Consider the following 115,343-nt stretch of genomic DNA (forward strand, 5'->3'; position numbering starts at 1 on the left):
ATCCACTTGCCGTAGTAGCGCACGTCCTCGGCGAGGCCCTGGGCGCCCTTCCACTCGCGGGCGAGCAGCGACTTCTCACGACGTGATTCGGGATTCATCGGTGGCATCCCGGCGAACTTGGGGGGAATCTCGATCATGGCCTTGTTGATCAGCACGGCGACCGGGTTCAGATCACTCGCGTACGCCTCGAGTCCCAGCCGCTGTGCCTCGAGCGGCAGCGCGCCGCCGCCGGCGAACGGGTCGTGGAAGGCGGGCAGCTTGTGCCGGTCGAACAGCTCCTTCGCCCGCGGATGGTCCGCGTTCTCGGCGCACGCCCGCCGCCAGCTCTGCCAGATCTCGTCCCGCGCCTGCTGGAGCACCTTCTCGTTGGTGGTGTTCTCCCACAGCACGAGGTTCTCGATGATGCGGAACAGCCGCTGCCGCTCCTTTTCCTGCTTCTTCTCGGTCGGAAACAGATCCGGGCAGCTCGACGGGTCATCCACCATCTGCGCGAAGATCACCGCCCGCGCCGCCGCCAACGGCCGCCTCGCCCACCACAGGTGCAAGGTGGAGGGGTGCCCATGCCGGATGGATTTCTCCCGCGCCGAGGCCTTGTTGATCGCCTCCAGCGGCAACGCGACCTCGATGAGCTTCTTCTTGGTCATGGGGTTTCTTGTCCAGCCACTACCTGGAAATGTCGTAGAATTTGTTGGACGGAGGTGTAGGGGTTGTAATCGTTGTTCCCGGCACGGGCTTCAAGCCATGCGGCATTTTCGATGGCAGTGTCTATGTGCGCAATGAGCTGCCTAGCGATTACGTTATCGGCCTTTTCGTAGCCCGGCATGTGGTTGCGCACACGGTCTATCACATTCGCACAACAGTCGAATGGGGCATCAGTCCTTTCAAAATGCAGCAGCACCCATACCTCGAAACACGGGATGGAAATAGCTTCTTCGATGGGCAGTGGTTTCTTTTTTCGATTGGCCATAGTCCTGATTTTCTGGCGCGCCTCATCAAAACTTGAGTGACTATTGCGGTCGAAGACACAATAAATCTTGTCATAGCTACCCGGTTCTCCACTTTTTTCCTTCGCACATTCGACCACACTGATGGGCGCGGAGCCTTTCGTGTTCTCGGCAAGGATGATCTCTGCCGTCGTCAGCCCATAATGGATTCGCGCTGCGCTGAGATATTCTTGCTCGGTCTCGCCCTCGCACACGATGAGAGTGATGGATCGGGGAGATTTTTTCCCAGCCCGGCGCTGGAACGATCCATGGCTTCGCAGCTTCGAAATCCGGACCATTCATCAGACCCCGAGGTTGCCGATGAACGGAATGGCGCCATAACGCCCCTTGAGATAACCGCGTTCCAATGCTTCATCCTTCCTCGGGGAATATTCGAGCAATGAGTAGAAACGGGACGAACGCTGCTCGTCCTTTTCAACGAACCATATCTGGTCGCGCCGGAGCAGGTCGGTGTCCAGGAGAGTCGTGTCGTGAGTGGTAAAAATCAGCTGCGAGTTTTTATCGTTGCTGCGGCTGTGGAAGAGCCCAACGAGGAACCGCGTCATATGCGGATGCAGACTACGGTCCAACTCATCGACGAACAGGGTAGCCCCCCATTCCAATGCACGTAACCACCCGCCCGTGAACTCGAATAATTTTTTGGTACCATCGGACTCATCATTGATATCGAGCGGCACTTCCTCGCTTGAATCAGTTCGCTTATGCCATGCGAGGACACGAAAACGTTTCTGCACTGGCGGCGGAGCGCCGGGTGGGACGCTGACTTCAAAGTGAACCCGTATTTCACCGGGAGACAGAATGCCGGTGGGGCCTGATGGGGGCAGTTCCTCTTCCAGCAGTTCCAGCCGATCGATGCCGATATCCGCCGCACGCATGAATCGCATGATTTGTTCTTTTCCGCTGTCCTCGCGCAGGAGATTGAGGCTCAGGAATGGGTTCAGGTCTATGCCGGTGCCGGGTATCAGTACAATAAGCTTCTGCGTCAACCAAGCGAATACTGGTTTAAGCTGCTCGTTGTTGAGCTGGATTGCGGTCGAGATGAAAAGCGCATTGGCGCGCGTGAAGTCCTGCCAGACTTTACGCTCCGCACGCTCCGCCCTGAAATTCGGACCGAACCACCAATCGTAGGTATTGGTCTTGGGAACAAACTCACGCTCATACCACCGCTGAGAGCGGCCGCGTGGATAGGCAACGAGCCATTCCTTATGAACGCGCGCGGCGCTCACCACACAGCAATAGTGATATCGAACACCGTCGTCGGCGATGAAAATAATCTCGAACTCCGACGGTTGCTCGGCAGACGTCTTTGAGAACAGATACGGCGTGACCGGCAGGCGCTGGCCTTCCTGAGTCCCGGTGGCCGAACTCTGAACCAGTGCCCTCAGAGTTTCCAAGGCGCGCAGGAGATTGCTCTTGCCCGCCGCGTTTGGCCCGTAGATGACCGCCGAGCGGAGCAAGCGCGGCTCATCGCCCTTACCGGAAATGACATTCTGTTGGAGATGCTTTGCATCCGGGCCGGCAACCATGCTGAGGGTCTGTCGCGACCGAATAGAGCGAAAATTGGAGGCACTGAATTCAATAAACATGGCAGTAGTTTCCACCTATTATTAATCTCATATCAATATTTGCGTATAATCTGCAAATAGTCAAGACTAATTTAATACCAATTAGCATTAGGCGGCGAAATACGCAAGTTGCGCTCAAATTCGTGATAGTGGGTATCTTTCTGGCCTTGTTTCTATACCGTCATCGCGGCGCTTCCCCGCGGGCCAGTAGTTCCGCAAAGTTGTAGTTCACGCTGGTGACGCCAAAGTCGGGTTCGCGATTGATCGCCTCCAGCGGCAACGCCACCTCGATGAGTTTTTTGCGAGCCATCACATCTCCTCCAGGAGCCAGCGGGCGGCGGGCGCCCAAGTGAGCCCATCGGGCATGGGCCGGCTCGGCGGGACCGTGTCGAGCGTCACAAGGAAGGGACGGGCGTCGTGATGCGCCGCCGCCGCGGCCAGCGCCCGCAGCTCGCGCTCCCAGGTCTCGTCGCCTTCGCTCTCCAGACACGCCTGGATCAAGAGCGGCGGGTCCCCGGCGCGATGCGCGAGGAAGTCCACCTCATAGCCCTCGGGCGAGCGCACGTAAGCGACCTCGAAACCGCGGCGCTCCAGCTCGATCAGGATCGCGGTTTCCAGTGCCCGGCCGTGGTGCGTCCGGCCGCTGCGCTCGAAGAGCGCGATCAGCCCAGAGTCCACGGGATAGGCCTTGCGCGGGTTCACCATTCGCTGGCGCTCCGAGGCGCTGTGCATCGCCACCGTGCGCACGAGGAACGCATCCTCTAGGTGGGCCAGGTAGTCGTGCAAGGTATCCTTACCCACCGACACACCCTGCGAGCGCAGGGTGTCGTAGTGCTTCTTGACCGAGAACGACCCGCCGGGGTTGGCCAGGAGCTGCCGCTCGATCCAGCGCAGCGCCAGCGGATTGCTAACCGCGTAACGCTCGATCACGTCGCGCAGCACCACCACGTCCACGTACCCACCCAGCAGGGCCGCGCGATCGCGGGACGTGGCCCCCTGCGCTTCTGGAAAGCCTCCCTCGGCGAGGTAGCGTCGAAGCTGCTGATCCAGCGCCGCGCGGTCGGCCTGGCGCAGGCGCAGGACGGGCTTTTGCGGCTCGGCCCCGGCATGACGCAGCGCCTCGCGGAAGCTGAACGGGTGGACGAGCACCTCCATCGCCCGGCCCCGCAGGCTCGTCGCCACTTCCCGGGAAAGGAGCTTGGCCGAGGAGCCCGAGACGAATATCTCGATGCCACCCCGGTCCATCTGGCGGCGGACGAGTCCCTCCCAGCCCGTGACCGTCTGCACCTCGTCCAGGTAGAGCGTCATCCCACCCGCTTCGCGCAGCCCCGGGAACTGGCGCGCGTGCTCGTCGAGCAGCCAGCCGAGGTCGGCAACCGAAAGGCCGGTCAGCCGTTCGTCCTCCAACGAGACGAGGAGCTGCGCCTCGCGGGGACGGCCGGCGGCGAGGCGGTCGGCCCGGCACTGAGCCAGGAATGAGGTCTTGCCACCCCGGCGCACGCCGATCACCGCAAACGCCTTGCCGGGGATGCCGGGCAGAACCACGTCGCGCCGCGTCAGGACGGGCGGGTCTGCCGCCAGCGATTCGGCGAGCTTCAGGCGCAAGAGGTCGTGGGATATTGTCATTGTCATAAGGACACTCTACGCTACATCGGTCCTGTCTGGAAGGACAATTCTGTCGCAGGAGCGGCTGGCTTCCGGCACGAGCGCTTACGCGGTGCCTCGTTGATGGCCTCCGCACGCCGAGAAGTCATCGCGGCCCCTCCGCCCGCGCCAGCAGCTCGGCGAAGTCATAGTTGACGCTGGTGACGCCGAAATCCGGTTCGCGGTGGAAGGGGCGGCGGACGTAGTGAACGCGGTGCGTGTCGCCTGCCTGCCCCGTGCCCGGTGCGACAGACAATCCGTCAAACTCGACGATGGCAAGAATGAAATCGTCGGGCTTGTTCAGTGAATACAGAATCTCGTTCTTCGTGACGGTGATGGTCGGCGCGCCGGAGACCCGACCCTTGACTTCGAGGAAGCGCAGTTTGCCGGTACCGGGTATGCGGCTCTCGATGTCGTAGCCAAGCTTCTCGGTCTCGCGGTCGGTCGGGACAAAGCCAAGATCGCGTTCGGTTTGCATGACGATGGCGCGGGCCTTGGCAGCGGAGACCTGCGTATCTTCAACATGGGTCGGGACGGCGGCCTTCGACGTTCCTGTCATGGCGGCGAGCAAGCCGGCGGGAACAACGAGAAGCCCGCCCATGACGACCGGCGGAAGGGGCGCAATCTGCTTTTCGAGTTTCAGTTCCTCGAAACGCTTCTGAAGCCTCCCCTGTAAGGCATCGGCCCGCTTGCGGGCCTCGTCGGAGTTCAGGCGGGCATTGGTCCTGCCGGCCTGCTCCTGAAGTTTGAGTTGCTCGGCACGGTGATCCCAATAGCTGATTTCCTTCGTAAGCCGGTCCTGAACGGCGGCTTCAGTCTTGGCTATCAGGTCAAGGCGGCGGGACCGGACTTCCGCCAGGTGCTCCGGAACAACCTGGGCAACGGCGTATCCTTGGGCCTTCTGCTCCAGTTCGAAGTTGATCCACGCGCACTCGGGACGGGCAAGGATGGTATCCACACCCGGTTCGTCTTCGGTCATGGGCCGGTAGTCCAGGTAGGGCGCGTAGTGCATGTGGCGCGTGTTGCCGTCGGCATCGAGTTCGACGTAGAGCATGCGCTTGGACGCGATACGCCGGTCACCGGCGCGCGTGAGGCCGGCGTCGGCAATGGCGTGCTCCAGGTAGAACAACACGCGAGGTCTCGCGCCGATGTCCCGTTCGTCCACCAGGACTGCGCCCCGGCGCAGCAGGTCGCGGTGACGCTCCAGGATGAGGTCAATCGTGGCGTCCAATAGGGGGTGACCCGGACAGAGAAAGGCGGCGAGCGGCTGGCCCTGCGGAGCGACAAGGTTCTTCTCAAAAGCAATCCGCTCGTAGCGCGGCAGGACGGGCTCGCCGACACCGATCAGCCGATCCCGATTGCGCACAGGCGCGGGAACGTGGGTGATCTCGTAGCGGCGGGATTCGCGTTGTTTGACGGACCCGCCAAGCCGCCGAAAGGCTTCGAGGAAGAAGGACTCAATGTAGTGCGGCTGTAGCCGACGGGCCTCGGCCCGTTCCATTTCCTCGCGTACGCGGAAGACGCGCGACGCGTCCATGCTGTCATGCGCGAGCGCCCGTTCTTCCAGCAGGTCCTGCAACTGGGCCTTGTCGAAGGCATTGGCTACGACCTGCGTCAAGCGCGCGCGGACTTCGGGCCGTTCGCCGTAACGGATGGCCTCGATCAGCAGGTCGCGCAAGGGTTTGCCTTCGAACTGGAGTTTGCCCAGCACGTCGAAGACCTGGCCGCCGAGCGCCTGGCGAGCCTGTTCCAGTTTGTCCAGCAAGGTACGATAGACATCGCCTTCGCGGGTCTCCTCAGCCACGAGATTCCAGAGGTGGCAGACTTCGGTTTGCCCGATACGATGAATGCGGCCGAACCGTTGCTCGATCCGGTTCGGATTCCAAGGCAGGTCGTAGTTGACCATCAGGTGAGCCCGTTGGAGATTGATCCCCTCGCCCGCGGCGTCCGTGGCAAGGAGAACCTGCACGTCGGGATCGTGCTTGAACATTTCCTGGGCCTTCATTCGGTCCTCACGGCCCATCGCGCCGTGAATCGTCACAATCGCTTCGCGGCGTCCAAGCAATGTCGAGACGCGGTCCTCCAGGTATGTGAGTGTGTCGCGGTGCTCCGTGAACAGGACAAGCTTCTGGTGCGGGGATGGGGTTGGCGGAGGAATCGGGCCGGAGCCGTAGGGGACCGGCGCTTCCGCAACTCGGCCGGTCGCCGGGCCGGTCGCGAAGACTGTGCCCAGCAGTTTCGACAGTTCGCACCATTTCCGGTCTTCGCCGCTGCGGCGGAGAGCGAGGGCCAGCCCCTCAAGCCGTTTCAGTGTACTGATCTCCGCCTTCAGTTCCGTAATCGTGCGGGCGGCGGTCGCCTGGTCAAGGATCTCTTCCTCGGCGGTCTCGACTTCGTTATCAGGGGCGTCTTCCAGATCCTCAACGTCCTCAGCATCGAGTTCCGGGGCTCCGACGGCAATGGGCGCTGCATCCTCGTTGCCCCGTTGGAGCAGTTCCATTTCCCGTAGTTTACTTTCCAACCGCTCACGCCGGCGGCGGAGGGATTGGCAAATGGCCTCTGGTGACGAAGCAAGGCGGCGTTGGAGGATCGTGAGGGCAAAACCGACCGTGCCGGCGCGCTTGTCGTTTTGCAACGCCTCGGCCCGGTTGAACTCCTCGCGCACGTAGTCGGTGACTTCCTTGTAGAGCCGCGCCTCGGCGTCGGAGAGCTTGTAGGGAACGGTGTACGCGATACGCTCGGGAAACAGCGGCGTCGCGTCGAACTTCAACAGTCCTTCCTTGACCATGCGGCGCATGAGGTCGGACACATCCGACACGTGGACGCCGTCCCGGAAACGTCCCTCGAACCGGTCGCCGTCGAGCAAGGCCATGAACAGTTGGAAGTCTTCTTCCTTCCCGTTGTGCGGTGTCGCCGTCATCAACAGGAAATGCCGAGTGAGCGTGGAGAGGAGTTGTCCGAGTTTGTAGCGCTTCGTGTATTTGACCTCGCCGCCGAACAGGCTGGCGGACATCTTATGCGCTTCGTCGCAGACAATCAGATCCCACCGGCAATCGGGGACCCTGAGCTTGTCCTGCACATCCTCGTTGCGAGAGAGTTTGTCCAGGCGCGCAATGACCAGGTTCGTTTCCAGGAACCAGTTGCCTGTTCGCGCGGCTTCCAGTTTGTCGTTCGTGAGGATTTCGAACGGCAGATGGAAGCGCCTGTAGAGTTCATCTTGCCACTGTTCGGCAAGACTGCCGGGACACACGACGAGGCAGCGGTGCAGGTCGCCGCGGGCAATGAGTTCCTTCATCAGCAAACCGGCCATGATCGTCTTGCCGGCGCCGGGATCGTCGGCAAGCAGGAAGCGCAACGGCTGGCGGGGCAGCATCACGTCATAGACCGCGGTGATCTGGTGCGGCAGGGGTTCCAGAACGGACGTATGCACGGCCAGGACGGGATCGAAAAGGTGAGCGAGCCGGATACGGTGCGCCTCGGAAACCAGTCGAAAGAGGTCGCCTTCCCCGTCGAAACTCCACGGGCGGCCCTGTTCGACAACCTCCAGCCTGGGTTCATCGTGCCGATACAGAAGTTCGTTCGCCACCTTGCCGGACGGCGTCTTGTAGGTCAGCTCCAGGGCTTCTGAACCGAACCACTGAACGCTCACAACCGTCGCGAGAGCATCCGGCAGGATGCCTCGCACAGCGGCGTTGGGTTTCAGCTCTTCAAGCCTGCTCATCCCATCCCGTTAAGCTTGTAACCGCAACGTCTGATCTTCTGCAACCGGCCACAGGTTCACCTTTTGTCTCTCCAATCTCGCTACAACAGAAGCACATCGAGGAGGGTGAAGCCGAATAGAGAGATGCTGAGCAGACCGTTAGTCGTGAAAAAGGCGGCGTCGAGTCGCTTCAGGCCATGACGGATAAGGAGAAGATGCTCATACACCAGGAGACCAGTAGCCAGGAGGACGCCGGTTAAGTAGAAAGAGCGCAGATCCAAGAGGAAAACCAGCAGCAACAGAAGCAGCAGGGTGACCGCGTGAAGGGCTCGAGAAATGGCCATCCCGGCTGGTACTCCAAACCGAGCCGGAATCGAATGGAGGCCGGTGACCAGGTCAAAGTCAATATCGGCCATGGCGTACAGGATATCGAACCCGGCTACCCAGAAGAGGACGGCGAGGCCGAGCACGACTGGTGCCGTCGCCATTTCTCCGGTCACTGCGATCCATGCGCCGAGAGGCGCTATAGCGAGTGCCAGCCCCAGGATCAGATGGGACAGAAAGGTAAAACGCTTGGCGTAGGAGTACAGGATCAGAACCGCCATGGCCAAGGGAGCCAACTGTAGGCAAAGAGGATTCAGTCGGGCGGCGGCAAACAGGAACAGTGCAAACGATCCAAGCGTGAGCAGAATTACCTCCCCGCGCCGGACCAGACCCTTCGGCAGGGCTCGCTCCTGCGTACGGGGATTTTGCGCATCAAACTCCTGATCGGCCAGGCGGTTCATCGCCATGGCTCCGCTCCTGGCGCCGACCATAGCCAGCATAATCCAGAAGAGTGTCGGCAGCGCCGGGATTCCTCGAGCTGCCAGGACCGCACCCATGAGGGCGAACGGAAGCGCGAAGACCGTATGAGAAAACTTCACCAGCTCAAGATACACGACTGTCTTACGAACGGCCGGCCCCAGCGGATTCATGCCGATTTCTTTCCCACATGAAGGGTGACAATCCCACCGGTCAGCGTGCGGAAGTGTACATCGCAGAAGCCCACCTCTTCCATCATCCTGGACAGCTCCTGTGGGGCTGGGAAGACCGATACAGAGGCTGGAAGGTATCTGTACGCCTGAGCGTCCCCTGAAATCAGACCGCCCAACCACGGGAGCCCCCAATGAAAATAGACACGATACAGCCACCCAAAGAGTGGCCCCCGGGGCATGGCAAACTCCAGAATGATCCCCACGCCCCCAGGACGCAGCACCCTGCACAGTTCCGTCAGCCCGCACTTGCGATCTACAACGTTGCGGATGCCGAAGGCAATGGTAACGGCATCAAAGGTATCAACGCCGAACGGCAGAGCCTCAGCAGAGCCGACCTGCACCCGGACACGATCGGTCAGGCCCTTGCGGGCTACCTTCTCCGCCGCGATACGAATCATCGGCAGACAAAAGTCCACCCCGATAATCGCCCTGGCTGAAGGAAACTGTCTGGCCAACTCGAGGGCCATGTCGGCAGTCCCGGTGCAGACATCCAGCGCCATCCCGCCCGAAGGGAGCTGCGCGTGAGCCACGGCCTCCCGGCGCCAATAGCGGTCCCGCGCGAGACTGAGAAGACGATTGAGGAGATCGTATCGAGGCGCGATGCCGCCAAACATCCGACGAATGGCGTCGCCATCTCTTGCCCCTTCATTCGCCCTCATATGGTCGATCCCTCCGCCACGAACCTGACAACCTTCGCCTCTTTCAACTCGGGCAGGGGGTTGAATGGATGTTGTCGGCGCGTCCGAAAATGAAAAACCCCCTGGTCTCTTTCCCCAGAGGGCCAATCAGTCTCCTCGACTGTCTTTTCTGCTTGTTGTATCGCCAGCCTTCTCAGCAACACGTTCAGTTCGGGGAGAGTTCCAACTGCCGCTCTCCACGTGATCCCGTAGACACAGGCGACAGCGTTTTCACCTGGTCCCCCTGATGGAAGGTCGTCGCTTCCTTGATCCCATTCAGATTCGCCACCTCCCACGCCAGTTGCTGATCGCCCAGCACATCCCTGGCCACGGTTGTGGGGGTATCTCCCTCTTTGGCGACATAGATCTTCACGCGTCGATGATCCTGCTTTGCCCCGTAGACCAGACCGTCGAGATGCGCTTTATACTCGTTCGCCTTCACCTCGAGACTGCCGCTACCCTGCCCGATGAGAATGGAGGCCATGGTCTCAGCCTTCACGACGCGATCGATGGTCTCCGGATGAGTCCCTTGAAAGCCGTGATACCCCAGCGCCTCCAGTCGTTCCTTCATCTTCATCGCATTGAGGAACGTCACCATTTCCGCAGGATCGTAACCGGCGCGGTAGGCTGTGCGGAGTCCGAGCTCGTCGGCCTCCAGCTCCGCCTCTCGGCCATACCCCAAGAGGATATGTTCGAAGATGGCTCCCGACACCCTCGCCCACTCCCCTGTGTTCTCACGGCCGCCAGGGCTGACGGCCATGAGACCCAGCGACAGGATCTGCGCGCCTAATGCTTTGGTAAGCTGTTTCGCCGCATGACGAGAGGTGGCGTGGCCGATCTCGTGGCCGAGGACCCCCGCGAGTTGCGCCTCGTTATTCAGCATCGCCAGCATTCCTCTGGTGATGTAGATGTAGCCGCCGGGCAAGGCCATCGCGTTCACTTCCGCTGTATCGATGATCTTGAAACTGTAATGGAAACTGGTTGGACCAATCCCGTCAAGCAACCGCTGGCCGACCGACTCCACATACGCTTGCAGTTGCTGATCGCGGTAACGACCAAAATGCTCAAGAATCTCCTGATCGGCCTTCTTCCCGATCTCGTTCTCCTCAGCTTCAGAGATGATGGTGAAACCGGAGGCGCGTGGAGGGGAAACGAATCCAAGCAACGATCCCACGACTAAGAGCAAGACAACGCGCCTATCGACCCGGCTACGGCTACCCATTACTGACAATCCTCACACCGAACGCCTATCGAAGTCTCAACTCCACTGCCTTCAGGTTCTGCCGGGCCTTTTCGGCCAATGGGCCCTTTGGCAGATACTGCAGATACGACTTGTACTCTTTCAGCGCCTTGCGGTACAGAAGCTTATCGTCAACGCTTAACTTGGCCTTCGTATGGTACGAAAGCCCGAGATAGTAGTGTGCCTCGGCAAAGTCGCCCCGAAGCTTGATCGCCTGCTCGTACTCGGCAATCGCCTGGTCGAGATCGGCAAACATGCGCTCATGGTAAGAGACCCCGAGTTCGTAATGCGCCTCTGCCGTCGTCGCCAGATTCGCGGCCGGCTTACGCTCGGCGTCCGGCGATTTGCCCTCACGCGCGAGACTTAACCCCGGCAGGGCAAGGACAACCAGCGCCGTAACGAGACCGTAAAAGCGCCGCCTCTTCCCACAATGCTTCGGGCTATAGGGAACCAATAGGACCATATGAAAAATACCATAGCGTACCGCAAGGAAGTGTTCAAGTCTTTTCCATCATGGCCTGTAGAGTTACCTACATGAATAACCCTCACTCCTGTGGTCGAAAAGAGGGAAGCGTCCGACGCTCCCACTCAACCGAAAAGAGGAGGATCGTCGTCCTGGTTGCCTGGTGAGCTTCTTGCTCATGAAATCGCCCGCCCCTTCAATCCTGTTTTACTCCGTCTACTTGCCCACCAGTTTCAGGAACTTATCTTCATTGAATGGTCATTCTCTGGGGGTATAGTAGTTCCTCGGAAAGAGGATGAACTTGAGCGTCAATTCCCGAGCGGGTTGGTGGATGAATCTCTCTTCAGAACGTTGGAGAGGACCACAGAAAAGCGGTTCCCGTCCGGGAACGGGGTATTTGTCGGTCAGCGGACAATCGAACCCAGTGGGCCTGAGACGAGCACAACAATGCTCCGGCCCTCAATAGTACAGACATTCGCGTCAAGCGCAATCTCGTTTCCGGGGTCTATGATGTCCTGAGGCGAGGGTAGAGCCGTATCGATCGTCTTAAACCATTGCCGACCAGGCACCGGTGGGATTTCAAATTCGAGGCGCTCCCAGTACATGTTCAGCATGACGTGAATGTCCGGTTCGTTATCGAATCCGCCCAGCGTTACGCCCAGCGCCCGAGCGTCCGGATCGGACCAGCCTGGCTGATTCAACTTGCAGCCATGCCAAGAAACATCCGGTAGCCCCCGCTCATTGACCGCTCCGCTGAAGAAGAATCGGCGGTGAAGGGTCGAATGGCTCTTCCGAAATTCGATCATCCGCTTCCAGAACCGGAATATCCCCTCCCGATGCTTCTGCGCGAGCATCCAGTCAAACCAACCGATCTCATTATCCTGGCAGTAGGCGTTATTGTTCCCCTTCTGCGTCCGGCGGACCTCATCCCCGGATAAGATCATCGGCACCCCTCGCGACAGCAGCAGGATCGTGGCGAAGTTCTTGATCTGGCGCTCCCGGAGCGCGTCAACGGCGGGATCTGCCGTGTCGCCCTCTACGCCATAGTTCCAGCTCAGATTGTCATTGATGCCGTCCCGGTTGCCCTCGCCGTTTCCCTCATTGTGCTTTGTGTTGTAGGAGACCAGGTCGTTCATGGTAAAGCCATCATGACAGGTGATGAAGTTGATGCTGTTGATCGGCAGTTCCCCGAGCGCCTGATAGAGGTCCGCGCTCCCGGCCAGCCGGGACGCCACAGCGCCGACAAGCCCGGGCTCCCCCTTGACAAATCGACGGATGTCGTCACGATACCGACCGTTCCACTCCGCCCAGCGATCGCCGGGAAAATGGCCGATCTGATACAGGCCAGCGGCATCCCACGCCTCGGCGATCACCTTCGTCTCCGCCAGCTCCTCATCCAGCTCGATCTGCCAGACGACCGGGGGATGCGGAAGGGGAGCACCATCCTCGCCCCGCGACAGAATCGAGCCCTCGTCAAACCGAAATCCATCGACGTGCGTCTCTCGAACCCAATACCGCAGACACTCCACGATGAGCTTTTGCGCAATCGGATGATTGCAGTTGAAGGTATTGCCGCAGCCTGAGTAATCAAGATAGAACTGTCTGTCCCACGGCACCAGGAAATAATAGACGCGGTTATCGATCCCCTTAAAAGAGAAGACGGGTCCCTGGTGATTGCCCTCATCGGTGTGATTGAAGACGACATCGAGAATCACCTCGATGCCGGCCCTGTGCAGCGCCTTCACTAGATCGCGAAACTCTCGTAGATGACAGCCGCCTTCCGGGGAGACGCAAAAGGCGGATTGCGGCGCGAAAAACCCCATGGTGCTATACCCCCAGAAGTTCCGGAGAGGCTGGCCATCCACTACCCGGAGGATGTCCGTTTCATCAAAGTCAAACACCGGCAGCAGTTCGACGGCGGTGACGCCCAACTCCTTGAGGTAGGGAATCTTCTCGATGATGCCTGAGAAGGTGCCGGGATACGTGACCCCGGAGGTAGGTGACTTGGTGAAGCCGCTTGCGTGCATCTCATAGATGATCGCGTCCTCCATGGGCCGGTTCAGCGGCCGATCCCCTTCCCAGTCATATTCCGACGTATCGATCACGACGGATCGCATAGAGGTTTTGAGGTTGTCGTCAGAGATGCAGGCATCTGCGCGCTTCCAGAGGCTGTTCGTGTTGCCTCTGGCGTACGGATCGATCAGCACCTTGTTCCGATTGAAACGATGCCCGGCCCCCGGATCGTAAGGGCCGTCTACTCGGTAGGCGTAGTGCGTGCCCGGTGTTAATCCACGGACGTAGACATGCCACAAATGGAAGGTTTTGTTCACGAAGGGATCGAGCGGGATAACCTGAAACGGTTCGGGCGCATCATGTCGCTCGAACAACAGCAGTTCGACGCCGGTCGCGTTCTCCGAAAACAGCGAGAAATTTACACCGTCTTGATCAGGGGTTGCCCCGAGCGGATGGGGCGATCCCTTCTCAACCTGGAGCGGATTCTTGGCAGCAACGACCGTCATCAAGCTTGCCTCCTTGAAATACAAATCAACCCTGCCCCACGATCATGGACGCTTCTATAAGGCCAGCCAGCGCCTCACCCGCCAACTCCCGACAAAATCTCATACCCACTCCCTTGACAAAGGAAACGATGGAGGCCGTCCCGTCACCGCAGTTGGGCATCGTGAAATACCTCTGGCGGTTTCCTGCCTTTCCCGGGTTTAGTAGTCCGCTATTCCTCTTTGGCGATGGCCCAGAAGGCCTGTTCGTATCAATCAACGGACTCCCGCAGGAACTCCAGCAAGGCCTTCGCATCGATCGGGCTGGTAATGACCCTGGTGTCCAGATAGATCGCTCAAAGCATGGCCAATGTCCCAATACATCGGGGGTCACTCGTAACCCACCCACTCCTTCGGGCTGCGTTACAGCAGGGGATCCAAACCACGACGCGTTTGCAAGAGACCGTGACGTAACAGCGATGCGGTGGCCGCTTCGGAATATCAACGAACATTGGGAGTGACTCGAAATAGAATTCCACGCCCACAAACGCACTCAGGGAAGCCGGTGAAACCTCCCTTAGGGCTGTAGGGAATTAGGCCCAACAGTGGCGAGTCAGTTCGCCACTGCCCCCAAATCGGCTTGTAGCTGATTAAAGTCGAACCCTGGCGCAAAATCGGATTTCTTCGCTTCCGGAGGAAGAATTGCGTACGCTTCGTCGACACATTCATCCCACCACGCCCAAGTCGCCTTCTGGGTATTCCCCCACGTGAGGACGGTCACGCCCGTCGAATCGTATGTGACGGCAAATACCGCGTGGCCATCCTGGGTCAGCGGGCCAGGCGTCCATGGCTGACGAGCATCAAACTCCTGAATGCAATTCTGTTGCACCTGAAATCCCAGGTAGACGCCTCCAAAAAGTTGAACTGCCTGTTGAACGTGGGTGTGATTCTTCACATCTATGCTGGCGTAGGCCAGGATCTTATCTCCAGACACGGCGTGACTGCGCCAGTAGTTCAGCACATCGAGCTCGTTCAGGCCGGAGTCTACTCCGCCCGTCAGATGCATGTACAACTTGACCACATCCTGCTTCGCCATGATCTTCTGCGTGCCGACCAAGCCGCGATAGGCCGTGACCGCGTGGGCTAGAGCCGCGATAGTGCAATCTCCCCAGTGATCGTTCCCATCCATAGGGAATAACTTTGTCGGGTCCGACACGTTCAGCTTCTGATAGATCCTGGGCAACACATCGTAGGAAGCGGGCGGCGCCGCAAGTGCAGACGTCAGATAGTTCTTCAAGCGTAAGGTGCGATAGTCCTGTTTCGGAGGGTGCTTTCCAAATCGATATGTTGACATAAATGTGATCTCCTTATGGTTGAAGTTATTTTCTTTGTTCGGCGCCTAACGGAGGGTGCAGCAGGCCATGTCGCTCACGAGGAGCCGCCTGCTCCAGAGAAGCAGCTCCACGGGAACCGGTGTTAGGTGTTGTTTCCACGGAACCAAGCGTCTTATCTTTCTACCTTACCCATGTCCACTCTTCAACCTTTTAATTTGTCCGCTCAATCGACGCAACTTCCTCTCAAAACGCCATGAACCCAAGGTCAACCGAAGGCAACTACATTTGCAACACTGAAAAGTTGACTCCAACGCGCGATTATCTACGTCGCACTCCTATCAGTCGACCAGCTTCGCATGTTCGCTGATGCTGGTCCATCAGGAGGCTTATGGCCAATTGTTCTGCGCCCAGATGATCAGATCAACCATCGGTGATCCAGCAGCCGCGATGTTATTGTCTTCAGTCGAGAACGGAAAGCTATATTCTTCTTCTTGGCCTGAAACCTCGCCTACGATGTAGGGCCAACCGTCGTCCCACCACGCAAAGAAGGGTCCACCGGAGTCGCCCGGCGAGGAATCCCCGTTATCGGTCTCCAATTCCATCGCATCTCCGTCTTCGTCGTCGTCGTGGAAGCTGATACCACCTTGCCACGAGGGCTGCTCGGCGCTTGCCACGGCACCGGGATACCCAACAAGATTCCAGTAGTTTCCGTCGTTCCAGCCATCGTCGTAGGTCTTACTACCGAACCAGCCCAGCGAGTCGCCAAGCGGATCGTAGAGCTTCATCACACAGTAATCCCAGGCTGAAACTTGATCATTCGTGTTATAGCCCCAGTAGCTTTCCACGTATGAGTATACATTGGAGCCTAGGGTCGAAGAGCCGTTATAATACGCGGGTACGAACAATACCATCCACGGGTCCACCCCCCAGGGTGCCACGTGTCCGGCCGTCAATATCGTGTTACGGGTCACTAACGCACCCGATCCCGACCACGCCCAGTTGGGGTTGGAGGGATCCGTCCAGGCGAAGACCCGCCCGATGCACTGCCAGGGGTAGCCGGAGGGGAAGAACGGCTGGCGATCGTCGTTGCCGAATACGTAGTGCGGCCGAACCCGACGGCCATTGATGCGCCGCAGGTTTGCGCGGATGATCCCTGGTGACATCTTCGGATAGTGAACCAAATCAGCCCACTCAGGGCGATGCCCTTTGACTAAGCCGCCCGCCCCTTTGGTCTTCTTTACTTCATCGCGCGAGATGCGACCGGCTTCCATGCCGGGCAGCCCACGGATGGTGCTTTGTGCACGTATATTCCACGCACTCATCCCCTTCTTTTTTAGTGCAATCTTATAGAGGTTACTCTCCAATTTGTAGTCGCTTGCAGCTCCCACAACTGTCAGACTGTGCGAAGACTTAAGCGACTGTAACTCATTGGGAATGTCCATGCGCTTTATTACGTCTTTCAGTCGGATTACCTGATCTGGCATCAATGGTGGCTGAGACTTCGGTTTTTTTGGTTGCCATTTCTTCATTTCCATTGTCTTACTACTCCCTTGTGTGGTTAACTGTACCCACTCAGCCCCGTATTATCCGTCTCTTTTTGGCTTCCACGCGCCTTTTCATTGTTGTGGGGGCTCGTATACGAAGCCAATATTGGCCAATGACGCCGCACGATCTCAAGCGGCAGTGCAGCAGGAATCACTTAGACGTTCATAAGTAAGAATGCCTATAGTATCCCTTGATGTCATCCGGGGCTTGACCCGGAATCCAGTTTGCTGGGCCTGGATTCCCGCCTTCGCGGGAATGACATGGTGCTGTCCTGCTTATGAGCTCCTCAGTATGTCATCAACTCGCATGACTGGCCGCCATCCACCTCAGCCACGCTCGACGATCTGGGGAATTCGATCAACCACCTCCTCGATACGACGCCGGTCCCACAATCGACATTGGTTAGGCATGATTGTTGTCGTTCGTTGAGATCTCTCTCTGTTGTTTAGTTATTTATCGGACTTAGCTGCCTCTGTCTCGCTTGCTGGGCAACAGCGATATTCTTGTGACTTCTCGAGGAGATTGATCTGCTTCTTGAGCAACTCATTCTGGAGGCGTTTACGCTCAAGATCTAGCTCGATTTCCTTGAGCAGTGTCGGTTCGCACACGTCGCAGTCGTCCAGGCAGCCCTTCACCAGGATGCCCGGTGTCGGTAGCGATGACTGCTTCTGGAAAGAGTAGCGTGCTTTCGCTTCGTCCGAGACTTCGCCGGCGGCGTCCAGTAGCTTCTCCTGCGCAAGTTCCTTTTGTACCTGTTTGATGGCCTGCTGACGCTGAGCAATCGTGAATATCGGCGTAAGCTGGATCGCGGGCACCCCCGGTCCCTGTACCAGCGCGACCTCGCCCACTCCCGCCGTGGCCAACACGTTGATCGAAGTAACGCCGAGGCCGCGACTCGGCGCGACCGGATTGCCGGCAACGCGAGTGAAGTCCTTACTCGGATCGGCATCCATCATCACACGCAAGTCAATCGATTCGAGCGTGTACTTCACTATCTGCGTCTTGTTGATCTGATAGAACATGAAGGTGACCGCGTGGCATTTGTTCTTATTCTCGAACTCACGAGAGGAGGATTCGTAGTGGTCCTGGGACTCGGATTCCGTATGAGTGCGGCTTTGCGACTCGCCGATGGACACGCTCGCTGACTTGCGCGTGCCCATCTCAGCGGCATGAAAGGAGTTCTCCGCATGTTGCTGGTGTTCACCCAAGAATGAGGAGACGGAGTTGGAATCGAAGTTGCCGCTCATGTTGGCAGAGCCGCCCAGGCCGGTGATGTCGATGCCAGCATCGCCGTGACCGTCGACGTGCGCATGCGACTGATTGCTGGAGTTCGCGGTGTCCCGCGAGTTCGTGTCAAAGAGCGAATCGCTCATCTGCTGCATAAAAAAAGACTCTTCCGAGGACTGCGTGTTGCGATAGCCGAATTTCGTCGCGGTATCAAAGCTGAATTTTGAGCGTCGGTCGGATGTGAACAACTTTACCTTCTCTCCGGGCAAAAGGGTCGTGGTATAGGCGAGGTCACCAATCGCCAGTGGCCCACGACAGCGCGTCAGACGAAAATGGAATTTGACCTCCACCGGTATGTTCCGGTCAGCTACCACCGTTGGATAGGTCAGGCGATAATGGAAGTCGAGCACGTCGCACACGTCATTGGGTGCGAGTGTCGGGCAACAGGGAACGATGTGGGTATTGGTTTCGGTTTCGGTTGTCATATTTCTTCCTCCCACCTGAATGTTGCACCATTGTGTTGATTGCTGACTCCGCAGTCAACGTGCTCGCGTCCTAATTGCTACCGCAATGGATGTCGATCTTCTTACTTGGGGGTCACTTTTGCCCGCAAGCAGAAACCAACCCCCATTTCGTTGTAATGGCCCGAGCAACTGCTACTCACCAGTGCCCGGTCCCACGCTCCCAGCAATATGGTGTAGCCGCACGGCGTCATTCCGACGGTAGACAACGTGAAGGTTCCGCTGGTTCCGCCAGTATTCGTGCCGTCGTAAATTACCTCGCTCTGTCCGTAGTTGGCGTTGGACAGCACAACCGGGTTCTCCGGTTGTGGAATGCCCCCAACGGTGATGGGTACCAGAGCGATGCTGACGATGCCGAAGAACTCATCCGTCACGTCGTAGCTGCCCTTGATGATGTCTCCCACCTGCACATCACCACAGTCTCCCGACGGTGACGTAAGGGTAATGAACACCTCTGGCCGGAACTCCTGGATCGGGGGGCCGCCGGCAGTCAACTCAAAATGCGGATAGCCGTTGTAGACGTGGATCGTCTTGCTCTGCGGTGGGATCGACACGTAACTGGCTACGCCATCCCACTTGAAGCCACGGATTTCGATGGTATAGTTGCCTTCCGCGAGGCCTCCGGCCTCAAACACCGCCAACGTCCGCGGATTCACCGCCTGCAGATCTGACTCCCAGTAGATGTAGTACTGCGTTCCGGGGATACCACCCGGGACCGGACCCGGAGCAGGCACGACGTGTTGCATGTAGAACACCCCGCCCACCGCGTTCGGAGGATAAAGCTCGATGCCGAACGAGTCGGTGAGCTGGAAGGCCGTTCCGACAGGTGGAGTTACCCATGCCTGGTAGATGATGGGCTTGGCTCCTGGCGAGAGCATACCGGTGGTGTGATCGAAGACATCGATCTTTGGGATGAAATCACCCTCTGTAATGGTTTCACCGCCGAAGGGGCTATTGGGTTGCACGGGGGGACCGAGCCATGGGCTGCCCAGGCCAGGGCAGTCGCCCGCCACATATCCGAGACCCGGCGGAAACGGCGGCACGAAAACGGGATCAACCACGGCAAGGCCAGTCACATTGTCGATGTTTGCGACGGTCACCCGGCCGATGCGCATCAACCGCATCTCCTCACCCACACCGGCAACGATTTGCGGCTGAACATGGGTATTGAGAATATTTCCCCACACTGGAATGAAGTTCGGACCGGTGGGAGGCGTTTCCCAGGACAGAATCGCGCGCAGTGGGACGCCTTCCAAACCTTGGCACGGCGCCGATGTCAGGTTCGAAATCCGGAACACCGCGTAGCTGATCGGGTGTGCAGGGCTGGCCGCCGTCAGATCGTGGACCTGCACCTGCGCTGTGCCCAAAGCGTTCCAGGCTCCACCAAAGAAAGCGAAGAAGCTCACGTACTCCGTGCTGCCGGGTGTACACAACCCGCCGGAGTACCCGCTGCTCTGTTTCACCTGGATAATGCCTTCCAGCGCACGAGTGTGAGGGTTGTACCCCGCACAGGTCAATTCCTCAAAAGTTGTGTCGCCACTGGTTGCTTCGATTCCCGCCAGGATTGCACCTAGCTCCGCGCCTGCCACCAAGCCCACAGACACGGATAGTTCAACGGCTACCTTCGCCTTACCGGGTGCTGTTCCCGGCGGCGGTGCAGGGATTGGAGGCAGAGCCGTCGTGATCGGTCCTTTTGACAGTTTGGTTGCATCGCTAAACCCAAAGCGGTGGCCCGGAACTTTCTTGTCCGCATACAACGCCTTCAGCTCGCCGAAGCTCAGAGCCTTCGGCGGATTGGCTGGTAGCGGCTGTTTGGCATCCAGTTGCTTGAGCAGGTCTGGTTTAATGGAGAGCTCCTTTTCCACAATCAGCTCCCCGATCGGAACTTCAAACAGCAACAGGGGTGCCACCTGGACGTTGGCGCTGACCACGTTGCCCCACACAGGAATGAAGTTGGGATCGCCTGGAGTGGGTGCCCATTGCCACGACAGAATAGCGCGTACCTGGACGATATTCTCCGTTTGGCAGAACTTGCGCGCCTCACTGAAGTCCACCGAGACCGAGTAACTTAGTGGAAGCGGGCCGGCGAGATCGTACACCTGGACCGAGCTCAGACCCAGGTCATGCCAACCTGTCGCATCGCGCACGAAAAACCGCACGTATTCTGTTGTACCGGCGCCGCAGGCGTCGGTGCCGTAACCGAAATGCTGTTTGATGCGGACAACGCCTTCCAGAAGGCCGTTTCCCAAAGAGCCGGTGGGATTCAGGCCCAAGCACGTCAGTTCCTCGTAGGTCGTATCGCCACTGAGTGGTTTGATCGCCTTCCCGCCGAACTTGGGAAAGGTGCCAAAGTAATTGGGGTTGCCGAGAATGAGGTTGTTAAACTTTCCCCGCTCCGCCGGGATCGAGACTTTTTCCGTGGGAGACAAGCCTTCCCTCTTCGGGCTACTCTCTTTTGTCATGAACTCCTCCTTAGCTTGAAATCCGAAGTGGACCCCACTGCCAAGACATGAAGTGTGATCAGTTTAAGCCAAGCTCTCCCCCACGATTGAAGTAGACCTCCTCAGGTATGAAGTACGTCAGCGCCTGATCATGATTGCCACCAGATACAAAAAGCCGGCTCGCACCTGAATGTAGCTGATGTCCGTCGCCTATACGCGGCTTAGGACATGCGACTTCAAACTCAGGAAGCAAATACGGGGCCACCCTGGGATACGCGGCAACGATCCTGTATAAGTAGTCATAACAACAGCATTTTCTCCAGGTTTCTCTCATTCAGAGCTTTACCCTCTCGGCAGGGGGTATTACAGCGGGGTGTTACGCGTGCTTGAACTGATGCGGGGATAGGACAGCGGAGAAGCAGAGCAGGTAGGGATTAAGAGCGCATGGAAAATCACTACCTTAGCCGACGCCATTAGAGGCAGTAACGGGGGAGGAGCCGCGATCTTGAACTGTCACACCGCACTGTCACACCGGTGTCACATCGAGAGGGGGATGCTACAGTCTGCTGTCCGACAGCACCGGCGTGTCAAGGTCAGTTTTGCTACGACTGCTGATGATGTGGTATTTTGTTAACTTCCGATAGAGGGTCATCCGGGACCAACGCAGTTTCTGGGCGGCCTTACTCTTGTTCCACTGCGTCGCAAACAGGGCACTCAGAATCGACTCTTTCTCGGCAGTTGCGTTGCCCGCCCACCGGTGTCGATACTGTTCCGGCATGTGATCCAGGTCGATTATACCGGCATCAAGGTTCATCAGACACACCTCTGTCATATTCCTGAGCTCTCGGACGTTGCCTGGCCAGTCGTACTGGAGTAGCCGCTCAACCAGTTGGGGGGCGACTCCATATACCCGTTTAGCAAGCCCCGCATTGAGTTCACGGATAAAGTGTCTCAACAGAAGCGGGATATCGTCCCTCCTGGCCCTCAAGGGCGGCAGGTCGATGTACGCAACGTTCAAACGATAATAGAGATCTCGTCGAAACTTACCGGCAGCCATCAGCCCTTCCAGATCCTGGTTGGTAGCGGCGATGACGCGAAGATCGATGGTCACGTCCCTTCGCCCACCCACTCGTTGGATAGTTTTCTTCTCCAACAGCCGAAGCAGCTTCGCCTGGGCGGATAGCGACATGTCGCCGATCTCGTCCAGGAAGACCGTTCCCCCATCGGCTTGCTTGAGCTTCCCCTCGTAGGCGGCGTAGGCGCCGGTGAACGCCCCCCGCTCATAGCCGAATAACTCACTTTCCGTCAGAGATTCCGGAATCGCGGCGCAGTTGAGGCAGACGAGCAGCCTTCCGGCTCGCTCACCGTTTTTGTGAATCAGCTCAGCCACCAGTTCCTTGCCTGTGCCGGTTTCCCCCGTAATGAGCACGTTGCTATCGGTCGCCCCAACCTTGCGGATGAGGGTCTTGACCCCCCTCATCAGCGAACTCTCGCCGACCAGCCGATGTCCGTCAATCAAGTCGGGAGCGCCACCGGTCATGTCGATTGGTACCGGACGAATACGCGGCTCGCGTGAGGCTAAAAGCCGCCGAATGCTCTCCATAAGAGCGTCGGATGCAAACGGCTGCAGAAAGTAATCACCTATCCCCGCCCTGAGAGCTTCGATGACCAGCTTCTCGGAACTGAAGGCTGTAATGAGAATGACAGGTAGCCCTGGGTCCCGCAGTTTCATAAGTCTGGCCAGTTCCAAACCTGAGGGTTCACCGGGTAGCTTGTAATCGAGGATCGCCAGATCGACAGCAGTCAGGGCCAGGGTACGTAAGGCGTGTTCAGAATCCGAAGCGAGTATGGGGATGAAGCCGTGTTGTTCCAGGGCGGATTTCAGGAAGCCCAGCATGTGGGGATCAGCCTCGACGGCGAGAATCCGTGGCTTCTCCATTGGAAACCTCCCTGTCTCCCAATCAAAAGGGGTTGGAAGATCATGCGGGTGATGGTTCTATTCGCACAATGCTTATAACCTCAAGAGGAACGGTGAAGTCACGCAGCATAATCCATCGAGCTACACCCAGCGGTCTGGGGACTGAACGCGTTGAATTGTACGCAAGCCACGGGCCATCAGCGAGGTATTGGCAGAAAAAACCTCCAATCTCCATACAGTCAAGCGGTTATGAGACTCGGGTCTAGCCGCTTGCGACCGAGCGAGTCCCAAGTCAGTATGATTTTGTTACACTACAGTGTACGAAAGGATACCTCCATCTGCTTCGCTCCTTGACCAACAGGGCCCTCTGGCGTCGTATGGATGTAAAGGCGTCTGCGTCATCATCCTTCGACATTCGCTGGCAAGAGGTCGGCAACGTGATGGGTACGGTAGCATCTTCGTCCACGGAGTATCTGACTTCAGACAAAGGGCTATGGAACGGAGAAGATGTCTAGCGCTGGCGACGAACGGGAGGGCATCTCGCAATACAAAGCCCTCCGCAACATGTTACTCTACGGAGGGCTTGACCAATCAGAGCCGTGATGGCAGGTCGATATCGTCTCGGCTTCACTTCAGTCACCCCGGCGCCATGTTCAACACCTCCGAAGACGTATCGTCTTCAAGTAAGGAGCGGTTCCGTCACAATAATGAGATTTCTATCTGTGGAGCCGGCGGGGGGACTTGAACCCTCGACCTGCTGATTACGAATCAGCTGCTCTGCCAACTGAGCTACGCCGGCGGGAGAGTGCGACTACTATAGTCAAGGGCCTCAGAGCTGTCAAGCTGCAGGCGTTTCGGCGTCTTTCCGGCCGACCATAACCTCTGCTCCTCGTTCTATGCCGAGGAGCCGGGACGCATCCCCCTGATTTACGAAGATCTCCAGATAATCGGCGCTTCCAATGACCGCGCCAAGTGCGGCAGGGGCAACTTGGCCATAGTAGGCAACAACCGGAATCTCCATCTCAGAGACATACACCATGCATGCTGCCGGAGAATCCCCAGTCGCCAAGTGTTCCAGATCAACTCGGCCAATATTCGTCACCAGGTTACCGAACCGATCGATGTGGAGAATTTTCCCCCTGATTAATGAGGCCCCGGACGGCGCTGCGCGCGGGAGTACCAAACGGACATAGTCATTGATCGGTTCTCCGAACTCGGCGGGCTCAGCCCCAAGCGACAGATGCCCCGCTACGGGCGCAAAAATGTCGCGTCCGTGGAAGGTGGTGCTGACCGGCTGCAGGAAATACCGGACCGCGGCAACGGCCCTGACCTTCGACCCGGCCTTTTCTGCCAGCGGAGCCAGGAGTCCGTTGTCCGGGCCGATGAACAGATGGCCGTCGCAGGTGACGAGTATCGGCCGACGAGGCCCGCCTACCCCAGGATCAACGACTGCAACATGGATCGTGCCGGCGGGGAAGTAGCGGTAGGACGCGATGAGCTGAAATGTCGCTTCGGCAGCGTCGTACGCCTTGCCGCTATGGCACAGATCGACAAGCGCCGCATCGGGGTTGATCCCGAGGATCACCCCTTTCATGATACCAACGAATGGGTCGCTCAACCCGAAATCCGTCAGCAACGTGACGACTCGGCGCGTGTCCCCTCCCATCCTATCCTCGGACTTTCATTAGAAGACCAGTGGCCTCGGCAACGATTGCCCCGTCCTCCTGCTCGGCCCACCCCTTCGTCGTGACCGTCCTGCTATCCTGCTTTACGATCTGACCGTAAAAGATCAACCGCGCGCCGATAGCGGCCGGGCGCCTGAGCCTCATCTCAAGCTTGGTCGTCACGGCCATGATCTGCCGCAAGTAGGCGTTGTTCACCATCACCTCGTCAAGAATGGTCGCAATAATCCCTCCATGCAGGATATCTTTCCAGCCTTGAAACCTCTTCGGTGGGATAAACTCGGTCCGGATCCGATCATCGCCAACCAACTCGAAATGCAGGTGCAGGCCGTCTGCATTCTGCTTGCCGCAGACAAAACACATCTGATCGTCTTCGTAATTCATGGGCTCTTCCTGCGCTTTTTCCGTTGACTTTTACGAGTTGACCCTTTACAAGTAATGACCGGAGGCGACTGACGACGCCAGTGCCGAAGTGGCGGAATTGGTAGACGCGCTGCGTTCAGGGCGCAGTGAGCGTATGCTCATCGGGGTTCGAGTCCCCGCTTCGGCACCATCAGTTTCAAGAACTCACGGGCCTCAGATATCTGAGGCCCTTCGTATTTAAAAAAGACAATCGACTTTCTTCGAGAGGTTTACCTCTGCTCGGCTCAGAGCAACTCGAGGAATTGTTCGATGGTAAGCCCAGCCTGATCGATTATCGATTCAAGGGTCCTACGCTTGAGGTCTCTGGTGTGGAAAGGGATGGTAACTCGAAGCGTGGGGTTGCCTGGATACTTAAGAACGTAATGGCTTCCTGATGCATGATGGAGAAGAAAGCCAGCTCTTTGTAGAGCCCGAAGAACCTGCCGTGGCATGAGGGCAGGCAACCGCCGCTTCATGCAGCTTCAAAGGCTACCCTCACCTTCTCCTTGACCGGTTTCAGCTTAATCTCTCTATCAGGCGGAACAGGAAGCCCGTCCTTACGCAGACTTTCAAGGTAAGCTCGGATGGCGTCCTGAGCCATCTCGCGCGCCTCTGCGAGGGTATCGCCCTCTGTCACAAGACCAGGCAGCGCTGGGCAGGTCACAACGTACCCGCCCTCTTCGGCAGGCTCAAAAAGGACCGTGTAGCTATACTCCTTAGCTCCCAAATTTCGCGTCCTCCTTATGGATACCCTGTAGCTGCAATTTTTGTATCACAACGATATGGACCCGTCAACGAAGTAGAGATGCATTATTTCACGGACTGTCAAGTGTTGGTTGATGCGCAGCTCGCAGAGTGACTCACTCAGGGTCTTACATCGAAGGGCTGAGTGAGGTCTGGGGTGACCCTACCCACGCTTTCAAGCCGGTACTTGGCGCGCCCGCAGGGTCCGCTCCGCGCACGGTCCGCTGCCGTCCCGCCAGAATTATGCCAACCAACATTTCCCGGTAACGGCGGGTTTCAGAAGGCCTTGACAGGTCGTCGGAAGCACGTGACAATAGCCCCGCTCGTTAGAGATTTCATGGGCGTGGCCGATCAGCATACTCAGCAGTTAGACGACGAAACTAGGCAATCAAGATGAGCGGACATCCATTCACGCCACCCGAGGTACATAAATCGGCATTTCATTGCCCGAGGTGTAACGCGTACGCGAAACAGCTCTGGGGCAGGGCTCACGCAAATTTTACCGGCCTGCACTTTGAAGAGGTCGGTGGGGTGACTTTCGGTTGGTGTACACATTGCCAGCAGGAATCCATTTGGGTTGACACAACGTTGATCCATCCCGCTGCAACACAAGCGCCGCCACCGAATTCAGATTTGCCAGAAACCATACGAGAAGATTATGACGAAGCGAGTTCCATAGTCGGCCATTCTCCGCGTGGCGCGGCAGCGCTTCTTCGACTTTGCATTCAAAAACTGTGCAAGCACCTGGGCGGATCTGGGAAGAACATAAATGACGATATTTCTCTGCTTGTGAAGCAGGGTCTAAATCCAAAAATTCAGAAAAGCCTCGACATCGTTAGAGTTATTGGTAATGAGGCGGTCCACCCAGGCACCATAGACCTGAATGACAAGCCGGAGACGGCCATTGCCTTATTTCATCTGATCAATGTCATTGCGGAAGCAATGATTACTCAGCCGAAGATGATCGAGACTCTCTATGGAAGCCTTCCTGAGGATAAGCGTGACCAAATCAGTCAACGAGACAAGAAGTCGTCTAACTAACTGCTGGTGCGGACGGGCCACTAGCATCACGCGACTTCGCTTGTCTGTGCCAGCCCATTGCACAGCAACACATTAGGTCGCGCGATGGTGTTCGATTTTCGGGAGGATACCAGTGATGTTTAAGGGAGCGGTCACCTTCGTTGCAGCAATCAAAGGCAACGGTCTAAAGTTTGAGTCGTTCGAGTTTAACCCTGACGAAGCGAGCGTCGAGAAAGTCGACATTGTGGGGCAGAATGGAGAGGAAATACGAACCACTGTCTACTTGAGCTCAGTTGCATCGCACGACGAAGGGAGAGCTCTTGCGGCGAAAGTGACCGAGAAAGCCTTGGACCGGATGAGTATCCGGCATAATCTTGCCATAGAGAAGGCCCGAATGACCGAAGACCAGTTCTCCCCGCTGAACTCTAAACCCGGTGTACTGGAAGTTGCAGCCGGTTCAGTCGTCTGCGTCGGGTTCGCCGCTAAACTTGTCCTTGGTATTCCCCCTGCCGAACTTAAGGCGGAGCTGGAGAAGCCCTCGCTACCTGGCGAGGATTATTTTGGGCTTTTTCGTTCAGCTTGTCAGTCGACCGGTCCGGTGGAGGCATTCATGCACCTCTACAACATACTCCTAATGCTCCGTAAAGACCAAGCCGGTGTCGATGCGTTCATCATCACGAAAGACCCTACTGTGCCGCAGACCCCGCAGCCTGGTAAGCCAAAGGTTACGGAGACGGTCTATACGCGCCTCCGAAACGAATTGGGTCACCATCGCGCAGGTGTGAACCTAGACAACACGAAGGCGGAAATGGCTACTCGGCTCGGAGGCTTGATGTCACTTACAGCACAAGCTATCCAATTGTGTAATTCCGGGTAGCCGGTATGCCCGAAAGTAAGCCCGCGATTTCTCGCTCCCCCCTCCTCTACCCCACTACAGCAAAGCTTGCCATCGCCCCAACCTGTTGGAATCGAAGCATTTCGATAGCTTAAGAGACGGAGCACCCGCCTTCATGGCGCCGTGAGCGTATGCTCATCGGGGTTCGAGTCCCTGCTTCGGCACCACATCATATCGCTGGCTCTTCCGGAAGTCGTGTGGGTGACTGCATGGTGTGTAACGGTGCCATTCAGGTCGTAGGGTGTATAGACCGGAGTCGAGGGTAACAGGTATTCGGGGACAAAGTGACACCGTAATAGTCATTCATCGCGGTGACCCATCGTTGGGAGGCAATATCGATTTTACGATCCTGACGCCCTTGCAGCTTTCCACCGTTCGGCGGCCTCCAGAATCTCCCGGGCATGGTGCAGAGGGGTATCCGATCGCTCCGTTGCGCCGAGCATCCTGGCAATCTCGCAAATCCGTTCTTCGCCCTCCAGCAGCTCGACAGCGATTTCAGTGCGAGCTCCCTTCACACGCTTGACAATCGAAAAATGACGGTCGGCCAAGGCCGCAATCTGCGGCAGGTGCGTGATGGAGAGGACCTGCCGCTCTTGCGCGATCGTCCAGAGCTTCTGGCCTACTACCGCAGCCATCCCGCCGCCGATCCCTACATCCACCTCATCAAAGACCAGCGTCGGTATCCGATCAGAAGCCGCAAGGATGGCCTTGACGGCCAGCATCACCCGGGACAGCTCGCCGCCAGAGGCGATACGGCCCAGCGGCTTCAGTTCTTCGCCGGGATTCGGGGCGATCAGGAACTCCACCTCGTCTGCCCCATGTGCCTCCAGCCCGGAACCGCCGGACTCGGAATGCGGCCTGACTTGGACGGCAAAGGCCGCCTTTTCCATCCTCAGAGCCTGTAGTTGCTCCTGCACTGCCTTGGCCAGCCGCTCGGCCGCCGCTCTCCGGCGCGCGGTGAGGCCAGCCGCTCGCTGCGCGAGCGTCCCTTCCAGCGTTGCCAGTTCCCGCTCCACTTCTTGGCCTCGCTGTTCTGAACTCGTCAGACGCTGCAACTCCTCTTCAGCCGACTTTGCACATTCGAGAATCTCGGCAATTGAGTCGCCGTATTTTCGTTTCAATTTGCCGATCTCGTGCAGGCGTCCCTCCACTTGCTCCAGGCGCTCGGGGTCAAAGGCCACATCCTCCCTGTAGTCCCTGAGCTGGGCCGCCGCATCCTCAACCGACGCGATGGCCGCCTCGCAGGCATCCACCATCCCATGCAGCCTCGGATCGATACGCTGCGCATCTTTCAGCTTTGAAGCAATCGCGGCCAGGCGGCCCGCCACCGAGCCCTGCTCTCCATACAGACCCTCGTATCCCAGGTGCGCCGCAGCGTGCAGCCGCTCGGCGTGCATGAGAATCGTCCGTTCCTGGATGAGCGCTTCTTCCTCCCCCTCGACGAGGCGCGCGGCTGCGATCTCCCCCCGCTGATACTGAAGTTGATCAAGTCGCTGCGCCTTCTCCCGCTCGCCCGCGCGGAGAACATCCATCTCCACCCTCAGAGCCTGCCGCCTGCCGTACAGCGCGCGGAACGCCGCCACATCATCTGTCAGACCGCCGTACGCGTCGAGGAGCAGCCGCTGGCGGGAAGGCTGGGTCAGGGCCACCCCCTGGTGCTGGCCATGGACGTCGACCAGGAGTTCGCCGAGGCTCCGAAGCCACGCCGACGACGAGAGGCGGCCATTCAGGTAGGCCTTGCTCTTCCCCTCCCGGAGGAGTACGCGCCGTACGACCAGGAATTCATCCGGCGGACAGTCGATCCCACTGTCGGCGAGCAGTCCACGAGCCTCCTCGTCGCAGCGATCGAACGCGGCCTCCACCGTCGTCCCGTCGGCCCCGGTGCGGATCTGCTCCGCCTCGCCCCTCATCCCTAGCGTGAGTCCCAAGGCGTCGATGATGATCGACTTGCCTGCCCCAGTCTCGCCGGTCAGGACGTTCAAGCCGGGGCCGAACTCAACCCGAAGCTCGTCGATCAGGGCGAAATCCGTAATGTGGAGCTCGCGGAGCACGGCGTTAACGCTCGCCCCATTTCAGCTTTGTACGGAGGATCTGAAAATAGTCTTTCCCGGGCGCCTTGAGTAGCGTAATGGTATGGTCTGAGCGGACGACCTTGATCACATCGCGATGGCGGAGGGTAAATCCGACTTGGCCGTCCATGGTCAGGCAGGTGTTCTCGTCCGTTGAGCTCTGAACGATCTCTATCTTTGCGGTATCCGGAATCACAATAGGACGTAGCGTGAGCGTATGAGGGCAGATCGGGGCCACGACGAGCGCGCGAAGGGTCGGATAAACAATCGGCCCGCCGGCCGCCAGACAGTAGGCGGTGGAGCCGGTCGGAGTAGAAAGGATGAGGCCGTCGGCGCGGAAGGTCGTCACATATCGCCCGTCGATATAGGTCTCCAGCTCGATCATTCGGGCCAGCACACCCTTGTTGATGACCGCGTCATTGAGTGCAACATACTCGGCGATCCGCTCCCCCTGCCGGTAGACTGTCGCGGTCAGCAAAATCCGCTGGGTCACCTCATAGGTTCCCTGCAACACGGCATCCAGCGTTGAGTAGATCTCCTCCAGGGTGACCTCGGTCAAAAACCCGAGGCCGCCAAGGTTCACTCCCAGGATCGGCACGTCACGCGTCCCGACCAGACGCGCCACCGACAGGAGCGTTCCGTCCCCCCCCAGAACCAATAGGAGATCTACAAGTCTAGGCAGATCAGGCTTCGACTGAGCGCCGGTAATCCCGGCCAATTTGGCGGTCTCCTCGTCCGGGACCGCCTCCACACCCTTGGCCGTGAGCCACGGTAGCAGCTCCTGGAGGATGGCCCGGGCCTCCGGCTTGTGGAGCTTGGCAATGATACCGATCCGTTTCATGCGCCTTCCCTTCGACCGGGATCAGGGCTGGCCCCAACCGCCTGTTCGGCCGCCTCTTCGGGCGTGACACTTATCCCGATCTTACTTAAATAGATGAAAAACTCGCGGTTTCCCTTTGGTCCGAGCAGGCAGGAAGGGGCCGCACCAAGGATCCGCAGCCCCAATTCCACGGATCGCCTGCCGACCTTTGTAATGACCAGCCGATGCGCCTCGGGATCACGGACTACGCCCCCTTTTCCGACGTGACCCTTCCCGACCTCGAATTGCGGCTTGATCAGCGCCAGGATATCGCCGGAATCGGCAAGAAGCGATGGGAGAACCGGGAGAATGGAGGCAAGAGAGATAAACGAAAGGTCTACAGTTGCAAGATCCGGTCGATCCGGGAAGTCGGTCGGCAGGAGGGTCAGTGCGTGAGTCCGTTCCATGACGACGACCCGTGGATCGGCCCTGAGCCTCGCATCGAGCTGTCCGCGCCCAACATCAACAGCATAGACGTGGGCGGCGCCATGCTGAAGCAGACAGTCAGTAAATCCACCCGTTGATGCGCCGAGATCGAGGCAGACGCGCCCGGTGACGGAGATGGCAAATCTTTCCAGAGCACCCTGAAGCTTGACACCCCCGCGCCCCACGTACGGGTGCTCGGGAACCACAAGTGCAATCCGAGCTTCTTCCGGCACCAAGGTTCCCGCCTTGTCCACCATCCGGCCGTCTACCAGCACAACTCCCGCCAGGATCAGCGCCCTGGCCCGCTCGCGGCTCGCAGCCAGACCTTGCTCCTGCATCGCCAGGTCCAGTCGGATTCGGCCGGCCTTCTTCGCAACCGGCCAGTCGGCATTCGAGAGCAGGCGTCGGCTCACAGCCGCCATGCGTCATCACCTCCGCCGCATCACGACAAAATCGGCAATCGCGCTCAGTATGGCCCCGCGATCGCCAAAGATGACGAGGCTCTGCTTCGCCTCGGACACGAGGCGGTGGGCCCATCGCCGCGACTCTTCGATCCCGAGAAGAGCCGGGAACGTAGCCTTTTTTTTGCGTAGATCACTCCCAGCCTGTTTCCCTAGCGCCTCCAGGCTTCCCTCTACATCCAGGATATCATCCACAATCTGGAAGGCCAGTCCGATCCGCTCGCCGTACCGCGTCAGGGCTTCCAACTGCTCCGGACCGGCTGCCGCGAGAATCCCGCCCACCCGCAGGCAGCCTCGAATCAGGGCGCCGGTCTTATGCGTATGCAGATACTGCAGCGTCGGTAGATCTATCTCACGATCCTCATTCAGGATGTCTACAACCTGACCGCCAACCATCCCCTTACTGCCCGCAGCTTGGGCGATCTCCTGGATGACCTTGAGGTGGGCTTCCGGGCCATGCCCTCCCTTTGGTAAAGGGGGACACGGGGGGATTTCCGCCGACAGGAGAATGAAGGCTTGCGTCAGTAGCGCGTCCCCCGCCAGGATGGCCATCGCGTCGCCGTAGACCCTGTGGCAGGTCGGTCGTCCACGCCGAAAGTCATCGTCGTCCATGGCCGGCAGGTCATCATGAATCAGGGAATAGGTGTGGATCATCTCGATGGCGGCCGCTGCGCCAAGCGCCTGTTCTGCCTGTCCGCCTGCAGCCTCTGCCGCCGCCAAGACCAGGATCGGCCGCAGTCGCTTACCCCCCGCAAAGACACTGTAGCGAACCGCCTCATGGATCTCCTTCGGGGGGTCACCCGTCCCGGGGAGGTATCGCTCCAGGGCCTCATCGACGAGGACCCGCCGCTCCTCCAGATACCGTTCCAACTCATCCGACGTCACGATTGCTCCCTCACAGCTCCTCCTCACCCTCTTCCTCAAATGGCCGCTCTTCCAGTTCACTGGAGACCGACTCGACGCTGCGCGTCAAGATATTGACCCGACGCTCGGCTTCGCTTAACCGCGCTGAGCACAGCTTGGTCAACCGAACCCCTTCCTCGAAGACCGAAAGGGCTTCCTCAAGGGGGAGATCTCCACGCTCGAGACGGGAGACAATCGCCTCAAGTTGCTTGAGCGCCTCTTCGAATGGAACCTCTTCTTTATCCATCCCTATCCTTCTTGAGGCTGGATCTCACGGACGTCGCATTGCAACTGCCCATGATGGAGGCGCACCTCGACGAGGTCGCCCGCAATAACCGTCGAACTGTCTTTCACAATCTCCCGATCAGGCAGTCGAAGACAGATACTGTAGCCCCGACTCAGGATGGCCAACGGGCTCAACGAGTCCAGCTTGCCGGCAGTAGCCTTCAGCTCACTGTGAAGCGCCGTCAATCGTCGATCGGTCCAGCCGGTCAGACCCTTCAACAGCTCTGTCAGGCGACGCCGCTGTATTCGAACCCGCTCGACCGGATTCAGCAGTCGTATGTGACGTTCCAGCCCGGTCATCCGCACCCTCAGACCGTGCAGTCTCGACCGCATGGCGCCGGTCATCCGCGCGTGAAGGTCGTCAAGCCGCTGCGCCAGTTCGTCCTGCTTGGCGATAACCAGCTCAGCGGCGGCAGACGGCGTGGGAGCCCGAAGGTCCGCCACGAAATCAGCGATGGTGTAATCGACCTCATGGCCGACGGCGGAGATGACCGGAATCCCGCAAGCCGCAATCGCTCTGGCCACCGTCTCCTCATTGAAGGCCTGCAGGTCCTCGATCGAGCCGCCCCCCCTGGCCACAATTACGACGTCCAATCCCCCTCGCCGACTCAACTCACCGAGCGCCTCGACGATCTGAGGGGCCGCCTGATCACCTTGCACCGCCACAGGATAGATCAGGACATCGACGCCGGCGAACCGCCGCCGGAGGACCTGGAGGATATCGTGAATGGCCGCCCCTGTCGGCGACGTAATCACCCCGATCCGCCTCGGCAACATAGGAATCGGCCGCTTCCGAGCGTCGTCGAACAGCCCCTCCGCCCGCAGCTTCTCCTTAAGCTGTTCAAACGCCAATTGCAGGGCCCCAAGCCCCTTCGGTTCCATGTACTCCGAAACGATCTGATATTCGCCGCGACGCTCATAGACACCGATCTCCCCATAGACCAGAACCGCCAGTCCGTCTTTTGGCTGGAACTTGAGTTGCCGATTCTGCATCCGGAACATCACCGCCCGGATCTGACTCTCCTCGTCTTTGAGGCTGAAGTACATGTGACCTGACGAGTGCTGATGAAAATTGGAAAGCTCACCCTCCACCCAGATTCCGGAGAACGAGTCTTCAAGGAGGGCGCGAATCTCGGCAGTCAAGTCGCTGACAGTGTAGATCTTCGGCGGCTGAAGGGTGGCCATGCGGCTCTCTTAACATACGCCCACCCCGTTGTCAAACGCATTCCCCGGTCCTAAAGAGATATTGCCTTCTCAAAAATAAAGCTCCCCGCTCACAAGTGGCAGTGCGCGAAGCGCGCACTGGTCGAGACGCGCGGAATTGCCAGGCTGCAGCATGCTGTCGAGCCGCCGACGGAGTGCGACGGCGTGTGACACGGCCATGGGAAGTCGCATGGTGGCCGCGCTAGACATTTCCATCGCCGTTCTTGAGGGGGCCATACCACTATTTCACTAGAATTTGACGTGTTATAATTATATTTTAAAGGATAATGAGGGAGGCATTGAACTCAACATGAAATTCCCATTCGCCCTTGACCGCTTGGCCGCGCATGACATCCGCATGATCTTCCGCGTCGTGGCAGAGTTCGTCGACGGATTCGAGGTGCTCGCCAAGATTCCGCCGGCGGTCTCTGTCTTCGGATCGACGCATATCGGACGAGATGATCCCGCCTATGCCATGGCCGAGCAGATAGGCCGCTTGTTGGCCCAGCACGGGTATGCCGTCATTACCGGCGGGGGCCCTGGAGCCATGGAAGCGGCAAACAAAGGCGCCTACGAGGCTGGTGGTGTGTCGGTCGGTCTCAACATCGAGCTTCCCCAGCAGCAGGAACCCAACCGATATCTGACCAACCTTGTGAATTTCCAGCACTTCTTCGTCAGAAAGGTCATGTTCGTGAAGCACTCCATTGCGTTCGTCATCCTGCCAGGCGGTTATGGCACGCTGGATGAGCTGTTTGAATCGATCACGCTGATCCAGACCAAAAAGATCAAGCCGTTCCCGGTCATCCTCACAGATGATGACTACTGGCGCGGCTTGCAGGAGTGGCTCCGCGATCCCGTCACGAGCGAGGGGAAGATCTCCCCGGACGACCTCGCACTACTCAAAATGGCTCATCATCCTGAAGAGGTCATCCAGATCATCAAGAACTCCTCGACTTCCAATTCTCTGACCCCTTGACATCTCCTTTTCCGTACGATCAGCCCATTGGTCACCAACCGGCAGATAACTAGAATCTTGGGGCAGGTCCGACAAGCTATCAGCGCCTGGGAGCCCGGCGTCGTGGGCAAGATCGCCGAGGAGTCCCGCGATCCGTTTCGAGTCCTGATCTCCTGCATCCTGAGCCAGCAAACCAAGGATCACGTCACGGGTGAAGCCTCGGATCGGCTGTATCGGCTTGCCGATAGGCCGGACACGATGCTCATGCTGAGCGAGCGGCAGATCGAGAAGGCCATCTACCCGGTCAGTTTCTATCGGATCAAAACCAGAGCCATCCGTGAGGTCTGCCACACCCTTCTGACCCAGTTCGCCGGGCGCGTCCCCGATACTCTCGAGGCGCTTCTCAGCCTCAATGGGGTCGGTCGAAAGACCGCTAACCTTGTCGTAACGGTGGGCTATAGAAAGCCGGGGATCTGCGTCGATACGCATGTCCATCGGATCTCGAACCGCTGGGGTTACGTCAAGACTAAGACCCCCGAACAGACCGAAATGGCCCTTCGGCGGACACTGCCGAAGCGGCACTGGATCTATTACAACGACCTGCTGGTCCCATTCGGGCAGCACCTGTGCCGGCCGATCTCCCCTTTCTGCAGCCGCTGCCCGATCGAGCGCTGGTGCGCCAAGGTCGGCGTGACCATCCATCGGTAAAACCTACGTTCATCGTCACGGTCTGAACAAGGGGGGATCGCGTCGAATGTGATCACCTATCTGGCGAGGGGCGATGTGGCACTGGCTGTAAAATATCTTTCGCCCGCTGCGGTGCTCCCTGACGCCCTCTTCAGTATCTGGCACAACCTTTCAGGTGCAGCGCTGGTAAGTGTCTGGTCCCGAACCGGCCGTACCTAGAGACCTTGCTAATCGTCCGTCGACAGATCCCAATACTCCTTGGACGGTCCATGCGGGCCAGCCGTCGGCGCAGGCCGCTCGGTTTCGCCCAGAACCTTCTCAATAGCGGCCAGAAGCTGATCGTTATCGGCAGGCTTGAGGAAGAAGGCCCTGGCGCCGGCATCCAGAGCCCGTTTCCTGTTCGTCGATGGATCTCTGCCGGTCACAACAATAAAGGGTACGGAGGTCTCGGTTATCGATACCAATCGCTCCATCACGATGAAGCCGTCTCCTCCGGGCAGTCCAATATCAAGGATGATCAGATCAGGTTTTTCCTTTCGCGCCATGCCGGTTGCAGAGATGGCATCGTGGGCGAGGACAACATTGTAGCCGCTGGCTTTCAACCGTATGCCCAGCCCGCGTCGCATATCTTCATCATCATCAACAACCAGAATCTTTTTTCCAATCATGCCGTTGCTCCTTTGTGTGGATGGTCAGTGACAGCAAGGGGTGCAAGCTGGTTCGCTGATGAGAAGATCGGCAGCGTAAAGAAAAATGTGCTGCCGCGCCCGAGTTGACTTTCCACCCAGATTCGCCCGCCGTGGCGAGAAACCAATTCCCTGCAGATAGACAGTCCAAGTCCAAGACCCTTTCGGCTGGCTTCGATAGAGCTTGTTCCCTGGTACAACCGCTCAAAAATCTTCTCGCATTCCTCGGGGCTTATTCCGCATCCGGTATCGGCCACCGCAATGCGGATAGCGTGACGCTCTTCATCAAACAGATGGGCACGGATGGTGATGGTCCCATTATCAGGTGTGAATCTGATCCCGTTCTCGATCAGGTTCCGAAGAATCTGTCCGACGCGTTGAGGATCGGCATACACAGACGGGAGGTGAGCGGCCACGTCAGCAGAGAGGGCGATGCCTTTCGCGCCGGCAAGCGTACGCAGGGAGCTGACGGTTTCGCCGATCAGTTCGGCTATCGAGGTAGGCTGCGCCTCAATCGAGAGCTTACCCGTCTGAACCCGGGTGACCTCCAGGAGATCCTCAATCATCGTCCGAAGTTGGTTGGCGTTCCTCAGTACGATCTCCAGGTACTCCCGTTGCTCACTGCTGAGGTCACCGGCCAATTCGTCCAAGAGAATCGTCACAAATTGATAGATGGCGGTCAAGGGCGAGCGAAGCTCATGCGAGACGTGGGAAAGAAACTGATCTCTTAATTCCAGTTGTTGTCGTCGGGTCTGTTCCAGCTCCGCGAGCGCCACCTTACGCTGGGTCACCTCATGTCGCAACTGTTCATTAGATTGTGAAAGCTCGACTGTCCGCTCCTTCACCAACCTTTCAAGCTCTTCATGAGTGTGTTTCTCCGTTTCCTCTACTCGCTTGCGCTGAAAGCAGAAGCCTGCCGTCATCCAGATAAACAGGACGCCGAGCGCGCGGTTAAACAAGGCATGAAGTGGCGTGATATCGGAGGAACCGGGTGGAGCAAGAAAGGCGGCCAGCAGGAGGAGGGCCGTTGCGGCCACTGCACTATAGAGGGTGTGCCTTCGAGATGGCGTCCATAAAGAAATCAGCACAAGCCCCGCATACGGAAGCCAGACCGCCAGCCCCAGTGGCAGTACGAGATCCGCCACGAATATCTCAGCGGCAAGAATGATGGTGATGGTGAGAGCCCAACTCCGCCCGGTGCTTCGGAGTGCCTCCGTCATGTCTCAGCTCCCTGTTACCTCGTTACCTGTTCGGTCATATTGGCGAACCGTTGTGTCTCTTTACGCAATATACTTTATTATACAGGATCGTTAAATAGAATCGACCAGATAATAGTAACATATAGAGTCCTGTAATATCGGAGAAGAGAATATCAGAACTTGAGATGTGATGATTGATATCGTCTTCGGAGGGCGCTTGACCAACCGATCTTCTGGACTCAGTAGAGTTCGCGGAAGGGTGCGACGTAACCGGTCATTTCGAGATATCCCACGCCGGAAATCGGCCGGTCACCCGCAGTCCCAGAAATGGCGACTGACCCTTCCCAGTAGGTGACCAGGGTGCTGCCGCGCGTATCCAGCTCCTGATCGGGAAACGCTGCCCGCACCGACAGGTCGAGGTGTCGGTCGGGGACTTGGACCCGCCATCGGATCGGGTACCGACCGCTACTCTTCGGACTCTGCCAGACTTCTTGCGGCGTCAGCATAAAGGCGCTGCGCGGCAGATGCTCGACTCGCCCGTCCGAATGGATCAGGCTGCCGCTGGAGTGGAGATCAGGACGGCCATCCGTCAACCGAAGTTGATAGAGCATCAGCTCGGCGCCATTCTCAAGCTGGATCGCGAACCAGTCCCAGCCTACCTGCGATTCCGTAAGTTGGTTACTCCCAAACTCGTGATCCATCCAGGTTGATCCGGTCACGGTCTGCCGCTTTCCGGCGAAGGTCAAGATCCCCTTGGTGGTCATCCTGGTAAGCGAGTAATAGTGAGAGGCACGGCCTAGCCCGGCCGCCTTTTGGCTCACGCCATTACTGCCATGGATGGCGGGCGGTTTGCTCAGGCTCAGGGTGAGGTCGATCGCATACCCCTCAACATGAGCGATTAAATGCTGGGCCTTCCCGTCTCCACTGGCTTCCCATGGGCCGTTCCAGACCTTGAACTCTTTGGTCAAGGCGCCGGCCGAGTCCAGGGCGCCGCGACTGCGGCGCTCCCAGTATTGGAAGCGTCGATGTGTGAGGTCAGAGAGGGCGAAGTGAGCCAGATGCAAGTCTCGAACCGCCCAGAGTGATCGGCTTGTGCCTCTCAGAGACGGATCGACGCCAACCCGAAAGAAGGTCAGTTGGTAGCCGAACCGCTGCCCGTCCTCGGTCTGCAGATGACCCGAATAGTACCACCACTCGGTCTTGAAGTCGGGATGCGAGGCATGATCCCGCGGAAAAGCAAATCGATAGCCGGGAAGCGCCTGCCGGAAGGCCGCTTCTGCCGACGCCATAAACCCGCTAAGCAGGCAAAAGAGCGCCACTGCTTCGACCAGGCTCAGCACAGGCATTGCGATTCCGAACCCCTTATCCCTCATACGCCACTGCCGCCGCGATGTTCAGATGGGCCGCCTGCCTTGCAGGCAGATAGCCGGCCAGTAATGCCGTACCGAGCGCAATGATCGACGACTTGAGGACAACCCACCAGGAGAACTGAAACTGGATGGTCCAGCCGAATGACTGCTTGTTGATGACATAGATCAGAATGAGCGACAGCGCGATGCCGGCAAGCAGGCCAAGCAGATCAGCCAACAGGCCGAGGAGTCCCGCTTCCCCCAGGACGATCCGCAGAAGCTGCGCTCTCGTCGCCCCGACCGACCGCAGTACGCCGATCTCCCGCCGGCGACTCAGGACCGAGGCCCACAAGACGTTAAAGATCCCGAGCACGCCCACCAGGATCGCGATCAGTTCCAGGGCGCGCGCCACCGCAAAGGTGTTGTCAAAGACCACCAGAACCCTGGCCCTCAGCGCTTGATTCGAGTTGAGCGCGATCGCGCTGCCCTCCCCCGCAATCGTCAGAAGCTGTCGCCGCACAGCGGCGAGGTCAGCGCCAGGCTGAAGATAGATCGCCAGGATGTCGGCTCCAGGCTCACCCAAGAGCTTCGCCCAGAGCGTCCGATCCATCACGACCTTGCCGCCGTCGGTCGAGTAGTCATAGAAGACCCCGGCAATCGGGAGTTCGACCCGACCTGAGGGAAGGAAGAGAGGCAACCGATCCCCCTCGGTAAGCCCTCTGGACAGCGCGAGACTCTCGGAAATGATGACCCCGCCCTCAGCCTTTGCGTGCTTAAGAACAATGGCCGACTCCCCTTTCCTGAACAGGAGCCTGCCGTAACCCGCAACCACCTCGAAGTCCCCCGCCGCGAGCAGCCCCTGCTGTCCGAGCAGTTCGACACGCTGGCCGATGAACGGGTCGAGGGCAGCGATACCGGGGATCCGAGCGGCGCCTTCGATGAAGAAGCCCGGAAGCCTTGCCTGACTTCCCTTCACGAAGCGGGCAGCCGGCGACACGATGAGGTCGGCCCTGATCGTCTGCTCCACCCACAGCTCCACCGTTCGCCGGAAGCTGCCGATCATGAGAGTCAGCCCAACCAGCATCGCAATGGCGGTCATCATGGCGGCGACCGCGACCGCACTTCGGCCGACCTGTGAAGAGAGGTTGCCGGCCGCAAGCGTAAGCAGTGGAGCCCGCTTTCCCCCGCAGAGGGCATGAATGCCCGACCCGATGCAGCGCAAGAGCTGGGGGGTGAAACAGGCGACGCCAAAGATGAGGCAGGCCAGAGAAAGATAGCCGAAGAGGGGAGCGCCACCAATCGGACCCGGGCGAGTCAACAAGAAAGAGACGGTGAGCAGCAGGAGGCCGCACAGGAGAATGAGCGGGGAGCGGCGCACCCAGGTCCTTTCAGAGGACCCGATCTGCATCGCGTCCTTTGGCGCGATCCGGCTCGCCGCATAGGCCGGCGCGAGGGAGGCCAGTAAGGCGCCGGCGCTTCCCAACCCGAGCGCCGTGAGCAGCAGGACCGGACTAACCTCGATCTCTTCTACCCGGAGGAAGGCATAGAGGGACGAGACCGTCTGTGAGACCGTCTGCAGGAGGGCCCGGCCAAGCAGCAGCCCGCCGCCGACTCCAAGCAGCGAGCCCATGAGCCCCAGCGCCATCCCTTCCGCGGTAAAGAGCGCGGCCACTGCACCGCGCGTGAGCCCGAGTGAACGAAGGATTCCGATCTGACGCCGCCGCTCCAGAACGGAAAGGGAAACGGCATTGTAGACCAGGAAGAGGCTGACCAGCAGCGCGATCGCGCTCAAGGCGGTCAAGTTGAGACGAAACGCCCTGAGCATCTTCTCCACCTGGTGGCCTCGCCGATCCGGTCGCTGGACAGTCAGATGTGGAGGGAGGACGTCTGCCAGGCGCGCCCTAATCTCATCCAGCGGCACCCGCTCATCCGTCACCAGATCGATCCGATCGAGTCGCCCGATCTTACCGAACGCTACCTGAGCCGCGGCAATGTCTAAGATCGCTATATTGCCATCGAAGGCCCGCGCCGGCCCTTGCGAGGTAAGCAGTCCCTTGATGCTGAACCGCTGTCGTCTCGGCCCGACCAGAAGGGTGAGGGTTCCACCTTTCTGCAGTCCGTGCGCCTCTGCGAACGCAGCAGTCACAAAGATTGCGTTGGGGCTGAGCAACTCCTCCATCCCGGGCGGACGGTCGCCGTCAGCCAGTCGATACTCTCGAAACGGATCTTCGGCGAACAGATCGACGCCCATCAGCAGAAGGGCTTCGCCATGCTGATCCGCGACGGAAGCGACGGCTTGCATGATTGGCGCGGCAGCCGATACCCCGTCCACCCGCTGCACCGTCGGCAGAAGCCGTTCGTCGATGCCCAGTTCGCCACCGGAGATCTCCAGCGTGGCTCGACCTGCCACCAGATCGATGGCCCGCGTAAACGAGCGCAAGACGCTCTCGTTGGTCACCTGGATTGCGGTGAAGGTGGCGACACCGATGGCGACGCCCGTTATGGTTACCAGCATTCTGACCGGGCTCGTCCACAGATGGCGAAGGATGGTAAGCCGTATGATCGACCAGGTATGCACGTCAGGACCCATCGAGCCCCTCTATCCTCCCATCGCGGAGGTGGATAATCCGACCGGCCCTTTTCACCGCCTCATGGCTGTGGGTTGCCAGAACAATCGTCTGGCCGTGATTCCGATGCAACTCCTCGAGCAGATCCAGGACCGCGCCACCCGCTACCGAATCCAGGTTTCCGGTCGGCTCGTCGGCCAGGACAACCCGCGGCCCAGCCACGATCGCTCGGGCTATCGCCACCCGCTGCTGTTCCCCGCCGGACAGCTCATGGGGCCAGTGCTCCGCGCGGTGTGTCAACCCTACCCGTTGCAGTCCCTGCTCAACGCGTCCCTCGATCTCACCGCGCGGCAAGCTATCTAACAGGAGAGGTAGGGCGACGTTCTCCCTGGCGGTGAGTGTCGGAAGCAGGTTGAAGAACTGGTAGACGATCCCAACCTTGGTCCGGCGAAGCCGCGTAAGGCCATCGTCGGACAGACGATCCAGACGCTCCCCCTCAAGCCACACCTCCCCCAAGGTCGGCCGGTCGATCCCGGCCATCAGGTTGAGCAGGGTACTCTTGCCGCAACCGCTCGGTCCGACCAATGCGACAAACTCCCCAGGCCCAATGGTCAGCGTGACACCATCCAGGGCCCGCACCTCAACCTTGCCCAGCGAATAGACCTTTGCAATCTGCCACAGTCTGATCATCTACGCCCCCTCATCTAACTCTAACTCATTATCACGTGTACCTTCCGCCGAGTCAACGTGCCCGCTCCTGGAGGCGCTCGTACAAAAAGCCAGAAATTCGATTGACAAGCCAATAGACGAGGGGTATAGATACTTCTATTAATCCGAAACAGTGTGTAATGACGTTGACCGTTATCCGTTTCCATCTATCCTGCCTGCCGGCAGGAGGCCGTTTGTTGCGTGTATAGTGTGAATGAAGTAAGGTTGCGGCGGTACTGCGAGTCGCTTTATCTAAAGAACATTCTATGAGGAGGCGAAAGCAAATGGAGACATCATGGAGATTCAGGACTATCTCAAGCATCGGGCTGCTTTTTTCCGTCGTGCTTCTGCTCTCAGGCTGCCCGAAGCGTGCGGAACTCGCCGGTACGGAAGCAACGCCGACCCCGCCCGCTGCGCCATCTGCACGTGCAACTCAATCGGAGGAGGTGGTTAAACCATCGACGCCGATTCAAGAGCCGCCAGCAGCAGGAGCGCCATCCGCGCAACAGCCGGCAATGGCAGGCAAGGAGTCGCCGCTCAAGGACATCTTCTTCGACTTTGACAAATCGACTATCCGCAACGATGCAAAGTCAAATCTCAAGGAGGATCTTCAGTGGCTGAACGCTAATCCGGCAGCGCAGATTACGGTTGAAGGTCACTGCGACGAACGCGGGACGGCGGAATACAATCTAGGCCTGGGCGAACGACGGGCCAAGGCTACCAGAGACTACCTGGTGGCGGCCGGCATCAATGCCAAGCGCATCAAGACCGTGAGCTTCGGAAAGGAACGCCCGTTCGTCATGGGTCATGACGAGTCGGCCTGGAAGTGGAATCGCCGAGCACACTTCGTGGTGAGCGAGCGGTAGCGCCACGACGCTATGAGCGGAAGAAGACGAGGGTAACCAGGAGAAACAGGGGAAGGAGAATGCCGATGGAATACTTCATATACCCAAAGAACGACGGCATCTTGATCCCGGCATCTTCTGCGATCGCCTTGACCATGAAGTTGGGACCGTTGCCGATATAGGTATTCGCGCCCATGGAGACGGCGCCAACAGAAATCGCGGTCAGAAGCGTTTCTCCATGCATGGGCCCGATTGTGGCCTGCAGAAGTTGACCCAGACGCGCGGCCTCCGTTCCCATCAGGCCGCTGGCCATTGACGCAAAGGTCAGATAAGTCGGCGCATTGTCGAGGACGCTCGAGAGGAGTCCCGACACCCAAAAGAACTGCCATGGTCGCGCAAGGCCGAGTTCGCCTCCGCGTGACTCCAGGATGGCCAGAGCAGGGATCATCGTCGCGAAGATCCCTGCAAAGATTACGGCTACCTCGACAATGGGGGACAAGGTGAAGCCGTTGGCGGCGCGCGTTTCCTGACACGTCATCAGCATCGACAGTCCTGCGAGAATGCCCATCCCCATCACCTGCCCTCCCCGGCGCGCATATTCGGACTGCAGACCGATCTGAACCCCGAATCGCCCGATCACAAAGGCCACCGCGAGCACGCCCAGTAATAGCAGGACATTCACCTTGCCTTCCACGCTGAGCTTCTCCACAACATCGAACTCCGTCCTTGCGGCCTCCCGGTGTATCGTTCGCTCAACCTGAAACCAACGCCGGTCCCATACGTAGAAGATGATGAGCAGCGCCGTGATCATCATGAGCCAGTGAGGCAGCAGCCGGATCGTCCACTCGAACGGTACCCCTCGAAGAAAGCCGAGGAAGAGCGGCGGATCGCCCAGGGGGGTAAGCAGCCCGCCGATATTCGAGACGATGAAAATGAAGAACACCACAATGTGCACCTGATGCCGACGCCGCTCGTTGGCGCGAAGAATCGGACGAATCAGCAGCATCGATGCGCCTGTGGTTCCGATAAGATTTGAGAAGATGGCCCCCATCGCCAGGACGGCGGTGTTGGTGAAAGGGGTTCCGGATAGTGAACCTCGCAGGTAGATTCCGCCGGAGATGATAAACAGGGCTGTGAGCAGGGCCATAAATGCCGCATACTCAATCCCCGTATCGAGAAGGCGAGAACTATCCAGCCTGAAGATGTAGAATAATACGGGAAGCGAGAAGACGGCGCTGGTGATCGCCTTGTTGAGGTTAAATTCCCACCAGCGGGGAACCAGCAGCGGCAGAACCGCAATGGAAAGGAGTAACAGGGCGAATGGGGTCACCCAGATCAGGCCAAGCTGATGACCCAATGGCGTCCAACCCTCCTCCGCGGCCACGGCGAAACCCTGCAGGGCCAAGTGTGCCGGTGCCGTTTACACCGGTTTCGCACGTCAGGTTTCACCATACCAGAGTTGACATGAAAGTCAAAGTGCTTCCGGAATCGCATGGTTCATCCGCCCTTTGTGTCCACTCCTGGTACGGCCCCCGATCTTGCTGTGTTATACTAAATTATGTCGTATCAACAGTCTCAGCAGAGCAAAGGAATCTTCAGGATCGCCCACCTCTCCGATCTCCATCTCACATCACTGGTTGATGTCAAGACCCGCGATCTCCTGAGCAAGCGCGCACTCGGCTATCTGTCCTGGCGACTCCGGCGTCGCCGTGAGCATGCGCCTGAGATCTTAGCTGCTTTGCTTCACGACTTGAGCGGGCTGGCGTTGGACCACATCGTGATTACGGGCGATCTGACCCACATCGGCCTCCCCAGTGAATTTGCACAAGTCCGACAATGGCTGGAAATGCTTGGCTCACCGACCGATGTTACCGTTGTCCCGGGTAATCACGATACATACGTTCGCACTCCGTGGGAGAATACCTTCGCCTTGTGGGCGCCTTACATGGCCTCCGATCCGGGACTGCGAACCGGACAACAGCAGGCGCCAGGCCGTTCATTCTTTCCAAGCGCACGTATACGTGGACATACCGTTCTGATTGGAGCGACCTCCGCACACCCCTCCGCTCCTTTTTTTGCCACGGGAAGTCTGGGAGTTGCACAGATGGACAGACTCGGCGACGTCCTCGATCTCACCCGCCGACAGGGGTTGTTCAGGATCCTCCTCATCCACCATCCTCCTATGACGGGCATGGTCGGGTGGCGGAAACAACTTACCGACTGGGCCGCGTTAAGGGCCCTTCTCGCCCGGTACGGTGTGGAGATGATTGTGCACGGACATACCCATCGTTCTTCCGTGGTGTACCTTCCCGAGGTGCAAGACACTATCCCCGTGATAGGCGCGCCTTCCGCCTCCGCGCGCAGGACACAGCCGAAGCGATGTGCGGGGTATTATGTCCATGAGGTGCGTCCGTCGTCTCATGGATGGGAGATCCGAATATCGGCACGCATCTACTCCCAGATGGACCATTGTTTTCTTGCGGGGAATCAGCAAGTGATAAGGGTACCATGCTCCGTAACGGGCTCACTGTATACGACGGTACACCCACATAGTCACCCCGCCCAGCACCGCCAGGGGGCTTAATACGGTCAGCGCTGGGTTCAGATGCCAGATGGCCCCGAGATAGGCTATGGAATGGCTGCCCAGATGAAAGGTAGCGCCGATCAGCGATCCGTGAAGGATCCGCTGGCCGGCAGTCGCCTTCCGAAGGGGACCGAGTACAAAAGGGATCGCGACGAGTACCATCATCAGGGTCGACAGGGGCATCGTCATCTGCTGCCACAGACGGATCTCCAGACGCGCCACATCCTGATCGGTCTTTTTCAGGAATGCTATATACTGGCTGAGGGTAGAACGCGACAGAATATCAACGGGCAGGATGAGCAGGTCCACCTGCGCCGGTGTCAGTGATCCAGCCCAGGGAAGACTGGCACCTTGCTTCGCCACTGCCCCTTCTCCTTCGATCATTCGTTGCGCCACGTCTATGAGCATCCACCGATGCGAATCCTTTGGGTCGGCTCGTGCAGCCCATGTCACCAGGCGCAACCGATCGTGGTCGTCGAATTCGTAGATCTCGACATCGGAGAGAACGCGACCGGGCAGCACCTGATGTACCCGAATAAATTGCCGCCCATCGCGCGACCAGAATCCCCGCTTAGTATGCAGGCCGTCCGGGTTCGAGATCGCTTGGGTGCGGAGCGTGTAGGCAAGTTGATCCGTGGACGGAGCAACCCACTCCTGAACCCCTATCACCACAGTCATGAGGAGGATGCCGGTTACGGTTACCGACCATCCGATACGCAGCGGCGCAGTACCCAAGGCCTGCATGGCGATGAGTTCGTGGCTAGCTGCTAATTCTCCGAGGCCGATGATGCTCCCCAGTACGGCGGTCGCCGGCGCCAGCTCGATCATCCGGCTCGGTACGGTCAAGAGGACATTCAGGAACGCGTCGCCCAGCGTGTAGGTGCCGCGGCCCACCGAGTCCAGCTCGTTGACGAACGCCATCAGGCTGAAGACCGACAACAGAACGGCCATCACAAGGGCATAGCCCTTGATCACCCGGAACCAGATATGGCGATCTATCGTACTCATGGGTGCGTTGTCCGTCGCCACAACAGGCCCGCAACCAGGATCCCTAAAAGAAGATGGACCCACCAGATACCAGGAACGGTGCCCACCACCCCCTTCTCAACCCATGTCCTCGCCATCATATTCAGATTATAAAACGTGGCATAGCTTACCACCGACACGAACAACTTGGCATACTTACCTTGGCGTGGCTTGGCGCGGCTGAGGGGGAAGCCCAACAATCCCATCAGCAAGGCGGCTATCGGGGTTGAGAGTCGCCATTGAAACTCCGCGATATCTTTGGACAACACTGAGCGAGCTAACTGCCAGGTAGGGGCAGCTTTTCGCCGGTACTCCTCTAAAAGGACCTTTGCCTTTTCCCACTCTAGAATCAACTCGTCGGATCTGGCCTGTCTGACCACGCCACGATCTCGAGAGAGCTCATAGGTCAGCGCGCTGGAGCAGACCAGAGTCCGACTGGCACCCGCTTCTGTAGGTTCGGGGTAATAGGCCTCTTCTGCCCAGATGAGCCGAACCCGATCCTCCGAACGAGACTGGATAAAGACCTTGTGCATTCGGCCGCTGTTCGGGTCGCGCTGTTGAAAGAACAAGACAGTGCCTGAGGAGTTTTCGTAGAAGTGACCCGGCTGCATATCGTTCAGATCAACGTCCGCGACCGCCTCGCGCTCCAGGCGATAGCGGTTTGCGTTGGCCCATGGTCGTACATAGATAGACAGAAAGGCCACGAGTCCCGCCACGACGAGAGACCCCGCGAACACAATGCGTATGATCCGTGCCGGACTTACACCGGAACCGAAGATGGCGGTCATTTCAGAATCGGTGTAGAGACGTCCCAGCGTCACGACAACCGATAGGTGCAGCGCGACCGGCAACAGGATCTCCAACGCGACAGCGGCCCTGACCAGGACCAGCGGCATGACACTTTGGAAGGGCATGAGGCCGTCGGCTACTCGGTTCAGGTAACGGATGGCGGTAAAATTGGCAAAGAGCAATAACAGCCCGCCGCAAAAAACGATGAGTGGCTTGGCGATCTCTCGGGTCAGATATCGATCGAGTATCAACATAGGAATCTACGAAACGTCACACCTTTCCCTTTCAGGGTGTGATATAGTATCGTACCGCTGCCGGATTGCACAAGTCTGCTCTGTTTGAAGATAGGACCGCTCTCACCGTCTCGAGCATGCAGCCGCGAGTCCGTGAGAGGAGGATGTCAATGAGGTGTATCGCATGAAGCGCAGGCTGGGACGATGTCTGCTCCCGCTCATGGCAGAGATTCCAACATGTCTCACCCGGAGGGACAGTAATCCGAGAATAAATCGGCCCCTCGCTGAAAAGCGTTACATGAACAGGAGGCCTGTGCAACGGTGAGAGATGGTTGCGACATACACCCAGGACGGCCGGTAGCCAAAGGCGAGACAGCCAATCGCTGCAACCTTGTTGTTCACCCCCTTCACGGCGCCGTTAGTAACCCGGATACGGATGCCGGTCAGTACACTGTTGAGGTAAATCCGGGGCATCCGAGCGAGTTGCTGGAAGGGCTCCGGCCGGCTGGAGCTGGCGCGGCAGAGCCACTGGCGAGGAAGGATACAGCAAAGAAAACCCACGAACGCGTTAATGATATTTTGTTGGGCCCGCTGGAAAGGCCGGTGTTGCAGTTGCTTTGCCGGCATATGCCCGCGTGGATCAATCCTGATATACTCACAGCCATGGGCGTCGGCGGCGGCCTTATCATCGCTTTCGGCTATTGGCTCAGTAATTTCGATAAGAATTTCTTATGGCTGGTAGATTTCGGATTTGTCGTCAATTGGTTGGGAGACAGTCTGGACGGCACCCTGGCGCGATATCGAAAAATCGAACGATTCAAGTATGGATATTTTATTGATCATACGGTAGATACTTTTACTCAAACCATGGTTTGCATCGGCTTAGGGTTATCGCCGTTCGTCGATTTTAATTACGCCATGCTGGCACTGGTCAGCTACTTGCAACTTGGGATTTTGACATATGTGCGTACGGCGGTTACGGGTGTTTTTAAGGTGTCTTACGGTAAAATCGGGCCCACAGAAGTTCGTGTCATTGTTGTCGGTGTGAATGCGGTTTTTTATTTCGCCAGCAATCCGATGATTCATTTGTTAGTTATCAATATCTCGCTTTTTGATTTAATCATTCTTAGCATTGCCGTAGCGTTTTTTATTCATTATATCGTCGTTACGCTGCAACAGGCTGCGGCTTTAAGCAAACAAGATGGGTCCAGAAAAAAGTGCGCGTAGTGTGCGCTTGCAGTCTTGTAGGTCTGCAGTCTGCACGAATGTGTCAGTATTTACGCAACGAGCCTCGCGCCACAGATCATCAGTCAAGAATCAAGGAAGAAGTGTCACCTGCCGGGCGTCCGTGGCAAGCGGAAAGCGCTCCAACGGATGCTTCCCTTACTGGTCACTTTGAGGCAAAGCTTCATGCGTGTATTTCAGAAGAACATGCTTTGAATTGCGGAGTTTTAGTAGACAATGAATGAATGTATTACGCAAGCTGTTCTCATTGCTCTAAATGCAGGACCTGTCGGCGCTACATACGATTCTGTATATGGCGGGGAAACGCTTTTAAATCGAGCCTTAATAGCCATGTCCAAAGCAGGCATACGACTGGCTAAAATTATTTGTTCTGACGGTCAGCGGGAACAAATTGAATCAATAATAAATTCGGTTCGAAAACGGATTGCTCTTGAATATGAAGTTTCAGAATTGAGATCCGATGAAATGTTATCGAAAAGAATTTCCTGTATCGTCGGGAAATGGGATGATTCCTTTTTGATATTCGAAACGGATAAAATTGTACATCCGACATTTTTTGAGCAGGCTGCGAAAATCCATTCACAGCAAAAACCTTTGCTGATTGCGTACAAAAATGTTTGGTCGGATAACGGGCAGGTTGCGTTTGCTGAGCCATTTACTGAGAAATTCAAGGTAATCTTTAGCAATCCGAACGCATTTACGAAAATTGCTTTAAGTAAAAACGCTTTTCAGAATGCTACGTTTGATTGTGCCGAATCTCATTCCGTCGAGATTTCACCCGATTTAAAAAATGGCGTCTTCAGTACAGACATTGTCGTATGCCGTCGATCCGATGTACACAATATAGCCTTCAAGAATTTCGCTGAAATGATCCAACGATGGAACGAAAAACATGTGCTTACCATAGGGTTCTTGGAAAGAGCTTGGTGGCTGAAAGTTACCGGAAGGGAAGGTAAAGCGCAGCTCACAGAATTGTTTTGGAGAATTGCTTTTAAGGAAATCAGCGGAGAATTTTCAAAACTCGTGAATTCCAAACTTTCTAAGCCGATGACATTTCTTTTTGTTCGCCTTGGATTCAGTCCGAATGTGATCAGCCTCATCCAGCTTATTCTGCTGCTGGTATCTTCGTCATTTTTATTAGTCAATCGGTATTGGGCGATGCTTGTATTCGCCATCGTATGGCAATTCGCCGCAGGGGTTTTAGACCGGTGCGATGGCGAGACGGCGCGCGTGCGTAATTATGAATCGGAGGCCGGAGGCCGATTCGACATGCTGATTGATGATCTACGATTCGGTTTTCCTTTTGTTTTTTTGACGATTGCGCATTATCGACAATATCCGCAAGAGCTCAATTATGTGTTGATGGCTGCTGCAACGGCTATCTGGTATTGCACCGCGGCAGTCTTTCACAATCGCTTTCTGCGCCGCGCCGGCTACGTCAGCCATCAAGCCATGGGAGTAGATTTTCTGAAAACGCAGGAAAGCGCCTGGTTAAAATTCTACCAACGGATTCAGCCGTTCATCAAAGGCGACATCCGAACGTTTTATATTTTTCTTGTGACTTTTCTCGGTCACAAAAATGTTATCTTCTGGATGCTGATGGCGTATGCCTGGCCATTGGGCGCTCAATATCTTTTTACCATAAAGAAGTTTCGGCTCCTGTCCGAGAGAGTATGGGCACCTCACCTCGAGTCACCGTCCTGATCCCGGTCCATAACCGCGAGCAGCATGTCGCCGCAGCAATCGAGAGCATCCTCGCCCAGAGCTTCACCGACTTCGAACTCCTGCTTATCGACGACGGCTCTACCGACGGCAGCGTAGGAATCATGCGGTCGTATACGGCCGACCCCCGTGTGCGGCTAGCGTGTAATGCGCATAACCTCGGTATACCGAGGACGCGCAACAGGGGCATTGATCTGGCCCGTGGTGAATATATCGCGATGCTGGACAGCGACGACTGGGCCTATCCGACCAGGTTGGAGAAGCAGGTGGCCTTTCTTGACCGCCACAGCGACTTTGCGGTGGTGGGGGCCTGGGCCACGGAGATGGATGAGAACGGCCGATCCTTGAGAAGGGTCAAGATATTGCCCGTCTTACCAGGAGAGTTGCAGTCGCGGCTGCTGTTTACCTCCTGTCATCACCATTCTTCAATTATGGCCAGGACCGCCGTCTTGCAGGAGTATCGATACCGCGAACAGAATGCGGTTTGCGAAGACGTTGACCTCTTTGTTCGCCTTGCCAGAAAATATAAGCTCGGTAACCTACCCACAATCCTGCTGCGTCGCAGGGTACACGCCAGCGGCATTACACGTGAAAAGGCGCAGTTGGTGAAGGAGAAAAACCTGGAAATTATTAGCGCTCAGCTTGCCGAGCTGGGCGTCGAGTTCACCCCTGCTGACCTGGAGCGCCACTTTCTCTTGCTGCGCATGGACAGGTTGGCGTCGACCCCTGACCGAACGTATATCGAGTGGGCCAACGCCTGGTTGCTCAAGCTGCAAGCGGCCAACCAACATGCCTTGCGTTATCCCGAACGTCCGTTGGCACGGATGGTGGGCGAGATATGGTGTGTGGTGTGCTGGCATGCCTTGACCGGCATGGGTTGGAGTGCCTGGAAATACTTCCGGGAGTCACCGTTAAGCAAAGAGGGGTGGTCGAGTGTGAGGATGTATCTTGTTCTACTGGCTTTCAGACACCTACCCCGGGATATCTGAAGTATGGTCAGGCCGGCATGCTGACCCGTTGTGAACAGCGCGAGAGCAGAAGGTCTTTGATGTGAGCATCTCACCTCGAGTCACCGTCCTGATCCCGGTCTATAACCGCGAGAAGTATGTCGCCGCAGCGATTGAGAGCATCCTCGTCCAGAGCTTCACCAACTTCGAACTCCTCCTCATTGACGACGGCTCCACCGACGACAGCGTGGAGGTCCTGCAGTCGTATACGACGGACCCCCGTGTGCGGCTGGTGTGCAATGAGCATAACCTCGGTATACCGAAGACGCGCAACAGGGGCATTGATCTGGCCTGTGGTGAGTATATCGCGATGCTGGACAGCGACGACTGGGCCTATCCGACCAGGTTGGAGAAGCAGGTGGCCTTTCTTGACCGCCACAGCGACTTTGCGGTGGTGGGGGCCTGGGCGACGGAGATGGATGAGACAGGCCGATCCTTGAGCAGGGACAAGAGACGGTTTGTCTCGCCAGGAGAGTTGCAATCACGACTGCTGTTTCGATGTAGTCTTTGCACTTCTTCGATCATGACCAGAAAAGCCATTTTACAAGACTACGGGTACCGCGAACAGTACGCGGTTTGCGAAGACTTTGACCTCTTTGTGCGTGTTGCCAAGCACTATAAGCTCGGCAACTTGCCCGAGACCCTCGTGCGTAAAAGGACACACGCGGGTAACATTGGGCGCGAGAAGGCACAGTTGACGAAGGCCAAGAACCAGGAGATCGCGAGCGCGCAGCTTACTGAGCTTGGGGTCACGTTTACCGCGACCGACTTAGAGCGTCATTTTGTCCTTCCCCACATGACCAGGTTGCAGTTTACGCCGGACCGAGAGTATCTGGAGTGGACCGACGCCTGGTTGCAAAAGCTGCAGAAAGTCAACCACCGCGTCCTGCGCTATCCCGCGCAGGCATTTACCCGGCTGGTGGGCCAGCTATGGGTTACCGCATGCTGGCGCGCTTCGGGAGGCATGGGGTGGGCAGCGTGGAAATACTTCTGGCAATCGCCGCTGAGCAGAGGAGCCTGGGCAAGCGTGAAGCAGAATCTACTCTTTTCTATTTTCAGACGCCCTCTGTGGGAGACCTAGTGTTGCTTGGGGTTGTTCACTAACGTGGCCGAGGATCGCCGGCACCTGGCGCTGTTCATGCTCAGCCTGTCGGGAGGAGGAGCGCAGCGGGAAATGATGACACTGGCTCACGCCTTCGCGGCTCGGGGCCACAAGGTGGATCTTGTGGTAGTACGCTCACAAGATCCACCTCGCCAGGAAATATCGCCTTTAGTGCGCCTGGTGGCCCTTGACCCTTGGTGGACGCACTTGCCACGGGTTACGAAAGGCCCCTGGGCGTTGGCGAGCATACCAGCTTTGGCACGCTATCTGCAGCGCGAGCGGCCGGCGGTCCTGCTATCATGTTGCCACCTCGTCAATGTTGCCGCCCCGTGGGCACGCGCTCTCGCCGGCGTCCGTACAAAGTTGGTCATAAGGGTTGGCCAGCATCTGTCCCGAGGTGCTGTGAACATACAAAGACGGTTTGAGCTCTGGCAGGCGCGCCTCTTTTACCCCAGGGCCGACGCGATCATCACCAATTCGTACGGTGTTGCGAATGACGTCCTCAGCGTCACAGGGTTGCCGCCCGAGCGCATCGCGATGATCTATTGTCCGGTGGTGACGCCCGAGCTGCAAGAGAAGATGCGCGCTCCACTGGACCATCCCTGGTTTGTGCCAGGCGGCCCGCCAGTGTTGCTGGCAGTGGGGAGACTTGTAGCTCAAAAGGATTTCCAGACCCTGCTCAAGGCCTTTGCCCGGGTGCGGGCGGTGCGTCAGGCGCGGCTCGTCATCCTCGGGGAGGGAAAGAGACGGGCAAGGCTGGAAGTGCTGGCGCAGAAGCTGGGCGTGGCCGCCGATGTGGACCTACCGGGGTTTGCGCTCAATCCCTTCCCGTACATGGTACGAGCCTCGGTCTTTGTGCTGTCCTCCGCCTGGGAAGGTTTCGGCATGGTTGTGGCCGAAGCCATGGCCTGTGGCTGCTCGGTAGTGAGTACGGACTGCCCGAGCGGTCCGGCGGAGATTCTGGACGGCGGTACCTACGGCCCGCTGGTGCCAGTGGGGGACGATGCGGCGCTGGCCAACGCCATTCTCTCGGTGCTGGAGACGCCGCCGGATCCGAACCGATTGCGCGCGCGGGCGGCCCTGTTCTCTGTAGATCATGCCGCCGATTGCTGTCTGGAGCTGTTGCTGGGGCTGTGCAAAGGAGAGCAACCGAAGAACATCATCTCGCATGAAAAAAGAAGATAGCAGGCACCTGGCCGTATTCATCTACGGCCTCTCTGGAAGCGGATCGGAGCGGCGCACGCTGACCCTTGCCCACGCCTTTGCTACTCGAGGCCACAAGGTGGATCTTGTGGTGGCCTGTTCGCAAGGTCCTCTTTACCGAGAACTCTCTCCCCTGGTGCGTCTGGTGGCCCTCGACCACCGCTGGAGGTGCTTACCATGGGCCGCAATGAATAAGTCCCGCTGGGCGTTGGCAAGCGTCGCAGCGTTGGCAAGCTATCTACGACACGAACAGCCGGATGTTGTGCTGTCAGCAGCAAACCATGTCAACGATGCGGCCCTGTGGGCGCGGTATCTCGCCCGCGCCCGAACGAGGTTGGCGGTGAGGGTCAGCAACCATCTGTCCCCATCTGCTGTACACACGCAGAGTAAAAAACTCTTCCGGCCACAACTTGCAGGCCGGTTCTATCCCTGGGCCGACGCCATTATCGCCGTATCGGATGGCGTTGCGGATGACGTTGCTCGCGTTACCAGCTTGCCGCGTGAGCGCATCACGACGATCTACAATCCGGTGGTGACACCCGAGTTGCAAGAGAAGGCGCGCGCTGCGCTCGATCACCCTTGGTTCGCCCCTGGTAGCCCGCCTGTCGTGTTGGGGGTGGGAAGGCTTGCAACGCAAAAAGATTTCTCGACCCTGCTTAGGGCCTTTGGTCTGGTGCGGGCCGTGCGGAAGGCACGGCTCATTATCCTGGGGGAGGGGAAAGAGCGCCCAGAATTAGAGGCCTTAACCAGGGGATTGGATATAGCTTCTGATGTGGCTCTACCTGGTTTTACACCAAATCCCTTTCCATACATGGCGCGGGCTTCACTCTTGGTGCTGTCCTCCGCCTGGGAAGGGCTCCCTGGCGTTCTGATTGAAGCCATGGCCTGCGGCTGTCCGGTGGTGAGTACAGACTGTCCAAGCGGTCCGGCGGAGATTCTGGACGGCGGCACCTACGGCCCGCTGGTGCCAGTGGGGGACGATACGGCGCTGGCCAAGGCCATTCTCTCGGTGCTGGAGACGCCGCCCGACTCGGAGAGGCTGCGTACACAGGCTGCCCAGTTTTCTGTTGACCGTGCCACTGACCGATATCTGCAAGTGTTGCTTGAGCTGAGCGGCCTGCCAAAGTGCTAAATCAGACCACAGGAGATTCGTTCTTATGACGGGGACTGCTGAGCCAATCCAGAGGGTCAAAGTGATTTGGCTTGCTGTATGTCCTTAAGTATCCCCTGACGGCGAGAACATTATTGCTTCTTCGGGCACCGTCCGCTCGCGGGCGAAATATGAGCGTGCCTTCGCAAGATCCTTTGGTGTGTCAATTTCCGTCCACCATAGCCCCTCAATTAACTCAGTCTCCATCGACAACGAGCCGGCCATACTACTGATGACGTCGTGATACCACTTGCGTAGGTTCGCAGGGTTCCGTATAGCTGTATCTAATGCGGCCCGAAAGGCCTCCACGCCCTTGCCTCGAAACACCATAAGGCCAACCGACTCGCCATCGATCTTAGGAACTGCCAACACTTTCCCCACCGCTTTAAGTCGGCCACCGCCGTCCAGCACTGTCTTCATATCGTCTTTATCGTACTCTGCCTTTTGATCAATGGCCAGGGTCACAGGACCCTTGTGGGAGGTGAGCACGCGACGCAGGACTTCCACATCAAAGAGGGTATCACCATTCAGCAGCATAAAGTCCTTTGTCATTTCGGGAATCGCCAGCCAGCATGTGACGAGAGTGTTGGTGGTCCTGAAGAAGGGGTTGTAACGGGTGTGGACCTCAAGGTTCTCCATCGGATGGGTGGCGAGGAAACGCTCAACCTTGTTAGCGCCGAAACCTACCATAACGGTCACATGTTGAATACCGCACTGTGCCAACATGCGCAACTGCAACTCGAGCACCGGTCGTCCGGCGTCTATGGGGAGAAGGCACTTGGGCAACTCTGCGGTCATGGGCAGCAGGCGCCGTCCACTGCCGGCGCTAAGAATAATAGCTGTTTCGGTTTGTTGCTGTTTCATGAAGAGTTAGTTTACCTTATGGCCGGTAGCCGTACAAGCATACAGTTCCAGAGGACAAGGTTGAACGGCTGACCATGACTCATCTCAATGCCTTTTCATAGATCCGGTAGCACTTGTAGGGTATCCCTCCAATCATGGCAAGCATATTCCGCATCGGCATGTTGTCCTCCAGGATCCAGGACAGTTCGACCTCGCGAACTCCGCGCCTGATTCCATAGCCGCGCACGGCATCGATGAGCATAAAGGCGAGCGCAGTTCCCAGCGCGCTTCTTTGAAAATATTTGCGTACGCCCATCAGGACGACACGAGCCGTTGTCGGACGCTTGACTTTCAGCCGCCACAAGAGTTTGAGCCAGCCAAATGGTAACAAACGTCCGCGCAGATCGCCGATCGCCTCATTGAGATTCGGTAGAGCTACGATCATGCCGGCCGGCGCCCCGTCTACTTCTGCAATTTGCACGCACTCGTCCTCCACCAGCAGTCGCAAGCTGTACCCCAAATGTCGGAACTCCTCCTCTGTGAAGGGAATGAAGCCCCAGTTTGCAGACCACGCATCCTCGTAGATCTCCTTGAGAATATGGAGCTCCTCGCTCATAGATGACCTGCGCAACGGTCTGATCCGAACACATCCGGCGGCTTTATTCACAGCGGCCTGCATAAGCGCGGGTGGCGTGAAATCAGTGGCAACGCGATAGGCCAGCAGATCCTTCGAGCCCTCGTATCCCTCGGCCCTGATTCGATCGGCATAATAGGGGCGGGCATGGCCCATCATAATCATTGGAGGCGTGTCGTACCCCTTCACGAGCAGCCCGCACTCCTGGTTAATCGAGAGGTTAAATGGACCTCTGATGCGCAACATCCCCTGGTTGCGCAGCCAGCTTTCCGCTGTACTCAACAATGCGTGAAACGTCTCTGCCTCGTCCTCGGCTTCAAGCAAGCCGAAGAATCCGGTGGCATCCCGATGCCGCGCTTCATGTAATTCATCAATTTGGGCGCTGATCCGTCCGACCGGCCTGGTCCCGCGATAGGCGAGCCAGAAACGGCAGCGCGCGTGTGCGAAGTATGGGTTACGCCGCGAGAACTGCTCTCGTCGCTCGATCAGCAAGGGAGGGATCCATACGGGATCGTCGGCATAGACCGACCATGGGAGGTGAATGAATCGACGCAGATCCCGCGATCCATTTATCGGCTCGATGCGTATGGAATCGAGAGTTGCTCGCACGGAAGGAGGCATCTCCTCAGGAAAGGTGGTGGAGTTCCGATCGGACATCACATCGCCCACGCAGGAGCCGCTTTATCACTTTTCAACAACTTGTATAGTCCTCTGTTTTTTTGTTGCACAAAACCCCTCAAGTCTTGTATATAATACGGGCTGACTTTTGGGAGTGGGGGTGGCAGGCAGTCGATGACTGCCTTTGATTGTTCCTATTATGCATGTTTAATGGTGGTATTCAATACATTATAGGCGCTTGATGAAACGGTACGACCGATGCCCCTACGCGCTTAGTCCATGGATCGGAGTGTTGCAACGGCTATCTGCTGTAGGCTTCGATACATTCGATACATCAGTTCCCTCCGGGAGGCTAGCGGCGGCAGTTTGCCGCTGTCGCTTTACATGCGTCGCTTGGCTTGTGGTATTGAGCCTGTTCTGCTCCTCTTGGCCAGTACGTGAAAGGTCTTGTCAGCGCTGAGGGGTGAGGTCATCAGGCAACTTCGCTTTGTGCACAGGGGGTGTAGCGGGAATGGTAACAGGACCGACGCCGACTGAGAATACTCTGCCGCTTCGGGTCACTGGCTTTTCTACGCTGGCCGAGGCGCTGGACTATGCAGCCGGGGGAGAGACTGGATGTAATTTTTACGGGGACCGAGGTGAGCTGTACGCAGTCCTGCCGTATGCTGATCTTCGAGAGCAGGCGCGATTGCTGGCGCGACGCCTTATGAGCCTGCGACTCGAGCGAGGTGCTCGCGTGGCAATCGTCGCGGATACCGGTCCGGATTTTCAGCGCTTCTTTTTTGCGTGTCAGTACGCCGGCTTGGTGCCCGTTCCGCTGTCGGCTTCGCTCCTGATAAGCGGTCGTAAGCGATATGTTACCCAACTTCGGGCGCTTCTCGCGAACTGCCGGCCCTCCGTCGCGATGGCTCCACCTGAATTCTTCCCATTCCTGAGCGAGGCTGCCGACGGTCTCGAGTTGGACCATATCGGCACGGCAGAAAGCTTTGATCGCCTGCCTGAAGCCCTGGGGGAGTTGGAGTCCTTGCGTCCTGCCGAGATGGCCTATCTTCAATACACCTCGGGAAGCACTCGGTTTCCCCGCGGGGTGATGATTTCCCAGACCGCAGTACTCGCCAACCTGGAGGGAATCCTCACACAGGGTCTCAAGATTCGCCCGGGAGATCGCGCGGTATCCTGGCTGCCTTTTTATCACGATATGGGGCTTGTGGGGTTCGTGCTTGCGCCGATGGTGTGCCAGGTCTCCGTAGATTATTTGAAAACGCAGTCGTTTGCCATGCGACCCCGGTTGTGGCTGTCGCTGATGACGCAGGCGAAGGCTACCATTTCATTCAGCCCATCCTTTGGGTATGAGATGTGTGCGAGGCGTCTCAGGCGGGATGAGGCCAGCAGGTTTGACCTCAGCGCGTGGCGGGCCGCGGGCGTAGGCGCTGAAACAATTCGGCCCGGTGTCTTAAAGGAATTTGCAGAAGTACTCGCGCCCAGTGGGTTCAAGTCCAGCGCATTTGTGGCCTGCTATGGAATGGCTGAAGCCTCCCTTGCTGTAAGTTTTGCGCCAACAGATAAGGGTATCGCCATTGATCAGGTAGACCAGACCCTTTTGTCCAAGTGCGGGGTGGCATCTCCTCTAAACGGGTGTGAGTTCAGATCGGACTCAGACAAGATAAACATAAGCCGATTTGTCAATTGCGGCGCCCCGCTGTCTGGAATTCAAGTTGAGGTGCGAGGCGAACAGGGCCATGTTCTACCCGAACGCCACGCGGGCGTAATTTTCGTGCGAGGCGCCAATATGACGTCCGGCTATTTCGGCGATCCCGAGAAAACCCGAAAGGTCTTGTCCTCAGATGGATGGCTCGACACAGGGGACCTCGGATATCTCGTGAAAGGCAGCCTTGTCATCATTGGCCGAAAGAAAGATGTCATTATCGTGCATGGTCGAAACATCTGGCCTCAGGATTTGGAGCATCTCGCCGAGGAGTTGCCGGAGGTCAGACCGGGCGACGCATGCGCGTTCTCGGTAGAGGCCCCCGACCGGACCGAGATGGCCGTGATGGTCGTCCACTGCCGGGAGCTGGATGCTGCCAAACAAGCCGATTTTATCCGCCGGTTGCAGGGGGTGATCCGCGAGTATTTCGCGCTCGACTGTTTCGTCGAACTCGTTCCTCCCCGTACCCTGCCGCGCACATCCTCCGGGAAGCTTTCCCGTTCAAAGACCCGGGAAGAATTTCTGGCCCGCAATAACGTAGTCCAGTTCTTCCACAGCCGAAACGGATCCGCCGAGACTCGTCTACAGCAACCCCGCCGGCAAGCGGACCCATGCGGGACGTTGTTGCGTTAACGGGGGCGACGGGATTCATTGGGAGCGCTGTAGCCCGAAGACTGATACAAGGAGGATGGCGGGTACGCGCGCTACGCCGTTCACCGTCTCTGACAGCCCGCCTTGCGAGCACTCCGCTTCAGTGGGTTCTGGGCACATTCGAAGATCGCGATTGCCTCGAAAACCTAGTGGGCGACGCGGTTGCTGTGGTCCATTGCGCAGGGGCGGTGCGCGGGATCACCAAGGCCGACTTTTACCCAGCGAACGTTGAGGCGGTCTCGCGGCTGGCCCATATTGCCGCCAGCCGAAGCCCCGTACCCCGATTTCTGCTGATATCATCATTGGCGGCTCGAGAGCCGGAGTTATCGCCCTACGCAGCCAGCAAGCGGATGGGAGAACTCGCCCTATCCGCGGCCGCAGATCGACTTCCGTGGACCGCGCTACGCCCTCCAGTGGTCTATGGCCCAGAAGACCGGGCGATGCGTCCCCTGCTTCGCCTGATGCTGCACGGGATCGCCCCCATACTGGGTCGAAAAGACGCCAGATTCTCCTTACTTTACGTGGAAGACCTGGCAGAGGCGGTGATACAGTGGTTGATAAGCAACATCCGAGAGAAACGCCCTTTCGAGTTGGATGATGGGCATCCCAATGGGTATGCTTGGCATGAGGTTGTCGAAACCTTCCAGCAGCTTCGGGGAAAACAGGTGATCCATTTCCAGGTGCCGGAGCTGATCCTGAATGTCGTCGCGACGCTCAACAAGATGGTGGCATCTGTGATAGACTACGCACCGATGTTCACCCCAGGGAAGGTGCGAGAGTTTAGACACCAGAGCTGGATTTGCGATAACGCTCCGTTCTGCCAGGTCGCCAACTGGACGCCAAAGGTGCGTTTGGAAGAAGGTCTGCGGCTCACTCTTGGTCTCCCGTTGCCCGGGCAAGAGGTAGGCGCATAACCCGATTCATATCACGCTGACTCACAGATGGCTCACTACGAAGCGATACTTCCGCAACTCTACGAGATCCTACGGCCACATGGACAGGACGGACAGACCCTTTCGGAGGGGACAGAGCTCGTAGCCGATCTCGATCTCGATTCGTTGAAGGTCATGGAGTTGCTGCTTGAGGTAGAGGAACGGTTTGATATCTCCATTCCTTTAAACATCGTCCCGGACTTACGGACCATCGGGGATTTCGCCAGGCAGATCGAGCAACTCATGGAGCATAAGTGACAGCCCTTCTGGACAAGTTTCGACAACTCGCCGACGCTCGTGAGGCGTTGACTCAATCGAGCCAAGATCCCTTTCGGGTGACGATCGAGCGCCTCTTGTCGCCAACCGAGGCCATCGTGAACGGCCGTCCAATGATCCTGGCAGGGACAAACAACTACCTCGGTTTAACGTTCGACCCTCAGTGTATAGCGGCGGCGGTCCAAGCCGTGCAAGCGCAGGGAACGGGCACGACCGGATCCAGAATGGCGAATGGCAGTTTCAGTGGACACCTGGCATTAGAGAAAGAGCTGGCGGAGTTTTATGGGCGCCAGCGGTGTGATGTCTTCTCAACCGGCTACCTGGCCAATCTGGGCATCATTTCGGCCCTCGCCGGCCCTGGAGATGTGATCCTGATCGATGCCGATTGTCATGCGAGCATCTATGATGGCTGCCGGATGAGCGGGGCGGAGGTCATTCGATTTCGTCACAACGATACCGCCGATCTCCATAAGCGCCTCACACGTCTGGGGAGGCGTTGCGTCAATACGCTCATCATCGCGGAAGGCCTCTACAGCATGTTGGGGGATCGAGCGGCGCTGGCGGAGATAACGACCTTGAAGCAGGAGCATGGCGCTTATCTGCTCCTGGATGAGGCCCACTCGCTTGGGGTCTTGGGAGAGCGGGGCCGCGGGCGTGCCGAGGAGGCCGGCGCCGAGGACAGCGTCGATTTTATCGTCGGGACCTTCAGTAAGAGCCTGGGTGCCACCGGAGGGTTCTGTGTCTCGGATCATCCAGCGATGGAACTGGTCCGGTATGCCAGCCGCCCGTATATCTTCACCGCATCCCTATGTCCGTCGGTTGTCGCCTCCACAAGGGCTGCCCTGCTAAGACTCCGAACGGAACCCGAACTGCGTCTGAAGCTCTGGACCAATGCGCGGCGGTTGTATGACTCGCTGAAGGATTTGGGATTCAGGCTGGGTCCGGAACCCAGTCCGATCATCGCAGTTCGATTCGGACAGGCAGAAAACACGATCGCCTTCTGGAACGGTCTGTTCCGTCAAGACGTGTACGTGAACATGATCCTGCCACCGGCGGCCCCAGACGGCGGGAGCCTGCTCCGGTGTAGCGTGAGCGCGGCGCATACCCCTGACCAGATCGACCGCATTTCGAAAGCCTTTGCGTCCGTGAAGGCAGCCTTCTCTTCGTAACGCCGCAGAAGGTTCGGTGCAGTCGTAGAGCCGACCAATCGTAACAGTGACCTCACGATTCGCTCTCCTGCAGGCGCAGCGGGATCAGTGGGATTTCCACGACGGTGAACCCGTGTGGCCATAAGGTTGGGCGCTCAACTGATTTGGAGCACAGATGTGCGGCATTGCCGGATTTCTTGACGCGCGCGGCGCGTTAGACGCCGAGCGCTTGGCGGCGACAGGCGCGGCGATGGCGGCGACCCTGCGCCACCGGGGACCTGATGATTCCGGCGTCTGGATCGATCCGGCGGCAGGAATCTCGTTGGCGCACCAGCGGCTCGCCATCCTCGACCTCTCGCCCGCGGGGCGGCAGCCGATAGTGTCCTCATGCGGGCGTCTTGTCCTCACCTATAACGGTGAGATCTACAATCACGCTGAGCTCCGGCGCGAGCTCGAGGCCCGCGGCCGGCGCTTTCGCGGCCACTGCGATAGCGAGGTCCTTGCCGAGGCGTGCGCAGAGTGGGGAGTCGAACCCGCGCTTGGGCGGCTTAACGGCATGTTCGCCTTTGCCGTGTGGGACCGAGTAGCGCGGACGCTTGTGCTGGCGCGTGATCGAGTCGGCATCAAGCCGCTCTACTGGGCACGATTTGGTAACCTGTTCATGTTCGGCTCTGAGCTCAAGGCGTTGCGCGCGCATGCCGGCTGGGCTCCTGAGATCGATCGAGACAGTCTTGCTGCCTTCGTTCGCTGCAGCTACGTACCGACGCCATACAGTATCTATTGCGGCGTCTTCAAGCTGCCGCCCGGTCACCTCCTCATGCTACCCTATGCTGACGCACCAGAGATCCATCCCTACTGGGATGCACGAGAGGTCGCTGCTGCGGCCGCCGCCAACCGTCTCGACGTCAGCGAGGCGGAGGCCGTCGACGGCCTCGAATCTCTGCTGCGCGATGCCGTCGGCCGTCACATGGCGGCCGACGTACCGCTGGGCGCCTTCCTCTCCGGCGGAATCGATTCGTCTGTGGTCGCGGCCCTGATGCAGGCGCAGAGCAGCCGTCCGATCAACACCTACACGATCGGTTTCGCGGAGCCGCGCTACAATGAGGCGCGCCACGCCCGTGAGGTGGCGGCGCATCTCGGCACCGCGCATACCGAACTGTACGTCGCGCCCGAACAGGCCTTAGCGATCATCCCCGAGCTGCCGCGCTGGTACGACGAGCCGTTCGCCGACAGTTCCCAGATCCCGACCCTGCTCCTCTCGGAGCTGACCCGGCGGCATGTCACCGTGGCGCTCTCAGGCGACGGTGGCGACGAACTGCTCGGAGGCTATACAAGCTACTACAAGGCATGGGCCCTTGCACAGGCTGGCCGGTATCTCCCCATGCCGCTGCGAGGCGCCACAGCGGGCGCCACAACGGCTGCCGCAGAGTGGATCCTGGCAGGGGGCGCGATGCTGTCCGGCGTTCTCCCGGTCTCCCTCCGCCATAAGCTTTCGCTCAATCGGAGGAGTGTGCTGACACACACCTTCGTGGGGGCAACTGAGAGCGACCTCTATCGTCAGGTAGTCTGCCCGCTTGAGGACTCGGCCGCTGTCATGTCCGGCGCCCGTGAACGGCCGGATCTCCTGCAGGATGCGACGGCAGAAGCCACCTTGCCAGACTTTATGGAACGCATCGGCTTCCTCGATATGATGACACGCCTGCCGGACGGTATGCTGACCAAGGTGGATCGAGCGAGCATGGCATTCGGCCTTGAGGTTCGCGTGCCGCTGCTAGACCATCGCGTCGTGGAATACGTCTGGCGCCTGGCGCCGGCACTCAAATATACGGACACCGGCGAGAATAAACGACTCTTGCGCAAGGTGCTTTACCGGTACGTTCCGCGGGCGCTGGTCGACCGCCCGAAAAGGGGCTTTGACGTGCCGGTCAAGGCGTGGCTTTGGGGTCCGTTACGGGCGTGGGCGGAAGAGCTGCTCGATGAACGGAGACTCGCCGAGGACGGCTTTTTCGACCCCACACTTGTCCGCGCACGCTGGCACGAACATCTTGCGGGAATGCATAACCGTGGGAAGTTGCTGTGGCGCGTCCTGATGTTCCAGCAGTGGCTGCGACATCAGGCGGCAGAGTCCGCAATCACGAGTGGCTGCCCAGGAGCATCCGGTATCGATCGTTCGGCGCCGCCTGAAGCGCCTACGGCTTTTCGGTTGCACGCTGAAGGTGGCTTCAGGAGCATCGTTGGCTAGAGCGAAGGAGGTAGCATGAATGCTAAACGACATCGATCTGGTGTATTTATGGGTGGACTCAACAGATCCGGTATGGCAAGCCAAAAAAATTGAAGCGCTTCAAGCAATCGGTGGGCATACTCCGACCCCTTTTGCTGCGAGATTTAGGAATCATGATGAGCTCAAATACAGCTTGCGAAGCGTAGCCAAGCACGCACCCTTCATCCGAAATATATACCTTATTACAAATCAGCAGCGACCGACCTGGCTGAATTCAGAGGCTGGGGGTCTATGTGTTGTTGATCATCAAGATATTTTCCCGGATAGTAGCTGCTTACCATGCTTTTCTTCCAATGCCATTGAGACCGTCATGCATAGAATTCGCGGACTGTCCGAGTTTTTTTTGTATGCAAACGACGACATGTTCTTTCTCAATGATGTCTCAACTGAAGATTTCCTTCTTGGAAATGCGAAGATGCGTGTGGGTTTTAAAACAAACCTTGTCCATATTCCTCGCGATCCAGAACACGATCCATTTTCTGAGCAAATGGTGAATAGTTGTCACCTTATGGAAGTAGAGTTAGGGAAATTCTATAGGCCTCGCATACATCTAAAGCACTGGATACGGCTGCAGCCTTTTCGGAAGAATTTTTATCGCTGGAATTATCCCAATCATCAAATTCAGATACACTCGAAATCGATTGCCTATGAGATACACGACAGGTTTCCTCGAGAGGTTTCTATTGCAATGCATGAGAGGTTTCGATCGCGACAAAGCGTTGACGTCGCCGCCTTGCTGCTTTATTACGCGATCTACAGGAGCGCGGCCATGCCTATTTTCGACAAAAATTGGTTGATGATGTCTAAATCAAACCCAGGCCGCTTACTCCGGAAATCAAGAGCTCTCATTAACACACCACCATCCCAGCGTCCCAAGTTTTTGTGTTTAAATGACTGCGAATACAATGAGCACTTCGACTGGGGATCCTACATCACGCATATGATGGAAAGCCTTTTCCCCAACCCTAGCCGTTTTGAGAAAACGTCCGCTGAGAATCGAGATCTTCATACTCTAGAAGCGATCGTCCGCGGTAAACCTCTGTGAAGTGTAATCTTCTGAACTGTTGCGTGTCGCCATGCGGTTTTTAAGCACCATCGTCCGGATGTATCCGCGACGGAGCGCACTCACCCTCATTTCCCTGCTGTTCGCCAGCATTGCGGAGGGGGTCGGGTTCCTCATGCTGCTTCCGATGCTCAGCGCGGCAACCGGCGAGAAGACCCAGGGCACCGGTTCTCAGCTATTCGGAACGCAGCAGGTCCTGACGCAATCGCTCTCAGCCGCGGGGCTGACGCCAAGTGTCGGCACGCTGCTGATTGTCATCGTCCTCTGTGTGGCGGTCAAAGGGGCATTTACCCTGTTGGCCAAAACCCAGGTTGGCTACACGGTCACGCATGTCGCCACTGATCTACGACTCTCCCTACTCCATGCCCTCCTGGCCGCTCGGTGGGAGTATTATGTACGCCAACCTGTCGGAAGCTTCGCCAATGCGGTGGGCACTGAAGCGATGCGGGCTTCAATGGCATACTATGAGGGTGCCAAGGGCGTGACTCTGTTTATCGAGGCCATAGTGTATGCGGCTGTGGCCTTCGTTGTCGCGGGGAAGGCGACCTTGGCATTTTTGGTTCCAGGGATCGCTATCCTCTACGGACTCAACCGTCTCATCCGTATGGCGCATCGAGCCGGAACCCGCCAGACCCAACTATTAAAATCCCTTCTCGCCTGTTTAACCGATAGCCTTCAATCCATCAAACCGCTCAAAGCCATGGCGAGGGAAGAGTTGATCGGTCCCTCCCTTAAATCCGACACCAAGCGATTAGACCGGGCATACCAGTGGGAAGTGCTCAGCTCGGAGGCGCTCAGTTCCTCCCAAGATGTCCTGTTGGCCATCATCATCGCTGTCGGGTTCTATGTGGCCCTTGGCCGGTGGCAGATGCCGTTCAGTATCGTGATGATTATGACCTTTCTTTTCGCTAATTTACTGACCTGTCTTGCCAAGATACAGCGGCAATACCAGAGAATGCGGACCCTGGAAAGCGCCTTCTGGTCGTTGCAAGCGGCTATTGACGGCGCGAACCGTGACCGTGAAACAGCGCCGGGAGGTCTTCCCCCTCACCTCGAAAAGGCCATTTGCCTGGACAAGGTCAGCTTTGGATATGGAAAACATCGTATATTGTGGAATGCGTCGCTGACTGTTCCGGTGGGATCATTCACTGCCATCATGGGGCCATCGGGGGCGGGGAAAACAACGATAGCAGATCTGTTTACTGGTCTGTTGCGTCCGCAGCAAGGCCATGTCTGGATCGACAACCTGTCGCTGGACACCGTTGACCTGAGGCAGTGGCGGCGGATGATCGGATATGTGCCACAAGAGACCTTCCTATTTCACGACACAGTGTTGCGAAACGTCACGCTTGGCGATCCGGAGCTGAGCGAGGCTGATGCCGAAGCTGCACTGCGTGCTGCAGGGGCTTGGGACTTTGTGATGGCACGGCCCTCCGGGATCTACAGCTCGGTCGGGGAGCGCGGCTCGACACTGTCAGGAGGCCAGCGCCAACGCATCGCTATCGCCAGAGCGCTGGCGCATCGGCCCAAACTGCTGATCCTGGACGAAGTGACCAGTGCGCTCGATCCGGAGACCGAGGCTGAGATATGCCAAACGCTACGCGGCCTGCTGGATCGGCTGACGATTTTGGCCATCTCGCATCAGCCTGCCGTGGTGGAGTCTGCCGACCGGGTCTACCGGATACGACACGGCGAGATTGCTTTGGTCACAAGCGACCATGATTCGGGTCTCATCCCAATGACGCCAGAGGGGCAATCAGTGAAGGGACCGATCTTGACAGGATAGATCTTTTTATAGTATAAGAGCCCGCTATGTACTCGGCCCAGCGAATACTCGGCCAGGTTTCCGAACAACAACGGGGCGGCGTCTCCTGGCTCCCTGGAAGCGTATTCGTTATGAGCGATGGCTGTTTGTGCCCAACATTCATGGAGAGCCTCCAGTCACGCTGAAGCTCTCGTCCCGCGAGCGCTACCGATAGAGACGGAATGTGCGCTTGATGGAGAAATGTTCGGAAGCGTACCGCCACGCGCATTTGCGGTGACATGCGGAGGGGAGGTTAACTTTGTACGGTTTTGAAAAAGGGGCGTCTTCTATTGCCATGCAGGGATCGGACTCGTCGATCGTCCCAAGGCAGGGTCTGCGACCCTTTTCGCGCCCAGAGGCGAAGAGACTCGTTCACGATCTACTCGCACCCAAGCCCGCGCTCTACTGGATCGACTTTCTAATTACGGTTTCCATCGGATACGGTTGTGCCGCTTTGTACATACTGGCCCCGGCTTTTTCACCAACGCAGATCATCGCATTCCTGCTAGCCGGCCCTGCTTTATTCAGGGGCGGGATCTTCATCCATGAGATTATCCATAGGGAGGAAGACTCCATGGCGGGATTTCGTATCGTTTGGAATCTTATTGTCGGAACGCCTCTGCTCATGCATTCACTCCTGTATAGGAACCATCTTGACCATCACCACCCGCGCAAGTTCGGAACCCCGGCTGATGGAGAGTATCTGCCGTTGGGCTCGGCTCCTATTCGAGAAACTCTGCTGTATCTTGCACAAGTCCCCGTCCTGCCGCCCTTGACCGTCTTCCGCTTTCTCGTCTTAGTACCGCTGTCATTTCTCCATCCTCGATTACGGCGATGGGTAATGGAACGCTGGTCTTCTTATATCATCAACCCGTACTATCGGCGTGTCATTCCATCAACTGAACCTCAGGGGGCCTGGATGGCGTGGGACCTGCTCGGCTTTCTGTGGGTCGTCGGTGTTCTTGCGTTGCTGTTTACCGGATTGATCACGTGGACAACGATCGGACTCGTTTATTGTCTGGTAATCTGGACGATAGGCCTGAACTGGGTCCGTAATCTCGTGGCGCATCGGTACGTAAATGCAGGAAGCAGGATGACATACGAGGAGCAGGTCGAGGACTCTCTGACCATCGGAGAGTGTTCTCTCTTGACGCTGATCTTGTTTCCGGTTGGATTGCGTTATCACACCTTGCATCACGCTTTCCCGTTGATGCCTTATCATTCTATGGGTGAGGCCCATCGTCGTTTAATGGAAGGACTGCCGGAGGATTCGGTATACCGGAGCACAATCGTGCCTGGTTATTGCGCTGCGATCCGCGAACTCCTGCGAAGCGAAAAACTGGCGGGGGAGGCCGGTCACAATCCGATGCAGGTGTGGCGCCATCCGGAAACAGCGACATATGCGCAATAAGTTGATCACGCGGACGCAACCGGCTTCCTCTATCCAGCGGCGGCATAATGTGCGACCTTTGGCGTCGGGGGTGCGTGCCATGGCTGACGCGCTGCTGGAGCGCTACGGCGGTATGACTTCTTCCTTCGTCGGCCTCGGGCTCGCGTGCCTGTTATTGCTGTCGTGGAGCGGAGAGGTACATGCCAGGGCTCACGCAATCGAGCGGGTATGTGACAGCAACTCCGCCGCCATCGAGGTCCGAGTGCATGGGGTCAGAAACGATCGCGGGAATATCATGTTCATCCTGTATGGCGACAACCCGGACGATTTTCTCGCGAAAGGCAAGACAATCTTAAAACAACGGACTCCGGCGAAGCGGGGGACCGTCGCGTTCTGTGTGATTGTACCAAAAGCAGGCATGTACGCCGCGGCCGTGTATCACGATGAAAACGCTAATGGGAAATTCGACAGGAACTGGATAGGGTTGCCCGGCGAAGGCGGCGGTTTCTCGAATAATCCTACCCAATTTTTAGTCATACCTAGTCACTCACAAGTGGCTTTTCATGTTTCGAACAGTCAGACCCGCCTGGAAATCCAACTGATCTATCCGACAGCGTCAGAACACTGAAGTCCTGATCCTAAGCTCCTCCCCGTTCTGAGAGCCTTCTCTGCCAGTCCAATAATTTTTATAGGGTTATATGTTCGCATGGTTGGCGTTGAGTTGAGTTTGGTTCCTCAACCCTGCCTACCGGACCATAGAGGTGACAATACGAGCGGCTATTTGGTGAGCATCCTGAAGATAACTCCGAGAATAAGGAGAGAGATCAGCGCAATGAACGGAATGAACAGCAGCTTGTAGTCGCGAGGTTTGAGACGCATGCAATCTCCAAATCTAAGTACTGTAGGCTGGGATGGGTGAAGCGAATCCCAGCACTCCGGTTACTCCCAGTTATACGCCACGACTCCTGGCGACATCGCCATGGTTATTGAGTTGGGTGTCGGTCCTCAGCCCAGCCTCTCACTGAACCACATACCTACCACCCGGTGCGGCGGTCGAGGGTGCGGTACTGGATCGCCTCGGCCAGATGATCGGTCCGGATCATCTCGTGGCCCTCAAGATCGGCGATGGTCCGGGCGACCTTGAGGATCCGATCATGCGCCCGCGCGGACAGGCCGAGTCGCTCGATGGCGGTCTCCAGGAGCGTCTGCCCATCGGGCCCGATCTGACAGTGACGGCGAAGCTGCTTTACACCCATCTGCGCGTTACAGAAGGTCCGGGTTCGCTTGAACCGCTCCTGCTGAAGCGCCCTGGCCTCTTTCACCCGCTCCCGCACTTGCTCGGAGGGCTCCCCTTGGGAATCGGTCGTAATCTCCCGATAACGCAGTGGTGGCACATCGAGGTGCAGGTCGATCCGATCCAGCAGCGGGCCCGAGATCCGCGACCGGTACCGCTGAATCTGAGGAGGGGAGCAGGTACACGGTCGCTGCGGGTCGGTGAAGTAGCCACAGGGGCAGGGGTTCATGGCGGCGGCCAGCATAAAGCGAGCGGGATAGGTGACGGAGGTCGCCGCGCGCGCGATGGTCACAGTGCCGTCCTCCAGCGGCTGGCGTAATACTTCCAGCACCGACCGTTTGAACTCTGGCAGTTCATCCAGAAAGAGGACCCCGTGGTGAGCCAGACTCACCTCGCCAGGCCGTGGGATCGTTCCGCCGCCAATCAGCCCGGCATCTGAGATCGTGTGATGCGGTGCCCGGAATGGGCGCGTCGCCACCAGCGCCGCGCGGGACGGCACAAGGCCGCAAATGGAATGGATCTTCGTCACCTCGATCGCTTCCTCCAGAACCAGGTCAGGCAGGATCGTGGCGAGTCGCTTAGCGAGCATCGTCTTGCCGGAGCCGGGCGGTCCGATCAGGAGGATGTTATGACCGCCGGCCGCCGCCACCTCAAGCGCCCGCTTCGCGTGGGCCTGTCCCTTCACATCGGCCAGATCGACGCCGTAGCTAGCGTGTTGCGCGAAGACCTCCTGGAGGTCGATGCGCGTGGGCGGAATCTCCTGGGCGCCGTTCAGAAACTCCACCACCTGCGGAAGCGTCTCAACCCCGAAGACCTGAATCCCCTCCACCACGGCCGCCTCTGGGGCGTTCTCTGCCGGCAGGACCATCCCGGCAATTCGATTGCGCGCGGCCGAGACCGCCATCGGCAGAGCACCGTTCACCCCTCTGACGCCGCCGTCCAGCGCCAGCTCGCCGAGGAGCAGATGGCTCTGAAGCCGGTCAGGTTTGATCAGGCCCATGGCCGCCAGGATGGCGCAGGCGATGGGGAGGTCGAAGCAGGCGCCCTCCTTCTTGATGTCGGCCGGCGCCAGGTTCACCGTGATCCGCCGGGCGGGAAAGTCGAAGCCGCAGTTCTTGATGGCTGCCCTCACCCGGTCGCGACTCTCCTTGACTGCCGCATCCGGCAGCCCGACGGTGTTGAAGTTGGGCAGACCTTGGGCGATGTCGACCTCGACGTCGACCAGGTAGGCCTCGACCCCCAGCACCGCGCTGGATAACACCTTGGCCAGCATCGTACCTCCGCTAAAAGAGCGTAGTCCCCTCGCTGCTGAAAGCGTCCCGGATCAGGAGGATCTCGGGCCGCCCTGCCTGGCTGCCTGCAAACGTGACGGCGACAACATCGAAGCGGCAGGCTGCCCCAGAGAGCCGGTGGCGCTGCAAAAATAGCTCCGCGACCTTGACGATCTGACGCTGTTTGTGACGCGTGACCGAGGCCTGCGGCGGACCGAACTCGCCTGACGTGCGAGTTTTCACCTCCACAAACACTACCACGCCGCCGTCCTGAGCGACCAGATCGATCTCGCCCAGCGGGGTCGAGTAGTTCTCGTGGAGAATCCGGAATCCTTTGGCCTGCAGATACGCCTTCGCGGCGCGCTCCCCTTCCGCTCCCAGAGCCGACCGTCCGGTTGTCATCCGTGGGCCTCCGTTATACGTACTCCCGGACACCTTTGAAGGTCTTCCGATGAATAGGGCTCACACCCAGCCGCGCAATAGCCGACAGATGTTCCGAGGTCCCGTATCCTTTGTGTCGACCGAAGCCGTAGTGCGGGAGGGCCAGGTCGTATGCCTGCATGATTCGGTCCCGGGCCACCTTCGCAAGGATGGACGCCGCAGAGATGGAGAAGCAGAGACGATCCCCGGAAGGGATCAATCGATGTGGGATGGAGCAACGGGGGGATTGGTCGCCGTCGATCAGGACAAAACCGGGGGGCGGGTTCAGCGCCGCAATAGCACGCCGCATGGCAAGCATTGTCGCCTGGAGGATATTAAGGGCATCGATTACCTCCTCCTGGACCACGCCGAAGCCGACGGCTACCGCTTCGGACTTGATCGCCAAGTCGAGTCGCTCGCGTTGCTGTGCGCTGAGGGCCTTGGAGTCATCCACCCCCTTGATTACGCAAGTCGGCGGAAGCATCACGGCGGCAGCCACGACCGGTCCGGCCAGCGACCCCCGTCCGGCCTCATCAACACCCGCAATGAAGTGATAGCCGGCGGTACGGAGACCGGTTTCTACCTCTGCGGGCGGCAGCGAAGCGATTCTCTTTACGTCAGCTTGCGCTCTGAGATCCGTGCGGCCTTGCCCCTCAACTTCCGCAGGTAGTAGAGCTTTGCTCGACGGACACGACCCCGTCTTGTGCACTCGATCTTCTCGATCATGGGGGAATGGATGGGGAAGATGCGCTCAACACCGACGCCGTACGTAACCTTGCGGACCGTGAAGGTGGCGCCCAGTCCGCTGCCGCGCTTACGAATGACTACCCCTTCAAAAGCCTGAAATCTTTCCTTGTCCCCTTCCAGGACCTTCACCTGCACCTTGACCGTGTCACCGGGCGAGAAGTCCGGAATCTGCGCCTTCAACGAGGGCGCATCGACGCTTCTGATGACATCCATGATTCAGCCTCCACTATATAAAAAGTACGAGCTATTTCACATTCCGCACCCCCTCACCTTTATCCTCTCCCTACAGGGGAGAGGAGTCTTTTTTGATGCCCCTCGCCCCCACTGGGGAGAGGGTGTAGGTGAGGGGGCCTTTCAAAGTAATTAACCAGTCTCCTGCTCTTCTTCGATCTCCCTCAGGAGTTCAAGATCCTCTTCACTCAGCGAAGCGTGCTGCAGGAGATCCGGCCGCCGCGCCTTGGTACGTCTGAGGGCCTCTTTTCGACGCCAGCGCCTGATTCGCTCGTGGTCTCCGGACAGCAGCACGTCCGGAACCGCAAGCTCCTGCACGCTCTGTGGCCGCGTATAGTGAGGAAAGTCCAACAACGCATCTACAAATGAGTCGTACCGGGCTGAGTCTTCATCGCCCAGCGCACCGGGAAGCAATCGGATCACAGCATCCAGGAGCACGAGCGCCGGCAACTCCCCCCCCGTCAGGACGTAATCCCCGATCGAAATCTCATCTGGCGACAGAAGGTCTCTCACCCGCTCGTCGAACCCCTCGTACCGGCCGCATACGAGCAGCAGGTGCCGGTATTCGACAAGCTCCTGGGCAATCGCCTGCTTAAACGGGCGACCCTGTGGGGTCAAGAGGACCAGATGCGTCTCTGGTCCTTGACGGAGACTCGCAACTGCCTCAAGAATCGGCTCGGGCTTAAGCACCATTCCAGCGCCGCCCCCATACGGCCGATCGTCCACGATGGCATGCCGATCACGAGCATAGCTCCGAAGATCGTGGACCGTGATCTGCACGATGCCGCGCTGCTGGGCTCGCTTGAGGATGCTTTCCGAAAGAGGTCCCTGAAAAAACCCAGGGAAGAGCGTGAGGATATCATACCGCCTCAGCTTCGATCATCCCTTCCAGAAGATGGACCAGCATAATCCCCCCTGCAAGATCGACCCTTCTCACAACCTCCCTGGTCGCGGGCAGCAGCCATTCCGAATCTTCACCATGCACCACGTACACATCGTTGGCACCCGTTTCCAGGATTTCGACGATCCGTCCGAGCTCTCGTCCCTCTTCGGTCACAACCCGAAGGCCCATGAGATCGACATGGTAATAGGTCCCCTCCGGAAGCGTTGGGGCAGCCGATCTGGAAATAAGCAACTCGCAATCAACGAGACGTTCCGCCTGCTCAACGGTCTGTACGCCTTGCAGTTGCACGATCCAGGCTGGACCCGCCTGCCGAATCCGCTCCACGCCGTACTCCACAAGGTCGCCCCCGGCCCTCCTGAGGTACACAGTTGCCGATCCTGCCGCAATCGCGATCGAGTCGGCGTAGGGCTGCACTTTTAATTCCCCATTGAGCCCCCAGGCCTTGACGGTCTTACCCAGCACGAGGTGCGGCAGTGCCATTCACCTATTCCAGAATCTCCAGAACAGCCCGACGCTTCGACCTGGCTGCGATGGCGTGCAGTACAGTGCGCATCGCCTTAGCCGTCCGGCCCTGCTTGCCGATTACCCTGCCGACATCAGAGGAAGCCACTCGCAGGCGGAGAACCATCGCGTTATCCTCCTCTGCCGCATCGACGGTCACATGGTCCGGACTGTCCACCAGCGCCATGGCCATCCGTTCCACCAGCTCTTTAAGCGCGTTGGCTTGCTCCATGGGACTCTGATTCGGAACCGACGGACCGCCTTCCATGTATCCTCCTTCCGATGCGTTAGCCTAACGACCTAAGCGTTATTGACCCTTGCCTGCGGCTTTCAATTCAGCCAATTGCCGCATGACGCCTGCCCGACGCAAAAGCTGTCGAGCGCTGTCGGTGGGCTCCGCACCCCGCTGCAACCATTGTAATGCACGCTCGGCCTGCACAGAGAGCGCAGGCGGCTCCCCATGGGGATCGTAGGTACCCAGGGTCTCCAGCACCTTGCCACCTCCAGCGACCGGCGAATCTCCCACCACCAAACGATAGAAGGGGTGCGCTTTTGCCCCCATCCGCCGCAATTTGATCTTCACAGACATCGTTATCTCCCCCCTTACTCTTCTGCGTCCACCGCAGAGGCAGGTCTGTCCGGCGTCACACGCCCATGAAGGATCGAAGGCGCTTTGCCATTTTCGCCCTCGCCCCGCTACCTCCAGGCATGACATGTTTCATCAGTTTCCGGGCCTGGACAAACTGTTTAAGCAGACGATTCACATCTGCCACCGATGTGCCGCTTCCGGCAGCGACCCGTCGGCGCCGGCTCCCATTGATGATTTCGGGAACTTCCCGCTCCTTCCGGGTCATCGAATTAATAATCGCCTCAGCCTGCTTGAACTCTCGTTCTGCTGAGAACGTGTCAGCCAGGCCCTTCTGCCGTGACAACCCCGGGATCATCTCCATCACCTGATCGAGGGGCCCAAGGTCCTTCAGTTGCTGGAGTTGCACACGAAAATCCTCCAGCGTAAAGCCCTCGGCGCGAACCTTCTTCACAAGTTCCTGGGCTTGTTTCTGATCCACCCTCGCCTGCGCCTTTTCCACGAGGGTCAGGATATCGCCCATCCCGAGGATCCGAGAAGCCAGTCGTTCAGGGTGGAACGGTTCGAGGGCATCCGGCTTCTCGCCGACACCGATGAACTTGATCGGCTTCCCTGTTACCGACCTGATCGAGAGGGCCGCGCCGCCTCGGGAATCCCCATCTAACTTGGTGAGAATGAATCCCGTCAGATCAAGATCCGCGTTGAACCGGAGGGCGGAATTGACCGCATCCTGTCCGGTCATGGCGTCGGCGACCATCAGCCGCTCGGTCGGGGAGGTGGCCGCTGCAATCGCCACCAGCTCTTGCATGAGCGGCTCATCGATATGGAGTCGCCCGGAGGTGTCGAGAATCACCGGATTCTGCCCACGCTCCTTTGCCAGTTGTCGCGCCTCCTGGCATACCTGCAGCGCAGAACCAGGCCCCGCGTACACCGAAACCCCAAGGGCCCGCCCAAGCGTCTGGAGCTGCTCCCTGGCCGCGGGCCTCACCGTGTCGGCCGCTACCAGGAGCGGCGACCGCCCTTCCGACACGAACCATCGGGCCAGCTTCGCCGACGTTGTCGTCTTGCCGGATCCATGCAGGCCGACCAGCATGATGGTCGTCGGAGGATCGGACGCATAGGTCAGCGGGGCGCGTGTCTTACCAAGCACCTCGACCAGCTCCTCGTAGACGACCTTGACGACCTGCTGGCCAGGGGTAAGACTCTCTAATACCTCGCGGCCCACTGCCCGATCGCGGACGCGCTCGACGAACCCTTTGACGACCTTGAAATTGACATCCGCTTCGAGTAGCGCAAGCCGTACCTCTCGAAGCGCTTCAGTGATGTTCTCCTCGCTGAGGCGCCCGTGGCCACGAAGCTTTTTCAGGACCAAGCTTAATCGTTCTGTAAGTCCTTCAAACACCTGCCACCACTCCCTCCGCAGCGCTTAAAAATAGCCCTCTCGTCGCCCCTTGTCAAGGTTAAAACTGTGCAGGCGTTGCCAGTGTCATCGCTAACGGTAAAGTCCTCTGTTGTGGCGATTGAAGATTCCCTACTGCCCGCGACTCGCCGCTCCCGGACACTTCGGCCCCCGGGGAATCCCCGACAGCTACTCCATCCGACGAGAAAACATCCGATCGGTCACTGCCGCACTACAGTTAGGATCACGTTGGGCTGCTTTTGAGTAATGCGGATGTGAAGCGGACGATCCGAGAGGGAATCCAGAATGCCCTGGATCACCCGGGAGGCCATCGCCCCCGCTTGGGAACCCGAGAGGGTAAGCCTCCTAAGGGTCTACTGGGCGTTCTACACAAGTAATGGGCCAGGCGAAATCGCCTAACCCATTGATTTTTGGTTGCGGGGGCAGGATTTGAACCTGCGACCTTTGGGTTATGAGCCCAACGAGCTACCAGACTGCTCCACCCCGCAAGGGTATCTTAGATAAGGTACTCTCCAGTGTCAAGCCTTTTCTCGGCGCTTGTTGTTGCCACAAAACAAAAGGCACCCCGCAAGATGCGAGGTGCCTTTCGGCTCTGTTCGAGCCCGAAGAACAAATAAACTCTACTTCTTCTCTGGTGTATGAGCTGGGGCTGGGGCAGCCGCTGGGGCCTCTTCCTTCTTTTCTTCCGCCTTCTTAGCCGCCTTCGCCGCCTTCCTCTTCGCCTTCTTAGGAGCCGGCTTCTTCACTTCCTCTTTCTTCATCTCTTCCTTGGCAGTAGCAGGCGCCGGTGCTTTCGCCTCGTCGGCAAAGCTGAGGCCAGCCACGGAGACGCTGAAGAATGCAGCCATCAATACGATACCCAATTTCTTCATCATCGCTTCAAATCACCTCCTTCCTGGTTTCGACGTCATATCATCAGAAGAAGAGCGGTTACTTCTTCGCTGGTGCAGCCGGGGCTGCAGCTGGGGCCTCTTCCTCCTTCGGGGCCGCCGCCTTCTTCTTAGCCACCTTCTTCTTCGCCTTCTTCGGCGCCTCCTTCATCTCCTTACCAGCACAAGGGTTGGCTGGAGCGCTGGTCGCCGCAGGCATGCCCTTATGCTCCTTCATCTCGTCGGCAAAGCTGAGGCCAGCCACGGAGACGCTGAAGAATGCAGCCATCAATACGATACCCAATTTCTTCATCATCGCTTCAAATCACCTCCTTCCTGGTTTCGGCATCATAGATCCATCGATCGCCATTCATCACTCCTCATTACTTGCAGGAAGGATACCAAATCTTACGCTTGACAACATTAATCATTCTCCGCAATAGATCTCATGAGTTGCAAATCATATCGGTCAGAACCGGACGATGCAGGAAGCCTCCACACCTCTCCGTTCACCCGATTTAGGAGATGATCTATCCCAATTGGGGTAAATCCGATTCAAGAGAGTCAACGGGAAAAGAGGCGACGAAACCACTGAAGGAGAGCGAACCCACCTTGGGAGCAGGTGGCTCTCGGTTCCGTCCCCTGGATGAACACCTCCTCCACCCCTCCCGAGCATCCCGGGGTCAGGCGGAGACCGGAGGCAGGATCGATCTTGGCAGTAACGATCCCTGGCGGAGACTTAAAGCTTCGCGACGGATGGCCAACAGACGCTTGCTCAAGGAACTGCGTCCAGATCGGCAGTGCAGCCTGGGCCCCTGTCAACTGAAGCGGCGCCCCGGAATCGATGCCGACCCACACGCCAGCAATCAAATCGGGCGTGTAGCCGACAAACCAGGCATCCCGCATATCGTTGCTGGTCCCGGTCTTGCCGGCGGCTTCTCTGGAAAGCCCAAGACGGTAAGCCGAGGTAGCGGTACCTCGCTCAAAGACGCCACGCAGAATCGACGTCACCAGGAAGGCGGCCTGAGGGGAAGCCGCTCGTCGTGCTTCACGCCTCTCTTCGAACAGCACTTTCCCTTGCCCATCCTCCACTTTCCTGATCGCATGGGGTTTGAGCCACTCCCCTCCCCTGGCGAGCGTACCATACGCCGCCGTGATCTCCAGCAAGTTCACCTCTGAAGCACCCAGTAGCGTCGCCGGGCTTGGTCGAAGCGGGCTTTCGATGCCGGACGCTCTGGCCTGCTCAATCACGCGACCCAACCCAACCTGCTCCCCAATCGTGATGGTGGCAGCGTTGAGGGACCGTTCAAGCGCCTCGCGCAGGCGCACCGTGCCATAGTAACGACCATTGAAGTTCTTGGGCGTCCATCGCTCGTTCCCAACCACTTGCGTGAGAGGACGATCGGGAACAAGCGTCGCAGGGGTGAGCGCTTCATTGCTGTCCCCACGCCCCGCTTCAAAGGCAGCCAGATAGATGAACGGCTTGAAAAGAGAACCTGGCTGTCGGCGAGCTTGAACGGCCCGGTTAAATTGACTTCGTTGGTAGTTCCTCCCGCCCACCATCGCCTTGATGGCGCCATACTGCACGTCCAGCGCTACCAGCGCGCCCTCTGCGGTCTGCTCAGATGTCTCCTTTTTCCGCCCGTCAAGCTTCAATAACCCCTGCACAACGGCCCGATGGGCTACCTGCTGGGTAGCCATATCAAGGGTGGTAAAGACCTTTAGCGTCCTTTCACCAGCGATGCCGGGAAGCTTGGCATCGAGTTCTTGTCTGACGAAATCTAAGAAATACGAGGTCTCCACAGTCGAGTCCCGTGCTACCCGGACAGGTTCCTTCATAGCGCGGTAATAGTCCGCGTCGCTCAATCTCCGCTCCTCCCGCAGCCGGCCGAGGACCAGGTCCCGGCGCTCGCGGGCACGTCGCAACGAGACGAGGGGAGAGACCGTGTTGGGCGACCGGATCAGGCCGACCAATAAGGCCGCTTCGGCCGGGCGAAGCGCGCCAGGCTCTTTGCCGAGATAATACCGCGAGGCAGCCGCAATCCCGCGCACCTCGAAGGTCCCGTGCTGCCCGAGATAGATCTCATTGAGGTACTGCTCCAGAATTTCCTGCTTCGACAGAGTAGCTTCCAGGCCGAGGGCGAGAACGGCCTCCTTCATCTTCCGCCAGAACGTACGCTCCTGATTAAGATAACGCATTCGGACCAGTTGTTGGGTGAGTGTACTGCCACCCTGCACAATAGTCCCACGCCTCGCGTTGGCCCATACAGCCCTCATAACCCCGCGCACATCTATTCCATGATGCTCATAGAAGCGCCGATCTTCCATGAGCAGAACCGCGTCAATCAACAGTGGAGGATAGGCATTCAAAGGACGCTCTTCGCGCAACTGGTAAGCCGACCCGTTGAAGACCGCCATCGGCTTGGGGGCGCCATCGGCATAAATCAGCAGCGTGGGGCCGAATGCCCGGCCCGCCGCGACATACCAGACCGCCCAGATCGCTGCGAATCCCGCGAATAGAAGCAGGGCGATCCTCAGGCAAATGGTTGCCCGACCCAGAGATGATACCTGTCCGCTCATTATTGCTTTTGAAATTGAATCTCGTTACAGGAGAGGAGATCGATCAGCCGACGTCTTGGCACTGTGGGCTCATTATCGTCTTACACAATCTGAATCGTGCCCGTAACATTAAGCGAAATGGCAACTATCGTGCCAAACCGAACACAGGAATATGATACCTCAGAAAACGCCCACATGACGCATGATTAGCTGCAGCACACTCAGGGCGATTCAATCTCCGGAGAGTTGGAATTGCACGCTAGGAGGGTAAATTTTTCTCGTTATTCAACACTACCTGAAGAAAACCCTTGTGCCGAGCTCATCGCTAACTTATCATAAAAATCATTGCTTATGAAGATACGCATCAGCCATCAGTATGCATGGGTCAGCTCATCATGAACGATTGAAGGCCGACCACTGATTGTTCATGAGTTCTTGTGCGGCATCACCAAGCCTGGATGTGATACCCTGTCGAGGAGGCTAAGTTGAGCACGACAACCATCCCGACCACCTCAACAACATTCGGCTGCGCAAAACGTGGGGCACGTCATCGGCGCCGGCCTGCGCTCGTCGGCCTTGCAGTGATACTGCTGGGGCTGGTATCGATCACGTCCGAGGCAAACCCCGTTCCTAACACGGCTAGCATTCCCCTGCCTATCAGCGGGAAGATAGATCGGAAAGGAATCCCGGTCGGCTGGGATTTGGAACTCTACGAGAATCATCCTGAAATTAAGCTCCAACCGTTCAAGAATGGCCGATTCGCTATCCAGCTCGCGAGCAATGAAAGCTCATTCGGACTGCACAAGGAGGTCGAGGTAGACCTGAAGGAGTTTCCGATACTGACATGGTGGTGGAAAGTGGATCGCCTCCCTGAGGCAGGCGACGCCCGTGCAAAGGATACCAATGACCAGGCCGCTCAAGTCTACGTCATCTTTCCCCATCCGCTGTTCAAAATGCGCAGCCCAACCCTCGGCTATTACTGGGACAGTAATGCCCCTGAAGGAACTGTCACCGACGGCTATTCACCCATCACCCCTAACAAGAATATTGTCCTGCGGAGCGGAAAGCAAGAGTTGGGTAAATGGGTCCAGGAGCGTCGAAATGTTGCCGAGGATTACGTGCGGCTTTTTGGCAAGAACTCACTCCCCAAGGTGGGGCGCGTCGCCATCTGGATCAACACCCAGCACACCAAGTCATCGGCCCAAGCGTCCTTCGCCGACCTTCAGTTCCAACGAGCCAACTAGGCAGTAACCCGTACTACTCCACCATACGTTACTATCTCGACCGCAAGCTTGCGCTGCCGGCGGTACTCACGTCCAAACAGTCCGTCAGACGCCATCGGTAATGAGGAATGCGCTTCTTAGCCATTTCTCGAGCCTCCGATAGTGCGTCCGCTCCTTCGTGTCCACGCCCCGCGCTATGGCGGCAGTGCGGATGGCGCGAGTTCGCTCGCGCAGTACGTCCAGTAGGGCTAGTTTCTCGACTACCGGGCGCTGCGCCAGTGAGCGCCGCAAGGCGCATTTGCTTTCGAGAATACGTTGAAGGTCGAAGGTCATGACGAACCCTGAACGCTGAGACCTGGGTAATGCTTCCGGCGAAGCCCTTTCCACCGGCAAGCCGCGGGTTGCCCCGCACATCCTCTTACGAAATCCGCCGCCAGCCGATGACACACACATGGATCAGTGACTTGCGGTAGGGCAAAAGGGTCTCGACTTGACGATCGATAACCGCCCTATCCTCGCGCCACTTGGTCAGTACGCACTTCGGGCGACGGCTACTGCAAAGCGCCTGACCAGCCGCTGGGTGACACACGAAAGATTATTAGCGTTGCGCAGACTTGGCCGCAGCGACGAAGGCAGCAAGCAGCGCATCACGACTCTCAGGAGTGTCAGCCTGGACGGAGAATATCCAGGGACTGTCGGCTCTGCCCCACACCATGCCGTATCTAGGGAAACGCTCCATCGATTGCGCCTGCGCTATAAAGGTGTTTTGACGTACCCAGAAGAGGCTACCGTCCTGCCCAAATTCTGCAACTTCCTCGCTATGCCTCGCCATCATGGCAACGACATGCCCGGCTTTCCAGTTTATTGGGAAGAAATCGCCCTTCGTCAGATCAATCGCCTGTATATGTAAGAGGGGGAGGGCTCTTAGCCGGGCCATACGCCTATCTTCGCCGTAGCCGACGGTTGAACGTTCGGGAGCTATGCGATCAAGCTGGGCTGAACGCCCATGACCCGCAACATTAGGAGGAAGTCGCTCGAACAGTGCGGTGACTTCGGTAAAGTTGTTGGGAAGTGTGAGGGCAGCCAATTCGAAGGGAGCTGGGGCTGTAGGAAATCCTTGGAGATCCGGGAGCGGTGCGGTTCGGGAGTCAGAGCCAGGGGCCGTTTGCTCCCCATGGGTCGACGAAGGAGTGCCAGTGAATTGCGGGACAACAGTGTCCACTGTCTGTGCGAATGCCATAGGCCGGTCGTGGCCTACGATATTCAGGATCAGAACAACTGCAACCAAGACCGTTAGTTTCATATGGCCTCTTCTTAATGTACTGCAAGTTTCGCTACAGTCACTCGTGACGAATTGTACCAGCCACACTAAAGTGTGCGGCTCCTGACAATCTTACGACCTGCACGGGGCGTGTCCAGGATAAGCCGAGCTATTTAATGAGCCGCCTTAGACGGCCGCAAACGTCGACAGCATATCTCCTGAGACCGTCGAGCTACCCAGGACTGAATTAGCCGAAATATCCAACACGTAGCTGAACGTGTCAAGAATTCTGCAGTCCCTGTCTACTCAACCGCGTCGCGGCAAGACTTCACGTTCATGGTCTCACCTCTTCAGGCAGTCGTGCGAGGATCGACTCGTATACTTCCCGAGCAACAGCAAGTGCAGCCCCTGCCTCTTCTCTGGAAGGATCATCCAGTTCCCCAGGGTATCGAAACTTCCAAGCGTATTTCGTCAGCGGCACAGCCCTCTCGACCATGGGCCGCAATCCTGGATCGACGCTTAGGCATTGCTCACCGATTTCTTCCAAGAGGTGCGTCCTGCGAAAAGGGGTACTATGCCATGTCAAGAAACCCTTAAAACTCTTCTCCGCGACCTGCTGGGCATGGAAGACAATGTCAGCAAGAAAGGGGGGTTCCGCCGTGAACTCGTGAGCCGCAGCACCCATGTCCTGCGCAGCCTTCACAAACCGCGAACGAGTTTCTGCAACAAGCTCAGGGTCGCAAGGCATGGAGCAACCTTCCCTCGCGAAGAACCGTGGCTGGAAGCGAACACACAACGTGCTTGCGCCGCTCAAAACGCGAATGGGTCCAGACGACGACATCGGCGCCGATCCCGGTTCCGCGCAGCGTCCGATAGGCCAAATCGCTGTCTCGCTGCTCCATTGGAGCATCATCGGAGACGACAACCAGCAGGTCGTAGTCGCTGTCTGGTCCTGCATCACCGCGGGCCATAGATCCGAAAAGGTAGATCCGCTCCGGCCGATAGGCCTGCACCAGCCGTCTCACGATCTCTGCCAGAGAAGGATCTTTGTTCAGGATGTCCGCTTGGCTGACTTGCTCCATCGCATTCCCTTTTTCAATAGAAGTTGGCCCCTGCTATCGCCTCTAGCTTGGCGCTCAGGATCGAGCCGGATGCTGATCGCCTGCTTGGGCCGCCTGACGAAGCGGATCGTGCCCTCACGGATGTCTCCGATATGTTCTGCCGGGGGCTGTGAGCGTCCCAATACGCCGCCGCCCTCAGAGGGTCTCCCACGCCTCAGGACTCAAGTGAGCCTGGCGCAGGATGGATCGTAGGGTGGGAACGGCAATGTCGCGGGAGTGGATCGGTACGGTGACCTTTCAGTTATCCGGGTGGACATAACGGGCATGGCTCCCGGTCTGCCTGCGCAGTCGAAAGCCTGCTGCTTCCAGTTTGCGGATAACCTCCCTCGGCCGAAACGGCCTAAGCGGCATGGGCGGGAAGCTTCACATGCACGTAAAACCCCTCCTCCCCCTCCTCGCCAGGCGGGATAGGCTCTCCCTCTTCCTGAAGGCACTTCACGTGGAAGGCCACCATAGCCTTGATATTGGCCAGAGCTTCCGGCACGTCCGCTCCCTGGTCCGCAATGCCAAGGGCTGGGACTTCGGCCACCACACTGCCAGTCTCCGAATCCCTCGTGATCACGACACGGTATTGCAGCATAGAGGATAGGCTCATACTCGGTCCTCCGAATTACTCACCGATTCCAGAAGGGAGCTTACCAGCGCGGTGGGGGAGTGGCAGCCGCATTCTGCGATCCGTTCCACCACGCCCGCAGGTGGGCCTCCTCCTTGACGGCCAGCTTGCGCTTCCGGTAGAACGCCTTCGCCGGGAACTTGGCGGGATCGATCTTCTCCTGGTCGTCATGCCTGGAGAGGCGGGTCCAGCAAATCCACCAGGCACCCCCACGTTGAAAGAGCCCGCGATCTACGCCACACTTCCGACCCATGCTCTCCTCATGGACCTACCGTCCCAATCGTCCATACTCCATCCGGCTGGAATCACACTGACTCCCTCTAGCTGCAGCAGTTCCTGGCAGCTCTGATCCAATTTATGATAGCCCAATACCGCGCGACTGATCCGGCACCCCATTTGGAGCCAGGTGGTGAGACGGAGGGAGATTATCGCAATACCTGCCAGCCGCGCCCAATCATGCAGTTTTTGTAAATCTGCTGAAAGGTTGCTTCTTGATTTACAGCCCCGGCCCCCAAGCCACCGATGCCGCCGCCGAGCGCCCCGGCTGGTGCTAGTTGTCCCGGCTTTAGGCCCACCGCCAGACCCATAAGCGCACCGAAAGCTGCCCCCGCTGCGGCACCTTCCACACCAGTCGTGAGGGCCTGATTGCTGGCGGTGTTCGTCACGGCTAGGTCTCGGCATTGCGCAAGATCCCGTTCAAATCGCTCTTGGTCGGTGATGAGAGCCGGATCGACCAGTGGGGTGTAATGGCTCGGCGCGGGCATTGATGCTGGTCGTGGGAGGGTGTCTACTGCGGTCTGTGAGATGGGAATCCATTCTGGTTGTTTGCCGTCGCACAGCGAGCTTGGGAGCGGACCTCCCCACCATCCCGGATTGCGGCGCCCGCCATCTCGATCGCACTCTACGATATACCGGTAATGCGCTTCTGCAGCGTCGAGCGTGGGGAATCGCGTGGTCAACTCTAACTGCCGATCTTTAGTGATCACGAATTCTCCGGTATTTCCTTGTGCAATCCCATAGCGGCCACAGTCGCTTGTATTTCCCCCTCCAGTTCTTGCTGCTCCCGATTGACAATTCTGTGCGACTCCATGATTGAGCGTGGCGCAGCCTGTGAGCGCCACAGCAACAAGCACTCCGAACTCCAGTGCTTTGGTGCACTGCATCTGCATGACTGTCCCTTTCTCGCCCAATTACCAATCAGGGCCGCTGCCGCTGTTGAACCCAGACGATGCGGTGAATAAAGGCCACCTCTTTTACAATAACTTGCCGAAATAGTGGCGGAGGCGTGTGAGGGTCGAACTCACCAACCCGGTATTAGCGGGTACGCTGGTTTTGAAGACCAGGAGGGCCACCGGGCCCATTCCGCCTCCATACGTGGCAGAATAGCGAATCGACTAAGATACTGTCCAGCTATTTCCGATGACGCCTCACGGGGTCCATGACGCTCGAATGCGGGAAACCGGAGTTGCGTTGCGGCAATACCTGATCCGAAAGACGAAGAAGCCTGCGGCCTCCCATGAAGGAGCATGGTTGTCACTCCGGCTCGCGTTTGATAGGATCGTGCCATACGTCCTGCCCGATTCGACGGGAGGGCTAATTAGAAAGCCATCGATGCCCTAAGGAGGAGTGAATGCCGATCAAACGGATTCTCGTTCCGACCGATTTCTCTGCGAGTTCCGAGTATGCGTGTCAGTACGCCCTGACCTTCGCGCATGAAGCTAGGGCCGAGGTCTATCTCCTGCATGCGATCTACAATCCGCTCCGGTTGCCGGGGTACGATTTTGGCGGGGTCATCGAGACTCTGGTCAAGCAGGCGCAGGACGACTTGCAAAAGCAGGTCGAGCAGATCCGGGAGAAGCAGGTGATCGTCCATCCCATGGTACTGGTCGGTGTGGAATACGAGGAAATCGTCAAGTTCGCTCAAGAGCACCAGATTGATCTGATCATCATGGGGACCCATGGGCGGACCGGGCTCGCTCACGCTTTTCTAGGCAGCGTGGCCGAACGGGTGATCCGCATCGCCTCCTGTCCGGTCCTGATCGTAAGAATGCCTGCGCACAAGTAGACCGCAGCTTGAGCTATCCGAGATTGAAACCGGTCGACTCGGCGCCCCGTGATGGACCAGAGAGGTACACGGAAGCCGGTAAACCGCGCGGTCCCTCTTAGAAATGGTCCGCCGGAGCTTGAGGGGACGGTTGTTCTCTTACGCCGGATGCCAACTGAGCGGCCGCCCACCCAGCAGGTGGAGGTGCAGGTGATATACTGCCTGCCCGCCCTCGTTGTTGCAATTGATCACCAAGCGGAAGCCCCGATCCGCGATCCCGATCTGCCTTGCGATCCGGTTCGCCACCAACAGGAGGTGCCCGAGCAACCGATCATCAGTCTGGGTCGCATCGAGGATGGTCGCGAGGTGTTGACGGGGAACAATCAGGATATGAATGGGGGCCTTCGGGTGAATGTCTTCGAAGGCGACAGACTGCTCGTCCTCATAGACAATCTTCCCCGGACATTCTCGGTTGGCGATCTTGCAAAAGAGACAGGTATCCACGTCTCCGCCCTATCGATACTCCGCCTTGCTCTTTTTCCCGTAGCGCTTGCGCAGTTCCCGAGCCACCTCTGACGGCGCGATCCCGTGGTAGCCAAGAAGGACAAGCGTGTGAAACCAGAGATCCGCCGCTTCATAGATAATCTCGTCCGGTCTCCCATCCTTGGAAGCCATGACCAACTCGACCGCCTCTTCTCCCACCTTCTTAAGGATTTGATCCTGTCCCTTGCTGAACAGCCCAGAGACATACGAATCCGGCTTCGGTCTCGCCTGTCGATCCTTGATAACTTCGAAGATCTGCTGGAGAATCGCAAGGCTTCCGCCATAGACCACCTCAGGATCGAACTGCTGCCGAGCCAGCTCCTCCGGCGACTCTGACGAGGGGTGCAAGCGACGGAAAAAACAGGACCGTCGACCGGTGTGGCAGGCCGCCACCACCTGCTCGGCCTTGATCAGCAGGGTATCCTCGTCGCAGTCGAAATAGATCTCGCGCACACGCTGGATGTGGCCCGACTCCTCCCCCTTTTGCCAGATGCGCTGCCTCGATCGGCTGTAAAAATGGGTAAGACCGGTCTCGATTGTCAGCCGCAGCGACTCTTTATTCATGTAGGCAAGGGTCAGGACCTGGCCGCTCTCCGCGTCCTGGACAATGGCCGGGATCAACCCCGATTCACCAAATCGAATTTGCGTAAGGTCGAATCCTTCCATAGCCTCTTACTCCCGCACCGAGACGCCGCGGCCGCGCAAGTACACCTTCACATCCTGAATGGCGTATTCACGGAAATGAAAGATGGAGGCAGCCAGCACGGCGTCGGCCCCCCCGACCACCAATGCCTCATACAGGTGATCCAGTGTGCCCGCTCCACCCGACGCGATGACCGGAATCGTCACAGCATCTGCCACTGCGCGAGTGAGAGACAAATCGTAGCCATCCTTCGTCCCATCCCTGTCCATGCTGGTCAGCAGGATCTCCCCTGCCCCCAGCGCCTCTCCTTGCTTCGCCCACCCGACAGCATCCAGTCCGGTCGGTGTCCGTCCGCCATGGATATACACCTGCCAGCGAAGTTCCTGGTTCCGGCTTCCAGATTCTACACTTGGAACTTGGGACGTGGAACTGGGCGCCTGGAGCCTTGAACCGCCGTTGACCCGTTTCGCGTCGATGGCGAGCACAATGCACTGACTCCCGAACCGCATGGCAGCCTCAGTAAGCAACTCCGGGCGCTCGACCGCCGCCGTGTTGAGCGAGACCTTGTCGGCGCCCGCGAGAAGCAGCGCCCGGATATCGTCCACCGTTCGGACCCCGCCACCGACCGTGAGGGGGGTAAAGGTCATGTCGGCCGTCCGACGGACTACATCAACTAAAATATCCCGTCGCTCATAGGAGGCGGTGATATCCAGGAAGACCAGTTCGTCGGCCCCTTGCTGGTCATACAGCGCCGCCACCTCGGCCGGGTCGCCCGCGTCCCGGAGGTCCACAAACCGCGTCCCTTTCACGACACGCCCGTCTTTCACATCCAGACATGGGATGATCCGCTTTGCCAGCATGATTTATCTCGCCGCCGCAATCGCGTCCTTCAATGAGAATCTGCCCTCGTAGAGCGCCTTTCCAACCAGCGCCCCGATGACGATCGTGGGCTCAAGCTTGGCGAGTCTCCTGACATCGTCAAGTGTTGCAATCCCTCCGGACGCGATGATCGGGTGGCGGGCCGCCTGAGCCATTTGTTGCAGAGCGCCTAGATTGGGCCCTGTGAGCATCCCGTCTCGCTCGATATCGGTATAGATAATCGCCGCCAGCGGAAGATCGGCGGCTCGTATCGCCAGGTCGGCTGCGAGCAGCTCAGTGGCTTCCGCCCAACCCCGCACCGCGACCTTGCCATTTTTCGCATCGATTCCAAGAAGAATCCGACCCGAATAGCGACAGGCCGCCTCCCTTAAGAACCCCTCATCCTGGATGGCAGCCGTCCCAAGAACAGCCCGTTCGACGCCGGAGGCGAATGCCTGCTCCAAGGCAGCCAAACTCCGTAATCCGCCCCCAAGCTGCAGAGGAATCTTGATCGACCGGGCTACTTGAGCAACAACGGAAAGTTGCTGCGGTTTCCCGGAAAAGGCGCCGTCAAGATCGACTAGGTGCAGGATCGACGCCCCCTCATCCTCCCACCTCTCGGCCATGGCGATCGGATCGGCGGAATAGGCGGTTTGGCGCAAAGGATCGCCTTGCGACAACCGAACGACTTGGCCCCCTTTCAGGTCGATCGCGGGAATGATCAGCATCTACGTGAGGGACGCGAAGTTCTTCAACAGTTGCAGGCCTAATGCTTGACTCTTCTCGGGATGAAACTGGCAGGCAAAGAGGTTATCGCGCCACAGCACTGAGGTGAATCGGAGGCCATATTCGGTCGTCGCGGCGATCACGTCTTCATCCTCCGGTTGCACATAGTACGAATGGACGAAATAGAAGAATGCCCCATCGGGAATGCCCATGAAGATCGGGGCCTGTCGTTCGATCCGGATCCGGTTCCACCCCATGTGGGGGATCTTGAGCCTCGAGCTGGCGTTGCACCCATTCCCGGAGAGGGCCACATCGGTAAATCGGACTACCCGGCCCTTGATGATGTTGAGGCCCGCGTGATGTCCAAACTCCTCACTTTCACTGAACAGGAAGTGCAGTCCAAGGCAGATGCCGAGGATCGGCTTACCCGCCTCGATCGCCCGAAGCAGCGGCTCAACAAATCCGCCGTCCTGAAGCTTACCGATCCCATCGGCGAAGGCGCCAACCCCTGGAAGAACAATGCCCGACGCGTCACGAAGCGTTCGCGGATCCTCCACAACCCTGGCGTCAGCCTCAACGCGCTCGAACCCCTTCTGCACGCTCCGGAGGTTCGCAATACCGGAGTCGATGATGGCAATCACAGACTTCCCTTGGTCGAAGGGACCTCGGCAATCCGCGGATCGAGCACCGTCGCCTGATCGAGACTCCTGGCCAATGCCTTGAAGATCGCTTCAACGCAGTGGTGCAGGTTGTCACCGTACAGGACCGTAACATGGAGGTTCACCTTCATGTTCATGGCAAGGGCGCGCATAAACTCCTTGACGAAGGTGACATCGAAACTTCCGATCCGACCCTGAAGTTGCGGCGCCTCATAGACCAGAAACGGGCGGCCGCTGATGTCGATCGCCACGCGGGCCAGCGCCTCGTCCAGTGGGATCAGCGCCGAGGCAAATCGCCGGATGCCCCGCTTGTTCCCCATGGCCTCGGCGAACGCGTCGCCAAGCGCGATCCCGACATCCTCCACAGTGTGGTGCAGATCGACTTGGAGGTCGCCCCGCGCCTCAATGCTGAGGTCGAAGAGGCCGTGCGTCGCCAGTTGGGCCAGCATGTGATCAAGGAAAGGGATCTGGGTCTGAAGCATGTGTCGGCCCGTTCCATCCAGGTTGAGTTCCACCACGACATCAGTTTCTGAGGTCTTCCGGTGTACCTTGGCTGTCCTGCCCATCATCCGACCTCCGTCTGCTGCATTGCACCATGCCCCATCGCTTTACACCAAATCCCCTCGCACCCCCCTTTTGATAAAGGGGGGTGCGAGGGGATTTCGCACCCTGCACGTTATTTCAGCGCCTTCGTCAATGCTTCCACAAACTGATCGTTCTCTGCTTTCGTCCCCACGGTGACCCGCAGACAGTCGTGCAGGCCCGGCACTGACCCTAGATTTCGCACCAGCACGCCTTGCTGAAGCAGCGTTTCAAACAGATCGCCTCCTGGACGCGTCGTCCGAAAGAGGATAAAGTTGGCTGCTGACGGGAAGGCCTCAACGTCGGGCAGCGCAACCAGGCAACTCATCACCCGCGCGCGCTCTCGGACGACCTTACGGACGTTCGCATCGATCCACGCTTGATGGTTGAGCAGTACGACGGCGGCCGCCTGGGAGAAACTGTTGAGGTTAAATGGAAGGCGGACCTTCTCCATCTCGGCTGCGAAGGCAGGATGGGCAACGAGGTAGCCGATGCGCAGACCGGCCAGTCCGATCTTGGAGAGGGAGCGAAGAATGACCAGCCGCTCCTGATCGATCAGGGCCGGTAGCATGGTCCGCCCGCCGTACGCCCCATAGGCTTCGTCCACAACGACCAATCCAGGCGCAACGGCCAAAATCTTAAAGATCTCCGCCTCAGAAAAGACCCCGCCGGTCGGGTTGTTCGGTGTAGCCAGAAAGACGACCTTGGGGCGCACTCGCTCGATAGTCTCGATCAGTGCGGGCAGGTCCGGCCCAAAACGAGGACCGAGCGGCACCCCTTCAAAGCGCAGCCCCTGAGCCCTCGCGATCAGCTCATACATTGAAAAGGTCGGAACCGGGGCGAGAGCCGTAGCCCCAGGTCCTGACGTCGCCAGCAATAACAGTTGAATCAACTCATCAGATCCATTACCCAGGACTAGCGCTCCAGGCGCCACCTGGAGCTGTGCGGCCAGGACTGATCGGAGCCGATCCGCTTTCGCATCCGGGTAACGGTGGACGTCCACCTGATCCAACGCGGCGCGAAGCTCCCGGCGCAGCTCCTCCGGAAGCGGGAACGGGCTTTCGTTGGCATCGAGCTTGATCAGATCGGGTCGTGGCTCCTCGGCCCGATACGCTGTAAGGCCCAGAACTCCGGGTTTGATCAGATCGAGCAGACGTGCTCTCTTCATGCAAGCCTCCTGATCGAGGCCGCCCTCGCGTGGGCCTCGAGCCCCTCCAGGCGGGCCAGCTCGACCAGTGTCGGCTCCAGCGCCTCCAGCTTCTGCCGGCTGAAGGCGATCAGCGAGCTCCGGCGTTGGAAGTCGGCCACGGAGAGGGGCGAAGCAAAGCGCGCCGTCCCTCCTGTCGGAAGGATATGATTCGGCCCGGCCAGGTAATCGCCCACTACCTCCGGACTCGCGCCTCCCATGAAGATGGCGCCCGCGCGCCTGATCTGTGGCAATAGTCCCCAAGGATCCTTGACCAGCAGTTCCAGATGTTCCGGCGCAACCTCGTTGGCAAGGTCAACAGCCTCGTCCAGTCCCTTCACGACGACTGCCGCACCGAACCGCTCCAAGGAGGCCTCCGCAATCTGTCGCCGAGGCAACAGCGCCACCTGGCGTTTCACCTCGTCCACCACCTCTTCGGCAAGCCGCTGGGAAGGTGTGAGCAGTATGGCGCTGGAGAGCGGATCGTGCTCGGCCTGCGAGAGTAGGTCGGCGGCGACCCAAGCAGCGCTGGCCTCCGCATCAGCGATGATCGATAACTCCGTCGGGCCGGCGATCATATCGATCCCCACCTGCCCGAAGACCAGCCGCTTGGCTGCCGCGACATAAATGTTCCCGGGACCGACGATCTTATCCACCTTCGGGATCGATGGGGTCCCATAGGCCATGGCTGCTACCGCCTGGGCGCCGCCCGCCTTATAGACCGCATGAACCCCGCATAGATCAGCGGCGACCAGCACCGCTCCAGCCACCTTGCCGTCGCGGCGCGGCGGCGTGCACATCACGACCTCCGCCACGCCGGCAATCGCAGCCGGGATCGCATTCATGAGCACCGTCGACGGGTAGGCCGCCGTGCCACCCGGCACATAGATCCCTACCCGGTCGAGCGGCCGTGTAAGCATCCCGACGATCGCTCCGTCTTCCTCCGAGAACCAGGAGGGGCGGAGCTGTCGGAGGTGGAAGGCTCTGATCCGCGATACCGCCGTCTTGATGGCTTCAAGGGAAGCGGGTGCCAGGGCCGCGTATGCCTCTTCAACCTCTCCTGGCCCTACCTGTACCGAAACGGCATCGAGACGGACGCCGTCCAACCGCTCCGTCTGCTCGAAGAGGGCGACATCACCGTTCATGCGTACCCCTTCCAGGATACCGCGAACGGTCTGCTCGATATCGGCGGGTATGGCACCCTGTCGGGACCTGAGCTGCGCAAAAAACAGCCGCCACTCTTGCGATCCGGCCTGGAGTACTTTCATTCAGGCGCCCTTTCCACGTGTCCCTCGATCTGCTTTCGTATCTCCTCGATCAGGTCCTGGACTCTGCGGTACTTGGTCTTGAGGCTCGCTCGATTGACAATGAGCCGCGCTGTCGCCTTGGCGATCTCCTCAACCTCCACCAGCCCATTTGCCTTCAAGGTTTGCCCGGTCTCTACGAGGTCAACGATCCGCTCGGCCAGCCCGACAAGGGGCGCCAGCTCAAGAGAACCGTTCAACTTAATGATCTCTGCCTGAATCCCTTTACGGCTGAAGTACGCTTCTGCAAGGTTTGGATATTTGGTGGCCAGCCTGACGTGCGACCAGGAATGGGGGTCATCCTGCTTATGGAGTTCCGCCGGTTCGGCCACAACAAGCCGACAGGCGCCGAACCTGAGATCCACCGGCTCGTAGACATCGCGACACTGCTCGAGGAGCTGATCCTTCCCCACGATCCCCATGTCAGCAGCGCCATGCTCCACATAGGTCGGGATGTCGGCGGGTTTCAATGTGAGGAACTGCAGTTGTCGATCCGGATCCTCGCAGATCAGACGGCGTGAATCGATAAAGCCCCGGAGGCATGTGATGCCCATCCTCTCAAAGAGGGCCATGACAGGGGACAACAGCCGGCCCTTGGGCAGTGCGATAGCAATACACTCATTGTTCCGAGTTCCAGGTTCCATGTTTCGCGTTTCGCGTTTCAGGTCCACACTCGAAACTGGGGACTCAAAACCCAAAACTCTCCTTTATTCTGCGACTCGCTCAATGTCGGCGCCGAGACTCTGAAGCTTCCGCTCAATCGACTCATATCCCCGGTCGAGATGGTAGACCCGCGACACGGTCGTGGTCCCCTGGGCGGCCAGTCCAGCCAGAACCAGCGATGCACTCGCTCGCAGATCAGTCGCCATCACCGGTGCACCCGACAGCATAGGGACGCCGTGGACAAACGCGGCAGTGCCGATCACCTTGATGTCCGCACCCATCCTCAGCAGCTCGTTTACGTGCATGAACCGGTTTTCAAAGACCGTTTCGGTGATGACACTGCTCCCCCGGGCAATCGACAGAAGCGCCATGAACTGCGCCTGCATATCGGTGGCAAATCCGGGATAGGGGTGAGTTCTGACATTGACCCCTCGCAATTGTCCGTCTCCCAGGACCCGAATACTGCGGTCCGTCTCCTCTACACGCACACCTGTCTCCCGCAGTTTCTCTGTGATCGACTCCAGGTGGCACGGCAGGCAACGATTGATGGTGACATCCCCGCCGGTGATCGCAGCCGCAATCATGAACGTCCCCGTCTCGACTCTGTCCGGGATCACCTCGTGCTCTGCTCCGTGCAGATGCGAGACTCCCTCGATAGTGATTGTTGGAGTGCCCTCACCCTCGATTCTCGCGCCCATGCGATTCAACAGGGCAGCCAGATCGGCAACCTCCGGCTCGCACGCGGCGTTCTCCAGGACGGTGACTCCATCGGCCAGTGTGGCAGCCATCATCACGTTCTCAGTGCCGGTGACGGTCTGGCCATCGAACGTGATCCTGGCTCCCTTCAACCGCGACGCCTTCGCTTCTACATACCCTGCGTCCAGGCTGACCATTGCTCCCATCTTCTCAAGGGCCGCCAGATGCAGATTGATCGGCCGTGACCCGATCGCGCACCCTCCCGGCAACGAGACCCGTGCCCGCCCGAACCGGGCCACCAGCGGGCCCAGGACCAGCACCGATGCCCGCATCGTTTTGACCAGATGGTAGGGGGCCTCATACTGACCAATGCCGTCGGCGCAAAGGGACAGGATCTCTCGATCCCCTCTCTCGACGCTCACACCTAAATGGTTGAGCAGGCCGATGATCGTCTTCACATCGCCCAATTGCGGAACACGATGCAGCCGGATCGACTCCCCTGTGAGCAAAGAGGCCACCATTGCGGGCAAGGCCGCATTCTTCGCACCGCCAGCCTCTACCTGTCCCCTGAGAGGAACCCCGCCTCTGATAATCAGTCTATCCATGCGCCCTCCCTCGCCGTGGCGCCAAAACGACTCGGTCACGACCGGCTACGTCCTGCCTCACCGCGGGCGGTCCGAAAGCTTCTCTCTTCCGAACCAATTCCGTCACAGCGGACGCCTGACCGTCGCCGACCTCCAGCGCCAGCCAACCGCTCTCGCGAAGATAGGCGGGAGCCTCTTCGATAATTCTCCGATAGTAGCGCAGGCCGTCCGGGCCGCCATCGATGGCCTCGACGGGCTCGTAGGCAGCGATCTCCGGAGACAGGGCACCACAGACTCCGGACGGGATATACGGGGGATTTGACACGATCAGGTCACACCCTCCCCCTGCATCAATCGTCCGGAGCGGCTCAAGCAGGTCGCCCTGGATGCAGTGAACCCTGCTCGTCAGTCCCAGCGCCTCTACGTTCTGTCTGGCGATTCGACAGGCGCCAGGCGAACGATCGATGGCGTAAATGAGTGCATGAGACAGTTCGACTGCCAGCGCCAGAGCAATCGCGCCGCAGCCGGTGCCGAGGTCCACTATGACAGGCGTTGAGCGTTGAGCGTTGAGCGTTGAGGATTTGGTTGCTGAGCGTGGTCGCTCCACGTTCCACGCTTCACGCTCCACGCTGATTTTATCCAGGACGGCCTCGATAAGCGTTTCGGTGTCCGGCCTCGGAATCAGGACATCCGGGCTCACCGCAAAGGGAAGGGACCAGAACTCTTTCACCCCGAGGATATAGGCAATCGGCTCTCTGGCCTCGCGCCGGGACACTATCGATTCAAGGAGGCTTGATCTATCCGAGGCAATCGGTTGCTCAGGGTTCAGGATAAACTGCCACCGCGGGATGCCCGATGCAGCCTCCATGAGACACGCCGCATCAAGCTGTGCACTCTGCACGCCGCTCTCCATCAGCCGCTCCACTACATGACGATAGGTATAGTCAGCCCTTGCCGTCCCAGCGGGTAGAGTGGCAAGTCCCATAGCGCCCATTGTCACACCAGGGCCTTTAATCGCTCAGCTTGATCGCTGGCCGCGAGCGCGCCGATCAACTCCTCCAACTCTCCCTCCAGGATCCGCGGAAGGCTGTGGAGCGTGAGCCCAATTCGGTGATCAGTGACGCGACCCTGTGGGAAATTGTAGGTGCGTATCCGTTCACTCCGGTCCCCTGTTCCTACCTGCTGGCGGCGCGCCTGCGAAATCTCTGCCGCCTGCTGCGCTGTGGCGGCTTCAAGCAGACGAGCCCGTAACACCTTCATCGCCTTGGCTCGATTCTTATGCTGCGACTTCTCATCCTGACAGGACACCACCATCCCAGTCGGCAGGTGGGTGATTCGCACAGCCGAATCGGTGGTGTTGACGGACTGTCCCCCGGGTCCTGTTGAGCGAAAGACATCGATTCGAAGATCTTTCGGATCAATCTGTATCTCCACATCCTCCGCCTCGGGCAGAACGGCAACAGTGACGGTAGAGGTGTGAATTCGACCACTTGACTCAGTAACGGGGACCCGCTGCACCCGGTGGACTCCGCTCTCGAATTTCAGACGGCTGTAGGCCCCGCGCCCCTCGATGCTCAGGATCGCCTCCTTCACCCCACCAACCCCCGTCTGATTTAAAGACAGCATCTCCACCTTCCAGCCATGCAGCTCGGCGTAACGGCTGTACATTCTGACCAGTTCCGCACCGAACAGCGCAGCCTCATCGCCTCCGGCCCCGGCCCGTACCTCCAAGATGATGTTTTTCTCATCCGCCGGGTCACGCGGAAGTAACAGAAGCGTAAGCTCCTCCTCAAGCTTCTCCCGCTTGATGGCCAGTTCCTCAAGCTCCGCCTCCGCCAGTTCGCGCACGTCGTCCTCGGTTCCGTCGTGCAGGAGCGCCCTTACCTCCTCTACGCTCTGCAAGACCTTACGATACCGCTGGTACGCCTCCACCACCGGTTCCAGTTCCGCATACGCCTTGGCCAGCCGCTGGAAACGGGCCTGATCGCTGATGACAGCCGGATCGCTCATCTGCAGCAGGATCTCGGCAGATCGCTGCTCGACGGCGTTCAGGCGCTCACGCAACTGCTGCATCGACGTCACCATCTCAAATAAACAGCCTCCCGATTAGGGAGCTACCTCCTTCCCTGCTGCTGCAGCAGGGAGTTCCGCGGCGGCGGTCTCTTTGGCCGCCTTCGGCTTCCTGGAATACTTCCGCCGGAACCGATCGACCCGTCCCTCGGTGTCAATCAGCTTCTGGCGACCGGTAAAGAGCGGGTGGCACTTAGAGCAGATCTCTACCCGGAGCGCAGGTACGGTAGACCGGGTATGGATCACCTCGCCGCACGCGCACGTGATCGTCGTCGGCTGATAGTTAGGATGGATGCCTGGCTTCATGATTGTCCCCCCCCTGAAAATAGCTAATTTTTCAGTAAGTTAAATGTACTTTATTATACGTCTAAACACTGAACGCTCTCAATAGAAAAGCAGCGTTCAGCCGTCAGCAAAAGCATTGCACTAAAGCTCCTGGCTGATAGCTGATGACTGTACGCTGAATGCTGCACTACCGAAAAAATACAGCCCGTCAGAAAGACGGGCTGATACATCGTATCGGCGAGAAGAACAATACCTATGAATTCATGGCCCTCATGAAATCCTCGTTCGATCTGGCTTCCTTCAACTTCTCGAGCAGGAGTTCCATTGCCTCTACGACACCCATCGTCTGGAGGACCTTACGGAGGATCCACATCCGGTTGAGTTCCTCCTGCGTGAGCAGGAGCTCCTCCTTCCGCGTGCCTGACCTGAAGATATCGATGGCGGGGAAGACTCGCTTATCCACCAGCCGTCGATCCAGCACCAGCTCGCAATTGCCGGTCCCTTTGAACTCCTCGAAGATGACATCGTCCATCCGGCTGCCGGTATCGATCAGGGCTGTAGCCATGATCGTCAGGCTGCCGCCCTCTTCAATATTCCGCGCCGCCCCGAAGAACCGTTTGGGACGCTGCAACGCATTGCTATCTACGCCGCCGGAGAGCACCTTGCCGCTCGGCGGGACGATGGTGTTGTAGGCTCGTCCCAATCGCGTGATAGAATCCAGCAAGATTACCACATCCCGCTTATGTTCCACTAACCGTTTGGCCTTCTCGATCACCATCTCGGCCACCTGGACGTGACGTGTAGCCGGCTCATCGAAGGTCGAACTGACCACCTCCGCCTTGACAGAGCGCTGGAAGTCCGTCACCTCCTCAGGCCGCTCGTCGATCAGGAGAACGATCAGGATCACCTCAGGGTGATTCTTGGTGATGCTGTTGGCGATCTTTTGCAGGAGGATGGTCTTGCCCGTCCTCGGCGGGGCGACGATCAGCCCACGCTGCCCCTTACCGATCGGCGTGAGGAGATCCATCACACGCATGTTCAGTTCGTCCTGTGTAGTCTCCAGCCGAATCCGCTGATTTGGGAAGAGGGGAGTCAGGTTATCGAAGAGGATCTTTTCCTTGATCAACTCCGGGTTTTCGAAGTTCACCGCCTCGACCTTGAGAAGGGCGAAGTAGCGCTCGCCTTCCTTGGGGGGTCTCACCTGACCCGACACGGTGTCGCCGGTCCTGAGGTCAAAGCGCCGAATCTGCGACGGCGATACGTAAATGTCGTCCGGCCCCGGCAGGTAATTGTAGTCCGGCGCTCGAAGGAAGCCAAACCCATCGGGCAGAACCTCAAGTACACCCTCCGCGAAAATCAGCCCGCTCTTCTCGGTTTGTGCCTCAAGGATCTTAAAGATGAGCTCTTGCTTGCGAAGGCCACTGGCACCCACCACGTTCAGGGTCCTCGCAATGGAGCTTAACTCAGAGATGGTCTTCTCTTTCAACTCTACAATATTCATCGAACCACCCCTGGGAAGCGCCGCAGCAACCTCCTTTACTTCTGACACACTGGACCGTCTGGTCGTTTCAGACGCTGATGGGGCCATCTACGCAAACTCCTCTTCCTTAAGTACAACTGTTGACGATGAATCGACTTCGCGACCTTAACCCGGTACTCGCCTGTCCCTGTGACCAGTCTGCAGTGTGACGCGCGCAAATATTCGGAAGCCGATCACCAGGAATAAGGCCCCTGCCGAACGCATGGGAAATAACGGTCTGAATCGGAAAGCCAGATGAGTTAGATCTTGGGCAGCGTCGGTCTTCCTCACTCCCCGTTATCGCAATTCAGGGCCGACCGACAAACGACACTCTGGAGAAATCATACCCTCAGCGAGATTGTCAACCTAAACCTAGTGGAGCCCATGCGCTTTGTCAAGCCTTTTTTGACCCTGTCTATGGATTGGCTTCCTCCAGATCCGGTTACGCGGCAACGCCCTTGCGCTTCGCTATGCCATCACCTCCATCAGGTTGTCAAGGGAACTTTCACTCTCAGGCTGTCAAACATGCTCGGTATACCAAGAGCAAAAGATTGAAACGCCAAATTCGATAAGCTTTCTTGACTTTTTCTGCCTCCAACTATAATCTACTTTCACAGTACATTCCTAAGCTAGAGGGTGCTTTTGTGGACGCATTACTTCGCAATGCCCTGGATTCTTACGAAACCTACCTCGTCGAGCGCAACCACTCCATGGGTTGCCTGGTGACGATTAGACGCCCGTTCGTGCTTTTCATAAACGACGAGATCGCCGCATCCAGTTACAACTATGCCGATGTTGTGCCGTGGTGTACGATGCCGAGGCGCGAACGCATCGAGGAGGTCATGGCGCACTACCGCGCGCGCGGCCACAGTCCGTACTTCAATTTCACGCTAGAGACGGCGCCGCATGGGCTTGCCCAGGCATTGCAGTCGTCGGGATGCGTGCTTACATCTCACAAGTATGTCATGTTTCAGCGCGAGCCGGTCGACCCGCCCATCCCGGCAGACGTGCGACTGGGCGAGACGGGACCAGAGGACATGCGGGCTGCCGGGCGTATCCTGAGCGTCAGCTTCGGGTCGGGCGAGTCGACGTGGCAAGAGCCGATGTTACGTGCCCGGCTGGTTGCGCATATGCGCGCGGCGCATATGCGTCAGCTCGGCGCATGGGTAGATGGCGTGCTTGCCGCAGCGATACATCTGCATACGCTTGTTGGCGTGGGGCATATCACCGGGATGGCCACCGCTCCGGAGTTTCGCGGGCGCGGTCTGGCCGGCCTGCTCACGGCGTACGCGGCGCGGTGTACCCGCGAAGAAGGCGCCGCGCTCGTCGCGCTCGAGGTGGCCACGCCGGATGCGGAGCGTGTCTACACGCGCATCGGGTTCGGTCGAGCGGCAGAACGAGTCGAATACAGCTCACCAAGCTAAAGGATTGCCTCCGGCCACCCTTTGTGTGAATTTCTTCGGCTATCCGGATTAATCTGATTGCTGAGAGCGTCTCAAAAGACCTTCAGGACCCGCCTCCCTCCCAGGCCACGGGTGTGGGGTTGCCCCAACTCCCCGTACAACACCTGGACCAAGCTCGTCGAGCGCGGACCCTAATGACTTACTCCCTACGCTAAAGTTCGCCGCGTTCCAGGGCCACCTGTGCCTGGAAGTCCTCCTCGCGCTCCCAGCCGTACCTCATGAACAGCGTCGGGACCACGATCATGTTGAGGAGGGTTGAGGTGAACAGCCCGCCGAGGATCACCTGGGCCATCGGCCGCTCCAGCTCCTTCCCGGTCGGATCGCCAAAGAGGAGGGGCAGCAGGCCCAGGGCAGCCGCGGCCGCTGTCATCAGGACCGGGGCCAGCCGATCTTTCGACCCCTCGACGATAACCTGTTCCTTCGGTTCCCCTGCAGCTCGAAGCTGCCGGTAGTGGCTGACGAGGATGATCCCATTCCGTGCGGCGATGCCGAAGACGCTGATCAGCCCGATCAGCGAGGGTACGCTTATCACCTTCCCGCTCAAAAAGATCGCCACGACCCCGCCGATCAGGGCCAGGGGGAGATTGGCCATGACGAGAATGGCAGCTCGCGACGAACGGAAGGCTTTGTAGAGCATAGCGAAGATCCCGACGACCGCCAGCCCGCCATACACCACCAGGACCCTGGTGGCCGCCTGCTGGCTTTCGAACTGTCCGCCGTATTCGATGAAATAGCCCGCCGGAAGCTCCACTTCTTTGGCGATCTTGCGCTGGGCCTCTTCAATCACGCTGCCAAGATCCCGGCCGGCGACATTGGCCTGAACAAGCGTTCGCCGTTGGACCTTCTCCCGGTTGATCATAAAGGGACTGTTCGCGACCTGTACGTCGGCCACCAGCCCGAGCGGGATCTTCCGGCCCTCCGGGGTGTCGATGAGCAGATTCCGCATCGAGGCGGGGTCCTGTCGGGAGGTCTCGTCGAACCAGACAAAGAGGTCGAAGGCGCGCTGTCCCTCCACGACGCGGGAAAGGGCCGTTCCGGCAAAGGCAACCTCAGCCGTCTTCAAGACGTTGCCTGCGTCGAGGCCAAGCCGGGCCGCCTCCTCCCGATTGACCATGATCTGAATGCCCGGGACATGAATGAGAGGCTCACGGAAGAGATCCGTCACACCTCGGATCCCTCGCATGATCTGCTCCACCTGTTCCCCCTTTGCCGCGAGCACCGCCAGATCGGGCCCGTAGACCTTGATGGCGATCTGGGTCCGTGTTCCCGAGAGGACCTCGTCCATACGCTCGGAGATGAACTGCCTAAGGCTGGTGGCCACACCTGGGAATTCCTCCACGTCTTCTCGGATGGCGGCCAGCAGCGTCTCCCGATCGCGCTTCCCGTACCGGAGGGCGATGTCGAACTCACTCGCATTCGGAGGAAGCGTGTCGATATCGAGCTCTGCCCTTCCGGCCCGCTGGGCGACAGAGACAACCTCGGGCTGCTGCTTCAGCAGGCCGGTGATCCGATTGCCGAGACGGATCGATTCCGGCAGCGAGGTCCCCGGGAGCAACGTCAGGTGGAGGATGAAGTTGCCCTCCCGGAACTCCGGGAGGAAGGAGCGGCCGAAGAAGGGGATGAGGGCCAGGCTCCCGGCTGTGAGCAACGCGCTGATCGCCATGACCCAGCGTTGATGGCGGAGGGCCCTGCGCAGGAGGGCCTCATAGACCCGCTTCATGCCACGGATGGTCAGGCTTTCCTGCTCTGGAGCGGCCGCTCGCCCACGAATCAGCAGCAGCGCAGCGAAGGCAGGGACCAACGTCGCAGCGACCAGCAGAGACGCGAAGAGTGAAAGGGTGAATGCGAGCCCCAGCGGAGTGAAGATCCGCCCCTCGACGCCGCCCAGGAAGAAAATCGGCATGAAGACGATCAGGATGATCCAGGTGGCATAGACTACCGCGTGCCGGATCTCCACGGACGCCTCGTAGATCACCTTCAGGGGAGAATCGGGGTGGGCCTTCTCGCGGTTGAGGCGGAGCCGACGGACGATATTCTCCACATCCACGATCGCGTCGTCTACCACGGCGCCGACGGCGATGGCGAGGCCCCCCAGAGTCATCGCGTTGATGCCGACCCCAAAGGCCTTGAGTAAGAGCACGCCGAAGATCAGCGACGTCGGCAACGCCGTCAAGGTGACCAAGGAGGCGCGGAGATTAAAGAGAAAAAAGATGACGACGATACTCACAGCCAGCCCGCCCTCCAGGAGGGCGCCACGGAGGTTGGCGATGGATGACTCGATGAAGCTCGCCTGCCGGAAGACCCGGGTGGTCATCTCGATTCCCGGCGGGAGGGCCTTCCGGATCTCCTCCAGGGCACGCTCAACCTGGTAGGTGACCGTCAATGTATCGGCCCCGAAGAGTTTCGAAACGGTCCCGAGGACGGCCGGCTTGCCGTTGAAGCTCGCATCGCCCCGCTTCACCTCCGGGCCGAGCTGCACTGTCGCCACCTGATCGAGCCGGATCGGGGCGCCGCCGCGCTCCGCGACCTGGGTCTGCGCCAGTTGCTCGAGGGACGCGATCCGACCGGCGCCGGTGACGACGTACTCCTGGCCGGGCGTCACAAGGAAGCCTCCCGACACGCTCACATTCGTTTCCCTCACCGCATCGAGAACCTCCTTGATCGTCACCCCGTACTGCAGCAGCTTCTCCGACGACAGGAGGGCCTGATACTGTTTCGCCTCGCCGCCCATTGACACCACCGATGCCACTCCAGGGATCGCCAGCAACCGGTTGCGAATATCCCAGTCGGAGATCGTGCGAAGTTCCATCGGGGAGACGCGCTCGCTCGTGAGCGCATACTTGACCAGCCAACTCACGGCCGAGGTGATCGGGAGCATGGTAGGATTTTGTGCCCCTGGCGGAAGGCGATCCTTGACCGCCTGAAGCCGTTCAGTGATGAGCTGGCGGGCCGTGTAGATGCTCGTTCCCCATGTGAAGACCACGACCATGCTCGAGAGCCCGGCCGTCGAGGTGGACCGGATCGCCTCGACGCCTGGGGTCCCGTTGAGGGCGCTCTCGATCGGGAAGGTGATCAGCAGCTCGACGTCCTGCGGTGGCAGGCCGGGTGCCTCTGTCTGGATGGCCACTTGGGGCGGCGCGAACTCCGGGAATACATCAAGGGTGGTTCGCTGAACCGCCACCAAACCGCCAATCAGCAGCACTACCGAGGCCACTACCACCAGGATGCGGTTGCTGAGCGACCACTGGATGATCCAGGCAAACATTGTCGTCCCTCCCTTAATCGGTCTCACGAGGGAGCACTGAGCCGCCACCTCTCGCCGCAAGCCACTTGGCGTACAGCTCGCGGTTGCCATCCGTCACGACCCGATCGCCCGGAGAGAGGCCGCGTAAGACCTCCACGAAGCGATCGTTACGCGCCCCTATGGTCAGGTCGGCTCGGATGTAGGCGCCGCCCCGTTCGACGAAGACGAACTCCGCTCCCTCGGCGTTGATCAGCGCCCGAGGCGGGACGGTCAGACTCCTCCGCCGCTCACCCAGGATGACAAAGACCTGGGCAAAGAGATCCTGTCTCAGCAGACCACGGCGGTTCGTGACCTCCGCCCAGACGGGGATAGTCCTCTTTGGCTGGCTTACCGCCGGGCCGATCAGGCTGATCTTGCCATCGAATACCTCATTGGGATGCGCCAAGAGGACAACCCGGACCCTCTGCCTGAGCTTCAACAAGGAAAGGGTGTCTTCAAAGACCTCCCCCTCAACGATCATGACGGATGTGTCGGCGATCTTCATGAGCGCGGCGTTCGGCTCGATCTGCCGGCCAAGCACCACGTTCCGCTCCACGACCGTGCCCCCGATGGGGGCTGGGAGGCGAAGCGTCGTCACCGCACGTTCCTGTCGAACCCGCTGGATCTCCTCCGGAGGCAGCCCCAGGAGCGTCAGTTGCCGGGTCAGGCTCTCGATCTCATTCAGGATTTCGCGTTGTTGGTTCTCCAGGGTCAGCAGCTCTTTCTGGGCTACGATGCCGCGTTCGACGAGCTTCTTTGCGCGCTCGAGGTTGACATTCGTCAGCACCAGCCTGTTTTCCGCCTGAATCAGGTTCAACTCTGCCCGCTCCAGCTCCACGCTCTGAATGTCCAGGAGGTGGTCCCCTCTTTTGACCAGGGCACCAAGCGGCACGTGGATATTCACCACCCTGCCAGAGACGCGGCTGGTCACCTCGGCCACGCGATCAGGATGAGGCTTGACCACCCCGTTGAGCTTGCGGACATCCTCGATCGGTCGAATTTGCGCGACCTCGGTCCTCAGGCCGAGGTTCTCCTGCTCCCGGCGGCTCAACCGGATGCCCACCGTCGCCTCGTCCCGGGCGACTGATCCCTCGTGTTCCTCATCATGACGAGCGCCGTCTTGGGGTTCGCCATCGGTCGCTTGGGCACGCCTCCGCTCGGCTGTCTCGGCCGGCCTAGCTCCTTCCTCACGCTGTGTTCCCTGGGTGGAAGCCGCGCTTCCCTTAGCGGGCGTGGAGGATGGCCCCTCGCGGCCGCATCCGACTATCGCCACGACGGCTGCCAACACCGCCACCCGGAAGCGCTTCCATCGTCTCAGCATCGTTTCTCCCCGGAGCGTCTCGACAGTCATGGCGTGGGCCCTGCCTTCAGGAGGGGCGTGCCAACCGCTCGCTCGAGCTCTACCGCAGAGAGGTTATACTGCGAGACCGCCTCCAGGTAGCGGAGCCGTCCCTCGACGAACTCCCGCTGGCCGAGGAGCACCTCGGTCAGCGGAAATTGTCCAGCCTCGTAGCCTTCGCGGAGTAAACGGAAGTTCTCTTCCTGCTGGGGGACGATCCGCTTGCCGAACTCTTCGACGATCCTCCGGGAGGCGACAAGCCGCTCATACGCCTGCGCGACCTCTTTGTCGATCCTGGCGGCCACAAGGGTCACCGCGGCTGCTTGCCGTGATCGTTCAGCAAGGGCGGTCTCGACCTCCCCCTGCCTCCGATTCCATAACGGAAGGGGCACCGTTACGCCAAAGAGAACCCGCTGGTCCCGCCCATCAAGTCCCAAGTCATTGCTGTAGCCAACAGACGCGGAAAGCTCAGGGAACAATCGCTCTGCCCTCGCGATGGCCAACTCTTGCTCGATCACTTGCAGCCTCGCATGAGCTGCGCTCAGATCGGGCCGGTTCGCAACCGCAATACGCTTGAGGGCCGGGAGGTCTGTCTCGTCGAAGGCGTACCGCAGTGGACCCAAGGCCTGAGGGACGAAATCAGATGGCCGCCCGATCAGGAGGTTCAATTCCTTGCGCGCCGCCGCCAAGACCCGCTCCTCGGCCATCCTGTCGTTTTGAGCCCGCCGCCACTCCACGTCAGCGCGGAGCATGTCCAACCGGGGCACCGATCCGGCCTCGAACAGTTGTCGCGAGATATCGAAGAGCTCCCGGTTCAGGACCACGATCTCGTCGAAGAACTGCACCCTTTCCTGGCCGATCAACACGTCGCTAAATAGACTGGTGACATCGGCCCTGATGCGGCGTTGGGCATCCTTGACCGTCCATCCGGTGCGATCAAGGTCGGCTTCTGCCCTTTGTATGCGCAGGCCCCACTGGCCTTTGATCTGCAGCGTCTGGGAGACGGCTACTTCGAACCCGTTGGTGCCCACCCTCGTATCGACCTCCCTGGGCCTGGCGGAGCCGTAGGACGGCGCGAGCCGAAGGTCCGGATTCAGGGGGTAGACCCGGGCTTTGGCCAGATCTCCTTTGGCCACGTCGATCTGGTGCCGCTCAACGGCAAGCTCCGGGCTCTTGTCCAGGGCCTGGGACACTGCCTCTTCCAGGGAAAGCGCGCCTTCGCTGGCGTGTATCGGCCTGGCAAGAAGATGCAAAGAGATGACACAGCTAAGAGCAAAGATTAGAAATTTCTTGGCTCGATCATACATCGCTGCCTCCCGTCATGAGATCACACCGAATCGTGGTGGTGTGTCTCACGCCCTGTGAGCCGGTTTTTCCCTGATCTCCAGGCCCCACCGACTGGTCACCACCCGAGAATACCATATGAGCGAGTTCTCCTGAGTTTGAAGATGAGGCCGGAGCAGAGACGCCGGGCTCAAATTCCTCTCGGGCAAACTCTCATTCGCGCCAGAACGGATTGCTGGCACTAAGAGGTAAGTCAAAGAGTAAGGGAGAGGCGAAGGAGACCTAGATCCGATAGGTGGAGTGTAATGCGTAGAGTGTGCGATCGGCCTTCAGGCGGGATGGGCTCAATGGTGCAAACCGAAAAGTGTTGGCACTCGGCAGAAGGGTAGTCGGCATAAGCTGCCCGAATGGTAATATTTGCGCGGCGAGGTGGACGGTGAGCGATGTAAAGGATTCGTCGACCGCCGGCTTGAGAGAGGAAGACAATATCTGCTCAATACATTGATCCGCATGCTCAGGGGTATCCTGAAAGTATCCAAGGTCTTCAGCGTAGGCGAGGCCAGAACACAGTATCAAGGTCGTAATTACCCAGATAGCCGCGAGCTTTGCACTCTTCCCCGAGCAAGTACGGTGCCTCACGTGTGCGTCCTCTCACCAGGCAAGCGCGTGCACTTCAATCCAATACTGTGTATGTCTCCTGGTTCTCTCCGCCTTCCAACCGGATTCACACACGAAACCAGTATACTTAATATCCACTTAAGATCAGGTTAAGTCAAGAACCTTTGAGTTATCATTATGGGCATCCCGCCGTGGAGCGAGCAATGGGGGCCAGAAGGGTGATCCTGCGCTTGATTGATGTACGCGTGAAGTGCTACCAACATCCAGAGAGCCTGGGGATTTGTGGCACCTGCGCAGCGTGCATCCGGGTAATTCCACAGATCAATCCGGAATGAGCGTGGAGTGTACACTACATGTTTTCAACAAATCATTTCGGATAGCCATTTTTTTCTTGACACTACTCACGCCAACCGTTATTCTGATTTCGTTTGTCGATATTGATAATCGTTTTCACTTTCTTTACGATGCAAGAAAAACTTCTCCAGTTCCAGCGGTACCTTAATCGAACCGGGCTGAAGGCAACCCGCCAGCGCGAGTTGATCGCACGAGCCTTCTTCGCTACTACGACGCACGTTAGCGCCGAAGGTCTCTACCGTCGAGTGGGTGGTCGGCACCGGCGGATCGGTCTCGTCACCGTCTATCGGACGTTGAAGCTCCTGAAGGAGGCCGGGCTCGCGCATGAGCGACAGTTCGGCGAAGGGCGCGCCCTGTTCGAACACGCCTCCAGCGAGCACCACCACGATCACATTATCTGCACCGAGTGCGGCAAAATCACCGAGTTCGAGAATTACGAGATCGAAGCGTTGCAGGAACAGATCGTCCGCAGACTCGGTTTCCTCATTCGGTATCATAAATTAGAGCTGTACGGCCTCTGCCGTGACTGCAGCGCAGGCGCCGACAGAAAACCGGGCACAGTCTCAGCGATGGGGTCCCGCTGAGATGTCTCGTTGTTGACGGGATGTCTGATCGGTTGTGAATGCTATTGAAAATGACTGTCTCTTCCAAGATCGTGAAGCCACCATCTCAGGCTGACCCGGGGCAACTCGCAAGGGAGGACGAACGATGATCGCCGGAATGCTTATTACCTTCCGAGAGGGGCTTGAGGCTTTCCTGATTGTCGGAATCCTCCTGGGTTACCTGCGGAAGGCCGGCCACTCCGTCTGCAGCCGATACGTCTGGGCCGGGACGATCGTGGGTGTGCTGGCGAGCATCGGACTGGCCTGGGGCTTTCAGGTACTCGCGATGGAGTTCGAGGGCCAACGGGCTGCTTGGTTTGAGGCAATAGCGTCCGGCTTCGCCGTACCGATCCTCAGTTACATGGTGCTCTATATGCAGCGCCACGCCCGCGGCCTGAAGACGCAAGCAGAAGCGAAGGCCGCGCTGGCGGTCACCACGGGTCAGGTGGTGGCGCTCGCCAGCCTTGCCTTCATCACTGTCCTGCGTGAGGGGCTGGAAACCGCTATATTTCTGACCGCCCTTATGACTCGAGTGTCAAGCGGGGGGCTGATGCCGGGCGCGTTCCTGGGCTTGGCGGCGTCGGCGGTGATCGCCTACGCGATCTTTGCTTCAACGCTCCAACTCGACCTTCGACGCTTCTTCATTGTGACCAGCGTTCTGCTTATTTTCATCGCGGCGGGCCTGTGCGCCCATATTTTCATGGCCTTACACGAGGTCGGTTTTCATCTCCTGGGGATGACCGCCTGGAGCACTAAATCGATCCTGGACAGCGAGAGCCTCGTGGGGCGCCTCCTTCACGCCTTCATCGGGTATCACGATGAGCCGACCATGATGGAGGTGCTGGCCTACTTCGGATATCTCGGAATTATGGGCTGGGCCTTCATGCGAGCGGTGAAAGCGTCGGCGCCCCCCAAGCCGGCCGCATGCGATGATCCCAGGTCGTGTATAGCCATCCGCCAAGAGGATAACCACGAGCTTATCTGACGTAGAATAAAGTAGAATAAAAAAGAGAAGGCGATCCCACCGCTCCTTGCTTGCCGGCCGGCGCGGTGGGATCGCCCACTGCCTCGGATGGCCATGTTGTCAATGGACCCCTCAGGGCCTTTTGCGCTTCTGGCCTCCGCAGCTTTTTAATTTTAGCAACCTGCCCTGGAGAAGTCTAGTTCCGTTTCGCTTTGAAGACAAAGGAGCGGCACATGAAACGATGGCAAACCGTATTTATTGCGTTAAGCATGGGAATAGCCCCCGTCGGGATTGCCGCCGGGGCGACGTTGGAAGACCTGGAAAAACAGCTTCAGGGACTTCAGAAGCAGATCGATGAGATGAAGCAAGAGAAACAGCGACAGGATCAAAAGCTGCGTGAGGTGGAGGCGGCGCAGGCAGCGCACAAGGAGGAGATCACACGCGAGACGGCCTCCCTCAGGGAGCAGACGAGACGGGTCTCTTCGGAACTCCTGGACCGAGTTCGGATTGGCGGGTACGGCTCCGTCCGGTTCGAGGCGAATAACCTCAAGGAACAGCACAACAGCTTCACCTTTCGGCGGTTCGTCCTGACCGCGGACGCCAAGCCGGCTGACCCGATGCGGGTCTATATGGAACTCGAATTTGAACGATTCACTAATCTCGAACTCACTAGGGACACCACGCGGACGGAAGGCGGCCTGAAAGTGGAAGAAACAAATGGGGGGGGTGGTGAAATCTCGTTGGAGCAGCTCTGGTTCCAGTATGATCTCTACAATTGGCTGAAGTTTCGGACCGGTCAGGTCCTGGTCCCGGTGGGCCGGTTCAACATCAACCACGATGACAACCGCTGGAACATCGCCCGCCGCTCCCTCGTCGATAGGGGCGTCCCAGTCCTGCCCGTGGATGCGGCCTGGCCGGAACTGGGAGCCGGGTTCCTAGGCGACATTTCCCTCGGAGAGTTGGGGAAACTCACGTATCAGGCCTACGTCGTGAATGGGGTCGCTCTAGGGGCCGAGGTGCAAAAGATCGCCCAAACCGGCGATTCGGATCGACATAAGCTGGAACTGGGGGTCGCGTTCAGCCCAACCAGGGGAACAGCCAAGCTGGATTCGAAAGACAGCAAGGCCGTCGCAACCCGGGTCGCCTGGAGCCCGTTCCCCGGCCAGGAGATCGCGGGCTCCTTCTATTATGGGCGGTATACGCCGCAGTTTCTGGAAAGCCAATCGCTCTACGCCTTTGGCCTCGATGGCCTGACGACCATCGGACCGTTTGAGATCGAGGCGGAGTATGTGAACACCACCTTTAGAAACATCGATCGGGTAGCCAAGGACTTCGCCAAGGTTGTTGTCGATCAATCCCTCAACATCCCCAGCAGCGTAAGTCCCAACTTCGACGCGGGGATCAATTTCGAGTTGGCGGACTTAGCCCGGAACAAGCACGGCTTCTGGATCGAGGGGCGGTACCGCTTCTGGCCGGAGCTCCTGACCAACACGGTCTTCGGCAAGTATTTCGAGAACCCGCAGCTTATTGCGGTCATCCGTGGGGAACAGGTCTGGCTCAACGGGCTGGTCCAGGAGGCGACATTTACGGGTGGAGCGCTCACCGCCTTCAAGCAGGAGAATCGCCAGATCCACCGGATCACGGCCGGATTGGCCTACAGGCCGACCCCGCTCGTGGTCTTTCAACTGGCCTATGAGTATACAAAGACCAACGACGGGCGAAGCCTGGCAGACGTCACCAATTTCCTACCCGCCCAGGCCGGGGAGGACCACGCCCACGCGGCCCTCCTTGGCGTATCCTTCGGCTTCTGAGTCTCGTGACGGAAGGTCGTGTACAGACATGATAGAACTGCTGCCTGAAGCATGAAGACGGTGGACATGGCGCCGGGCAATCCGGGTACCTGGCTGTATCACTGCCACGTTAACGGCCACATCATCGCAGGCATGATGGCGCTTTTTACCGTCACTGAATAACAAGGAGTTATGCTTGGGAGAAGCGCCTCCTTTGCCCTCCGCCGCTGCTTGTGCTATAAGGAAGCGATGCTTTCCAGACGGTGCTTTCTGACCACGCTGCTTACGCCGGCCCTTCTGGCGCTGAGACCGGACCTACTGAATGCACAGGAGGGGGTCTTTCTTTCCGAAGAGGAAGCCCCCAGGGCGGTCTTCCCGGAGGCCACACACTTCGAAAAGAAGGTCATCCCGTCAACGGAAGCCCTGCGGGAAAAGATGAAGGCCCTCCTGGGTCGCACGCGACCATCCATCTGGGAGGATGCCTATGTCACCTACCTCGCGCGTCGAAACGACGAGCGCCTCGGCTTTGCCGTCATCACGGAGGAGATCGGCAAGCACCGCCCTATCACTTTTATTGTAGGCATCAAACCGGATGGAAAGGTCAAGGATGTCGCCCTGATGACCTATCGCGAGGCCTACGGCGGGGAGGTGCGGGACCGGCGTTTCATGCGCCAGTATCATGAGAAAGATCTCACTGCGCCTCTCTTGCCCTATCGAGATATCGTCAATATCGCTGGAGCTACCCTATCGGTCCAGTCGATCGGCCGAGGAGTTAGAAAGGTCCTGGCTCTGGCCCAACTGGTCCTCCTCAATGGGTCTCATCGGCCATGAGCATGAAAGCCTACGCCCCCTCACCTTCATCCTCTCCCCCAACTGGGGGAGAGGAGTCTTCTTTACTTCCCCTCGCCCCCGGGTACCCCTTGGGTGCGGAGAGGGCGAGGGGAAGGGGGATTGTAGAACCGGCGCCGGCTCCTATTCAAGAGATCCATTATGTCATGGGAACGCTGCTGGAGATCACGCTGTATCATGAGCCACGGGAGGCGGGCAAGCGGGTGCTGGCGAGATGTTTTCAGGAGGCCCGGCGACTGGAGGAGATCTTCTCAGCCCATGATGACGACAGCGACCTTAACCGGCTTAACCGACATGCAGGTCTCGGACCCGTCGAGATTAACCTGGAGCTCTGGTCAGCCCTGACGATCGCGCTCTCCCTGGGCCGAGAAACCGACGGGGCAATAGATATCACCATCGGACCTCTCATCGACCTCTGGAGCGCGGCTGAAGAACAGGGTATTATGCCATCCCCCGCGTTGGTGGCGAAGGCCCTCAACCGGACAGGGATCTCCAGTGTCCAACTTCTTCCGGATGGAAGAGTAGAACTGAGACGCGCCGGGATGCGGCTGGATCTGGGTGGAGTCGGCAAGGGATACGCTGTAGACCGGCTGAGCGCGATTCTGGCGCAGGAGGGTGTTACGAGCGCATTTATCAACTTCGGACGGAGCAGCCTTACGGCGATAGGATCACCTCCTGAGCAGAAGCATTGGCCTGTCCTGCTCAGAAGTGACGATGGCGCGCCTATCGGTCTCGCGTATCTGAAGGATCAATACCTCGGCGTCTCCGGAAGCTTCGGTCACTCCTTTGAGATCGGAAGGGTCCGGTTGAGCCATCTGATCAATCCGCAGGACGGCTCCCCGCTCCGCCATCCCAGCCTGGGCGTGGCCGCGGCCCGGACTGCGACTGAGGCAGAAGTCCTTGCCAAGGCCATCATCATCCTCGATGAGGCACAAGGTTTTGCCGTCGTCAGCCGGTTCCCAGACACCGAAGGCTTATTGGCTCGCTCGAACGGAAGGCAGGTCAGCACCCCAGGATTCGTTGAAACGATCCGCTTCGAGGCCTCAGTAACGACTTCGAGGGAGGGCATCGGTTGAAAAACTTCACCTACCCCGCCTACAGGCTCTCGGCCGCCAGCCGGGAGGTCAAGATCATCTACACCGGCTTCTTGATCTTTATCGCAGTGGGGATGCTCACCATCGGCCTCTATCAGTTCAAGCGGATCGGCGCCACCTATGATCTGGTCGTAGCCTACTATCGCGGGGGGGAATTGGGGCAGGAGATGACCTATCCCAAGACCTTCACTCAACTCCTCGAGACCACGCACTTCCACGCCATCATCATGGGGATCTCGTTCCTTACTCTGGCCCACCTCTTTATCGCTACCGGGCTCGGTCCCCGAATCAAATGGTCCGTTATCGGCCTGGCGTTTTTCTCCTCCCAAGCTGATATCGCCGGGCCATGGCTCATTCGGTATCTCTCTCCAGCCTTCGCCCTCTTACAGCTTTTCGCCTGGTTCGGGATGTGGTTGGGGTATGGCGCATTGATACTCCTTCCACTGTATGAGATGTGGGGCAAAAGCCGGAAGTAACCGACCAACCACGAATCAATCAGCAACCACCGGCGATGGCCGGAACGATAGACACAAGATCACCCGACTTGAGCGGCGTCGAGATCCCCTGTAGAAACCGGATATCTTCCTCATTCACATAGATATTGATGAAGCGGCGGACGCTGCCGGAGTCATCGTAGATTCGGTCCCTCAAGCCGGCATACGACTGCTCCAGATTTTCAATCAACTCATGAATAGAGTTCCCCTGCCCCTCAACCTCTCCTTGCCCGCTGGTCAGACCCCGTAACGGGGTCGGGATGCGCACCTTCACACTCATCGATCTCGCTCCTTTCGATAATCCCTTACCGCCTTCGTGCTCGCTTCTCAATTCCCACTTTTCGGCGTCACGTCAATGTCATGAGAAGCCATCGCCTCGTCGAATGATCGAAGGGTCGGCTTAATGTGAAACCGAACCTTCAATGATGAGGCGACTGCCTCCTGGGTCTTCAGTCCGTTACCGGTAATGCAGAGCACCAGGCTTTCGTCCGGGGGAATCCGCCCCTGCTCGATCAGTCGCTTGGCTGCCGCTACCGTCACCCCGCCAGCCGTCTCGGCAAAGATCCCTTCAGTGCTCGCCAACAGCTTCATCGCGTCCACAATCTCTTCGTCCGTAGCATGCTCCCCATGACCACCGCTTTCCTTTACGGCCTTGTAGGCATAGTAGCCGTCCGCCGGGTTGCCGATGGCGAGCGACTTGGCAATGGTCTTCGGTTTGACCGGCCTGATGATCTCGCTGTTCGCTTTGATGGCGGTAACAATGGGGCCGCACCCTTCAGCCTGCGCCACATGCATCCGCGTGTGGCAGCCGCCATCCAGGAGGCCGAGTCGATCGAACTCCTTGAGCCCCTTCAGGATCTTCGTAACCAGCGAACCTCCCGCGGCCGGCACAACGATGTGATGGGGGGCGCGCCAGCCAAGTTGTTCCGCAACCTCGTACCCGAAGGTCTTCGAGCCCTCAGCGTAGTACGGCCGGATATTGATATTCACAAATGCCCACCCATATTTGTCGGCGATCTCGCTGCAGAGCCGGTTGACTTCATCGTAGTTGCCATCCACGGCTACCAGCTTCGGATTGTAGATCAGGGTACCCAACACCTTGCCCTGCTCCAGGTCGGCCGGCACAAAGACAAAGCTTGGAAGCCCCCCTTCGGCGGCATGGGCCGCCACTGAGTTCGCCAGGTTGCCGGTGGAGGCGCAGGCCACCACCTTAAAGTTAAACTCTACAGCCTTCGTGACCGCCACCGCCACGACCCGATCCTTAAATGAAAAGGTGGGATGGTTCACGGTATCGTTCTTGATATAGACTTCCCGCATCCCCAACGCGCGCGCCAGGTTGTTGGCCTTCACGAGCGGCGTCATCCCGCAGTGCCTCCCGACAACCGGCTCTCCTTCGATCGGCAGCAGCGCCTGATATCGCCAAATGCTGGGCGGTCCGGCCTCGATCGCTTTTCTGGTCAGGCGGCCTCGAAGCGCGTCGTAATCGTAATCGACCTCAAGAGGCCCGAAACAGTACTCACAGACATGCAGGGGATCAGCAGGGTATGGTCTGCCACACTCCCTGCACTTCAATCCCTTCACCAGCGCCATCTCAGCGTCCCTTCTCCGGAGTCGGCTCCACCCTGATCCCTAAATCGGCCAGGTAGGCAATCCCCTTATTCAACGCGTCCTCCTCGCCGTCCAGTTCCAGCATCACCTCGCCCGTCTGCTCCGTCACCCGCGCCCGACGGACGTTGGGAATAAGCTTGAATTCCCGCGAAAGACGGTAGATCACCGGCTCTTTGATGAGTACCTGCGGGTAGATGAGGGTGATCATCCGTTTCGGCATTACCGGACTCCTTTTTCCTCTGTTGAGCACAAATCGAGCGCTTCAAGAGACAACATCCTGCTCAATCGGCGCCACGTGGACACCACGATCCTCCAGCCACTTAATTCCATTTTCAAGCGGCTGCGGTTCTCCTTCGAGCTCAGCCATGATCCACCCGATTCCTTCGGTAAAATCGGCCTGCCGAATATTGAAGACCAGGTCAAACGTCTGACTCAACTGCCACAGGATCGGCTCCTCGGCCAGTTTACCGGTAAACGTCAGATGCACACGTTTTTTTGTCATCGCCTCTCTCGAAGATCGACCGCGTAGATTCCGCTTGAGTCCTTTGCGCGGTGGAGTATAAACTGTATCAAGTGGACAGTAAAGTCCAAACCCTGCCCAGGACAGCTTTTATGGAGAGTCATGGCGCGATGCCTACCGAGATACCGATATTGACGCCGCATCAGATAAAGAGCGCGTTGGAAACCGGCGTACTTCTAATCGATCTTCGCCTGTATGAGAAGTTTGCCTCAAGCCATATTCCGGGCAGTATCAACATCGTCTATAGTCGCAAGAGCCTCCCCGAACGCGTCGCAACCGCAATCCCGCCCGGCCCTCCAATCGTACTCCTCTCCGACGAGACGAGTGTTGCCGAGGCCGCTGGCGATGCCCTTCATGAGGTGCGCCGAAATCCTCTCCGGGGCATTATCACGACGGGGACCGAAACGTGGCACAACAGGGAGCTTCCGCTTTCAACGCTGCCACGGATGTCTACCGCCGCGCTCCGGCAACGATTGAACGCTCCCCACAATGAGCTGATGCTGATCGACGTGCGTGAGTCCTTTGAGTGGGAGCTGGGCTATATCGAAGGCTCACTGCACATTCCGCTTGGGGAGATCTGGCAACACGCTCGCTCGCTCGATCCGCGCAAAGAAATCATCCTAATCTGCCAAGAAGGCCTACGCAGCAGCACGGCGGCCAGCATCCTGCTGCATCACCACTTTCCAAGGATCGGTAACGTACCCGGGGGCCTGGGCAACTGGTTCAAGGCCGACTACCCTACCGTCCGACTGCCAAAGCCGCCAAAGAGCTGACCTGTCTGGGAGCAGATAGTCATACCCCCTGCATCCATTCCGCCAGGATCTCAGAGACCTCAGGCCGCGTGAACTCCTCGGGCAGCGGCTCGCCGTTCCGGAGCAGTTCGCGAACGCGCGTGCCACTCAGCGTCACCCGTTCGGATGCCTCATGCGGGCAAGTCTTGGCCGAAGCCATCCCATCGCAGCGACGACAGAAGAACGCCTCGTCGAAGAAAAGCGGGGTAATGTCCAGCTCGTCGCGCTTGAGTCGCAGGAAGAGGTCGCGGGCCGCATACGGATGATAGTAGCCCCCCACGCCGGCGGGATCCCGTCCAACAATGAAGTGAGTGCAGCCGTAGTTCTTCCGGACCAGGGCGTGGAAGACCGCTTCCCGCGGGCCCGCATATCGCATGGCACCCGGGAAAACGCTCAGCATCACGCGCTCCTTCGGGAAGTAGCGCTCCTCGAGCGCGCGATAGCATCGAAGGCGAATCTCTGATGGAACATCGTCGAGCTTTGTCCGACCGACCAGCGGGTGGATCAGCAAGCCGTCCATCAACTCCAGCGCGCACTTCTGAATATATTCGTGCGACCGATGAATCGGATTGCGGGTCTGAAACCCGACGATGGTCTGCCATCCGCGCTCTTTGAAGCGCCGTCGCGTCTCAGTCGGTACGCAGTAATAGTCTTCGAATCCCGGCAGCGTCGGAGGGCGAATCAGACTGACCGCCCCGCCTATCAGAAGATCGCCTCGCTGATAGAGGTATTGGACGCCAGGATGGCGC

The 115,343-nt window shown here is 58.5% G+C and carries 108 protein-coding genes, 4 tRNA genes and 2 pseudogenes (1 of these 114 running past the window's edge); 33 read left to right on the plus strand and 81 right to left on the minus strand.

What is annotated here, in order from left to right:
- From KGL31_10725 to KGL31_10810, 18 genes are all read right to left on the minus strand, one after another.
- The coding region (locus tag KGL31_10725) for a DUF1156 domain-containing protein (GenBank protein ID MDE2322368.1) at positions 1-644 on the minus strand (644 nt) is incomplete at its 3' end.
- On the minus strand, positions 641-1,282 hold the full coding sequence (locus KGL31_10730; protein ID MDE2322369.1) for an RloB domain-containing protein: 642 nt from the start codon (positions 1,280-1,282) through the stop codon (positions 641-643). The genes KGL31_10725 and KGL31_10730, both read right to left, overlap by 4 nt.
- A gap of 3 nt (positions 1,283-1,285) precedes the next feature.
- Positions 1,286-2,605, minus strand: a complete 1,320-nt coding sequence (locus KGL31_10735; protein ID MDE2322370.1) for an ATP-binding protein — start codon at positions 2,603-2,605, stop codon at positions 1,286-1,288.
- Between the two features lie 273 nt (positions 2,606-2,878).
- Positions 2,879-4,201 carry an ATP-binding protein gene (locus KGL31_10740; GenBank protein MDE2322371.1) on the minus strand — a complete coding sequence of 441 codons (1,323 nt, stop codon included), beginning with the start codon at positions 4,199-4,201 and terminating at the stop codon, positions 2,879-2,881.
- Between the two features lie 118 nt (positions 4,202-4,319).
- Positions 4,320-7,934 carry a DUF3883 domain-containing protein gene (locus KGL31_10745; GenBank protein MDE2322372.1) on the minus strand — a complete coding sequence of 1,205 codons (3,615 nt, stop codon included), beginning with the start codon at positions 7,932-7,934 and terminating at the stop codon, positions 4,320-4,322.
- Positions 7,935-8,014: 80 nt separating this feature from the next.
- Entirely contained in the window at positions 8,015-8,887 is an 873-nt protein-coding gene (ubiA, locus tag KGL31_10750) for a putative 4-hydroxybenzoate polyprenyltransferase (protein ID MDE2322373.1), read from the minus strand.
- Positions 8,884-9,606, minus strand: a complete 723-nt coding sequence (gene ubiE / locus KGL31_10755; protein ID MDE2322374.1) for a bifunctional demethylmenaquinone methyltransferase/2-methoxy-6-polyprenyl-1,4-benzoquinol methylase UbiE — start codon at positions 9,604-9,606, stop codon at positions 8,884-8,886. Before ubiE ends, ubiA begins: the two co-directional genes overlap by 4 nt.
- Positions 9,607-9,790: 184 nt before the next feature.
- The gene (locus KGL31_10760; protein MDE2322375.1) at positions 9,791-10,846 is read right to left on the minus strand and encodes a M48 family metalloprotease; all 1,056 of its coding nucleotides are present in this window, start codon (positions 10,844-10,846) and stop codon (positions 9,791-9,793) included.
- A gap of 25 nt (positions 10,847-10,871) precedes the next feature.
- The gene (locus tag KGL31_10765) at positions 10,872-11,327 is read right to left on the minus strand and encodes a tetratricopeptide repeat protein (GenBank protein ID MDE2322376.1); all 456 of its coding nucleotides are present in this window, start codon (positions 11,325-11,327) and stop codon (positions 10,872-10,874) included.
- A 404-nt stretch (positions 11,328-11,731) separates the two neighbouring features.
- The gene (gene glgX / locus KGL31_10770) at positions 11,732-13,846 is read right to left on the minus strand and encodes a glycogen debranching protein GlgX (GenBank protein MDE2322377.1); all 2,115 of its coding nucleotides are present in this window, start codon (positions 13,844-13,846) and stop codon (positions 11,732-11,734) included.
- Positions 13,847-14,435: 589 nt separating this feature from the next.
- Complete coding sequence (locus tag KGL31_10775) at positions 14,436-15,176, minus strand: hypothetical protein (GenBank protein MDE2322378.1); 741 nt, start codon at positions 15,174-15,176, stop codon at positions 14,436-14,438.
- A gap of 366 nt (positions 15,177-15,542) precedes the next feature.
- A complete protein-coding gene (locus tag KGL31_10780; GenBank protein MDE2322379.1) occupies positions 15,543-16,691 on the minus strand; it encodes a trypsin-like serine protease in 1,149 nt (382 codons plus the stop codon).
- A 459-nt stretch (positions 16,692-17,150) separates the two neighbouring features.
- Positions 17,151-18,413, minus strand: coding sequence for a hypothetical protein (locus tag KGL31_10785; GenBank protein MDE2322380.1), 1,263 nt, complete (start codon positions 18,411-18,413; stop codon positions 17,151-17,153).
- Positions 18,414-18,514: 101 nt separating this feature from the next.
- Positions 18,515-20,911: a hypothetical protein gene (locus KGL31_10790; protein ID MDE2322381.1), complete on the minus strand. Its 2,397-nt coding sequence runs from the start codon at positions 20,909-20,911 to the stop codon at positions 18,515-18,517.
- A gap of 535 nt (positions 20,912-21,446) precedes the next feature.
- Positions 21,447-22,829: a sigma-54-dependent Fis family transcriptional regulator gene (locus tag KGL31_10795; protein ID MDE2322382.1), complete on the minus strand. Its 1,383-nt coding sequence runs from the start codon at positions 22,827-22,829 to the stop codon at positions 21,447-21,449.
- Between the two features lie 702 nt (positions 22,830-23,531).
- Positions 23,532-23,607 (minus strand) — tRNA-Thr (locus KGL31_10800).
- A 39-nt stretch (positions 23,608-23,646) separates the two neighbouring features.
- Positions 23,647-24,474, minus strand: coding sequence for an SAM-dependent chlorinase/fluorinase (locus KGL31_10805; protein ID MDE2322383.1), 828 nt, complete (start codon positions 24,472-24,474; stop codon positions 23,647-23,649).
- Between the two features lies 1 nt (position 24,475).
- A complete protein-coding gene (locus KGL31_10810; GenBank protein ID MDE2322384.1) occupies positions 24,476-24,874 on the minus strand; it encodes a PaaI family thioesterase in 399 nt (132 codons plus the stop codon).
- 82 nt (positions 24,875-24,956) lie between these two features.
- Between KGL31_10810 and KGL31_10815 the strand changes: the two genes are divergently transcribed.
- Positions 24,957-25,043: transfer RNA gene (locus KGL31_10815), tRNA-Leu, on the plus strand.
- A 94-nt stretch (positions 25,044-25,137) separates the two neighbouring features.
- Here KGL31_10815 and KGL31_10820 read toward each other — a convergent pair.
- Complete coding sequence (locus tag KGL31_10820; protein ID MDE2322385.1) at positions 25,138-25,368, minus strand: type II toxin-antitoxin system HicA family toxin; 231 nt, start codon at positions 25,366-25,368, stop codon at positions 25,138-25,140.
- Positions 25,365-25,619, minus strand: a complete 255-nt coding sequence (locus KGL31_10825; GenBank protein MDE2322386.1) for a type II toxin-antitoxin system HicB family antitoxin — start codon at positions 25,617-25,619, stop codon at positions 25,365-25,367. Before KGL31_10825 ends, KGL31_10820 begins: the two co-directional genes overlap by 4 nt.
- Positions 25,620-26,029: 410 nt before the next feature.
- Here KGL31_10825 and KGL31_10830 point away from each other — a divergent pair, with 410 nt between their 5' ends.
- Together KGL31_10830 and KGL31_10835 are read left to right on the plus strand one after the other, a co-directional pair.
- Complete coding sequence (locus tag KGL31_10830; GenBank protein ID MDE2322387.1) at positions 26,030-26,677, plus strand: DUF4145 domain-containing protein; 648 nt, start codon at positions 26,030-26,032, stop codon at positions 26,675-26,677.
- Positions 26,678-26,792: 115 nt separating this feature from the next.
- Positions 26,793-27,533: a hypothetical protein gene (locus tag KGL31_10835; protein MDE2322388.1), complete on the plus strand. Its 741-nt coding sequence runs from the start codon at positions 26,793-26,795 to the stop codon at positions 27,531-27,533.
- 359 nt (positions 27,534-27,892) lie between these two features.
- Here the strand turns inward: KGL31_10835 and recN are convergent, their stop codons facing one another.
- From recN to xseA, 6 genes are read right to left on the minus strand one after another with little or no spacing between them, the layout of a single operon-like run.
- The gene (gene recN, locus KGL31_10840) at positions 27,893-29,602 is read right to left on the minus strand and encodes a DNA repair protein RecN (protein ID MDE2322389.1); all 1,710 of its coding nucleotides are present in this window, start codon (positions 29,600-29,602) and stop codon (positions 27,893-27,895) included.
- Positions 29,603-29,606: 4 nt separating this feature from the next.
- The gene (locus KGL31_10845) at positions 29,607-30,461 is read right to left on the minus strand and encodes an NAD(+)/NADH kinase (protein MDE2322390.1); all 855 of its coding nucleotides are present in this window, start codon (positions 30,459-30,461) and stop codon (positions 29,607-29,609) included.
- Complete coding sequence (locus KGL31_10850) at positions 30,458-31,327, minus strand: TlyA family RNA methyltransferase (GenBank protein MDE2322391.1); 870 nt, start codon at positions 31,325-31,327, stop codon at positions 30,458-30,460. Before KGL31_10850 ends, KGL31_10845 begins: the two co-directional genes overlap by 4 nt.
- Before the next feature lie 6 nt (positions 31,328-31,333).
- Positions 31,334-32,251 (minus strand): polyprenyl synthetase family protein, encoded by a 918-nt coding sequence (locus tag KGL31_10855; GenBank protein ID MDE2322392.1) that lies wholly within the window; start codon positions 32,249-32,251, stop codon positions 31,334-31,336.
- Between the two features lie 10 nt (positions 32,252-32,261).
- Positions 32,262-32,516, minus strand: coding sequence for an exodeoxyribonuclease VII small subunit (gene xseB, locus KGL31_10860; GenBank protein ID MDE2322393.1), 255 nt, complete (start codon positions 32,514-32,516; stop codon positions 32,262-32,264).
- A gap of 2 nt (positions 32,517-32,518) precedes the next feature.
- Positions 32,519-33,739 (minus strand): exodeoxyribonuclease VII large subunit, encoded by a 1,221-nt coding sequence (gene xseA / locus KGL31_10865; protein ID MDE2322394.1) that lies wholly within the window; start codon positions 33,737-33,739, stop codon positions 32,519-32,521.
- A 328-nt stretch (positions 33,740-34,067) separates the two neighbouring features.
- On the opposite strand from xseA, the gene KGL31_10870 reads away from it, so the two are divergent.
- Both KGL31_10870 and KGL31_10875 read left to right on the plus strand, forming a co-directional pair.
- On the plus strand, positions 34,068-34,733 hold the full coding sequence (locus KGL31_10870; protein MDE2322395.1) for a TIGR00730 family Rossman fold protein: 666 nt from the start codon (positions 34,068-34,070) through the stop codon (positions 34,731-34,733).
- 27 nt (positions 34,734-34,760) lie between these two features.
- Entirely contained in the window at positions 34,761-35,420 is a 660-nt protein-coding gene (locus KGL31_10875) for an endonuclease III (protein ID MDE2322396.1), read from the plus strand.
- A 206-nt stretch (positions 35,421-35,626) separates the two neighbouring features.
- Here the strand turns inward: KGL31_10875 and KGL31_10880 are convergent, their stop codons facing one another.
- The 5 genes from KGL31_10880 to KGL31_10900 form a co-directional block, all read right to left on the minus strand.
- Positions 35,627-36,067: a response regulator transcription factor gene (locus KGL31_10880; protein ID MDE2322397.1), complete on the minus strand. Its 441-nt coding sequence runs from the start codon at positions 36,065-36,067 to the stop codon at positions 35,627-35,629.
- Positions 36,064-37,305: a HAMP domain-containing histidine kinase gene (locus KGL31_10885; protein ID MDE2322398.1), complete on the minus strand. Its 1,242-nt coding sequence runs from the start codon at positions 37,303-37,305 to the stop codon at positions 36,064-36,066. The genes KGL31_10880 and KGL31_10885 overlap by 4 nt, the downstream gene beginning before the upstream one ends.
- Before the next feature lie 218 nt (positions 37,306-37,523).
- Positions 37,524-38,657, minus strand: a complete 1,134-nt coding sequence (locus tag KGL31_10890; protein ID MDE2322399.1) for a carotenoid 1,2-hydratase — start codon at positions 38,655-38,657, stop codon at positions 37,524-37,526.
- Complete coding sequence (locus KGL31_10895) at positions 38,647-41,223, minus strand: FtsX-like permease family protein (GenBank protein ID MDE2322400.1); 2,577 nt, start codon at positions 41,221-41,223, stop codon at positions 38,647-38,649. Before KGL31_10895 ends, KGL31_10890 begins: the two co-directional genes overlap by 11 nt.
- Positions 41,213-41,890, minus strand: a complete 678-nt coding sequence (locus tag KGL31_10900) for an ABC transporter ATP-binding protein (protein MDE2322401.1) — start codon at positions 41,888-41,890, stop codon at positions 41,213-41,215. Before KGL31_10900 ends, KGL31_10895 begins: the two co-directional genes overlap by 11 nt.
- 533 nt (positions 41,891-42,423) lie before the next feature.
- On the opposite strand from KGL31_10900, the gene pal reads away from it, so the two are divergent.
- Positions 42,424-42,774 (plus strand): peptidoglycan-associated lipoprotein Pal, encoded by a 351-nt coding sequence (gene pal, locus KGL31_10905; GenBank protein ID MDE2322402.1) that lies wholly within the window; start codon positions 42,424-42,426, stop codon positions 42,772-42,774.
- Positions 42,775-42,784: 10 nt separating this feature from the next.
- On the opposite strand, the gene KGL31_10910 is transcribed toward pal, so the two are convergent.
- Positions 42,785-44,110, minus strand: a complete 1,326-nt coding sequence (locus KGL31_10910; protein ID MDE2322403.1) for a sodium:proton antiporter — start codon at positions 44,108-44,110, stop codon at positions 42,785-42,787.
- 201 nt (positions 44,111-44,311) lie between these two features.
- On the opposite strand from KGL31_10910, the gene KGL31_10915 reads away from it, so the two are divergent.
- On the plus strand, positions 44,312-45,337 hold the full coding sequence (locus KGL31_10915; GenBank protein MDE2322404.1) for a metallophosphoesterase: 1,026 nt from the start codon (positions 44,312-44,314) through the stop codon (positions 45,335-45,337).
- On the opposite strand, the gene lptG is transcribed toward KGL31_10915, so the two are convergent.
- The 3 genes from lptG to KGL31_10930 form a co-directional block, all read right to left on the minus strand.
- The gene (gene lptG, locus KGL31_10920) at positions 45,278-46,345 is read right to left on the minus strand and encodes an LPS export ABC transporter permease LptG (protein ID MDE2322405.1); all 1,068 of its coding nucleotides are present in this window, start codon (positions 46,343-46,345) and stop codon (positions 45,278-45,280) included. The genes KGL31_10915 and lptG overlap by 60 nt on opposite strands.
- On the minus strand, positions 46,342-47,406 hold the full coding sequence (gene lptF, locus KGL31_10925) for an LPS export ABC transporter permease LptF (GenBank protein MDE2322406.1): 1,065 nt from the start codon (positions 47,404-47,406) through the stop codon (positions 46,342-46,344). Before lptF ends, lptG begins: the two co-directional genes overlap by 4 nt.
- A 273-nt stretch (positions 47,407-47,679) precedes the next feature.
- Positions 47,680-48,012 (minus strand): transposase, encoded by a 333-nt coding sequence (locus tag KGL31_10930; protein MDE2322407.1) that lies wholly within the window; start codon positions 48,010-48,012, stop codon positions 47,680-47,682.
- On the opposite strand from KGL31_10930, the gene KGL31_10935 reads away from it, so the two are divergent.
- The 6 genes from KGL31_10935 (at position 47,989) to KGL31_10960 (ending at position 54,796) form a co-directional block, all read left to right on the plus strand.
- Positions 47,989-48,612, plus strand: coding sequence for a CDP-alcohol phosphatidyltransferase family protein (locus KGL31_10935; GenBank protein ID MDE2322408.1), 624 nt, complete (start codon positions 47,989-47,991; stop codon positions 48,610-48,612). The two genes, KGL31_10930 and KGL31_10935, sit on opposite strands and share 24 nt — an antisense overlap.
- A gap of 234 nt (positions 48,613-48,846) precedes the next feature.
- Positions 48,847-50,334 carry a CDP-alcohol phosphatidyltransferase family protein gene (locus KGL31_10940; protein MDE2322409.1) on the plus strand — a complete coding sequence of 496 codons (1,488 nt, stop codon included), beginning with the start codon at positions 48,847-48,849 and terminating at the stop codon, positions 50,332-50,334.
- Positions 50,304-51,341, plus strand: a complete 1,038-nt coding sequence (locus KGL31_10945; protein MDE2322410.1) for a glycosyltransferase family 2 protein — start codon at positions 50,304-50,306, stop codon at positions 51,339-51,341. The genes KGL31_10940 and KGL31_10945 overlap by 31 nt, the downstream gene beginning before the upstream one ends.
- A 61-nt stretch (positions 51,342-51,402) precedes the next feature.
- Positions 51,403-52,440 (plus strand): glycosyltransferase family 2 protein, encoded by a 1,038-nt coding sequence (locus KGL31_10950; GenBank protein ID MDE2322411.1) that lies wholly within the window; start codon positions 51,403-51,405, stop codon positions 52,438-52,440.
- A gap of 57 nt (positions 52,441-52,497) precedes the next feature.
- On the plus strand, positions 52,498-53,646 hold the full coding sequence (locus tag KGL31_10955; protein ID MDE2322412.1) for a glycosyltransferase: 1,149 nt from the start codon (positions 52,498-52,500) through the stop codon (positions 53,644-53,646).
- Positions 53,630-54,796: a glycosyltransferase gene (locus KGL31_10960; protein MDE2322413.1), complete on the plus strand. Its 1,167-nt coding sequence runs from the start codon at positions 53,630-53,632 to the stop codon at positions 54,794-54,796. Before KGL31_10955 ends, KGL31_10960 begins: the two co-directional genes overlap by 17 nt.
- Positions 54,797-54,880: 84 nt before the next feature.
- Here the strand turns inward: KGL31_10960 and KGL31_10965 are convergent, their stop codons facing one another.
- Together KGL31_10965 and KGL31_10970 are read right to left on the minus strand one after the other, a co-directional pair.
- Positions 54,881-55,678 (minus strand): phosphocholine cytidylyltransferase family protein, encoded by a 798-nt coding sequence (locus KGL31_10965; GenBank protein MDE2322414.1) that lies wholly within the window; start codon positions 55,676-55,678, stop codon positions 54,881-54,883.
- A gap of 79 nt (positions 55,679-55,757) precedes the next feature.
- Entirely contained in the window at positions 55,758-56,912 is a 1,155-nt protein-coding gene (locus tag KGL31_10970; protein MDE2322415.1) for an N-acetyltransferase, read from the minus strand.
- Between the two features lie 508 nt (positions 56,913-57,420).
- Between KGL31_10970 and KGL31_10975 the strand changes: the two genes are divergently transcribed.
- From KGL31_10975 to KGL31_11015, 9 genes are all read left to right on the plus strand, one after another.
- Positions 57,421-59,247 (plus strand): fatty acyl-AMP ligase, encoded by a 1,827-nt coding sequence (locus KGL31_10975; GenBank protein MDE2322416.1) that lies wholly within the window; start codon positions 57,421-57,423, stop codon positions 59,245-59,247.
- Positions 59,226-60,179 carry an NAD(P)-dependent oxidoreductase gene (locus tag KGL31_10980; protein ID MDE2322417.1) on the plus strand — a complete coding sequence of 318 codons (954 nt, stop codon included), beginning with the start codon at positions 59,226-59,228 and terminating at the stop codon, positions 60,177-60,179. The genes KGL31_10975 and KGL31_10980 overlap by 22 nt, the downstream gene beginning before the upstream one ends.
- Positions 60,180-60,206: 27 nt before the next feature.
- A complete protein-coding gene (locus tag KGL31_10985; GenBank protein MDE2322418.1) occupies positions 60,207-60,455 on the plus strand; it encodes an acyl carrier protein in 249 nt (82 codons plus the stop codon).
- A complete protein-coding gene (locus KGL31_10990) occupies positions 60,452-61,642 on the plus strand; it encodes an aminotransferase class I/II-fold pyridoxal phosphate-dependent enzyme (GenBank protein ID MDE2322419.1) in 1,191 nt (396 codons plus the stop codon). The genes KGL31_10985 and KGL31_10990 overlap by 4 nt, the downstream gene beginning before the upstream one ends.
- A 154-nt stretch (positions 61,643-61,796) precedes the next feature.
- Positions 61,797-63,863: an asparagine synthase (glutamine-hydrolyzing) gene (gene asnB, locus KGL31_10995; GenBank protein MDE2322420.1), complete on the plus strand. Its 2,067-nt coding sequence runs from the start codon at positions 61,797-61,799 to the stop codon at positions 63,861-63,863.
- Between the two features lie 19 nt (positions 63,864-63,882).
- Positions 63,883-64,947: a Stealth CR1 domain-containing protein gene (locus tag KGL31_11000; GenBank protein MDE2322421.1), complete on the plus strand. Its 1,065-nt coding sequence runs from the start codon at positions 63,883-63,885 to the stop codon at positions 64,945-64,947.
- A gap of 31 nt (positions 64,948-64,978) precedes the next feature.
- Positions 64,979-66,751: an ATP-binding cassette domain-containing protein gene (locus KGL31_11005; protein ID MDE2322422.1), complete on the plus strand. Its 1,773-nt coding sequence runs from the start codon at positions 64,979-64,981 to the stop codon at positions 66,749-66,751.
- 277 nt (positions 66,752-67,028) lie between these two features.
- Positions 67,029-68,180: a fatty acid desaturase gene (locus KGL31_11010; GenBank protein ID MDE2322423.1), complete on the plus strand. Its 1,152-nt coding sequence runs from the start codon at positions 67,029-67,031 to the stop codon at positions 68,178-68,180.
- A gap of 79 nt (positions 68,181-68,259) precedes the next feature.
- Positions 68,260-68,787, plus strand: coding sequence for a DUF2141 domain-containing protein (locus tag KGL31_11015; GenBank protein ID MDE2322424.1), 528 nt, complete (start codon positions 68,260-68,262; stop codon positions 68,785-68,787).
- Positions 68,788-69,193: 406 nt separating this feature from the next.
- Here KGL31_11015 and KGL31_11020 read toward each other — a convergent pair whose 3' ends face one another.
- From KGL31_11020 to KGL31_11080, 13 genes are all read right to left on the minus strand, one after another.
- Positions 69,194-70,726 carry a YifB family Mg chelatase-like AAA ATPase gene (locus KGL31_11020; GenBank protein MDE2322425.1) on the minus strand — a complete coding sequence of 511 codons (1,533 nt, stop codon included), beginning with the start codon at positions 70,724-70,726 and terminating at the stop codon, positions 69,194-69,196.
- A gap of 10 nt (positions 70,727-70,736) precedes the next feature.
- Positions 70,737-71,126, minus strand: a complete 390-nt coding sequence (locus KGL31_11025) for a YraN family protein (protein ID MDE2322426.1) — start codon at positions 71,124-71,126, stop codon at positions 70,737-70,739.
- 13 nt (positions 71,127-71,139) lie between these two features.
- Positions 71,140-71,742 (minus strand): ribonuclease HII, encoded by a 603-nt coding sequence (locus tag KGL31_11030; GenBank protein ID MDE2322427.1) that lies wholly within the window; start codon positions 71,740-71,742, stop codon positions 71,140-71,142.
- Positions 71,743-71,756: 14 nt separating this feature from the next.
- Positions 71,757-72,104 carry a 50S ribosomal protein L19 gene (gene rplS, locus KGL31_11035; GenBank protein ID MDE2322428.1) on the minus strand — a complete coding sequence of 116 codons (348 nt, stop codon included), beginning with the start codon at positions 72,102-72,104 and terminating at the stop codon, positions 71,757-71,759.
- 150 nt (positions 72,105-72,254) lie between these two features.
- On the minus strand, positions 72,255-72,995 hold the full coding sequence (gene trmD / locus KGL31_11040; protein ID MDE2322429.1) for a tRNA (guanosine(37)-N1)-methyltransferase TrmD: 741 nt from the start codon (positions 72,993-72,995) through the stop codon (positions 72,255-72,257).
- On the minus strand, positions 72,982-73,506 hold the full coding sequence (rimM, locus tag KGL31_11045; protein ID MDE2322430.1) for a 16S rRNA processing protein RimM: 525 nt from the start codon (positions 73,504-73,506) through the stop codon (positions 72,982-72,984). Before rimM ends, trmD begins: the two co-directional genes overlap by 14 nt.
- Positions 73,507-73,510: 4 nt before the next feature.
- On the minus strand, positions 73,511-73,795 hold the full coding sequence (locus KGL31_11050) for a KH domain-containing protein (protein ID MDE2322431.1): 285 nt from the start codon (positions 73,793-73,795) through the stop codon (positions 73,511-73,513).
- A gap of 39 nt (positions 73,796-73,834) precedes the next feature.
- A complete protein-coding gene (rpsP, locus tag KGL31_11055) occupies positions 73,835-74,116 on the minus strand; it encodes a 30S ribosomal protein S16 (protein MDE2322432.1) in 282 nt (93 codons plus the stop codon).
- A gap of 55 nt (positions 74,117-74,171) precedes the next feature.
- Positions 74,172-75,515, minus strand: a complete 1,344-nt coding sequence (gene ffh, locus KGL31_11060; GenBank protein MDE2322433.1) for a signal recognition particle protein — start codon at positions 75,513-75,515, stop codon at positions 74,172-74,174.
- Between the two features lie 429 nt (positions 75,516-75,944).
- A tRNA-Met gene (locus tag KGL31_11065) sits at positions 75,945-76,021 on the minus strand.
- Positions 76,022-76,153: 132 nt separating this feature from the next.
- The gene (locus KGL31_11070; protein ID MDE2322434.1) at positions 76,154-76,408 is read right to left on the minus strand and encodes a histone; all 255 of its coding nucleotides are present in this window, start codon (positions 76,406-76,408) and stop codon (positions 76,154-76,156) included.
- A gap of 55 nt (positions 76,409-76,463) precedes the next feature.
- Complete coding sequence (locus KGL31_11075; protein MDE2322435.1) at positions 76,464-76,718, minus strand: histone; 255 nt, start codon at positions 76,716-76,718, stop codon at positions 76,464-76,466.
- A gap of 248 nt (positions 76,719-76,966) precedes the next feature.
- A complete protein-coding gene (locus tag KGL31_11080; protein MDE2322436.1) occupies positions 76,967-78,982 on the minus strand; it encodes a PBP1A family penicillin-binding protein in 2,016 nt (671 codons plus the stop codon).
- Positions 78,983-79,446: 464 nt separating this feature from the next.
- On the opposite strand from KGL31_11080, the gene KGL31_11085 reads away from it, so the two are divergent.
- Positions 79,447-80,205 (plus strand): DUF3047 domain-containing protein, encoded by a 759-nt coding sequence (locus KGL31_11085; protein ID MDE2322437.1) that lies wholly within the window; start codon positions 79,447-79,449, stop codon positions 80,203-80,205.
- An 84-nt stretch (positions 80,206-80,289) separates the two neighbouring features.
- Here the strand turns inward: KGL31_11085 and KGL31_11090 are convergent, their stop codons facing one another.
- The 9 genes and pseudogenes from KGL31_11090 to KGL31_11130 form a co-directional block, all read right to left on the minus strand.
- Positions 80,290-80,517 (minus strand): hypothetical protein, encoded by a 228-nt coding sequence (locus tag KGL31_11090; GenBank protein MDE2322438.1) that lies wholly within the window; start codon positions 80,515-80,517, stop codon positions 80,290-80,292.
- Between the two features lie 265 nt (positions 80,518-80,782).
- On the minus strand, positions 80,783-81,487 hold the full coding sequence (locus KGL31_11095) for a hypothetical protein (GenBank protein ID MDE2322439.1): 705 nt from the start codon (positions 81,485-81,487) through the stop codon (positions 80,783-80,785).
- 292 nt (positions 81,488-81,779) lie between these two features.
- Positions 81,780-82,193 carry a HEPN domain-containing protein gene (locus KGL31_11100; GenBank protein MDE2322440.1) on the minus strand — a complete coding sequence of 138 codons (414 nt, stop codon included), beginning with the start codon at positions 82,191-82,193 and terminating at the stop codon, positions 81,780-81,782.
- Positions 82,177-82,527, minus strand: coding sequence for a nucleotidyltransferase domain-containing protein (locus KGL31_11105; GenBank protein MDE2322441.1), 351 nt, complete (start codon positions 82,525-82,527; stop codon positions 82,177-82,179). The genes KGL31_11100 and KGL31_11105 overlap by 17 nt, the downstream gene beginning before the upstream one ends.
- Positions 82,528-82,701: 174 nt before the next feature.
- Positions 82,702-82,917, minus strand: a pseudogene (locus tag KGL31_11110) (type II toxin-antitoxin system HicA family toxin).
- Positions 82,907-83,161 carry a type II toxin-antitoxin system HicB family antitoxin gene (locus KGL31_11115; protein ID MDE2322442.1) on the minus strand — a complete coding sequence of 85 codons (255 nt, stop codon included), beginning with the start codon at positions 83,159-83,161 and terminating at the stop codon, positions 82,907-82,909. Before KGL31_11115 ends, KGL31_11110 begins: the two are co-directional and overlap by 11 nt.
- Before the next feature lie 40 nt (positions 83,162-83,201).
- Complete coding sequence (locus KGL31_11120) at positions 83,202-83,432, minus strand: hypothetical protein (GenBank protein ID MDE2322443.1); 231 nt, start codon at positions 83,430-83,432, stop codon at positions 83,202-83,204.
- Between the two features lie 172 nt (positions 83,433-83,604).
- Entirely contained in the window at positions 83,605-84,165 is a 561-nt protein-coding gene (locus KGL31_11125; protein ID MDE2322444.1) for a hypothetical protein, read from the minus strand.
- Between the two features lie 289 nt (positions 84,166-84,454).
- Positions 84,455-84,549 (minus strand) — tRNA-Sec (locus tag KGL31_11130).
- Between the two features lie 260 nt (positions 84,550-84,809).
- Here KGL31_11130 and KGL31_11135 point away from each other — a divergent pair.
- Positions 84,810-85,244 carry a universal stress protein gene (locus tag KGL31_11135; protein MDE2322445.1) on the plus strand — a complete coding sequence of 145 codons (435 nt, stop codon included), beginning with the start codon at positions 84,810-84,812 and terminating at the stop codon, positions 85,242-85,244.
- 138 nt (positions 85,245-85,382) lie between these two features.
- Here the strand turns inward: KGL31_11135 and KGL31_11140 are convergent, their stop codons facing one another.
- The 14 genes from KGL31_11140 to rho form a co-directional block, all read right to left on the minus strand.
- On the minus strand, positions 85,383-85,727 hold the full coding sequence (locus KGL31_11140) for a histidine triad nucleotide-binding protein (GenBank protein ID MDE2322446.1): 345 nt from the start codon (positions 85,725-85,727) through the stop codon (positions 85,383-85,385).
- A gap of 9 nt (positions 85,728-85,736) precedes the next feature.
- Positions 85,737-86,432 (minus strand): bifunctional phosphoribosyl-AMP cyclohydrolase/phosphoribosyl-ATP diphosphatase HisIE, encoded by a 696-nt coding sequence (locus tag KGL31_11145; GenBank protein ID MDE2322447.1) that lies wholly within the window; start codon positions 86,430-86,432, stop codon positions 85,737-85,739.
- 6 nt (positions 86,433-86,438) lie between these two features.
- A complete protein-coding gene (gene hisF / locus KGL31_11150; GenBank protein ID MDE2322448.1) occupies positions 86,439-87,269 on the minus strand; it encodes an imidazole glycerol phosphate synthase subunit HisF in 831 nt (276 codons plus the stop codon).
- Positions 87,270-87,272: 3 nt separating this feature from the next.
- Complete coding sequence (gene hisA, locus KGL31_11155) at positions 87,273-87,995, minus strand: 1-(5-phosphoribosyl)-5-[(5-phosphoribosylamino)methylideneamino]imidazole-4-carboxamide isomerase (GenBank protein ID MDE2322449.1); 723 nt, start codon at positions 87,993-87,995, stop codon at positions 87,273-87,275.
- Positions 87,996-88,634, minus strand: a complete 639-nt coding sequence (gene hisH / locus KGL31_11160) for an imidazole glycerol phosphate synthase subunit HisH (GenBank protein MDE2322450.1) — start codon at positions 88,632-88,634, stop codon at positions 87,996-87,998.
- The gene (hisB, locus tag KGL31_11165; protein MDE2322451.1) at positions 88,631-89,218 is read right to left on the minus strand and encodes an imidazoleglycerol-phosphate dehydratase HisB; all 588 of its coding nucleotides are present in this window, start codon (positions 89,216-89,218) and stop codon (positions 88,631-88,633) included. Before hisB ends, hisH begins: the two co-directional genes overlap by 4 nt.
- Before the next feature lie 110 nt (positions 89,219-89,328).
- Positions 89,329-90,402, minus strand: a complete 1,074-nt coding sequence (locus KGL31_11170) for a histidinol-phosphate transaminase (protein MDE2322452.1) — start codon at positions 90,400-90,402, stop codon at positions 89,329-89,331.
- The gene (gene hisD / locus KGL31_11175; protein ID MDE2322453.1) at positions 90,399-91,688 is read right to left on the minus strand and encodes a histidinol dehydrogenase; all 1,290 of its coding nucleotides are present in this window, start codon (positions 91,686-91,688) and stop codon (positions 90,399-90,401) included. The genes KGL31_11170 and hisD overlap by 4 nt, the downstream gene beginning before the upstream one ends.
- Positions 91,685-92,368, minus strand: coding sequence for an ATP phosphoribosyltransferase (locus tag KGL31_11180; GenBank protein MDE2322454.1), 684 nt, complete (start codon positions 92,366-92,368; stop codon positions 91,685-91,687). The genes hisD and KGL31_11180 overlap by 4 nt, the downstream gene beginning before the upstream one ends.
- Before the next feature lie 63 nt (positions 92,369-92,431).
- On the minus strand, positions 92,432-93,688 hold the full coding sequence (gene murA / locus KGL31_11185) for a UDP-N-acetylglucosamine 1-carboxyvinyltransferase (GenBank protein ID MDE2322455.1): 1,257 nt from the start codon (positions 93,686-93,688) through the stop codon (positions 92,432-92,434).
- Positions 93,681-94,580: a peptide chain release factor N(5)-glutamine methyltransferase gene (prmC, locus tag KGL31_11190; GenBank protein MDE2322456.1), complete on the minus strand. Its 900-nt coding sequence runs from the start codon at positions 94,578-94,580 to the stop codon at positions 93,681-93,683. Before prmC ends, murA begins: the two co-directional genes overlap by 8 nt.
- Before the next feature lie 83 nt (positions 94,581-94,663).
- Entirely contained in the window at positions 94,664-95,731 is a 1,068-nt protein-coding gene (gene prfA / locus KGL31_11195; GenBank protein ID MDE2322457.1) for a peptide chain release factor 1, read from the minus strand.
- A gap of 42 nt (positions 95,732-95,773) precedes the next feature.
- Positions 95,774-96,043: a 50S ribosomal protein L31 gene (rpmE, locus tag KGL31_11200; GenBank protein ID MDE2322458.1), complete on the minus strand. Its 270-nt coding sequence runs from the start codon at positions 96,041-96,043 to the stop codon at positions 95,774-95,776.
- A 232-nt stretch (positions 96,044-96,275) separates the two neighbouring features.
- Complete coding sequence (gene rho / locus KGL31_11205) at positions 96,276-97,523, minus strand: transcription termination factor Rho (protein MDE2322459.1); 1,248 nt, start codon at positions 97,521-97,523, stop codon at positions 96,276-96,278.
- A 662-nt stretch (positions 97,524-98,185) separates the two neighbouring features.
- Between rho and KGL31_11210 the strand changes: the two genes are divergently transcribed.
- Complete coding sequence (locus KGL31_11210; protein ID MDE2322460.1) at positions 98,186-98,965, plus strand: GNAT family N-acetyltransferase; 780 nt, start codon at positions 98,186-98,188, stop codon at positions 98,963-98,965.
- A gap of 190 nt (positions 98,966-99,155) precedes the next feature.
- Here the strand turns inward: KGL31_11210 and KGL31_11215 are convergent, their stop codons facing one another.
- From KGL31_11215 to KGL31_11225, 3 genes are read right to left on the minus strand one after another with little or no spacing between them, the layout of a single operon-like run.
- Positions 99,156-102,269 carry an efflux RND transporter permease subunit gene (locus KGL31_11215; GenBank protein ID MDE2322461.1) on the minus strand — a complete coding sequence of 1,038 codons (3,114 nt, stop codon included), beginning with the start codon at positions 102,267-102,269 and terminating at the stop codon, positions 99,156-99,158.
- Positions 102,270-102,282: 13 nt separating this feature from the next.
- The gene (locus KGL31_11220) at positions 102,283-103,608 is read right to left on the minus strand and encodes an efflux RND transporter periplasmic adaptor subunit (protein ID MDE2322462.1); all 1,326 of its coding nucleotides are present in this window, start codon (positions 103,606-103,608) and stop codon (positions 102,283-102,285) included.
- A 26-nt stretch (positions 103,609-103,634) separates the two neighbouring features.
- Positions 103,635-104,933, minus strand: coding sequence for a TolC family protein (locus tag KGL31_11225; GenBank protein MDE2322463.1), 1,299 nt, complete (start codon positions 104,931-104,933; stop codon positions 103,635-103,637).
- Positions 104,934-105,992: 1,059 nt separating this feature from the next.
- On the opposite strand from KGL31_11225, the gene KGL31_11230 reads away from it, so the two are divergent.
- From KGL31_11230 to KGL31_11260, 7 genes and pseudogenes are all read left to right on the plus strand, one after another.
- Entirely contained in the window at positions 105,993-106,466 is a 474-nt protein-coding gene (locus KGL31_11230) for a transcriptional repressor (GenBank protein MDE2322464.1), read from the plus strand.
- A gap of 124 nt (positions 106,467-106,590) precedes the next feature.
- Entirely contained in the window at positions 106,591-107,469 is an 879-nt protein-coding gene (locus KGL31_11235; GenBank protein ID MDE2322465.1) for an FTR1 family protein, read from the plus strand.
- A gap of 212 nt (positions 107,470-107,681) precedes the next feature.
- Entirely contained in the window at positions 107,682-109,259 is a 1,578-nt protein-coding gene (locus KGL31_11240) for a hypothetical protein (GenBank protein ID MDE2322466.1), read from the plus strand.
- Positions 109,141-109,421, plus strand: a pseudogene (locus tag KGL31_11245) (multicopper oxidase domain-containing protein). Before KGL31_11240 ends, KGL31_11245 begins: the two are co-directional and overlap by 119 nt.
- Positions 109,422-109,430: 9 nt before the next feature.
- Positions 109,431-110,069 (plus strand): FMN-binding protein, encoded by a 639-nt coding sequence (locus tag KGL31_11250; protein ID MDE2322467.1) that lies wholly within the window; start codon positions 109,431-109,433, stop codon positions 110,067-110,069.
- A gap of 164 nt (positions 110,070-110,233) precedes the next feature.
- A complete protein-coding gene (locus KGL31_11255; GenBank protein MDE2322468.1) occupies positions 110,234-111,163 on the plus strand; it encodes an FAD:protein FMN transferase in 930 nt (309 codons plus the stop codon).
- On the plus strand, positions 111,160-111,657 hold the full coding sequence (locus KGL31_11260) for a hypothetical protein (protein ID MDE2322469.1): 498 nt from the start codon (positions 111,160-111,162) through the stop codon (positions 111,655-111,657). The genes KGL31_11255 and KGL31_11260 overlap by 4 nt, the downstream gene beginning before the upstream one ends.
- Before the next feature lie 19 nt (positions 111,658-111,676).
- Here the strand turns inward: KGL31_11260 and KGL31_11265 are convergent, their stop codons facing one another.
- The 4 genes from KGL31_11265 to KGL31_11280 are packed head-to-tail and all read right to left on the minus strand — an operon-like array spanning position 111,677 to position 113,785.
- Positions 111,677-111,955, minus strand: a complete 279-nt coding sequence (locus tag KGL31_11265) for a MoaD/ThiS family protein (protein ID MDE2322470.1) — start codon at positions 111,953-111,955, stop codon at positions 111,677-111,679.
- 47 nt (positions 111,956-112,002) lie between these two features.
- A complete protein-coding gene (locus KGL31_11270) occupies positions 112,003-113,265 on the minus strand; it encodes a threonine synthase (GenBank protein MDE2322471.1) in 1,263 nt (420 codons plus the stop codon).
- A 1-nt stretch (position 113,266) separates the two neighbouring features.
- Positions 113,267-113,503: an NIL domain-containing protein gene (locus KGL31_11275; protein ID MDE2322472.1), complete on the minus strand. Its 237-nt coding sequence runs from the start codon at positions 113,501-113,503 to the stop codon at positions 113,267-113,269.
- 42 nt (positions 113,504-113,545) lie between these two features.
- On the minus strand, positions 113,546-113,785 hold the full coding sequence (locus KGL31_11280) for an NIL domain-containing protein (protein MDE2322473.1): 240 nt from the start codon (positions 113,783-113,785) through the stop codon (positions 113,546-113,548).
- Between the two features lie 128 nt (positions 113,786-113,913).
- On the opposite strand from KGL31_11280, the gene KGL31_11285 reads away from it, so the two are divergent.
- Complete coding sequence (locus tag KGL31_11285; protein ID MDE2322474.1) at positions 113,914-114,576, plus strand: hypothetical protein; 663 nt, start codon at positions 113,914-113,916, stop codon at positions 114,574-114,576.
- Positions 114,577-114,595: 19 nt separating this feature from the next.
- Here the strand turns inward: KGL31_11285 and sat are convergent, their stop codons facing one another.
- On the minus strand, positions 114,596-115,343 hold the 3' portion of the coding sequence (gene sat / locus KGL31_11290; protein MDE2322475.1) for a sulfate adenylyltransferase. 446 nt of this gene lie beyond the right edge of the window; only the last 748 of its 1,194 coding nucleotides appear in the window; the start codon falls outside the window, past its right edge — the gene reads right to left on this strand; it ends in the stop codon at positions 114,596-114,598.

This window comes from Candidatus Methylomirabilota bacterium, assembly GCA_028870115.1.
GTDB lineage: Bacteria > Methylomirabilota > Methylomirabilia > Methylomirabilales > Methylomirabilaceae > Methylomirabilis.

What these genes read in the sequence shown, in the direction of transcription:
- KGL31_10730 (MDE2322369.1), bottom strand. Translation starts at nt 1,282, where the DNA reads ATGGTCCGGATTTCGAAGCTGCGAAGCCATGGATCGTTCCAGCGCCGG.
- KGL31_10740 (MDE2322371.1), bottom strand. Translation starts at nt 4,201, where the DNA reads ATGACAATGACAATATCCCACGACCTCTTGCGCCTGAAGCTCGCCGAA.
- KGL31_10745 (MDE2322372.1), bottom strand. Translation starts at nt 7,934, where the DNA reads ATGAGCAGGCTTGAAGAGCTGAAACCCAACGCCGCTGTGCGAGGCATC.
- ubiA (MDE2322373.1), bottom strand. Translation starts at nt 8,887, where the DNA reads ATGAATCCGCTGGGGCCGGCCGTTCGTAAGACAGTCGTGTATCTTGAG.
- ubiE (MDE2322374.1), bottom strand. Translation starts at nt 9,606, where the DNA reads ATGAGGGCGAATGAAGGGGCAAGAGATGGCGACGCCATTCGTCGGATG.
- KGL31_10760 (MDE2322375.1), bottom strand. Translation starts at nt 10,846, where the DNA reads ATGGGTAGCCGTAGCCGGGTCGATAGGCGCGTTGTCTTGCTCTTAGTC.
- KGL31_10765 (MDE2322376.1), bottom strand. Translation starts at nt 11,327, where the DNA reads ATGGTCCTATTGGTTCCCTATAGCCCGAAGCATTGTGGGAAGAGGCGG.
- glgX (MDE2322377.1), bottom strand. Translation starts at nt 13,846, where the DNA reads ATGACGGTCGTTGCTGCCAAGAATCCGCTCCAGGTTGAGAAGGGATCG.
- KGL31_10775 (MDE2322378.1), bottom strand. Translation starts at nt 15,176, where the DNA reads ATGTCAACATATCGATTTGGAAAGCACCCTCCGAAACAGGACTATCGC.
- KGL31_10780 (MDE2322379.1), bottom strand. Translation starts at nt 16,691, where the DNA reads ATGGAAATGAAGAAATGGCAACCAAAAAAACCGAAGTCTCAGCCACCA.
- KGL31_10785 (MDE2322380.1), bottom strand. Translation starts at nt 18,413, where the DNA reads ATGACAACCGAAACCGAAACCAATACCCACATCGTTCCCTGTTGCCCG.
- KGL31_10790 (MDE2322381.1), bottom strand. Translation starts at nt 20,911, where the DNA reads ATGACAAAAGAGAGTAGCCCGAAGAGGGAAGGCTTGTCTCCCACGGAA.
- KGL31_10795 (MDE2322382.1), bottom strand. Translation starts at nt 22,829, where the DNA reads ATGGAGAAGCCACGGATTCTCGCCGTCGAGGCTGATCCCCACATGCTG.
- KGL31_10805 (MDE2322383.1), bottom strand. Translation starts at nt 24,474, where the DNA reads ATGGGAGGGGACACGCGCCGAGTCGTCACGTTGCTGACGGATTTCGGG.
- KGL31_10810 (MDE2322384.1), bottom strand. Translation starts at nt 24,874, where the DNA reads ATGAATTACGAAGACGATCAGATGTGTTTTGTCTGCGGCAAGCAGAAT.
- KGL31_10820 (MDE2322385.1), bottom strand. Translation starts at nt 25,368, where the DNA reads ATGAAGCGGCGGTTGCCTGCCCTCATGCCACGGCAGGTTCTTCGGGCT.
- KGL31_10830 (MDE2322387.1), top strand. Translation starts at nt 26,030, where the DNA reads ATGAGCGGACATCCATTCACGCCACCCGAGGTACATAAATCGGCATTT.
- KGL31_10835 (MDE2322388.1), top strand. Translation starts at nt 26,793, where the DNA reads ATGTTTAAGGGAGCGGTCACCTTCGTTGCAGCAATCAAAGGCAACGGT.
- KGL31_10845 (MDE2322390.1), bottom strand. Translation starts at nt 30,461, where the DNA reads ATGAAACGGATCGGTATCATTGCCAAGCTCCACAAGCCGGAGGCCCGG.
- KGL31_10850 (MDE2322391.1), bottom strand. Translation starts at nt 31,327, where the DNA reads ATGGCGGCTGTGAGCCGACGCCTGCTCTCGAATGCCGACTGGCCGGTT.
- xseB (MDE2322393.1), bottom strand. Translation starts at nt 32,516, where the DNA reads ATGGATAAAGAAGAGGTTCCATTCGAAGAGGCGCTCAAGCAACTTGAG.
- xseA (MDE2322394.1), bottom strand. Translation starts at nt 33,739, where the DNA reads ATGGCCACCCTTCAGCCGCCGAAGATCTACACTGTCAGCGACTTGACT.
- KGL31_10870 (MDE2322395.1), top strand. Translation starts at nt 34,068, where the DNA reads ATGAAATTCCCATTCGCCCTTGACCGCTTGGCCGCGCATGACATCCGC.
- KGL31_10880 (MDE2322397.1), bottom strand. Translation starts at nt 36,067, where the DNA reads ATGATTGGAAAAAAGATTCTGGTTGTTGATGATGATGAAGATATGCGA.
- KGL31_10885 (MDE2322398.1), bottom strand. Translation starts at nt 37,305, where the DNA reads ATGACGGAGGCACTCCGAAGCACCGGGCGGAGTTGGGCTCTCACCATC.
- KGL31_10890 (MDE2322399.1), bottom strand. Translation starts at nt 38,657, where the DNA reads ATGAGGGATAAGGGGTTCGGAATCGCAATGCCTGTGCTGAGCCTGGTC.
- KGL31_10895 (MDE2322400.1), bottom strand. Translation starts at nt 41,223, where the DNA reads ATGGGTCCTGACGTGCATACCTGGTCGATCATACGGCTTACCATCCTT.
- KGL31_10900 (MDE2322401.1), bottom strand. Translation starts at nt 41,890, where the DNA reads ATGATCAGACTGTGGCAGATTGCAAAGGTCTATTCGCTGGGCAAGGTT.
- pal (MDE2322402.1), top strand. Translation starts at nt 42,424, where the DNA reads ATGGCAGGCAAGGAGTCGCCGCTCAAGGACATCTTCTTCGACTTTGAC.
- KGL31_10915 (MDE2322404.1), top strand. Translation starts at nt 44,312, where the DNA reads ATGTCGTATCAACAGTCTCAGCAGAGCAAAGGAATCTTCAGGATCGCC.
- lptG (MDE2322405.1), bottom strand. Translation starts at nt 46,345, where the DNA reads ATGAGTACGATAGATCGCCATATCTGGTTCCGGGTGATCAAGGGCTAT.
- lptF (MDE2322406.1), bottom strand. Translation starts at nt 47,406, where the DNA reads ATGTTGATACTCGATCGATATCTGACCCGAGAGATCGCCAAGCCACTC.
- KGL31_10930 (MDE2322407.1), bottom strand. Translation starts at nt 48,012, where the DNA reads ATGCCGGCAAAGCAACTGCAACACCGGCCTTTCCAGCGGGCCCAACAA.
- KGL31_10940 (MDE2322409.1), top strand. Translation starts at nt 48,847, where the DNA reads ATGAATGAATGTATTACGCAAGCTGTTCTCATTGCTCTAAATGCAGGA.
- KGL31_10945 (MDE2322410.1), top strand. Translation starts at nt 50,304, where the DNA reads ATGGGCACCTCACCTCGAGTCACCGTCCTGATCCCGGTCCATAACCGC.
- KGL31_10955 (MDE2322412.1), top strand. Translation starts at nt 52,498, where the DNA reads ATGCTCAGCCTGTCGGGAGGAGGAGCGCAGCGGGAAATGATGACACTG.
- KGL31_10960 (MDE2322413.1), top strand. Translation starts at nt 53,630, where the DNA reads ATGAAAAAAGAAGATAGCAGGCACCTGGCCGTATTCATCTACGGCCTC.
- KGL31_10965 (MDE2322414.1), bottom strand. Translation starts at nt 55,678, where the DNA reads ATGAAACAGCAACAAACCGAAACAGCTATTATTCTTAGCGCCGGCAGT.
- KGL31_10970 (MDE2322415.1), bottom strand. Translation starts at nt 56,912, where the DNA reads ATGCCTCCTTCCGTGCGAGCAACTCTCGATTCCATACGCATCGAGCCG.
- KGL31_10975 (MDE2322416.1), top strand. Translation starts at nt 57,421, where the DNA reads ATGGTAACAGGACCGACGCCGACTGAGAATACTCTGCCGCTTCGGGTC.
- KGL31_10980 (MDE2322417.1), top strand. Translation starts at nt 59,226, where the DNA reads ATGCGGGACGTTGTTGCGTTAACGGGGGCGACGGGATTCATTGGGAGC.
- KGL31_10985 (MDE2322418.1), top strand. Translation starts at nt 60,207, where the DNA reads ATGGCTCACTACGAAGCGATACTTCCGCAACTCTACGAGATCCTACGG.
- asnB (MDE2322420.1), top strand. Translation starts at nt 61,797, where the DNA reads ATGTGCGGCATTGCCGGATTTCTTGACGCGCGCGGCGCGTTAGACGCC.
- KGL31_11000 (MDE2322421.1), top strand. Translation starts at nt 63,883, where the DNA reads ATGCTAAACGACATCGATCTGGTGTATTTATGGGTGGACTCAACAGAT.
- KGL31_11005 (MDE2322422.1), top strand. Translation starts at nt 64,979, where the DNA reads ATGCGGTTTTTAAGCACCATCGTCCGGATGTATCCGCGACGGAGCGCA.
- KGL31_11015 (MDE2322424.1), top strand. Translation starts at nt 68,260, where the DNA reads ATGGCTGACGCGCTGCTGGAGCGCTACGGCGGTATGACTTCTTCCTTC.
- KGL31_11020 (MDE2322425.1), bottom strand. Translation starts at nt 70,726, where the DNA reads ATGCTGGCCAAGGTGTTATCCAGCGCGGTGCTGGGGGTCGAGGCCTAC.
- KGL31_11025 (MDE2322426.1), bottom strand. Translation starts at nt 71,126, where the DNA reads ATGACAACCGGACGGTCGGCTCTGGGAGCGGAAGGGGAGCGCGCCGCG.
- rplS (MDE2322428.1), bottom strand. Translation starts at nt 72,104, where the DNA reads ATGGATGTCATCAGAAGCGTCGATGCGCCCTCGTTGAAGGCGCAGATT.
- rimM (MDE2322430.1), bottom strand. Translation starts at nt 73,506, where the DNA reads ATGGCACTGCCGCACCTCGTGCTGGGTAAGACCGTCAAGGCCTGGGGG.
- KGL31_11050 (MDE2322431.1), bottom strand. Translation starts at nt 73,795, where the DNA reads ATGGAAGGCGGTCCGTCGGTTCCGAATCAGAGTCCCATGGAGCAAGCC.
- rpsP (MDE2322432.1), bottom strand. Translation starts at nt 74,116, where the DNA reads ATGTCTGTGAAGATCAAATTGCGGCGGATGGGGGCAAAAGCGCACCCC.
- KGL31_11070 (MDE2322434.1), bottom strand. Translation starts at nt 76,408, where the DNA reads ATGATGAAGAAATTGGGTATCGTATTGATGGCTGCATTCTTCAGCGTC.
- KGL31_11075 (MDE2322435.1), bottom strand. Translation starts at nt 76,718, where the DNA reads ATGATGAAGAAATTGGGTATCGTATTGATGGCTGCATTCTTCAGCGTC.
- KGL31_11080 (MDE2322436.1), bottom strand. Translation starts at nt 78,982, where the DNA reads ATGAGCGGACAGGTATCATCTCTGGGTCGGGCAACCATTTGCCTGAGG.
- KGL31_11090 (MDE2322438.1), bottom strand. Translation starts at nt 80,517, where the DNA reads ATGACCTTCGACCTTCAACGTATTCTCGAAAGCAAATGCGCCTTGCGG.
- KGL31_11095 (MDE2322439.1), bottom strand. Translation starts at nt 81,487, where the DNA reads ATGAAACTAACGGTCTTGGTTGCAGTTGTTCTGATCCTGAATATCGTA.
- KGL31_11100 (MDE2322440.1), bottom strand. Translation starts at nt 82,193, where the DNA reads ATGCCTTGCGACCCTGAGCTTGTTGCAGAAACTCGTTCGCGGTTTGTG.
- KGL31_11105 (MDE2322441.1), bottom strand. Translation starts at nt 82,527, where the DNA reads ATGGAGCAAGTCAGCCAAGCGGACATCCTGAACAAAGATCCTTCTCTG.
- KGL31_11115 (MDE2322442.1), bottom strand. Translation starts at nt 83,161, where the DNA reads ATGAGCCTATCCTCTATGCTGCAATACCGTGTCGTGATCACGAGGGAT.
- KGL31_11120 (MDE2322443.1), bottom strand. Translation starts at nt 83,432, where the DNA reads ATGGGTCGGAAGTGTGGCGTAGATCGCGGGCTCTTTCAACGTGGGGGT.
- KGL31_11135 (MDE2322445.1), top strand. Translation starts at nt 84,810, where the DNA reads ATGCCGATCAAACGGATTCTCGTTCCGACCGATTTCTCTGCGAGTTCC.
- KGL31_11145 (MDE2322447.1), bottom strand. Translation starts at nt 86,432, where the DNA reads ATGGAAGGATTCGACCTTACGCAAATTCGATTTGGTGAATCGGGGTTG.
- hisF (MDE2322448.1), bottom strand. Translation starts at nt 87,269, where the DNA reads ATGCTGGCAAAGCGGATCATCCCATGTCTGGATGTGAAAGACGGGCGT.
- hisA (MDE2322449.1), bottom strand. Translation starts at nt 87,995, where the DNA reads ATGCTGATCATTCCCGCGATCGACCTGAAAGGGGGCCAAGTCGTTCGG.
- hisB (MDE2322451.1), bottom strand. Translation starts at nt 89,218, where the DNA reads ATGGGCAGGACAGCCAAGGTACACCGGAAGACCTCAGAAACTGATGTC.
- KGL31_11170 (MDE2322452.1), bottom strand. Translation starts at nt 90,402, where the DNA reads ATGAAGAGAGCACGTCTGCTCGATCTGATCAAACCCGGAGTTCTGGGC.
- hisD (MDE2322453.1), bottom strand. Translation starts at nt 91,688, where the DNA reads ATGAAAGTACTCCAGGCCGGATCGCAAGAGTGGCGGCTGTTTTTTGCG.
- KGL31_11180 (MDE2322454.1), bottom strand. Translation starts at nt 92,368, where the DNA reads ATGGAACCTGGAACTCGGAACAATGAGTGTATTGCTATCGCACTGCCC.
- murA (MDE2322455.1), bottom strand. Translation starts at nt 93,688, where the DNA reads ATGGATAGACTGATTATCAGAGGCGGGGTTCCTCTCAGGGGACAGGTA.
- prmC (MDE2322456.1), bottom strand. Translation starts at nt 94,580, where the DNA reads ATGGAGAGCGGCGTGCAGAGTGCACAGCTTGATGCGGCGTGTCTCATG.
- rpmE (MDE2322458.1), bottom strand. Translation starts at nt 96,043, where the DNA reads ATGAAGCCAGGCATCCATCCTAACTATCAGCCGACGACGATCACGTGC.
- rho (MDE2322459.1), bottom strand. Translation starts at nt 97,523, where the DNA reads ATGAATATTGTAGAGTTGAAAGAGAAGACCATCTCTGAGTTAAGCTCC.
- KGL31_11215 (MDE2322461.1), bottom strand. Translation starts at nt 102,269, where the DNA reads ATGTTTGCCTGGATCATCCAGTGGTCGCTCAGCAACCGCATCCTGGTG.
- KGL31_11220 (MDE2322462.1), bottom strand. Translation starts at nt 103,608, where the DNA reads ATGCTGAGACGATGGAAGCGCTTCCGGGTGGCGGTGTTGGCAGCCGTC.
- KGL31_11225 (MDE2322463.1), bottom strand. Translation starts at nt 104,933, where the DNA reads ATGTATGATCGAGCCAAGAAATTTCTAATCTTTGCTCTTAGCTGTGTC.
- KGL31_11230 (MDE2322464.1), top strand. Translation starts at nt 105,993, where the DNA reads ATGCAAGAAAAACTTCTCCAGTTCCAGCGGTACCTTAATCGAACCGGG.
- KGL31_11235 (MDE2322465.1), top strand. Translation starts at nt 106,591, where the DNA reads ATGATCGCCGGAATGCTTATTACCTTCCGAGAGGGGCTTGAGGCTTTC.
- KGL31_11240 (MDE2322466.1), top strand. Translation starts at nt 107,682, where the DNA reads ATGAAACGATGGCAAACCGTATTTATTGCGTTAAGCATGGGAATAGCC.
- KGL31_11250 (MDE2322467.1), top strand. Translation starts at nt 109,431, where the DNA reads ATGCTTGGGAGAAGCGCCTCCTTTGCCCTCCGCCGCTGCTTGTGCTAT.
- KGL31_11255 (MDE2322468.1), top strand. Translation starts at nt 110,234, where the DNA reads ATGGGAACGCTGCTGGAGATCACGCTGTATCATGAGCCACGGGAGGCG.
- KGL31_11265 (MDE2322470.1), bottom strand. Translation starts at nt 111,955, where the DNA reads ATGAGTGTGAAGGTGCGCATCCCGACCCCGTTACGGGGTCTGACCAGC.
- KGL31_11270 (MDE2322471.1), bottom strand. Translation starts at nt 113,265, where the DNA reads ATGGCGCTGGTGAAGGGATTGAAGTGCAGGGAGTGTGGCAGACCATAC.
- KGL31_11275 (MDE2322472.1), bottom strand. Translation starts at nt 113,503, where the DNA reads ATGCCGAAACGGATGATCACCCTCATCTACCCGCAGGTACTCATCAAA.
- KGL31_11280 (MDE2322473.1), bottom strand. Translation starts at nt 113,785, where the DNA reads ATGACAAAAAAACGTGTGCATCTGACGTTTACCGGTAAACTGGCCGAG.
- KGL31_11285 (MDE2322474.1), top strand. Translation starts at nt 113,914, where the DNA reads ATGCCTACCGAGATACCGATATTGACGCCGCATCAGATAAAGAGCGCG.